At 59.8% G+C, this 113,844-nt stretch carries 109 protein-coding genes, 1 tRNA gene and 2 pseudogenes (2 of these 112 running past the window's edge); 44 read left to right on the top strand and 68 right to left on the bottom strand.

What is annotated here, in order from left to right:
• Positions 1-139, bottom strand: the 5' portion of a protein-coding gene (locus tag REH34_RS10340) for an alpha/beta fold hydrolase (protein WP_311971577.1). The gene continues 527 nt to the left of window position 1, outside the view; the window shows 139 of its 666 coding nt (coding positions 1-139); the start codon lies at positions 137-139; its stop codon lies off the left edge, out of view.
• 498 nt (positions 140-637) lie between these two features.
• Between REH34_RS10340 and REH34_RS10335 the strand changes: the two genes are divergently transcribed.
• The 8 genes and pseudogenes from REH34_RS10335 to REH34_RS10300 all read left to right on the top strand — a co-directional run bounded on the left by REH34_RS10335 (position 638) and on the right by REH34_RS10300 (position 8,408).
• Entirely contained in the window at positions 638-1,666 is a 1,029-nt protein-coding gene (locus REH34_RS10335; RefSeq protein ID WP_226503018.1) for an amino acid ABC transporter substrate-binding protein, read from the top strand.
• Positions 1,667-1,733: 67 nt separating this feature from the next.
• On the top strand, positions 1,734-2,912 hold the full coding sequence (locus REH34_RS10330) for an amino acid ABC transporter permease (RefSeq protein WP_226503019.1): 1,179 nt from the start codon (positions 1,734-1,736) through the stop codon (positions 2,910-2,912).
• Positions 2,913-2,922: 10 nt separating this feature from the next.
• The gene (locus tag REH34_RS10325) at positions 2,923-4,020 is read left to right on the top strand and encodes an amino acid ABC transporter permease (RefSeq protein ID WP_226503020.1); all 1,098 of its coding nucleotides are present in this window, start codon (positions 2,923-2,925) and stop codon (positions 4,018-4,020) included.
• A gap of 10 nt (positions 4,021-4,030) precedes the next feature.
• A complete protein-coding gene (locus tag REH34_RS10320; RefSeq protein WP_226503021.1) occupies positions 4,031-4,795 on the top strand; it encodes an amino acid ABC transporter ATP-binding protein in 765 nt (254 codons plus the stop codon).
• A 261-nt stretch (positions 4,796-5,056) separates the two neighbouring features.
• On the top strand, positions 5,057-6,274 hold the full coding sequence (locus REH34_RS10315; protein WP_311971576.1) for a CynX/NimT family MFS transporter: 1,218 nt from the start codon (positions 5,057-5,059) through the stop codon (positions 6,272-6,274).
• Positions 6,275-6,482: 208 nt separating this feature from the next.
• Complete coding sequence (locus REH34_RS10310) at positions 6,483-6,959, top strand: nuclear transport factor 2 family protein (protein ID WP_226503023.1); 477 nt, start codon at positions 6,483-6,485, stop codon at positions 6,957-6,959.
• Between the two features lie 13 nt (positions 6,960-6,972).
• Positions 6,973-7,257, top strand: a pseudogene (locus tag REH34_RS10305) (GIY-YIG nuclease family protein); the annotation flags it as partial.
• Between the two features lie 215 nt (positions 7,258-7,472).
• On the top strand, positions 7,473-8,408 hold the full coding sequence (locus REH34_RS10300) for a glutathione S-transferase family protein (protein WP_311971575.1): 936 nt from the start codon (positions 7,473-7,475) through the stop codon (positions 8,406-8,408).
• A gap of 127 nt (positions 8,409-8,535) precedes the next feature.
• Here the strand turns inward: REH34_RS10300 and yejK are convergent, their stop codons facing one another.
• Entirely contained in the window at positions 8,536-9,543 is a 1,008-nt protein-coding gene (gene yejK / locus REH34_RS10295) for a nucleoid-associated protein YejK (RefSeq protein WP_311971574.1), read from the bottom strand.
• Positions 9,544-9,972: 429 nt separating this feature from the next.
• Here yejK and REH34_RS10290 point away from each other — a divergent pair, with 429 nt between their 5' ends.
• Positions 9,973-10,254, top strand: coding sequence for an HU family DNA-binding protein (locus REH34_RS10290; protein WP_226503026.1), 282 nt, complete (start codon positions 9,973-9,975; stop codon positions 10,252-10,254).
• A gap of 335 nt (positions 10,255-10,589) precedes the next feature.
• Here the strand turns inward: REH34_RS10290 and rlmF are convergent, their stop codons facing one another.
• The 5 genes from rlmF to REH34_RS10265 form a co-directional block, all read right to left on the bottom strand.
• Entirely contained in the window at positions 10,590-11,504 is a 915-nt protein-coding gene (rlmF, locus tag REH34_RS10285) for a 23S rRNA (adenine(1618)-N(6))-methyltransferase RlmF (protein ID WP_311971573.1), read from the bottom strand.
• Between the two features lie 96 nt (positions 11,505-11,600).
• Positions 11,601-14,447: a valine--tRNA ligase gene (locus tag REH34_RS10280; RefSeq protein WP_311971572.1), complete on the bottom strand. Its 2,847-nt coding sequence runs from the start codon at positions 14,445-14,447 to the stop codon at positions 11,601-11,603.
• A gap of 205 nt (positions 14,448-14,652) precedes the next feature.
• Positions 14,653-15,051, bottom strand: a complete 399-nt coding sequence (locus REH34_RS10275; protein WP_226503029.1) for a DNA polymerase III subunit chi — start codon at positions 15,049-15,051, stop codon at positions 14,653-14,655.
• Between the two features lie 7 nt (positions 15,052-15,058).
• Positions 15,059-15,487, bottom strand: a complete 429-nt coding sequence (locus REH34_RS10270) for a DNA polymerase III subunit chi (RefSeq protein WP_311971571.1) — start codon at positions 15,485-15,487, stop codon at positions 15,059-15,061.
• Positions 15,488-15,599: 112 nt separating this feature from the next.
• Complete coding sequence (locus tag REH34_RS10265) at positions 15,600-17,084, bottom strand: leucyl aminopeptidase (RefSeq protein WP_226503031.1); 1,485 nt, start codon at positions 17,082-17,084, stop codon at positions 15,600-15,602.
• A 403-nt stretch (positions 17,085-17,487) separates the two neighbouring features.
• Here REH34_RS10265 and lptF point away from each other — a divergent pair, with 403 nt between their 5' ends.
• Together lptF and lptG are read left to right on the top strand one after the other, a co-directional pair.
• Positions 17,488-18,609: an LPS export ABC transporter permease LptF gene (gene lptF / locus REH34_RS10260; RefSeq protein ID WP_226503032.1), complete on the top strand. Its 1,122-nt coding sequence runs from the start codon at positions 17,488-17,490 to the stop codon at positions 18,607-18,609.
• On the top strand, positions 18,606-19,667 hold the full coding sequence (lptG, locus tag REH34_RS10255; protein ID WP_311971569.1) for an LPS export ABC transporter permease LptG: 1,062 nt from the start codon (positions 18,606-18,608) through the stop codon (positions 19,665-19,667). The genes lptF and lptG overlap by 4 nt, the downstream gene beginning before the upstream one ends.
• 122 nt (positions 19,668-19,789) lie before the next feature.
• On the opposite strand, the gene REH34_RS10250 is transcribed toward lptG, so the two are convergent.
• From REH34_RS10250 to gap, 13 genes are all read right to left on the bottom strand, one after another.
• Positions 19,790-20,272, bottom strand: coding sequence for an RDD family protein (locus REH34_RS10250; protein WP_311971568.1), 483 nt, complete (start codon positions 20,270-20,272; stop codon positions 19,790-19,792).
• A 218-nt stretch (positions 20,273-20,490) separates the two neighbouring features.
• The gene (locus REH34_RS10245; protein WP_226503056.1) at positions 20,491-20,703 is read right to left on the bottom strand and encodes a cold-shock protein; all 213 of its coding nucleotides are present in this window, start codon (positions 20,701-20,703) and stop codon (positions 20,491-20,493) included.
• Between the two features lie 424 nt (positions 20,704-21,127).
• Positions 21,128-22,252, bottom strand: a complete 1,125-nt coding sequence (gcvT, locus tag REH34_RS10240) for a glycine cleavage system aminomethyltransferase GcvT (RefSeq protein ID WP_311971567.1) — start codon at positions 22,250-22,252, stop codon at positions 21,128-21,130.
• A 200-nt stretch (positions 22,253-22,452) separates the two neighbouring features.
• Positions 22,453-25,314 (bottom strand): aminomethyl-transferring glycine dehydrogenase, encoded by a 2,862-nt coding sequence (gcvP, locus tag REH34_RS10235; protein WP_311971566.1) that lies wholly within the window; start codon positions 25,312-25,314, stop codon positions 22,453-22,455.
• A 10-nt stretch (positions 25,315-25,324) separates the two neighbouring features.
• Positions 25,325-25,702: a glycine cleavage system protein GcvH gene (gene gcvH, locus REH34_RS10230; RefSeq protein ID WP_226503059.1), complete on the bottom strand. Its 378-nt coding sequence runs from the start codon at positions 25,700-25,702 to the stop codon at positions 25,325-25,327.
• Positions 25,703-25,998: 296 nt separating this feature from the next.
• Positions 25,999-27,507, bottom strand: coding sequence for a sigma-54-dependent transcriptional regulator (locus tag REH34_RS10225; RefSeq protein WP_311971565.1), 1,509 nt, complete (start codon positions 27,505-27,507; stop codon positions 25,999-26,001).
• 198 nt (positions 27,508-27,705) lie between these two features.
• Positions 27,706-28,059 carry a DUF5064 family protein gene (locus tag REH34_RS10220; protein WP_226503061.1) on the bottom strand — a complete coding sequence of 118 codons (354 nt, stop codon included), beginning with the start codon at positions 28,057-28,059 and terminating at the stop codon, positions 27,706-27,708.
• A 69-nt stretch (positions 28,060-28,128) separates the two neighbouring features.
• On the bottom strand, positions 28,129-28,557 hold the full coding sequence (locus REH34_RS10215) for a YbaN family protein (protein ID WP_311971564.1): 429 nt from the start codon (positions 28,555-28,557) through the stop codon (positions 28,129-28,131).
• Entirely contained in the window at positions 28,539-29,153 is a 615-nt protein-coding gene (locus REH34_RS10210; protein WP_226503063.1) for a biliverdin-producing heme oxygenase, read from the bottom strand. The genes REH34_RS10215 and REH34_RS10210 overlap by 19 nt, the downstream gene beginning before the upstream one ends.
• A gap of 152 nt (positions 29,154-29,305) precedes the next feature.
• Positions 29,306-31,867, bottom strand: a complete 2,562-nt coding sequence (locus REH34_RS10205; RefSeq protein ID WP_311971563.1) for a TonB-dependent receptor — start codon at positions 31,865-31,867, stop codon at positions 29,306-29,308.
• A gap of 169 nt (positions 31,868-32,036) precedes the next feature.
• On the bottom strand, positions 32,037-32,993 hold the full coding sequence (locus tag REH34_RS10200; protein WP_226503676.1) for a FecR family protein: 957 nt from the start codon (positions 32,991-32,993) through the stop codon (positions 32,037-32,039).
• Between the two features lie 51 nt (positions 32,994-33,044).
• Positions 33,045-33,563, bottom strand: coding sequence for an RNA polymerase sigma factor (locus tag REH34_RS10195; protein ID WP_226503065.1), 519 nt, complete (start codon positions 33,561-33,563; stop codon positions 33,045-33,047).
• A 90-nt stretch (positions 33,564-33,653) separates the two neighbouring features.
• Positions 33,654-34,655 (bottom strand): type I glyceraldehyde-3-phosphate dehydrogenase, encoded by a 1,002-nt coding sequence (gene gap / locus REH34_RS10190; protein WP_311971562.1) that lies wholly within the window; start codon positions 34,653-34,655, stop codon positions 33,654-33,656.
• A 266-nt stretch (positions 34,656-34,921) separates the two neighbouring features.
• Between gap and edd the strand changes: the two genes are divergently transcribed.
• The 9 genes from edd (at position 34,922) to REH34_RS10145 (ending at position 45,996) form a co-directional block, all read left to right on the top strand.
• Positions 34,922-36,748, top strand: coding sequence for a phosphogluconate dehydratase (gene edd / locus REH34_RS10185; RefSeq protein ID WP_311971561.1), 1,827 nt, complete (start codon positions 34,922-34,924; stop codon positions 36,746-36,748).
• Positions 36,745-37,698 (top strand): glucokinase, encoded by a 954-nt coding sequence (locus REH34_RS10180; protein WP_226503068.1) that lies wholly within the window; start codon positions 36,745-36,747, stop codon positions 37,696-37,698. Before edd ends, REH34_RS10180 begins: the two co-directional genes overlap by 4 nt.
• 74 nt (positions 37,699-37,772) lie before the next feature.
• The gene (locus REH34_RS10175; protein WP_226503069.1) at positions 37,773-38,501 is read left to right on the top strand and encodes a response regulator; all 729 of its coding nucleotides are present in this window, start codon (positions 37,773-37,775) and stop codon (positions 38,499-38,501) included.
• Between the two features lie 46 nt (positions 38,502-38,547).
• Positions 38,548-39,963, top strand: a complete 1,416-nt coding sequence (locus REH34_RS10170) for an ATP-binding protein (RefSeq protein ID WP_311972067.1) — start codon at positions 38,548-38,550, stop codon at positions 39,961-39,963.
• A 162-nt stretch (positions 39,964-40,125) separates the two neighbouring features.
• Positions 40,126-41,412: an ABC transporter substrate-binding protein gene (locus REH34_RS10165; protein ID WP_226503070.1), complete on the top strand. Its 1,287-nt coding sequence runs from the start codon at positions 40,126-40,128 to the stop codon at positions 41,410-41,412.
• Positions 41,413-41,623: 211 nt separating this feature from the next.
• Positions 41,624-42,532 carry a carbohydrate ABC transporter permease gene (locus tag REH34_RS10160; RefSeq protein WP_226503071.1) on the top strand — a complete coding sequence of 303 codons (909 nt, stop codon included), beginning with the start codon at positions 41,624-41,626 and terminating at the stop codon, positions 42,530-42,532.
• Positions 42,525-43,370 (top strand): carbohydrate ABC transporter permease, encoded by an 846-nt coding sequence (locus tag REH34_RS10155; protein ID WP_226503072.1) that lies wholly within the window; start codon positions 42,525-42,527, stop codon positions 43,368-43,370. The genes REH34_RS10160 and REH34_RS10155 overlap by 8 nt, the downstream gene beginning before the upstream one ends.
• Positions 43,371-43,373: 3 nt before the next feature.
• Positions 43,374-44,534, top strand: a complete 1,161-nt coding sequence (locus REH34_RS10150) for an ABC transporter ATP-binding protein (RefSeq protein WP_226503073.1) — start codon at positions 43,374-43,376, stop codon at positions 44,532-44,534.
• A 157-nt stretch (positions 44,535-44,691) separates the two neighbouring features.
• Positions 44,692-45,996, top strand: coding sequence for a carbohydrate porin (locus tag REH34_RS10145; RefSeq protein ID WP_409373319.1), 1,305 nt, complete (start codon positions 44,692-44,694; stop codon positions 45,994-45,996).
• A 102-nt stretch (positions 45,997-46,098) separates the two neighbouring features.
• On the opposite strand, the gene REH34_RS10140 is transcribed toward REH34_RS10145, so the two are convergent.
• Entirely contained in the window at positions 46,099-46,959 is an 861-nt protein-coding gene (locus REH34_RS10140) for a MurR/RpiR family transcriptional regulator (RefSeq protein ID WP_226503075.1), read from the bottom strand.
• Positions 46,960-47,161: 202 nt separating this feature from the next.
• Here REH34_RS10140 and zwf point away from each other — a divergent pair, with 202 nt between their 5' ends.
• The 3 genes from zwf to REH34_RS10125 are packed head-to-tail and all read left to right on the top strand — an operon-like array spanning position 47,162 to position 50,014.
• Complete coding sequence (zwf, locus tag REH34_RS10135) at positions 47,162-48,631, top strand: glucose-6-phosphate dehydrogenase (protein ID WP_226503076.1); 1,470 nt, start codon at positions 47,162-47,164, stop codon at positions 48,629-48,631.
• Entirely contained in the window at positions 48,618-49,328 is a 711-nt protein-coding gene (gene pgl / locus REH34_RS10130; protein ID WP_311971559.1) for a 6-phosphogluconolactonase, read from the top strand. The genes zwf and pgl overlap by 14 nt, the downstream gene beginning before the upstream one ends.
• Entirely contained in the window at positions 49,325-50,014 is a 690-nt protein-coding gene (locus tag REH34_RS10125; RefSeq protein WP_409373271.1) for a bifunctional 4-hydroxy-2-oxoglutarate aldolase/2-dehydro-3-deoxy-phosphogluconate aldolase, read from the top strand. Before pgl ends, REH34_RS10125 begins: the two co-directional genes overlap by 4 nt.
• 92 nt (positions 50,015-50,106) lie before the next feature.
• On the opposite strand, the gene REH34_RS10120 is transcribed toward REH34_RS10125, so the two are convergent.
• Entirely contained in the window at positions 50,107-50,346 is a 240-nt protein-coding gene (locus REH34_RS10120; RefSeq protein WP_226503079.1) for a DUF3820 family protein, read from the bottom strand.
• Positions 50,347-50,557: 211 nt separating this feature from the next.
• On the opposite strand from REH34_RS10120, the gene REH34_RS10115 reads away from it, so the two are divergent.
• Positions 50,558-51,013, top strand: coding sequence for a PA2169 family four-helix-bundle protein (locus REH34_RS10115; RefSeq protein ID WP_311971558.1), 456 nt, complete (start codon positions 50,558-50,560; stop codon positions 51,011-51,013).
• Between the two features lie 87 nt (positions 51,014-51,100).
• Here REH34_RS10115 and REH34_RS10110 read toward each other — a convergent pair whose 3' ends face one another.
• The 7 genes from REH34_RS10110 to REH34_RS10080 all read right to left on the bottom strand — a co-directional run bounded on the left by REH34_RS10110 (position 51,101) and on the right by REH34_RS10080 (position 59,524).
• The gene (locus REH34_RS10110) at positions 51,101-52,615 is read right to left on the bottom strand and encodes a diguanylate cyclase (protein ID WP_311971557.1); all 1,515 of its coding nucleotides are present in this window, start codon (positions 52,613-52,615) and stop codon (positions 51,101-51,103) included.
• 351 nt (positions 52,616-52,966) lie between these two features.
• Positions 52,967-53,647: a hypothetical protein gene (locus REH34_RS10105; protein ID WP_311971556.1), complete on the bottom strand. Its 681-nt coding sequence runs from the start codon at positions 53,645-53,647 to the stop codon at positions 52,967-52,969.
• A gap of 402 nt (positions 53,648-54,049) precedes the next feature.
• A complete protein-coding gene (locus REH34_RS10100; RefSeq protein ID WP_095178734.1) occupies positions 54,050-55,027 on the bottom strand; it encodes an IS5-like element IS52 family transposase in 978 nt (325 codons plus the stop codon).
• Between the two features lie 599 nt (positions 55,028-55,626).
• Positions 55,627-56,235: a hypothetical protein gene (locus tag REH34_RS10095; RefSeq protein ID WP_311971555.1), complete on the bottom strand. Its 609-nt coding sequence runs from the start codon at positions 56,233-56,235 to the stop codon at positions 55,627-55,629.
• 1 nt (position 56,236) lies between these two features.
• Entirely contained in the window at positions 56,237-56,365 is a 129-nt protein-coding gene (locus REH34_RS10090; RefSeq protein WP_311971554.1) for a hypothetical protein, read from the bottom strand.
• A gap of 56 nt (positions 56,366-56,421) precedes the next feature.
• Positions 56,422-56,901: a hypothetical protein gene (locus tag REH34_RS10085; protein ID WP_311971553.1), complete on the bottom strand. Its 480-nt coding sequence runs from the start codon at positions 56,899-56,901 to the stop codon at positions 56,422-56,424.
• A gap of 13 nt (positions 56,902-56,914) precedes the next feature.
• A complete protein-coding gene (locus tag REH34_RS10080; RefSeq protein ID WP_311971552.1) occupies positions 56,915-59,524 on the bottom strand; it encodes a DotA/TraY family protein in 2,610 nt (869 codons plus the stop codon).
• A 265-nt stretch (positions 59,525-59,789) separates the two neighbouring features.
• Here REH34_RS10080 and REH34_RS10075 point away from each other — a divergent pair, with 265 nt between their 5' ends.
• Positions 59,790-60,374: a hypothetical protein gene (locus REH34_RS10075; protein ID WP_311971551.1), complete on the top strand. Its 585-nt coding sequence runs from the start codon at positions 59,790-59,792 to the stop codon at positions 60,372-60,374.
• A gap of 5 nt (positions 60,375-60,379) precedes the next feature.
• Here the strand turns inward: REH34_RS10075 and REH34_RS10070 are convergent, their stop codons facing one another.
• The 3 genes from REH34_RS10070 to mobA are packed head-to-tail and all read right to left on the bottom strand — an operon-like array spanning position 60,380 to position 63,711.
• Positions 60,380-60,757: a hypothetical protein gene (locus REH34_RS10070; protein WP_311971550.1), complete on the bottom strand. Its 378-nt coding sequence runs from the start codon at positions 60,755-60,757 to the stop codon at positions 60,380-60,382.
• A gap of 10 nt (positions 60,758-60,767) precedes the next feature.
• Positions 60,768-63,200, bottom strand: coding sequence for a TraI/MobA(P) family conjugative relaxase (traI, locus tag REH34_RS10065; RefSeq protein ID WP_311971549.1), 2,433 nt, complete (start codon positions 63,198-63,200; stop codon positions 60,768-60,770).
• On the bottom strand, positions 63,190-63,711 hold the full coding sequence (gene mobA / locus REH34_RS10060; protein WP_311971548.1) for a plasmid mobilization protein MobA: 522 nt from the start codon (positions 63,709-63,711) through the stop codon (positions 63,190-63,192). The genes traI and mobA overlap by 11 nt, the downstream gene beginning before the upstream one ends.
• A 666-nt stretch (positions 63,712-64,377) precedes the next feature.
• Between mobA and REH34_RS10055 the strand changes: the two genes are divergently transcribed.
• On the top strand, positions 64,378-65,172 hold the full coding sequence (locus REH34_RS10055) for a hypothetical protein (protein WP_311971547.1): 795 nt from the start codon (positions 64,378-64,380) through the stop codon (positions 65,170-65,172).
• Positions 65,173-65,847: 675 nt separating this feature from the next.
• On the opposite strand, the pseudogene REH34_RS10050 reads toward REH34_RS10055, so the two are convergent.
• From REH34_RS10050 to REH34_RS10020, 7 genes and pseudogenes are all read right to left on the bottom strand, one after another.
• A pseudogene (locus REH34_RS10050) lies at positions 65,848-67,146 on the bottom strand (replication initiation protein); the annotation flags it as partial.
• A gap of 197 nt (positions 67,147-67,343) precedes the next feature.
• Entirely contained in the window at positions 67,344-67,544 is a 201-nt protein-coding gene (locus tag REH34_RS10045) for an AlpA family phage regulatory protein (RefSeq protein WP_311971545.1), read from the bottom strand.
• Positions 67,545-68,263: 719 nt separating this feature from the next.
• Positions 68,264-68,815: an arsinothricin resistance N-acetyltransferase ArsN1 family B gene (locus tag REH34_RS10040; protein ID WP_311971544.1), complete on the bottom strand. Its 552-nt coding sequence runs from the start codon at positions 68,813-68,815 to the stop codon at positions 68,264-68,266.
• A 19-nt stretch (positions 68,816-68,834) separates the two neighbouring features.
• Complete coding sequence (arsH, locus tag REH34_RS10035; RefSeq protein WP_311971542.1) at positions 68,835-69,569, bottom strand: arsenical resistance protein ArsH; 735 nt, start codon at positions 69,567-69,569, stop codon at positions 68,835-68,837.
• Positions 69,569-70,039: an arsenate reductase ArsC gene (locus tag REH34_RS10030; RefSeq protein ID WP_311971541.1), complete on the bottom strand. Its 471-nt coding sequence runs from the start codon at positions 70,037-70,039 to the stop codon at positions 69,569-69,571. Before REH34_RS10030 ends, arsH begins: the two co-directional genes overlap by 1 nt.
• Before the next feature lie 9 nt (positions 70,040-70,048).
• Entirely contained in the window at positions 70,049-71,338 is a 1,290-nt protein-coding gene (locus REH34_RS10025; RefSeq protein ID WP_311971540.1) for an arsenic transporter, read from the bottom strand.
• A gap of 22 nt (positions 71,339-71,360) precedes the next feature.
• Positions 71,361-71,711, bottom strand: a complete 351-nt coding sequence (locus REH34_RS10020) for a metalloregulator ArsR/SmtB family transcription factor (RefSeq protein WP_311971539.1) — start codon at positions 71,709-71,711, stop codon at positions 71,361-71,363.
• Between the two features lie 631 nt (positions 71,712-72,342).
• Between REH34_RS10020 and REH34_RS10015 the strand changes: the two genes are divergently transcribed.
• A complete protein-coding gene (locus tag REH34_RS10015; protein ID WP_311971538.1) occupies positions 72,343-73,017 on the top strand; it encodes an HNH endonuclease in 675 nt (224 codons plus the stop codon).
• Positions 73,018-73,216: 199 nt separating this feature from the next.
• Here REH34_RS10015 and REH34_RS10010 read toward each other — a convergent pair whose 3' ends face one another.
• The 11 genes from REH34_RS10010 to REH34_RS09960 form a co-directional block, all read right to left on the bottom strand.
• Positions 73,217-73,867, bottom strand: coding sequence for a hypothetical protein (locus tag REH34_RS10010; RefSeq protein WP_311971537.1), 651 nt, complete (start codon positions 73,865-73,867; stop codon positions 73,217-73,219).
• Between the two features lie 279 nt (positions 73,868-74,146).
• On the bottom strand, positions 74,147-74,989 hold the full coding sequence (locus tag REH34_RS10005; protein WP_311971536.1) for a hypothetical protein: 843 nt from the start codon (positions 74,987-74,989) through the stop codon (positions 74,147-74,149).
• Positions 74,986-76,155: an integrase arm-type DNA-binding domain-containing protein gene (locus tag REH34_RS10000; protein ID WP_311971535.1), complete on the bottom strand. Its 1,170-nt coding sequence runs from the start codon at positions 76,153-76,155 to the stop codon at positions 74,986-74,988. Before REH34_RS10000 ends, REH34_RS10005 begins: the two co-directional genes overlap by 4 nt.
• Before the next feature lie 212 nt (positions 76,156-76,367).
• Entirely contained in the window at positions 76,368-77,468 is a 1,101-nt protein-coding gene (gene ychF / locus REH34_RS09995; protein WP_226506735.1) for a redox-regulated ATPase YchF, read from the bottom strand.
• A gap of 21 nt (positions 77,469-77,489) precedes the next feature.
• A complete protein-coding gene (gene pth, locus REH34_RS09990; RefSeq protein ID WP_226506736.1) occupies positions 77,490-78,074 on the bottom strand; it encodes an aminoacyl-tRNA hydrolase in 585 nt (194 codons plus the stop codon).
• A gap of 160 nt (positions 78,075-78,234) precedes the next feature.
• Positions 78,235-78,840 (bottom strand): 50S ribosomal protein L25/general stress protein Ctc, encoded by a 606-nt coding sequence (locus REH34_RS09985; protein ID WP_311971534.1) that lies wholly within the window; start codon positions 78,838-78,840, stop codon positions 78,235-78,237.
• A gap of 139 nt (positions 78,841-78,979) precedes the next feature.
• Complete coding sequence (locus tag REH34_RS09980) at positions 78,980-79,921, bottom strand: ribose-phosphate pyrophosphokinase (RefSeq protein ID WP_226506738.1); 942 nt, start codon at positions 79,919-79,921, stop codon at positions 78,980-78,982.
• A gap of 47 nt (positions 79,922-79,968) precedes the next feature.
• A tRNA-Gln gene (locus REH34_RS09975) sits at positions 79,969-80,043 on the bottom strand.
• Positions 80,044-80,079: 36 nt separating this feature from the next.
• On the bottom strand, positions 80,080-80,931 hold the full coding sequence (gene ispE / locus REH34_RS09970) for a 4-(cytidine 5'-diphospho)-2-C-methyl-D-erythritol kinase (protein ID WP_311971533.1): 852 nt from the start codon (positions 80,929-80,931) through the stop codon (positions 80,080-80,082).
• Positions 80,932-80,934: 3 nt separating this feature from the next.
• The gene (lolB, locus tag REH34_RS09965) at positions 80,935-81,555 is read right to left on the bottom strand and encodes a lipoprotein insertase outer membrane protein LolB (RefSeq protein WP_226506740.1); all 621 of its coding nucleotides are present in this window, start codon (positions 81,553-81,555) and stop codon (positions 80,935-80,937) included.
• Between the two features lie 4 nt (positions 81,556-81,559).
• Positions 81,560-83,293, bottom strand: a complete 1,734-nt coding sequence (locus REH34_RS09960) for a tetratricopeptide repeat protein (RefSeq protein ID WP_311971532.1) — start codon at positions 83,291-83,293, stop codon at positions 81,560-81,562.
• A 188-nt stretch (positions 83,294-83,481) separates the two neighbouring features.
• Between REH34_RS09960 and hemA the strand changes: the two genes are divergently transcribed.
• The 5 genes from hemA to murI are packed head-to-tail and all read left to right on the top strand — an operon-like array spanning position 83,482 to position 88,213.
• The gene (hemA, locus tag REH34_RS09955) at positions 83,482-84,759 is read left to right on the top strand and encodes a glutamyl-tRNA reductase (protein WP_311971531.1); all 1,278 of its coding nucleotides are present in this window, start codon (positions 83,482-83,484) and stop codon (positions 84,757-84,759) included.
• Complete coding sequence (prfA, locus tag REH34_RS09950; RefSeq protein WP_226506743.1) at positions 84,756-85,838, top strand: peptide chain release factor 1; 1,083 nt, start codon at positions 84,756-84,758, stop codon at positions 85,836-85,838. The genes hemA and prfA overlap by 4 nt, the downstream gene beginning before the upstream one ends.
• A complete protein-coding gene (gene prmC, locus REH34_RS09945; RefSeq protein WP_226506744.1) occupies positions 85,839-86,672 on the top strand; it encodes a peptide chain release factor N(5)-glutamine methyltransferase in 834 nt (277 codons plus the stop codon).
• A complete protein-coding gene (locus REH34_RS09940; RefSeq protein ID WP_311972066.1) occupies positions 86,662-87,417 on the top strand; it encodes a molybdopterin-synthase adenylyltransferase MoeB in 756 nt (251 codons plus the stop codon). Before prmC ends, REH34_RS09940 begins: the two co-directional genes overlap by 11 nt.
• Positions 87,410-88,213, top strand: a complete 804-nt coding sequence (murI, locus tag REH34_RS09935) for a glutamate racemase (RefSeq protein WP_311971530.1) — start codon at positions 87,410-87,412, stop codon at positions 88,211-88,213. Before REH34_RS09940 ends, murI begins: the two co-directional genes overlap by 8 nt.
• A gap of 616 nt (positions 88,214-88,829) precedes the next feature.
• On the opposite strand, the gene REH34_RS09930 is transcribed toward murI, so the two are convergent.
• The 11 genes from REH34_RS09930 to REH34_RS09880 form a co-directional block, all read right to left on the bottom strand.
• On the bottom strand, positions 88,830-89,312 hold the full coding sequence (locus REH34_RS09930; RefSeq protein ID WP_311971529.1) for a DUF2878 domain-containing protein: 483 nt from the start codon (positions 89,310-89,312) through the stop codon (positions 88,830-88,832).
• 2 nt (positions 89,313-89,314) lie between these two features.
• A complete protein-coding gene (locus tag REH34_RS09925; RefSeq protein ID WP_311971528.1) occupies positions 89,315-90,577 on the bottom strand; it encodes a cyclopropane-fatty-acyl-phospholipid synthase family protein in 1,263 nt (420 codons plus the stop codon).
• Positions 90,570-91,388, bottom strand: a complete 819-nt coding sequence (locus tag REH34_RS09920; RefSeq protein WP_311971527.1) for a DUF1365 domain-containing protein — start codon at positions 91,386-91,388, stop codon at positions 90,570-90,572. Before REH34_RS09920 ends, REH34_RS09925 begins: the two co-directional genes overlap by 8 nt.
• Complete coding sequence (locus REH34_RS09915; RefSeq protein WP_311971526.1) at positions 91,385-92,626, bottom strand: FAD-dependent oxidoreductase; 1,242 nt, start codon at positions 92,624-92,626, stop codon at positions 91,385-91,387. The genes REH34_RS09920 and REH34_RS09915 overlap by 4 nt, the downstream gene beginning before the upstream one ends.
• Positions 92,623-93,399, bottom strand: coding sequence for an SDR family NAD(P)-dependent oxidoreductase (locus REH34_RS09910; protein WP_311971525.1), 777 nt, complete (start codon positions 93,397-93,399; stop codon positions 92,623-92,625). The genes REH34_RS09915 and REH34_RS09910 overlap by 4 nt, the downstream gene beginning before the upstream one ends.
• On the bottom strand, positions 93,396-93,833 hold the full coding sequence (locus tag REH34_RS09905; RefSeq protein ID WP_226506751.1) for a nuclear transport factor 2 family protein: 438 nt from the start codon (positions 93,831-93,833) through the stop codon (positions 93,396-93,398). Before REH34_RS09905 ends, REH34_RS09910 begins: the two co-directional genes overlap by 4 nt.
• Positions 93,826-95,274 carry a deoxyribodipyrimidine photo-lyase gene (phrB, locus tag REH34_RS09900; RefSeq protein WP_226506887.1) on the bottom strand — a complete coding sequence of 483 codons (1,449 nt, stop codon included), beginning with the start codon at positions 95,272-95,274 and terminating at the stop codon, positions 93,826-93,828. Before phrB ends, REH34_RS09905 begins: the two co-directional genes overlap by 8 nt.
• A gap of 23 nt (positions 95,275-95,297) precedes the next feature.
• Positions 95,298-96,257, bottom strand: coding sequence for a MerR family transcriptional regulator (locus REH34_RS09895; protein WP_311971524.1), 960 nt, complete (start codon positions 96,255-96,257; stop codon positions 95,298-95,300).
• Positions 96,258-96,260: 3 nt separating this feature from the next.
• Positions 96,261-97,223 (bottom strand): DUF523 and DUF1722 domain-containing protein, encoded by a 963-nt coding sequence (locus tag REH34_RS09890; RefSeq protein WP_311971523.1) that lies wholly within the window; start codon positions 97,221-97,223, stop codon positions 96,261-96,263.
• 240 nt (positions 97,224-97,463) lie between these two features.
• The gene (locus tag REH34_RS09885; protein WP_226506754.1) at positions 97,464-97,703 is read right to left on the bottom strand and encodes a TIGR02450 family Trp-rich protein; all 240 of its coding nucleotides are present in this window, start codon (positions 97,701-97,703) and stop codon (positions 97,464-97,466) included.
• A complete protein-coding gene (locus tag REH34_RS09880; protein WP_311971522.1) occupies positions 97,696-98,685 on the bottom strand; it encodes an NAD(P)/FAD-dependent oxidoreductase in 990 nt (329 codons plus the stop codon). Before REH34_RS09880 ends, REH34_RS09885 begins: the two co-directional genes overlap by 8 nt.
• 200 nt (positions 98,686-98,885) lie before the next feature.
• On the opposite strand from REH34_RS09880, the gene REH34_RS09875 reads away from it, so the two are divergent.
• From REH34_RS09875 to REH34_RS09860, 4 genes are all read left to right on the top strand, one after another.
• Positions 98,886-99,788 carry a TIGR01777 family oxidoreductase gene (locus REH34_RS09875; RefSeq protein ID WP_311971521.1) on the top strand — a complete coding sequence of 301 codons (903 nt, stop codon included), beginning with the start codon at positions 98,886-98,888 and terminating at the stop codon, positions 99,786-99,788.
• A gap of 13 nt (positions 99,789-99,801) precedes the next feature.
• Positions 99,802-100,821 carry a ferrochelatase gene (hemH, locus tag REH34_RS09870; RefSeq protein WP_311971520.1) on the top strand — a complete coding sequence of 340 codons (1,020 nt, stop codon included), beginning with the start codon at positions 99,802-99,804 and terminating at the stop codon, positions 100,819-100,821.
• A gap of 428 nt (positions 100,822-101,249) precedes the next feature.
• Positions 101,250-101,738 carry a hypothetical protein gene (locus tag REH34_RS09865; protein WP_311971519.1) on the top strand — a complete coding sequence of 163 codons (489 nt, stop codon included), beginning with the start codon at positions 101,250-101,252 and terminating at the stop codon, positions 101,736-101,738.
• 69 nt (positions 101,739-101,807) lie between these two features.
• The gene (locus tag REH34_RS09860) at positions 101,808-102,068 is read left to right on the top strand and encodes a hypothetical protein (protein WP_226506759.1); all 261 of its coding nucleotides are present in this window, start codon (positions 101,808-101,810) and stop codon (positions 102,066-102,068) included.
• A 106-nt stretch (positions 102,069-102,174) separates the two neighbouring features.
• Here the strand turns inward: REH34_RS09860 and REH34_RS09855 are convergent, their stop codons facing one another.
• The gene (locus tag REH34_RS09855) at positions 102,175-103,440 is read right to left on the bottom strand and encodes a uracil-xanthine permease family protein (RefSeq protein WP_311971518.1); all 1,266 of its coding nucleotides are present in this window, start codon (positions 103,438-103,440) and stop codon (positions 102,175-102,177) included.
• A 2-nt stretch (positions 103,441-103,442) separates the two neighbouring features.
• Positions 103,443-104,081 (bottom strand): uracil phosphoribosyltransferase, encoded by a 639-nt coding sequence (upp, locus tag REH34_RS09850; RefSeq protein ID WP_226506761.1) that lies wholly within the window; start codon positions 104,079-104,081, stop codon positions 103,443-103,445.
• Between the two features lie 163 nt (positions 104,082-104,244).
• Between upp and REH34_RS09845 the strand changes: the two genes are divergently transcribed.
• From REH34_RS09845 to REH34_RS09835, 3 genes are all read left to right on the top strand, one after another.
• Positions 104,245-104,802 carry a hypoxanthine-guanine phosphoribosyltransferase gene (locus REH34_RS09845; RefSeq protein WP_226506762.1) on the top strand — a complete coding sequence of 186 codons (558 nt, stop codon included), beginning with the start codon at positions 104,245-104,247 and terminating at the stop codon, positions 104,800-104,802.
• Between the two features lie 166 nt (positions 104,803-104,968).
• A complete protein-coding gene (locus REH34_RS09840; protein WP_226506763.1) occupies positions 104,969-105,442 on the top strand; it encodes a hypothetical protein in 474 nt (157 codons plus the stop codon).
• Between the two features lie 69 nt (positions 105,443-105,511).
• Complete coding sequence (locus REH34_RS09835) at positions 105,512-105,799, top strand: PA4642 family protein (RefSeq protein ID WP_226506764.1); 288 nt, start codon at positions 105,512-105,514, stop codon at positions 105,797-105,799.
• Between the two features lie 133 nt (positions 105,800-105,932).
• Here REH34_RS09835 and mqo read toward each other — a convergent pair whose 3' ends face one another.
• Positions 105,933-107,447 carry a malate dehydrogenase (quinone) gene (gene mqo / locus REH34_RS09830; RefSeq protein ID WP_311971517.1) on the bottom strand — a complete coding sequence of 505 codons (1,515 nt, stop codon included), beginning with the start codon at positions 107,445-107,447 and terminating at the stop codon, positions 105,933-105,935.
• A 779-nt stretch (positions 107,448-108,226) separates the two neighbouring features.
• Between mqo and REH34_RS09825 the strand changes: the two genes are divergently transcribed.
• The gene (locus tag REH34_RS09825) at positions 108,227-108,802 is read left to right on the top strand and encodes a YajG family lipoprotein (RefSeq protein WP_311971516.1); all 576 of its coding nucleotides are present in this window, start codon (positions 108,227-108,229) and stop codon (positions 108,800-108,802) included.
• A gap of 90 nt (positions 108,803-108,892) precedes the next feature.
• On the opposite strand, the gene REH34_RS09820 is transcribed toward REH34_RS09825, so the two are convergent.
• Positions 108,893-109,099 (bottom strand): hypothetical protein, encoded by a 207-nt coding sequence (locus REH34_RS09820; protein WP_226506767.1) that lies wholly within the window; start codon positions 109,097-109,099, stop codon positions 108,893-108,895.
• A 203-nt stretch (positions 109,100-109,302) separates the two neighbouring features.
• The gene (locus REH34_RS09815) at positions 109,303-110,469 is read right to left on the bottom strand and encodes a 1-acyl-sn-glycerol-3-phosphate acyltransferase (protein WP_226506768.1); all 1,167 of its coding nucleotides are present in this window, start codon (positions 110,467-110,469) and stop codon (positions 109,303-109,305) included.
• Between the two features lie 126 nt (positions 110,470-110,595).
• Here REH34_RS09815 and REH34_RS09810 point away from each other — a divergent pair, with 126 nt between their 5' ends.
• From REH34_RS09810 to REH34_RS09795, 4 genes are all read left to right on the top strand, one after another.
• On the top strand, positions 110,596-110,778 hold the full coding sequence (locus tag REH34_RS09810; protein ID WP_226506769.1) for a CPXCG motif-containing cysteine-rich protein: 183 nt from the start codon (positions 110,596-110,598) through the stop codon (positions 110,776-110,778).
• The gene (locus tag REH34_RS09805; RefSeq protein WP_311971515.1) at positions 110,778-111,038 is read left to right on the top strand and encodes a putative signal transducing protein; all 261 of its coding nucleotides are present in this window, start codon (positions 110,778-110,780) and stop codon (positions 111,036-111,038) included. The genes REH34_RS09810 and REH34_RS09805 overlap by 1 nt, the downstream gene beginning before the upstream one ends.
• Before the next feature lie 46 nt (positions 111,039-111,084).
• Positions 111,085-111,705: an SOS response-associated peptidase gene (locus REH34_RS09800; RefSeq protein ID WP_226506771.1), complete on the top strand. Its 621-nt coding sequence runs from the start codon at positions 111,085-111,087 to the stop codon at positions 111,703-111,705.
• A 136-nt stretch (positions 111,706-111,841) separates the two neighbouring features.
• Positions 111,842-112,657 carry a M48 family metallopeptidase gene (locus tag REH34_RS09795; protein WP_311971514.1) on the top strand — a complete coding sequence of 272 codons (816 nt, stop codon included), beginning with the start codon at positions 111,842-111,844 and terminating at the stop codon, positions 112,655-112,657.
• A gap of 26 nt (positions 112,658-112,683) precedes the next feature.
• Here REH34_RS09795 and REH34_RS09790 read toward each other — a convergent pair whose 3' ends face one another.
• Together REH34_RS09790 and REH34_RS09785 are read right to left on the bottom strand one after the other, a co-directional pair.
• A complete protein-coding gene (locus tag REH34_RS09790) occupies positions 112,684-113,682 on the bottom strand; it encodes a class I SAM-dependent methyltransferase (RefSeq protein ID WP_311971513.1) in 999 nt (332 codons plus the stop codon).
• Positions 113,683-113,714: 32 nt separating this feature from the next.
• Positions 113,715-113,844: the 3' portion of a 2-hydroxyacid dehydrogenase gene (locus REH34_RS09785; protein WP_311971512.1), read on the bottom strand. 836 nt of this gene lie beyond the right edge of the window; 130 of the gene's 966 nt are visible here — the last part of the coding sequence; its start codon lies off the right edge, out of view; it ends in the stop codon at positions 113,715-113,717.

Below are 113,844 nucleotides of genomic sequence, written 5' to 3'. Positions count from 1 at the left end.
GCGTGGTGGTCAGGCTGACCATCAGCATCTGAGCGACCGGCTCGAAATCGAACCGATCGGCGCCCAGGCCGTGGAGCCATATGACACAGGCATCGGCGGTGATCAGGTGTTTGGGTTGCAGGATAAGTGGCTCGGTCATGACTGCTCCTAATTGGTGCGAACGGCATTTTTGAGTGCATTAGAAAAGTGCGTTCGGTATCGATTTGAAATGTTGACGTGTCAATTTGAAAAGAGAATGTCGCAAGGCTACAAGTTTTGCGCTTGACGCGCACTTAAACGCTTCGGCTCTCAACTATGGTATGCCGTTTGCTACACAACCCCTGAATGAGGGCGCGCTCCCCGTTGGTAACACCCGGCGGTAGAAGCCGCAGGGGGACGCATAACCCGTCATGCAGATGTTCTACCTTTGTCTGACGGATGGTTGCGAATGGCCGCTCACACAGAGTACCTGCGCTTCGGTCCGGCAAACGATAGGAATGGTGAGTTTCAACCCGGCACGTAGTTTACGCGTTTCGGATTTTAATCTTGCTGGTTGCGGCGCTCGACCCAAAAAAAAGCCAGCACCGGTCGATTTCGCCTCATAAAGGTGCGGCGCAACTCAAGCTCAGACACAACAAGAGCACATTGGAGGTTTTGAATGAAGATGTTGAAATCCACCCTGGCCGTACTGACCGCTGCAACCGCCCTCGGCGTTGCCAGCTTCGCTCAGGCAGGGACTACCCTTGATGCAATCCAGAAGAAAGGCTTCATCCAGTGCGGTGTCAGTGATGGCTTGCCTGGTTTCTCGGTAGCGGATTCGACCGGCAAGATCAACGGCATCGACGCCGACGTCTGCCGCGCAGTGGCCGCCGCTGTATTTGGCGATGCCACCAAGGTCAAGTTCAGCCAGCTGAACGCCAAGGAGCGCTTCACCGCTCTGCAATCCGGCGAAATCGACGTGCTGTCGCGTAACACCACCTGGACCAGCTCCCGTGACGCAGGCATGGGCCTGGTGTTCGCGGGCGTGACCTACTACGACGGCGTCGGCTTCCTGGTGAACAAGAAGCTGGGTGTCAAGAGCGCCAAAGAGCTGGACGGCGCGACCATCTGCATTCAGGCCGGTACCACTACCGAACTGAACGTGGCTGACTACTTCCGCGGCAACAAACTCAAATATACCCCGATCACTTTCGACACCTCCGATGAAAGCGCCAAGTCGCTGGAAAGCGGCCGTTGCGACGTGCTGACTTCCGACAAATCGCAGCTTTACGCACAGCGCAGCAAGCTGGGCTCGCCGCAGGACTACGTGGTTCTGCCGGAAACCATCTCCAAGGAGCCCCTGGGCCCTGTGGTTCGTCGTGGCGACGAAGACTGGATGGCGATCGTCAAGTGGACCCTGTTCGCCATGCTGAACGCTGAAGAAGCGGGCGTCACCTCGAAGAACGTCGAGGAAGAAGCCAAGTCGACCAAGAACCCGGACGTGGGTCGTCTGCTGGGTGCTGACGGCGAATACGGCAAAGACTTGAAGCTGCGCAAGGACTGGGTCGTGCAGATCGTCAAGCAGGTCGGCAACTACGGTGAAGTGTTCGAGCGCAACCTCGGCAAGAGCACTCCGCTGGCCATCGACCGCGGTCAGAATGCCTTGTGGAACAACGGCGGTATCCAGTACGCACCTCCAGTGCGCTGATCGGCTGAACGCCCGGTAGCTTGAAGGCTACCGGGCGTTGCTCGTTTCATTTCTCCTGGGGCATTCAATGCAAAATCAAATCGGCGCACCCAAAGGGTTTTCCCTGACCGATCCACGTGTGCGTGCGTGGCTATTCCAGATCATCACGGTGCTCGCGGTGATCTCGCTGGGCTGGTTTCTGTTCGACAACACACAAACCAACCTGCAACACCGAGGCATCACCTCGGGCTTTGGCTTCCTGCAGAACAGTGCCGGTTTCGGTATTGCTCAACATCTCATCGACTACAAAGAATCGGACAGTTACGCACGGGTCTTCCTGATCGGGCTGTTGAACACTTTGCTGGTCACCTTCATCGGCATCATCCTGGCGACCTTGCTGGGTTTCGTGCTCGGTGTGGCGCGGTTGTCCAAGAACTGGATGATCAACAAGCTGGCGACGGTCTACATCGAAATCTTCCGTAATATCCCGCCGCTGTTGCAGATCCTGTTCTGGTATTTCGCGGTCTTCCTGACCCTGCCGGGGCCGCGTGCAGCGCATAGCATCCTGGGGTATTTCTTCGTCAGCAGCCGCGGCCTGAACATGCCGGCGGCGATTCCTGCTGCGGGTGTATGGCCCTTCGTGATCGCCGTGGTCATCGCCATCGTCGCGATCGTGGTGATGTCGAAATGGGCCACCAAGCGCTTCGAAGAAACCGGCGTGCCGTTTCACAAGTTCTGGACCGGTCTGGCCTTGATCATCGTGATCCCCGCGCTGAGCACGCTGATCTTCGGCGTGCCGTTGCACTGGGAGCTCGCCCAGCTGCAAGGTTTCAACTTCGTGGGTGGCTGGGTGATGATCCCCGAGCTGCTGGCGTTGACCTTGGCGCTGACGGTATATACCGCGGCCTTCATCGCCGAGATCGTGCGTTCGGGTATCAAGTCGGTCAGCCATGGCCAGACCGAAGCCGCGCACTCGCTGGGGCTGCGCAATGGTCCGACGCTGCGCAAGGTCATCATTCCGCAGGCGCTGCGGGTGATCATCCCGCCGCTGACCAGCCAGTACCTCAACCTGGCGAAGAACTCGTCGCTGGCCGCCGGTATCGGTTACCCGGAAATGGTCTCGCTGTTCGCCGGTACGGTGCTCAACCAGACCGGTCAGGCGATCGAAGTGATTGCCATCACCATGAGCGTCTACCTGGCCATCAGTATCAGCATTTCCTTGCTGATGAACTGGTACAACAAGCGCATTGCGCTGATCGAACGGTGAGGATGCGCCCATGAGCACTCATAATTTCAAACCTGACATGCCGCCACCGGGCAAGGTCTTCGGGCCGATGGCCTGGATGCGCAACAACCTGTTCGATGGCTGGTTCAATACGCTGCTGACATTGGTCGCGGTGTACCTGATCTACCTGATCATCCCGCCGCTGCTCGAGTGGGCGATCTTCAAGGCCAGCTGGGTCGGTACGACCCAGGCCGATTGCAACAAGGAAGGCGCGTGCTGGGTGTTCATCATCCAGCGCTTCGGTCAGTTCATGTACGGCTACTACCCGGCGGAATTCCGCTGGCGCGTCGACCTGACCGTGGTGCTGGCAATCATCGGCGTGGTGCCGCTGTTCATCGCCAAGGTGCCGAAGAAGGGCTACTACGGGCTGGGCTTCATCATCCTGTACCCGATCATCGCGTACTTTCTGTTGCACGGCGGCGCGTTCGGTCTCGAGAACGTCGCGACCAGCCAATGGGGCGGCCTGATGCTGACCCTGGTGATCGCCGTGGTCGGTATCGCCGGCGCCTTGCCGCTGGGCATTCTGCTGGCGCTGGGCCGTCGTTCGAACATGCCGGCGGTGAAGGTGGTGTGCGTGACCTTCATCGAGTTCTGGCGTGGCGTACCGTTGATCACCGTGCTGTTCATGTCTTCGGTGATGCTGCCGCTGTTCCTGCCTGAAGGCATGAACTTCGACAAACTGCTGCGGGCACTGATCGGTGTGATCCTGTTCCAGTCGGCCTACGTTGCCGAAGTGGTTCGTGGTGGCATGCAGGCCATTCCCAAGGGGCAGTACGAAGCCGCGGCCGCCATGGCGCTGGGCTACTGGCGCACCATGGGCCTGGTGATCCTGCCGCAAGCCCTGAAGATGGTGATCCCGGGGTTGGTCAACACCCTGATCGCGCTGTTCAAGGATACGAGCCTGGTGATCATCATCGGCCTGTTCGACCTGCTCAACAGCGTCAAGCAAGCGTCCGCCGACCCTAAATGGTTGGGCATGGCGACCGAGGGCTATGTATTCGCCGCCCTGGTCTTCTGGATTTTCTGTTTCGGTATGTCCCGCTACTCCCAGTATCTGGAGCGCAAGCTGGACACTGGCCACAAGCGTTAGGAGTTATCCCATGAGCGAAGCGATCAAACAGCCAGCGGGCGCCCCGGGCATCATCCAGATGCAAGGCGTCAACAAGTGGTACGGCCAGTTCCACGTACTGAAAGACATCAACCTCAATGTGCAACAGGGTGAGCGGATCGTGCTGTGCGGGCCTTCGGGCTCGGGCAAGTCGACCACCATCCGTTGCCTCAATCGTCTGGAAGAACACCAGAAGGGCACCATCATCGTCGACGGCGTCGAGCTCACCAACGATCTCAAGCAGATCGAGTCGGTGCGTCGTGAAGTCGGCATGGTGTTCCAGCACTTCAACCTGTTCCCGCACCTGACCATTCTGCAGAACTGCACCTTGGCGCCGATGTGGGTGCGCAAGATGCCCAAGCGCCAGGCTGAAGAAATCGCCATGCACTACCTGCAGCGCGTACGGATTCCGGAGCAGGCCCACAAGTTTCCGGGGCAGCTGTCCGGCGGCCAGCAGCAGCGTGTGGCGATTGCCCGAGCACTGTGCATGAAGCCCAAGATCATGCTGTTCGACGAGCCGACTTCGGCACTCGATCCGGAGATGGTCAAAGAGGTACTGGACACCATGATCGGCCTGGCCGAAGACGGCATGACCATGCTCTGCGTGACCCACGAAATGGGCTTCGCGCGCACCGTGGCCAACCGGGTGATCTTTATGGACAAGGGCGAAATCGTCGAACAGGCAGCGCCTAACGACTTCTTCGATAACCCGCAGAGTGACCGTACGCGGATGTTCCTCAGCCAGATCCTGCATTGATTGGTTGAAGCGCATCGTCATGATAAGCCCGGGCTCAGGTCCGGGTTTTTTTCGGCCCGTTAAAACAGCTCGGGTTGACCGGGCAGGGTGCAACTGCCACAGTTGATTGCTAGCCATTCTTGCGAGCCCCCCATGTCGATCCAACCCCAGCAGGCCGCCTCGGTCCCCGAGCCTGTGTCGATAACGACCACTGAAGGCACTTTGCCTGCCACTGCATCTACTATTGCTTCTGAACCTGTCACGACTCCTGGGTCTACTCCCGTGGAAGCGAGCTCTGCCTGCGAAACCCTCCCTGCAAACCCGATAATTTCCCCCCGCTGGCTGCTCTTGCTCGGCTTGGTGCTGGTCGCCCTCAACCTGCGTCCGGCGCTGTCGAGCATGGCGCCGTTGCTGGGCGAAGTGTCTGCCGCCTTGGGGCTGTCTGGCACCCAGGCGGGTTTGCTGACCACTCTACCCGTGCTGTGCCTGGGCCTGTTCGCGCCGCTGGCGCCGTTGCTGGCCCGGCGTCTAGGCAGCGAGCGAGTGGTGCTGTTGATCCTGCTGGTACTGGCGGCGGGCATCGGTTTGCGCAGCCACTTTGGCGTGGCCGGGCTATTCGCCGGCAGCCTGGTGGCCGGGGCCAGTATTGGGATCATCGGCGTGTTGCTGCCGGGTATCGTCAAACGCGACTTCGCCCGGCAGGCCGGGATGATGACCGGCGTCTACACAATGGCCCTGTGCCTGGGGGCGGCGTTGGCGGCAGGCAGCAGTGTACCGATCAGCAAGGTGCTTGGCGGGCATTGGCAGTTGGGGCTGGGTTTCTGGCTGCTGCCGGCGCTGTTGGCGGCGGTGGTGTGGTGGCCGCAGACGCGTACTCTGCATGCCTCGCACCAGGTCGCCTATCGGGTGAGCGGGCTGTTGAAGGATCCGCTGGCCTGGCAGGTGACGCTATTCATGGGCCTGCAATCCTCGCTGGCCTATATCGTCTTTGGCTGGCTGCCGTCGATTCTGGTGGGCCGTGGCCTGTCGGCTGAGGATGCCGGGCTGGTGATGTCCGGGTCGATCATCGTGCAATTGGCCAGTGCGCTGACGGCGCCGTGGTTCGGCACCCGCGGTCGGGATCAGCGGTTGGCGATCGTGGTGGTGATGGCGCTGTCCATGGCCGGCCTTTTCGGTTGCCTGTATGCGCCGCTAGGCGGTTTGTGGGGCTGGGCGGTGGTGCTGGGATTGGGGCAAGGCGGGGTGTTCGCTCTGGCGCTGACCTTGATCGTGCTGCGATCTCGTGATGCCCATGTGGCGGCCAATCTGTCGAGCATGGCGCAAGGCGTGGGCTATACCATCGCGTCCTTGGGGCCGTTCGCGGTGGGCCTGGTGCATGACATGACCGGCGGCTGGAGCTCGGTCGGGTGGGTGTTCGCGTTTATCGGTATCGCGGCGACGATCGCTGGCATGGGCGCCGGGCGGGCTTTGCAGGTGAATGTGAGCAGCGAGCGGGTGTGATTCTACGGTTGATTGGGTGTTGAAGTTGCTGGCCTCTTCGCGAGCAAGCTTTGCTCCTACAGGTGCAGGACTCAAGATCTGCTCGCACTGTGCAAGCAAGGTTGCGTGTTCGGCCGCGAAGAGCCCGGTGATATCGACACAAATAATATGGCAATCCCTGCGCCGCACCTGCTAAAACTCCCTGCACAATAATTAATGGACACCCCTGATGAGCGAAGCCCTGATCCGCGAATTCTATACGGCGTTCAGCCGCCTCGATGCCGAGGCCATGTGCGCCTGCTACAGCAAGGATGTGCTGTTCAGCGATCCGGCTTTCGGTACCTTGCGCGGCGACGATGCCAGGGACATGTGGCGCCTGTTGGCGTCCCGCGCCCAGCAGTTTTCCTTGAGCTTCGATCAGGTCCGCGGCGATGAGCGCGCGGGCGCGGCCCATTGGGTGGCGACGTACCTGTTCAGCCAGACCGGCCGCACGGTGGTCAACGATATCCAGGCGCGCTTCGTGTTTCGCGACGGCAAGATCAGCGAGCATCACGATCAGTTCGACTTCTGGCGCTGGTCGCGTCAGGCGCTGGGAACCCCGGGGCTGTTGCTGGGTTGGACGCCGATGTTGCACCGCAAGGTCAACCAGCAGGCGCTCAAGGGGCTGCGCAGCTTCCAGGCCGGGCGCGCGGGCACTGCGCTCTGATATCCTTCGCGGTATGACTGATCCGATCTGCGCGGCGTTGGCTGCGCCCTCTCCCAAACCCTGGGCCGTGTATCTGGTACGCGCGGCCAACGGTGCCCTGTATTGCGGCATCAGTGACGACCCGCAACGCCGCTTCGCCAAGCATCAAACTGGTAAGGGCGCACGGTTCTTCGCCTCCAGCCCGGCGGTGGCGCTGGTGTACGTCGAAGTGTGGCCCGACAAGGGCGAGGCGTTGCGCCAGGAGCGGCTGATCAAGCGCCTGCGCAAGAGTGCCAAGGAGGCCCTGGTGGCGGCCTACAGTATTGATCCCGATGGCCCCTTCGCGGGCAAGCCCAGCTCCCACAGGGGGACGACCCCAGAGCCGGTTCCACTGTGGGAGCAAGGCTTGCCCGCGAAGAGGCCGGAACAGCCGGTAAATACGCCAGACTGAGCTCGTATCCAATCCCATGGGTAGGCCGATGCTCCACACGCGGGTAAGCTGAGGAAACAACTTCCAACAGCGGACCGCTGCCCATGTCAGAGCTCATCCTCCACCATTACCCCGCTTCGCCTTTCGCTGAAAAGGCCCGCCTGATGCTCGGCTTCAAGGGTTTGTCCTGGCGTTCGGTGGTGATCCCGCCGATGCTGCCCAAGCCCGATCTGATGCCGTTGACCGGTGGCTATCGCAAGACGCCGGTGCTGCAGGTCGGCGCCGACATCTACTGCGACACGGCGCTCATCGCCCGCCGCCTGGAGCAGGAAAAGGCCCAGCCCGCGCTGTTCCCGGTAGGTCAGGAGATGATCACCGCGACTTTCTCGGCCTGGCTCGATTCGTTCGCGTTCGCCAACTGTGTGGCCCTGATATTCCAGCCGGAGTCGGCGGCACTGCGGTTTGCGCGCTTCTCGCCTGAAGCCCGGCAGGCGTTTATCGAGGACCGCATGAAGCTGTTTTCCGGCGGCACGGCGGTGCGCGTCGCCGTGGAACAGGCCAAGCAGCAGTGGCCGGTGATCATGGCGCGCTTGGAGCAGCAGTTACAGCGCGAGGCCGGCGACTACTTGTTCGGCGAGCCGAGCATCGCGGACTTCTCCATGGCGCACCTGTGCTGGTTCCTCAAGGGCACCCCGGTCACCGCACCGCTGGTCGACGCCTATCCGGCCGTGAGCGCCTGGTTCGCGCGGGTTCAGGGCTTCGGGCATGGCGCATCGAGCGAGCTGAGCGCCGAGCAGGCCCTGGATATCGCGCGGGACGCGACGCCGGCGCCATTGCCTGCCGAGCCGTTCGATGACCCTAACGGCTTGCAGGCTGGCGATCTGGTGACGATCGCGGCGGTTGATTACGGTGTCGATGGGGTGGAAGGGGAACTGGTGTATGCGGGCGGTGAGGAATTTATCCTCAAGCGCCAGGATGATCGCGTTGGCACGGTGCATGTGCACTTTCCGCGGCTGGGCTTTCGCGTCGAGAAGCGCTGAAATCTGCGTCGCTTGATCCGGCCTCTTCGCGGGCAAGCCTTGCTCCCACAGGTGTAGGGCTCAGGAGCGGTTAACACTGTGGGAGCAAAGCTTGCTCGCGAAGACGGCAGTCAGGCCGCCGCTTATGTCAGTCTTTGCGCCGCTTGAGCTGATCGGTCAACTGCGTCGGCAGCCCCTTGATGATCAGCGTGCCGGCTTCCTCGTCATATTCGATCTTGGAGCCCAGCAGGTGCGCTTCGAAACTGATCGACAGCCCCTCTGCACGGCCGGTGAAGCGCCGAAACTGATTGAGCGTACGCTTGTCTGCCGGGATCTCCGGGGACAGCCCGTAGTCCTTGTTGCGGATGTGATCGTAGAAGGCCCGCGGACGCTCCTCGTCGATCAGCCCGGAAAGCTCTTCCAGGGCCATCGGTTCGCCCATTTTCGATTGGCTGCTGGCGTAATCCACCAGGGCCTGGGTTTTCTCTCGGGCGTCTTCCTCGGGCAGGTCCTCGCTCTCGACGAAATCGCTGAAGGCCTTGAGCAGGGTGCGGGTTTCGCCTGGCCCGTCGACGCCTTCCTGGCAGCCGATGAAGTCGCGGAAGTACTCCGACACCTTTTTGCCGTTCTTGCCTTTGATGAACGAGATGTACTGCTTGGACTGCTTGTTGTTCTGCCATTCGGACAGATTGACCCGTGCCGCCAGGTGCAGTTGCCCCAGGTCCAGGTGCCGCGAAGGGGTGACGTCGAGCGCGTCGTTCACGGCAACGCCTTCACTGTGGTGCAGCAGGGCGATGGCCAGGTAGTCGGTCATGCCTTGCTGGTAGTGGGCAAAGACCACGTGGCCGCCGGTGGAGAGGTTGGATTCCTCCATCAGTTTTTGCAGGTGCTCGACGGCGGTGCGGGTGAACCCGGTGAAGTCCTTGTCGCTGTCGAGGTATTCCTTGAGCCAGCCGCTGAATGGATGCGCGCCGGATTCAGCGTGGAAAAATCCCCAGGCCTTGCCCTGCTTGGCGTTATAGCTTTCGTTAAGATCGGCGAGCATGTGCTCGATGGCTTGCGAGGCCTGCAGCTCGGTGTCGCGGGCATGGAGCACAGCGGGGCTGCCGTCGGGTTTCTTGTCGATCAGGTGGACGATGCAATGACGGATCGGCATAGGCTTCTCGGCTGATGAAAAGGGTGCCAGCGTAGCGGGGCGGGCGCTCGCTGCAAAGTCGCCAAGTGTAGCGCAATGGGGGGCGGGACGGTCCATGACAGCCCGGAATAGGGCCCGGAGCGACACTTTTGGATGTTTTTTGGCCAAATGATCAATAAACCTGACTATTTGCGCCATCAGTGGCGGATATTTATCCGTTGCTGTGCTAGTTTTGCCCGGTCTTGCGCCCTGTTCGGTATCGAACATCGACTGAGCGGCGCGCATCACTCGCAGCTAACTGCTGTCAGGTCGAACCAAACGCCGATTTGCGTATCTACAGTTGCGATTGGCGTGGCATCAATACCCTTGCCAGGCCCCTGCCGGGTCTGGTCCGACGACCGACATTGCACACTGCAATCCAAATGAATTTGATAGGGAAGGAACACCACCATGGCATTAACCAAAGACCAACTGATCGCCGACATTGCTGAAGCCATCGACGCGCCTAAAACCACCGCGCGCAATGCTCTCGAGCAACTGGGCCAAATCGTTGCTGATCAGTTGGAAAATGGCAGCGAGATCACTCTGCCTGGTATCGGCAAACTGAAAATCACCGAGCGTCCAGCTCGCACTGGCCGCAACCCTTCGACTGGCGCTGCCATCGAAATCGCTGCCAAGAAAGTCGTCAAGTTCGTGCCAGCCAAAGTGCTGACCGACTCTGTTAACAAGTAATTGTAAACAGGCTTTCAGAGACCGCGCCGTGGGGTGACCCCGGCGCGGTTTTTTATGGTCTGGTGAAAAGATCAAAAGCTTCGCGGGCAAGCCTTGCTCCCACAGGCGCACGACTCTGGATCGGCAAAACCCTGTGGGACCACCCTTGCTCCACAGGCGTACGACTCTGGATCGGCAAAACCCTGTGGGAGCCACCCTTGCTCCCACAGGCGCACGACTCTGGATCGGCAAAACCCTGTGGGAGCCACCCTTGCTCCCACAGGCGTACGACTCTGGATCGGCAAAACCCTGTGGGAGCGAGGCTTGCCCGCGAAGAGGCCGGCAAGACTGGCAAATCACTTCGTCTGAAACGTCCAGGCGATAAACCGGCTCTGCTTCTGCCCCTGACCCATCTCGACGACTTTGCTGTTCACCGCCCCGACTTTTTTCAACGCCGCTTGAATGCCCGGCAGGTTGGTGGCCTTCGACACCAGCGTGCTGAACCAGCGCACTTGTTGGCCGAACGCCGCGCTCTCGGTCACCAGTTGGCTGGTAAAGCGAATCTCGCCGCCCTCGCACCACAGCTCGTTGTTCTGCCCGCCAAAATTAAGCACCGGCAGTTTGCGCTTCGGATCGGCCTTGCCCAGCGCCCGCCACTTGCGTTCGCTGCCTTTGGTAGCCTCGGCCAGGGAGGCGTGGAAGGGCGGATTGCACATCGTCAGGTCAAAGCGTTCGTCAGGCTGGATAAGGCCCTTGAGGATATGCCTGGGGTCGGCCTGGCGCAGGCTGATGGCTTTTTCCAGGCCGTTGGCCTTGACGATCGCCTTGGCTGAGGCCAGCGCCACAGCGTCGATATCGGAGCCGACAAACTGCCAGCGGTAATCGCTGTAGCCCAGCAGCGGATAGATCACGTTCGCGCCCACGCCGATATCCAGCACGCGCACGGCATTGCCGCGCGGGATTTCGCCGCCTTGTTCAGCGGCCAACAGATCCGCCAGGCAGTGCAGATAGTCGGCCCGGCCGGGAATCGGCGGGCACAGGTAGCCTTCGGGAATGTCCCAGTGCTGGATGCCATACAGTGCCCGCAGCAGGGCGCGGTTGAACACCTTGACCGCCGCCGGGTTGGCGAAGTCGATGCTTTCCTTGCCATAGGGATTGATGATCATGAACGCCGCCAGCTCGGGGCTGCTTTTGATCAGTTTGGGGAAGTCGTAGCGGCCCTGGTGGCGGTTGCGCGGGTGCAGGGTGGGTTTGGCGGGAGGGGCAGTCATGGAGAGGTCCGGTGTCTGGGTGGACCTCTTCGCGGGCAAGCCTTGCTCCTTCCTGTGGGAGCAAGGCGTGCCCGCGAAAGGGCCCTCCAGATGTAATTACAAGCTACTGATCCGCGCGTGCTGCTCGGCCAGTTTGCCCAGCGCCTGTTCGGCTTCGGCCAGCTTGGCGCGTTCTTTGTCGATGACCGCAGGCGGCGCCTTGTCGACGAAGGCCGCGTTCGACAGCTTGCCGCCGACGCGCTGGACTTCGCCCTGCAGACGCTGGATTTCCTTGTCCAGGCGCGCCAGTTCGGCGTCCTTGTCGATCAGTCCGGCCATCGGCACCAGCACTTCCATCTCGCCCACCAGTGCGGTGGCGCTCAATGGCGCTTCGGCGCCGGCGTCCAGCACGGTGATCGACTCGAGCTTGGCCAGCTTCTTCAGCAAGGCTTCATTCTCGAGCAGGCGGCGCTGGTCTTCGCTGCTGGCGTTCTTGACGAAAATCTGCAGCGGCTTGCCTGGGCCGATGTTCATTTCGCCACGAATATTGCGAGTACCCAGCATCAGGCCCTTGAGCCATTCGATGTCATCTTCGGCGGCTGCATCGATACGCGACTCGTTGGCCACGGGCCACGGCTGCAGCATGATGGTCTTGCCCTCGGCACCGGCCAGCGGCGCCAGGCGCTGCCAGATTTCCTCGGTGATGAACGGCATGAACGGATGCGCCAGGCGCAGCGCCACCTCAAGCACGCGCACCAGGGTGCGACGGGTGCCGCGCTGGCGTTCGACCGGCGCGTTCTCGTCCCACAGCACCGGCTTGGACAGCTCCAGGTACCAGTCGCAGTATTGGTTCCAGATAAACTCGTACAGCGCCTGGGAGGCCAGGTCGAAGCGGAATTGATCCAGTTGGCGGGTCACTTCAGCTTCGGTGCGTTGCAGCTGCGAGATGATCCAGCGATCAGCCAGCGACAGCTCGTAGGCCTCACCGTTCTGGCCGCAATCCTCGCCTTTGTCGAGCACGTAGCGAGCGGCGTTCCAGATCTTGTTGCAGAAGTTGCGATAGCCTTCGACGCGGCCCATGTCGAACTTGATGTCGCGGCCAGTTGAGGCCAGCGAGCAGAACGTGAAGCGCAGGGCGTCGGTGCCGTAGCTGGCGATGCCCTCGGCGAACTCGTCGCGGGTCTGCTTCTCGATCTTCTTCGCCAGCTTGGGCTGCATCATCCCCGAGGTGCGCTTTTCCACCAGGGCTTCGAGCTCGATGCCGTCGATGATGTCCAGTGGGTCAAGCACGTTGCCTTTGGACTTGGACATCTTCTGGCCCTGGCCATCGCGCACCAGACCATGCACATAGACGGTCTTGAACGGTACCTGCGGGGTGCCGTCTTCGTTCTTGATCAGGTGCATCGTCAGCATGATCATCCGGGCGACCCAGAAGAAAATGATGTCGAAGCCCGTCACCAGCACGTCGGTGGAGTGGTACTTTTTCAGGAATTCGGTCTGCTCCGGCCAGCCGAGGGTGGAGAAGGTCCACAGCCCCGAGCTGAACCAGGTGTCGAGCACGTCGTTGTCCTGGTTGAGTACCAGGTCATCGCCCAGGCCGTGCTTGGCGCGCACTTCGGCCTCGCTGCGGCCGACGTAGACTTTGCCCGATTCGTCGTACCAGGCCGGAATCCGGTGGCCCCACCAGAGCTGGCGGCTGATGCACCAGTCCTGGATGTCGCGCATCCACGAGAAGTACATGTTTTCGTACTGCTTGGGCACGAATTCGATGCGGCCATCTTCCACGGCGGCGATGGCAGGTTCGGCCAGCGGCTTGGTGGACACGTACCACTGGTCGGTCAACCATGGCTCGATGATGGTGCCGGAGCGGTCGCCCTTGGGCACCTTGAGGCCGTGGTCGTCGACGCTGACCAACAGGCCCAGTTCGTCGAAGGCGGCGACGATCTGCTTGCGCGCTTCAAAACGGTCCAGCCCGACGTATTGCGCGGGGATGTTGCCGACGATGCTCTCGTTGAGCTTGCCGTCCAGATTGAACACCTGGCAGGCCGGCAGCACGGCGGCATTCTTGTCGAAGATGTTGAGCAGCGGCAGGTTGTGGCGCTTGCCGACTTCGTAGTCGTTGAAGTCGTGGGCCGGGGTGATCTTCACGCAGCCGGTGCCGAACGCCGGGTCACAGTAGTCATCGGCGATGATCGGGATGCGGCGGCCCACCAGCGGTAGCTCGATGAACTTGCCGATCAGCGCCTGGTAGCGTTCGTCGTTGGGGTTCACGGCCACGGCGGCGTCGCCGAGCATGGTTTCCGGTCGGGTGGTGGCGACGATCAGGTAGTCGTTGCCTTCAGCGGTTTTGGCGCCGTCGGCCAGCGGATACTTGAGGTTCCACAAGAAACCTTTCTCGTCGTGGTTTTCCACTTCGAGGTCGGAGATGGCGGTGTGCAGCTTGGTGTCCCAGTTGACCAGGCGCTTGCCGCGGTAGATCAGGCCGTCTTCGTGCAGGCGCACGAAGGCTTCCTTGACCGCTTCCGACAGGCCGTCATCCATGGTGAAGCGCTCGCGGCTCCAGTCCACCGACGAGCCGAGGCGGCGGATCTGACGGCTGATGTTGCCGCCGGACTGGTCCTTCCACTCCCAGATCTTGTCGAGGAATTTCTCGCGGCCCAGGTCATGGCGACTCTGGCCCTGTGCCTCGAGCTGACGTTCTACCAGCATCTGGGTGGCGATACCGGCGTGGTCGGTGCCCGGCTGCCAGAGGGTGTCGCGCCCCTGCATGCGGCGGAAACGGATCAGCGCGTCCATGATCGCGTTGTTGAAGCCGTGGCCCATGTGCAGGCTGCCGGTGACGTTCGGCGGCGGGATCATGATGGTGTAGGACTCGCCCGCGCCTTGCGGGGCAAAGTAGTTCTCGGACTCCCAGGTCTGGTACCAGGAAGTTTCGATGGCGTGCGGCTGGTAGGTCTTATCCATGCGCGGCGGGACCCTATAGGCATTAATTCAGGAAAGCCGACAAGTATAACGCCAATGGCTGGCCGTGTGGGAGCAGGGCTTGAAGGGAGGGCGAGCTTGCGGCCGCCTTCGCCGCCGAACGCGCAGCCTTGCCCCCACTGCGTGAGTAGGCTCCTGTGGGAGCGAGGCTTGCCCGCGAAGAGGCACCTGAGGTCGCTGATACGGCTCAGTTACCCAGCAAACGCTCCAGACGCGCTTCGAGGCGGCGTTTGACTTCGGCTTCTATGTGCGGGGCGAAGTCGTCGATCACGTCTTGCATGATCATTTGCGCCGCAGCACGCAGTTCGGCGTCCAGATGCAGCAAGGTGTCCTGGCGGTTGCGCTCGTGCTGCAAGTCGTCGGCCAGCGGCGCGGCGGCAGGTGGTGCAACAGGCTCGGGGATGGACTGGGCGGCGCCAGGGCGCTCGTCAGCCAGTTCGAACAGCAGCGGGATCTGTTCGTCGTCATGTTTGACCGTTTCAGTCAGCAGCGGCGGTTGCAGGTCGTCATCGCCGAGCAATTGACGGATCGACTCGAGGTCGTCCAGCAGGTGCGCGGATTGTGGCAAGTTGTATGGTTTGTCCATCGTCGGCTCAAAGTCGCGTCAAGCGGTGATCTTGCAAAGGATAGCCCTTCTCCCGGTACAAACGGAAACTCTCCCTGGCGGCCTGGCGAATCGCCGGGTCTTCGACCACGATCTCGGTAACGCGGGCAAAGCGCGCGAAGTCGGTCGGTATGCTCAGGCCAAGGTTGACCAGCAGGTCGCTGTGCTCGCCGCTCTGGTCATTCAGGCCCAGAACGATCGGTGCGTCGTCGGCGTCCTCGACCAAGCTGTGGGGCACGAAGCTCTCGCCTTTGAAGCTCCACAGGCGCGCATCCAGCGCTTCGCGTTGTGCGTCGTCGGCGCACTGCAGATAAACCCGGTGGCCAAGGCGCCAGGCTTTTTCCGTGAGTTTGCAGGCGAAATCCAGGCGTGCATCAGGGGAGGGACTTGGGAGTATGTAGAAGTCGATTTTGGTCATGGTCACTCAATCGGGCGCTCACCCTCGATCTCTGTAGGAGAGCAGGCTCTGCCCGCGAAGCCGTTGACAGCTTCGAGCGCAGAGCCCGTTTCCACAGGGGCGGTGTCAGCCTTCAGACCGCTGCGCGATCCAGCAGGTATTGCGTCAGCAGGGGCACTGGACGGCCGGTGGCCCCTTTGTCCTTGCCGCTGACCCAGGCCGTGCCGGCGATATCCAGGTGCGCCCAGTTGTACTGTTTGGCGAAGCGCGACAGGAAGCAACCGGCGGTGATGGTGCCGCCTTTAGGGCCGCCGATGTTGGCGATGTCGGCGAACGGGCTGTCGAGCTGCTCCTGGTATTCGTCGAACAGCGGCAGTTGCCAGGCGCGATCGTCGGCAGCCTTGCCGGCGGTCAGCAGTTGGCCGACCAGTTCGTCGTTGTTGCCCATCAGGCCCGAGGTGTGAGCGCCCAGCGCAACCACACAGGCGCCGGTCAGGGTGGCGATGTCGATCACCGCCTGTGGCGCGAAGCGCTCGGCATAGGTGAGGGTGTCGCACAGCACCAGGCGGCCTTCGGCGTCGGTGTTGAGGATTTCGACGGTCTGGCCGCTCATGGTCTCGACGATATCGCCAGGGCGCGTGGCGCCGCCGCTCGGCATGTTCTCGGCGCAGGCCATCAGGCACACGAGGTTGATCGGCAGGTTCAGCTCGAGCACGGCACGCAGGGTGCCGAACACGCTGGCGGCGCCGCACATGTCGTATTTCATTTCATCCATGCCGGCAGCGGGCTTGATGCTGATCCCGCCAGTGTCGAAGGTGATGCCCTTGCCGACCAGCACGAAAGGCTTGTCGGACTTTTTCCCGCCCTGGTAGCTGAGCTCGATCATGCGCGGAGGCTGGTCGCTGCCCTGGGCCACGGCCAGGAAGGCGCCCATGCCCAGTTCCTTGAGTTTTTTCTCGTCGTGGATAACCACCTTGAGGTTCTTGTGCGACTTGCTCAGGCTCTTCGCGGCTTCAGCCAGGAAGCTCGGGTGGCACAGGTTGGGCGGCAGATTGCCCAGGTCCTTGGTGAAGCTCATGCCGGTGGCGATGGCCTTGGCGTGAGTCACGGCGCGTTCGACTTCAGGCAGGCTGGCCTTGGTGGTCAGCAGGGTGATTTTCTTCAGGGCGCGGGGTTCGGCCTTCTGGCTCTTGAAACGATCGAATACGTATTCGCCGTCCAGCAAGGTTTCGCTCAGCAAGCGCGCCTTGCCATAGGCGTCGCGGCCTTTGACGGTCAGTTCGTCGAGGGCCACCACGGCGTCACCGCCACCCAGGCCCTTGAGCACACCGAGGATGCTGCTGGCGATCTTGCGAAACGGCCGGTCGCCCAGCTCTTCCTTGCCTACGCCGACCAGCAGGATGCGCTCGGCCTTTACACCGCTGGGGGCATGCAGCACCAGCGTCTGGCCGGGCTTGCCAGCCAGGTCGCCACGTTTGAGCACTGCGCTCAAAGCGCCGTTGGTCAAGGTGTCGATTTTTTGCGCGACGGTGCCCAGGGCGCCGCCTTCGCTGACCGGCACGACCAGGGTGGCAGTCTTGAGGGTGTCGGCGTTGACGCTTTTTACAACCAGTTCCATATTTCGAATCCCTAATTGGTCTGTCGAGTGTGGCGCCGGGTCTGGGCCCTGCGGCGGCCGTGGGTGCGCTGCGCATGCGCATATCGCGGCAAAGCATGCAGTTTGACCCTAGGCGACGGATGCTGACAACCCTCGGTACTCGCCTCTTGGGGGAGTGGGCCCGGCCCGCGCAGGCCGCAGCGCGGTGTGGCGCCAGGCGCTTTCGGTGGCAGAACCCGCTCCCACAGGGCGAGAACGCCTGAAAAATCGATACCTTGAGCGCACCAAGTGACACGGAAGGTCAATCACAGGATAATGCGCCGACTTTTTTCGTTGGCGTGCCCCGGCATGCCGGCCACCGCTGTCTTGACTGCTGCGTTCAATTGTTCGGCTGCCTGAGCCTGACAACCCTGGAGTGTCTGGTTTGATCGTCTTCCGTTATCTATCCCGCGAGGTCATGGTGACCATGAGCGCCGTCAGTGCGGTGCTGCTGGTCATCATCATGAGCGGTCGCTTCATCAAGTACCTGGCCCAAGCGGCGCAGGGCATCATCGACCCGGGCGTGCTGTTCCTGATCATGGGCTACCGCTTGCCCGGCTTCTTGCAGTTGATCCTGCCGCTGGGCTTGTTCCTGGGCATTCTGCTGGCGTACGGCCGCCTGTACCTCGAAAGCGAAATGACCGTGCTGGCCGCCACCGGGATGAGCCAGCAACGTCTGTTGGCCATGACCATGGGCCCAGCCACCGTATTGTTCGTCATCGTTGCCTGGCTGAGCCTCAGCCTGGCGCCGCAGGGCGTGGCACAGTGGATGAAAGTGGTCGACCAGCAGGACTCCATGACCGAGTTCGACACCTTGGTGCCTGGGCGCTTCCAGATGCTGCGCGACGGCTCGCGAGTTACCTACACCGAGAAGATGTCCGACGATCGCGTCAATCTGAGCGGCGTGTTCATTTCCGAGCGCCATGACGTGCAAGCCGGCAAGAAAGACCCCGGCATCGCCGTGCTGGTCGCCGAGAATGGCCGCCAGGAAGTGCGTCCCGACGGCAGCCGCTACCTGATCCTGCAAAACGGTTATCGCTACGATGGCAAGCCGGGCCAGCCCGACTACCGTGCGGTCAAGTACGACACCTACGGAGTCTTGCTGCCCAAGCCGGATATCGCCGAAGACTTGTCAGAGCGCGAATCGATTCCGACCTCGCAGCTTTTGGCCAGTACCGATGACCCGCGCTCGCGCGCCGAGCTGCAATGGCGTCTGTCGCTGCCGTTGCTGGTATTCATCGTGACCCTGATGGCGGTACCGCTGTCGCGGGTCAACCCGCGCCAGGGTCGCTTCCTCAAACTGCTGCCGGCGATTCTTCTGTATATGGCTTACCTCACCATCCTGATCGCCGCCCGTGGCGCCCTTGAAAAAGGCCGCCTGCCGGCCGCGCTGGGGCTGTGGTGGGTGCACGCGATCTTCCTCGCCATCGGCGCCGGCCTTATGCTCTGGGAGCCGATGAAGCTGCGCCGCGCCAGCCAGAAAGCCGTACGGGGTGTGGCACGATGAAAAAGCTCGATCGCTACATCGGCAAGAGTGTGCTGTTCGCCATCCTGGCGGTACTGGGCATCATTCTTGGTCTGGCCTCGCTGTTCTCGCTGATCGACGAAATCAAGGACGTCAGCGATAGCTACACCTTGCTCAACGCCCTCAGCTATGTGGGCCTCACGGCGCCGCGGCGCCTGTACGACATGCTGCCGATGGCCGCGCTGATTGGCTGCTTGATCGGCCTGGGCAGCTTGGCCAGCAGCAGTGAGCTGACCATCATGCGTGCGGCCGGGGTGTCCATCGGCCGTATCATCTGGGCGGTGATGAAACCCATGCTGCTGCTGATGGTGATAGGCGTGCTGATCGGTGAATACGTGGCTCCGGTTACCGAGAGCCAGGCGCAGGCCAACCGCGCCTTGGAGCAGGGTGGCGATCAGGCGCAGACCGGCAAGTACGGCTTGTGGCATCGCGAGGGTGAGGACTATATCCACATCAACGCCGTGCAACCCAATGGCCTGCTGTACGGTGTGACCCGTTATCACATCGATGCAGAGCGCCATATGCAGACTGCCAGTTTTGCGCGCAAGGCTCAGTACGCAAAAGATCACTGGATGTTGAGCGACGTCACTACTACCCACTTCATGGGTGATCACACCGAGATCAAATCCGCGCCCGAAGAGCGTTGGGACGTGTCGCTGACCCCGCAGTTGCTGGCGACGGTCATCCTCACGCCTGACTCGCTGTCGATTACTGGCATGTGGCGCTACATCCACTACCTCGCCGATCAGGGCTTGAACAATGGTCAGTATTGGCTGGCGTTCTGGACCAAGGTCACCCAACCGCTGGTGACGGCGGCGCTGGTGTTGATGGCCATTTCCTTTATCTTCGGGCCGCTGCGCTCGGTGACCTTGGGCCAGCGGGTATTCACCGGTGTGCTGGTGGGTTTCACCTTCCGTATCGTGCAGGATCTGCTCGGGCCGTCGAGCCTGGTGTTCGGCTTCCCGCCACTGCTGGCGGTGCTGGCACCGGCCACCGTGTGTGCGCTTGCGGGTCTGTGGTTCATGCGCAGGGCGGGTTGATCCCATCGGCTGCGGGCGCGGCCGATAAAACTTTCGCGAGCAAGCTTTGCTCCCACAGTGCAAGTCATTCCTTAGGCGGGTGCTTGTGAACGCAAGGCTCACCCGCGAAGAGGCCCTTGCGTTTAACCTCTACGCGGCAACCGCACGATCTGCGATGCCGAGTAGATGTCGTGCCAGCTGCGCTTTTGTCGGTCGATCACCACCCAGATAAAACCCAGCCCCAGGCATAGCCAAGAAGCTATCGCGATCACGAAGCGCAATAGCGCTTGCCACAGGTTGATGGCGCTGCCGTCTGGATTCTGCACTCTGATCCCCCATACCTGCATGCCCAGCGTCTGCCCGGCGCGGGTCCAGAACGTGGCAAAAAAACCGAACAGTACGAACACCAGCAGCGTCGACAGCAGCGGGTCGCCATCGAGCGCGCCGGCGTCCGATAATTGCCGCAGGCGCGCTTCGCCGAAGATAGCCATGGACGCCAGTTTGTACAGCAGGGTGGTGACCATCAGCAGGGCGATGCACAGCAGCAGGTCGTAGGCTATGGCGGCCAGGCGGCGGCTGAGGCCGGCGGCGGGGAAGGGGCCTGCGGGGGATAGTCGTTGAGTCAAGCGGGATGCCCGGGCAGTAGCAATGTGGGACGGCTACTTTAGCTCAAAAGCTTCGCCGCCGAACGCGCACTCTTGCCCCAACAGGCGTACAACTCAGGCACGGTGGATACGGTGGGAGCAAGGCTTGCCCGCGACAGGGCCAGTTGCCTTGATGCAAAACTCGAAGGCATAAAAAAACCCCCGCCATTACCGGCGAGGGCTTTTTCGTCACGCGCGAATCAGTCTTCGGCTTGAACTTCGTCAGCCTGCATGCCTTTTTGGCCTTGCACTGCAACGAAGCTCACTTTCTGGCCTTCTTTCAGGCTCTTGAAGCCGTTACCCTGGATTGCGCGGAAATGTACGAACAGATCCGGACCGCTCTCTGGAGTGATAAAACCAAAACCCTTTTCGTCGTTAAACCACTTGACGGTACCGCTCTGACGAGTCGACATAGCTTTATTTCCCTTGAAACAGAATTAGTGACAGCTTCTTCCAAATGAAAGAGTACTTGGCTGGTTGCGGGAAAGTTTAGCGCCGTCGAACGGGGGTTGTAGCAATGCTCAGAGCTACTGCCCAGGCCACGTACTATAGAGACCCATGCAAACACAGTCGCTAGACTCTACGACAACTCCTGTGACAAAAACAAGCCTGCCAGACCGTGCTTTTAGCGCTTTTCAGCACCTTTTTATTCGCGGTTAATTACCTCTCGCCATTAGCCGCTGTTCGGTCTTTTTCGATTCCGTACAGTGAGTTTCGATATTGAATCGAGACAGTTCCTCTAAGCCCTTGTTAGTGCGAATAAAAGTTTTTGAGGCGAAGGTTGTCTGGTCCGCAAGCAGGGTGCACGACCGGCGAGGTCGCCCACCTGCGAAGTGCCTAGCCGCGGTAATAACGCTGAACAACGAAGGGCATCTTGCTGACCTTGACCGCGACGCGCTTGCCGCGCACCACGGCCCACAAGTCGCCGTCCAGCGCACTGTGAGCTGTATCGACATAGGCCATGGCCACCGGCGCGCCCAAGGTCGGACCAAAGCCGCCGCTGCACACACTGCCCACTACCTTGCCCTCGGCATCTACCACCTCGGCGCCTTCACGCACTGGCGTACGCTCTTGCGGCAGCAGACCTACGCGCTTGCGGGCGATGCCATCGCGCTGTTGGGCGAAGATCACTTCGGCACCCGGGAAGCCTCCCGCCCGCGCACCGTCGCTGCGGCGGGCCTTGGAAATGGCCCACAACAGGCTGGCTTCGATGGGCGTGGTTTCGCTGTTCATGTCATGGCCATACAGGCACAGTCCGGCCTCCAGGCGCAGCGAGTCACGAGCGCCGAGGCCGATCGCGGCGACCTCCGGCTCGGCCAGCAGGCGGCGGGCCAGGGCTTCGGCGCGTTCGGCGGGTACGGAGATCTCGAAGCCATCTTCACCGGTGTAACCGGAGCGACTGACGTAGCAGTCGCTGCCATCGATGCTGACGGCAGCGAACTGCATGAAGGTCATGGTCGCCACGCCAGGGGCCAGGCGCGCCAGCACGGTAACGGCGGCCGGGCCCTGCAGCGCCAGCAGGGCGCGCTGTTCAAACAGTGGCTCGACGGTGCACTGATCGCCCAGATGCGCGCGCAGATGGGCCAGGTCTTGGTCCTTGCAGGCGGCGTTGACCACCAGAAACAGCTGGTCGTCACCCAGGTTGGCGACCATCAGGTCATCGAGGATGCCACCCTGAGGATTGGTGAACATCGCATAGCGCTGCATGCCCACGGGCAGGTCGATGATGTCCACCGGTACCAGCGCTTCGAGGGCCTTGGCGGCGTTGGCGCCGGTCAGGCGGATCTGGCCCATGTGCGAGACGTCGAACAGGCCAGCTTGTTCGCGGCTGTGCAGGTGTTCTTTCATGACGCCCAGCGGGTATTGCACGGGCATGTCATAACCGGCGAACGGCACCATGCGCGCGCCCAGTTCGAGGTGCAAGGCGTGCAGGGGAGTGTGTTGCAGGGATTCGGTGGACATGGAGATGGTTCCTTGAAAATTGGGCAGGCCCGCGCTCGGTGAGAATTCTATGGTTTCGCGCCAGCGGTCCCGGCCTCTTCGCGGGCAAGCCTTGCTCCTACAGCGCGAGTCGTACACCTGTAGGAGCAAGGCTTGCCCGCGAAGAGGCCGGTGCTGCCTGCCCAAAACCGTAGAATTCCCACAAGGGAATGTGCGTGAAGTTATGCCTCTTGATACGCCTCGATCGAAGGGCAGGCGCACACCAGATTGCGGTCACCGAAGACGTTGTCGACGCGGCCCACCGGCGGCCAGTATTTGCTCTGCACCAGCGAGCGCAATGGGTACACGGCCTGTTCGCGGCTGTAGGGGTGGGTCCACTCGCCGACGATTTCCTCGGCGGTGTGCGGCGCGTTCTTCAACGGGTTGTCTTCGCTGTCGAGGCTGCCGTTTTCCACTGCGCGGATCTCTTCACGGATGCAGATCATGGCGTCGCAGAAGCGATCCAGCTCGGCGCGGGATTCGCTTTCGGTCGGCTCGATCATCAAGGTGCCGGCCACCGGGAACGACATGGTCGGGGCGTGGAAGCCGAAGTCGATCAGGCGCTTGGCGACGTCATCGACGCTGATGCCGCTGCTGTCCTTCAACGGCCGCAGATCGAGGATGCATTCGTGGGCCACCAGGCCGTTGCTGCCGCTGTACAGCACTGGGTAGTGGGTCTCCAGCCGGCGGGCGATGTAGTTGGCGTTGAGGATCGCCAGCTGCGAAGCGCGCTGAAGGCCGGCGCCGCCCATCATGCGGATGTACATCCAGGTGATCGGCAGGATGCTGGCGCTGCCGAATGGCGCCGCGCACACCGCGCCTTCCTTGCGTGCCATGCTCGCATGGCCGGGCAGGAACGGCGCCAGGTGTGACTTGACGCCGATCGGGCCGACGCCCGGGCCGCCACCGCCGTGGGGGATGCAGAAGGTCTTGTGCAAGTTGAGGTGCGACACGTCGCCACCGAACTTGCCGGGTGCGCACAGGCCGACCATAGCGTTCATGTTGGCGCCGTCGATGTACACCTGGCCGCCGTTATCATGCACGATGGCGCAGATCTCGCGGATGCCTTCTTCGAACACGCCGTGGGTCGACGGGTAGGTGATCATCAGTGCGGCGAGCTGGTCGCGGTGCTGCACGGCCTTGGCGCGCAAGTCTTCGATATCGACGTTGCCACGGGCGTCACACGCGGTGACCACCACACGCATCCCGGCCATGTTGGCGGTAGCGGGGTTGGTACCGTGGGCCGATGACGGGATCAGGCACACGTCACGGCGCTCGTCGCCGCGGCTCATGTGGTAGGCACGAATGGCCAGCAAGCCGGCGTACTCGCCTTGTGAGCCGGCGTTGGGCTGTAGCGACACAGCGTCATAGCCGGTGGCGGCGCAGAGCATGGCCTCCAGCTCGTCGGTGAGCATCTGGTAGCCCTGGCTTTGTTCGGCGGGAGCGAACGGGTGCAGGCTACCGAACTCCGGCCAGGTGATCGGGATCATCTCGCTGGCGGCATTGAGCTTCATGGTGCACGAACCCAGCGGGATCATGGTGCGGTCCAGCGCCAGGTCCTTGTCGGCCAGGCGGCGCAGGTAGCGCATCAGCTCGGTTTCGGAATGGTAGCGGTTGAACACTTCATGGCTGAGGATGGCCGACTGGCGCACCAGCGCGGCAGGCAGGCGATCACTGTAGCTCTGCGCCAGCGCGTCGAAGTCAGGTAGCCCCTGGCCGTCGGCGAACACCTGCCACAGCGCCTGGACATCGGCCTGGGTGGTGGTTTCGTCCAGCGACAGGCCCAGACGAGCCGCGTCGATGATCCGCAGATTGATGCCGGCCGCGGTGGCTTTTGCGTGCAGCGCGGCAGTGGCATCGGTGGTGGCGAAAGTCAGGGTATCGAAGAAGTATTCCTGCTCGGCGTGCACGCCCAGCGCGCTCAGGCCCTGGGCCAGCACTGCGGTCAAGCCGTGGACGCGGCGGGCGATCTGCTGCAGGCCTGCCGGGCCGTGATACACGGCGTAGGTGCTGGCGATGTTGGCCAGCAACACCTGGGCGGTGCAGATGTTGCTGGTGGCCTTTTCGCGGCGGATGTGCTGCTCGCGGGTCTGCATGGCCAGGCGCAGGGCGGTCTTGCCGTGGCGGTCGATGGACACCCCCACCAGGCGCCCGGGCATGTCGCGCTTGAACGCGTCGCGGGTGGCGAAGTAGGCGGCGTGCGGGCCACCAAAGCCCAACGGCACGCCGAAACGCTGGGCGCTGCCCAGGGCCACGTCGGCACCGAATTCGCCGGGCGGAGTCAGCAAGGTCAGGGCCAGCAGATCGGCCGCCACGGCGACCAGCGCGTTGGCGTCGTGAAAGCGCTGGATCAGGGCGGCGTAGTCGTACACGTCGCCATTGGTGGCAGGGTACTGCAGCAGGGCGCCGAAGTAGTCGCTCAGATCACCGAGTTGCTGTTCGTCGGCCACCACCACTTCGATACCCAAGGGTTCGGCGCGGGTACGCAGCACGTCCAGCGTTTGCGGGTGGCAATGCTGCGAAGCGAAGAACGCACGGCCCTGTTTGTTTTTGCTCAAGCGCTTGCAGAAGGTCATGGCTTCTGCGGCGGCGGTGGCTTCGTCGAGCAGGGACGCGTTGGAGATCGGCAGGCCGCTGAGGTCGCTGATCAGGGTCTGGAAGTTGAGCAGCGCTTCGAGACGGCCTTGGGAAATCTCCGGCTGGTAAGGCGTGTAGGCGGTGTACCAGGCTGGGTTTTCCAGCAGGTTGCGCAAGATCGGCGCCGGCGTGTGGCAGTTGTAGTAGCCCTGGCCGATGTAGGTCTTGAACAGTTGGTTGTGGCCGGCGATGGCCTTGATAGCGGCAAGGGCTTGAGCCTCGCTCTGGCCTTCGGACAGCTCCAGCACGCTGGTGCCCTTGATCGATTCCGGGATCACGCTGGCGCTCAAGGCCTGCAACGAATCGAATCCGAGGGTGGCGAGCATGGCCTGTTCGTCCTCGGCGCGCGGGCCGATGTGACGGGCGATGAATTCGTTGGCGGTGTTCAGAGGCGTGCGCAGGGTCATGACGGATTCCTTAGCCTTGGGCGCTGATCAAGTTGTCATAGGCTAGCTGATCGAGCAGCGTATCGAGTTGACCGGCGTCGGCCGGTACGAAACGGAAGAACCAGCCATCGCCCAGCGGCGCGTCGTTGACCAGCTCCGGGGTGGCATCCAGGGCGCTGTTGACCTCGACCACTTCGCCGTCCAGGGGCATGTTGATGCTGCTGGCGGCCTTGACCGATTCCACCACCGAGACTTCGGCGTGCTGGCTATAACTGGCCAGGTCCGGGAGCTGCACGAAAACCACGTCGCCCAAGGCGTTCTGGGCGAAGGCGGTAATGCCGACGGTGACGCTGCCATCGGCTTCCAGACGCAGCCATTCGTGCTCCACGGTAAAACGCAACTCGCTCATTCAAACTCCTCAGGGGCAGCGCTATGGGCTGGCCAATGCAAAGGTGGCCCGGGCGTGCTCGGGCTGATCTGGGAGCATTGTTTGCAAGTTTGTTGCCAAGTGGGTGCGGGTGTCGGAAACAGCGGTGTCGGGGGCGTTTTGGCGACTGACAGAGCAAAGCAGGCTGGAACGAAATCGATACGGTAGGAGGGAATTTATAAACTGGCGACTATTCAGCGCCTTACCGGCGGGCCTTGTGAGGCTGTTGGAATGATTTCGATACGATGTAACGAATTCGTTCCGGGCCGGATGCCGCACTAGGCATCCTTGTAAAGCCCGTACTTGCGCAACCGATGCGCAATCGCCGTATGGGAAGTCTGCAATCGCGCCGCCAACTGCCGAGTGGAGGGGTAGTTGACGTAGAGCTTCTCCAGCAGCGCTTTCTCGAAGCCTTCCACGGCCTGCTCCAGGCTGTCGATCTCGATATCGCTCTGACGCGCGACCGAGGTGCCGGCGATGTCCAGGTCGCCGATGTCCACCAAGGTGCTCTCGCAGATGGCTGCCGCGCGGAAGATGACGTTTTGCAACTGACGCACGTTGCCCGGCCAGCGGTTGCCCAGTAGCGCGGGATAGGTGCCCGGCGCCAGGCGGCACAGCGGCCGCTGGATCTGGGTGCAAGCCTGCTGCATGAAATAGCGCGCCAGCATCAGGATGTCCTGACCGCGTTCACGCAGCGGCGGTACCTCCAGTGACAGCACGTTGAGGCGGTAGTAGAGGTCTTCGCGAAAGGTGCCTTCGGCGACCATCTTTTGCAGGTTGCGATGGGTGGCGCTGAGGATGCGCACGTCGACCTTGACCTCGCGGTCGCCGCCGACTCGCCGAAAGCTGCCGTCATTGAGGAAGCGCAGGAGCTTGGCTTGCAGGTAGGGCGACATTTCGCCGATCTCGTCGAGAAACACCGTGCCCTGGTTGGCCAGCTCCATCAGCCCCGGCTTGCCGCCCCGCTGAGCGCCGGTAAAGGCGCCGGGTGCATAGCCGAACAGCTCGCTCTCGGCGAGATTTTCCGGCAGCGCCGCGCAGTTGAGCGCCAGGAACGGCGCGCTGTGGCGCGCGCTGATGGCATGGCAGCCGCGGGCGACCAGTTCCTTGCCGGTACCGGTTTCGCCTTGGATCAGCAATGGCGCATCAAGGGCCGCCACGCGCAGCGCGCGGGTCTTGAGGGTACGGATGGGCGGTGATTCGCCCAGCAGCGAGTCGAAGCCTTCGGCATGATCATGGTGCAGCGCGGCTAGGCGTTCGCCCATGCGATTAGGTGGGTAGAGGGTCACCAAAGCGCCAGCGTCGGTGATCGGCGTGGCATCGAGCAGCAGCGTCTGGCCATTGATCAGCACTTCGCGCAGCGGCAGCCGAAAGCCTTGCTCGATCAGGATAGCCAGCAGTTCATCGTCGCCCAGCAACTGGCCGAGGAATTCATCGCGCGGGTCGCGGCCATAGAGCGCGATCAACGCCGGATTGGCCAGCAGCACGCGCCCGGCGCTGTCCAGCGCCAATACCGGATCGGCCATGGCCGCCAGCAGGGCTTCGAGTTGCAGGTGACGACGCTGGCCAGGCAGCATATCGACCACCGTCACCGCCTGCACACCGCGCACGCTGAGCAGGGCATGGTGAAGCTCCTCGAGCACTTGGGGGCTCAGGGTTGGCGCGTCGATATAGACATTCGGCGGGACCATCTCCACGGCATCCAGGTTGAGGTTGCGAGCCCCAAGTAACGCCAGTACTTCCTGGGTGATACCGACTCGGTCGATGAAGCTGACGTGGATGCGCATGGGCTAGCAGAGATTCTGGACAGCAGGGACGGGCAGTATGCCTTGGCGGGGTGAGTATTGGAAAATAGCTGTGATTCAACAGGGCATTATGCAAACCGCACTGCCCCTTCGCAGCCTTGCTCCCACCCGTCACAGGATCTATTTGCACTGTGGGAGCAACGCTTGCTGGCGAAGAGACTGGCCGCAGCGACGCTACTCTCAGACACGCTCGGTATTCACCGGATCACCCGAATGTCGACCCAGTTTGCTGCGCACATCCTCGAACATCGCGTCGTATTGCTTGTGCACCGCTATCGGCAGCACCTTGGCCTTGGGCAGCCCGTGTTTGTGGGCGATGCGTTCGGCATTGCTGGCGAAATTGCAGGCCATGTCCTGAGGCAGGTCGAATTGGTCTTCGAACCCCTTGCCGTCGATCTGGCCGCTGATGTCGAAGTGCATCAGCGCGCCGCGCTCGGCGTCGGTGCGCACTTCGTACTTGAGGTGGATGTCATAGCCGACTTCGTCAGGAAGCAGCTTGGCGTGCTGGAGGTGCAGATGACCGGGTTCGAACATGGGAAGGGTTCTCCTGGGCTGATGCGTGCAGGATAGACCCTTGCCGAAGGCTGTGGTTCAGCACGGCGATCAGCTGCGGGGTTCTTCGGGCCGCGACCAGATCCACAGATTGACCAACACCATGCCGCCAATGGCCGCATAGAGGAACCACAGGTGCTTGAGGGTCAGCCACATCACCACGCTGCAGATCAGCATGCTCACGGTCGCGCTGACCTTGGCCTTGCGCGTGATGATCTTGCCGTCGCGCCAGTTGGTGATGATCGGACCGAACAGTCGATGGTTCTCTAGCCACGCACTCAGCGCTGGCGAGCTGCGGGTCGCGGCCCAGGCCGCCAGCAGGACGAACTCGGTCGTCGGCAAGCCGGGGATGACGATGGCGATCAGGCCGATGGTCAGGCTCGTGTAGGCCAGTACGCCATACAGCACACGAGCGATCTTGGAGCGGGGCGGCCTAGGGTTGTCCATGGAGTCCAGGTTGATCACGCCGAGACGTTGCATTCGGCGGCGTAGGTGTATTGCAACAGCACGTGCAGGCGGGAAAAGGCGTCGAGTGCGGCTTGATCGGCTTCGGCTTCTGCGGCCTCGCTGAACGCCAGCGCGTCGAACACCGCGTTGAACGCTTTCCAGCCCTTGGCACGGCCGCCTTCGGGTTCGGCCAAGTGACGGGCACCGAACGCTTCGGTGAAACCGAGGGCATTGGCACGCTTGATCAGGATGGCGGCGCCGAGTTTAGACCCTTCCGAGACACGAATCCAGGTAAGCGCGGTGGCCTGGCTGGGGTGGTTCAGAGCGCTCGGCAGTGGTGCCGGCACTGGCAAGCCAAGATCGGCAAGGTCGGCCTTGGCGGCATCGGCGCGACAGCGCTCGGGCAGGTCGGGGAACAGCGCGACCAGCGCCGGATCGTTGTACAGATGCTGCAGTTCGGCCTGGAACAGGTACTGCATCTGCACGAAATGGCCGTAGCTTTCGACGCTGTCGAAGGGGGCATAGCCGGCGACGACCTGCTCGAGCTCGTCGTGCAGGCTGTGACTCAGTGCACGCAGGCGCGCCGAGCGCAGAGGAGTGGCGTTTTGGGCCTGTTCGATGACGGTCATGGTCGAATCCTTGGAAAAATGGCGGTGCTGTATTAACCAGACGAATGAGGTGCCGCTCTCGGTAAAAATAGCGGGAAATGTTGCCTTCGGCTGGCATGGCAGAGGGCAGCCTGTACCGCGAGCCATCGGTGCTCGCGGTACAGTGCCACGAATCAGAGGTCCCAGACCAGATTGATTGCGAAGTTGCGGCCGGGTTCGCTGAGGCGCTCGATATTGGCGGGGGCCAGTACGCCGGCTTCACCGACGCCGTCGTAGCCACGGACATCGTCCCACTGCCAGTATTTCTTGTTGGCAAGGTTATAGATCCCGCCACTCACAGTCAGATCCGAGGTGAGCTTGTAAAAGCCGGTCAGATCGACCACGCCGTAACCTGGTGAATGGAATTTGTTGGCGCCATCCGGAGCGTAGAACGTGCTGTCGTCGACGCGGGTTTTGCGCTTGACCAGCGTCCAGGCCAGCTCGCCGCCGTATTTGGGCTGGCTGTAGCCCAGGCCCATCACCGTGGTGAACGGATTGACGGTGTTCAGTGGCTCGCCCGTGTCCTGATTTTCCCCCCACAGATAGGCCATCGAACCTCTGGCGTACAGGCCTTGTGGTGCGCCGAAGCGGTCGAGGTCGAGGCGGCCCTTCAACTCGGCCCCTTTGATGACTGCGTGCTTGACGTTGTTCGCCTGGAACGTCAGCTCTTCGGCGCCGTTGGTGACATTGTCTTCGTCGATGAAGTTTTTGTACTGGTTATAGAACACTGCCAGGTCGAACGAGCCAGCGTCGAAGCTGCCCCGCAAGCCGGTTTCATAGCTGCGGCTTTCTTCCGGCTTGAGCCCCGGGTTGGGTTTGACGATGTAGCCGGTCGCCGTGTTTTCAAAGCGGCCATACAAGGACTTTGCCGAGGGTGTGCGGAAGCCTTCGGCGTACTGGCCATACCAGGTGTAATGCTCGTCGAACGCGTAGGTCACGCCGAAGCTGGGTGTGAACTTGTGCCAGTTTCTGGTCGAGTCGTCGAAGACGTCGTCGGGATCGGCTGCCACCGATGCCAGGAAGGCATCGGTCCCATGTGGCTTGAGGCTGGTGTAGCTGTAGCGCAGACCCGGAGTGAAGGTCCACTGGTTCCAGCTGATCTGGTCCTGAGCGAACAGCGCGTAGGTATCAACGATTGGATCCGGGAAGTCGCTGACCTTGGCGAGCGCCGAGGTCGCCAATGAGCCGCCGACGCCCACGGCGCGGCACGCTCCTGTTGCAGTCAGGCAGGTGGCGGTCCCGCTGCGGGAGCCAGTGACTTTCTGACGCTTGAAATGAGTGCCGTAGGTCAGCAGATGGTCGCTGTCGCCGATGCGCAAGGCCTTGTCAGCCTGGGCGTCGAGGACCCATTGGCGCTCCTGGTAAACCGTGTCGCGGGTACGCAGCAGGGTGTAGGCGAATGGGAAATAGATTTCCTCGGTGCGCTGATCGGTCTTGGCCAACTGGTAGTTGAAGCTCCATTTGATGTGGTCAGCCACGGCGGAATCCAAGGCGAAGTCGTGAGTGACGCCAAAGCGTTCGCGACTGATCGTGTCGCTGCCCTGTCGAGTGCGGTACATGCCCAGGCCGGTTCCGTTGGCCTGGAACGGCCCGCCCACGGCACTCAACTGGTTGGTATCCACATCACTCTCGTACTTCTCGTAAGTGAACGCCAGCCGGCTTTCATCGGCGTAGTTCCAGCCCACCTTGGCCAGCACGTTGGTCTTGCGCGCGTCTTCAGGGTTCGCCTCGGTCCGGTTCAGGCCGGTGCCGCCATGTTCGCCATAGGACTCGGTCTCATGGCCATCGCGCTGGCTGAAATGCAAAAGCCCATCGAAGTCACCGCTGCGCCCGGCAAATGTGCCGGACTTCAACCAGCTGTCATCCTTGGAGCTGTAGCCGGTCTTCAGGCGTGCGCCGTAGTTCTGGCCCGGCTTGATGATGTCCTCGGGGTCGAGGGTGAAGTAGCTGACCGCGCCGCCAATGGCGCTGCTGCCGTATAACACCGAGGCGGGGCCGCGCAGGATCTCCACGCGCTTGATGATTTCCGGATCGACATAGTTGCGCTCGGTCTGAGCGTAAGGGCCGTTGAAAAAGCTGTCGGGAACTTCGACGCCGTCCACCTGAGTGAGGATGCGGTTGCCATCGATGCCGCGGATGTTGTAGCCGGTGGTACCCGCGCGGTTGCCTGCGCCTCCGACCGAAACGCCCGGCTCATAGCGCACCAGGTCGCGAATGTCGTTGACGTTCTGGCGGTCCAGCGCCTCGCGGGTGTGCACGGTGACGGTGGCGGGCACCTTGCTGACGTCCTCAGCCTGACGCGTCGCACTCACCGTGATCTCCTGCAACGCCAGGGCCGAGCTGCGGCTGCGCTCCAGCACGATGTTGGTGTCACCCAGCTTGCGATAGCTGAGGCCGGTGCCCAGCAGCAGGCGTTCGAGCGCCTTGTCGGGCGTCAAGGCACCCTTGACGCCGGGTGAGGAGACCCCCTGTGCCAGTTCCGCTGGCAAGCCCACTTGCCAGCCGGTGACCTGGCTGAAATTGTTCAGCGCGGCGACCAAGGGCTGCTGGGCGATGGCGAACGAGTAGGTACCGACCTGCCGGCGCACAGCCGAATCAGCATCGGCAGCGATGACGGGCAGCGCGATGCCGGCGCAGAGCAGGGCGACGGTAAGGACGGACAGCGTGTGAGCGCGGTGGTACGAACCTGATGGCATGAAAAAGTGTTCCCTGGCACGGGTAATAGTGAATGATTCGAATGGGAATCAATTGCATTGACTAAGACTAGACGTGCCAGGGAAACGATTGCGTAAAAATAATTGGCGTGACTGGAGTTGTGCAGTGGTGCTGATGAGTCCTCGCGGGCCAGCACAGGCGCGGCAAATGTCAGTTGAGAATCACCAACCCCGGATACTCCTGCAGCCTGGCCGAGGTCACATGCGCCAGCGAACGCAACACATCCCGCGGTTGATCCAGGCGATAGTTGCCGGTGACCTTCAGGGCGTCCAGCTGGGCATTGCGGCTGACGATCCAGCCAGGGTAATAGCGGCGCAACTCGGTCAGCACCTCGCCTAACGGGCGGTCTTCGAACACCAGGCGGCCTTGCACCCAGGCCAGGTCAACCGCCGGGTCCATGTGTTCGCGCCGAGCGAAGCCCTGGGGGCCGATGCGGATACTGTCACCGGCGCTCAGGCGCAGGCTTTGGGTATCGTTGGCTTGCAAGTCGACATTGCCGCGCTGCACCTTGACCTGGGCCTCACCGTCCAGGTAGCTCACCGCGAACGCGGTGTCATGCACGCTGGCCAGCACCGGGCCGGCCTGGACCTCCAGCGGCAACGCCGGGTTGCCATTGACTTCGAAGAACGCCTCGCCTTGCAGCAGTCGGGTGCGGTGGTGATCGATATCGAAAGTCGAGGCGATGGCCGAATGGGTGTTGAGTAGCACCTTGGAGCCGTCCGGCAGTTCCAGCCGCTGACGCTCGCCCACCTGGGTCAGATGATCGGCTTGCAGGCGCATCGGCAGATTGCTGAAGCTCAATATGCCGACTACCAGCACGGCCGCTGTCGCCAAGGGTTTCCAGTAAGCCGCCAGGCGCCGAGGCAGGTGTGGCGTGCGCCGCGTCTGTAAGATCTCCGCCGCCTGGCGCACTGATGGCCCCTGCCATAACGCGGCGGCCTTGGCGAACGCGGCCGCATGTTCGGGCGCGGCCACCAGCCAGGCATCGAAAGCCACGCACTCTTCAGCGCTGGGGCTTTCGAGGCGGATCAGCCAGTCCAGCGCTTGATCGACGGCCGGATCCAGCTCGCCACTGCAGGTGTGGGTGGCTGCCCCGGACGCGGGCAGGGTGTCAGGATCAATCAAGACGTTTCCTCGGCAGCGAGTGCCAGATCAGATTCATGGCGCTTCCATGCGCTCGGCGATACCCATGCAGATGGCCATGATCAATTTGAGTTCCTTCTGCACCGTGCTGGCCGATACCTGAAGCGCTTCGGCGATGTCGACATAGCTGGCACCCTGCAGGCGGCTGAGGATGAAAATCCGTTGCTGGCGTTCGCTCAGCTTCGACAGGCTGCTGCTCAGGCGTTGCAGCAATTGCTCGGCATGGGCGGCATCTTCGGCGCAACTTCCGGGCGCTGCAACATTATGTAGCACATCTGTAGACACATCTTCCAGCAGCGTACGTTCCTGCAGGCGCCGTGCGCGCAGGTGATCGAGGGCCAGATTGCGTGCGGTCTGGAACACGAACGGCTCCAGGTGGGTGATGGGGCGCTCGTTCAGCGCCCGCGCGACTCGCAGGTAGGTCTCCTGCAGCAGGTCTTCGGCGGTGCTGGGGTTGTCGACCATGCGCTGCAAGGTGCGCAGCAGCACCAGGCGCTGGGCGATGAACACCGAGTTGAAGTGGGACTGGCTCACGGTAATACCGAACGACGAGGTAGCGGATGATAATGCTTATCATCCGCCACTCGCGTCAAGCGTTGCCTGAACCTTTACCTGGGGAAATCGTCACTCGGCGGAGCAGAGTGCCAGGCAGTTGTCGAGCATGCGGTTGGAGAAACCCCATTCGTTGTCGTACCAGGCCATGACCTTGACCAGTTTGCCGTTGGTCTTGGTGTGATTGGCGTCGAAGATCGACGACAGCGGGTTGTGATTGAAATCGGTAGAGACCAGCGGCAGGGTGTTGTAGCCCAGAATCTTCGATTGTTCACTGGCCTGCTTGAGCAGCGCGTTGATCTCTTCGCTGCTGGCCTGTTTGCCGACATTGAGGGTCAGGTCGACCAGCGACACATTGATCACCGGTACGCGTACCGACATGCCGGTCAGCTTGCCCGCCAGTTCCGGCAGCACCAGGCCCACGGCCTCGGCGGCACCGGTCTTGCTCGGGATCATCGACTGGGTGGCCGAGCGCGCGCGGTACGGGTCGGTGTGGTACACGTCGATCAGGTTCTGGTCATTGGTATAGGCGTGAATGGTGGTCATCAGGCCTTGCTCGATGCCCAGCTCGCGGTGCAGTACCTGGGCGACCGGGGCCAGGCAGTTGGTGGTGCACGAGGCGTTGGAGATGATCTGGTGCGACTGGCGCAGCACGTCATGGTTGACGCCGTACACAACGGTGGCATCGGCGCCCTTGGCCGGTGCGGAGATAATCACTTTGCGGGCACCGGCTGTCAGGTGCGCGGCGGCCTTGTCGCGGTCGGTGAAGAAACCGGTGCATTCGAATACCACATCGATCTGCTGGGCCTTCCACGGCAGCTCGGCCGGATTGCGAATGGCGCTGACCGTAATACGGTCACCATTGACGGTAAGACTTTCTTCATCATGCTCTACCGTGGCATCGAACGTGCCGTGTACGGTGTCGTACTTGAGCAGATGAGCGTTGATCTTGCTGTCACCCAAGTCGTTGATGGCGACGACTTGCAGGTGCTGGCGATAGTCTTGGGTATACAGTGCACGGAGGACGTTACGACCGATGCGTCCAAAACCGTTGATTGCGATGCGAATAGTCATGGGGTACCTACTGTCAGACAGATTGTAAGGTGATCGGGCCACGAGCGCACGGGACACTGAATCTGGTTTTGTTGTTGGAATTACAAGATTATTCGCATAGAAATAGAAAACAAGCCTTTTTAATGGCAATATTTTGTTCTATCTACAACGAGTGACCGGTACGGCACCTTTTCTGGATCCTTTTCGAGCCTAGACGTTGTATCGGCCCGACGAGTGAAACTTGTGAATCTGCCGCAGAGGTCGCCCCAAAAGCCTGGAGTTTTCCCATGCATCCCCGCGTTCTCGAGGTCACCGAACGGCTGATAAACCGCAGCCGTGCCACACGCGATCGTTACTTGCAGCTGATCCGAGAGGCAGCTACAGACGGTCCGCAGCGTGGCAAATTGCAATGCGCCAACTTTGCTCACGGAGTGGCCGGTTGCGGTCCCGAGGACAAGCACAGCCTGCGCATGATGAACGCCGCCAACATCGCCATCGTGTCGTCCTATAACGACATGCTCTCGGCCCACCAGCCCTACGAAACCTACCCGGCGCAGATCAAGCAGGCGCTGCGTGAGATCGGTTCGGTCGGGCAGTTCGCCGGTGGCGTGCCGGCCATGTGCGATGGTGTGACTCAGGGCGAGGCCGGCATGGAGCTGAGCCTGGCCAGCCGCGAAACCATCGCGCTGTCTACCGCCGTGGCGTTGTCGCACAACATGTTCGACGGCGCGCTGCTGTTGGGGATCTGCGACAAGATCGTGCCGGGATTGATGATGGGCGCGCTGCGTTTTGGCCATCTGCCGACCATTTTCGTCCCGGGCGGGCCGATGCCGTCGGGTATTTCCAACAAGGAAAAGGCCGACGTGCGCCAGCGCTACGCCGAAGGCAAGGCCAGCCGCGAAGAGCTGCTCGAGTCGGAGATGAAGTCCTATCACAGCCCTGGCACCTGCACCTTCTACGGCACCGCCAACACCAACCAGTTGTTGATGGAAGTGCTGGGCCTGCACTTGCCGGGCGCTTCGTTCGTCAACCCCAATACGCCGCTGCGTGATGCCCTGACTCACGAGGCCGCACATCAAGTCACGCGCCTGACCAAGGCCAGCGGCAACTTCATGCCGTTGGGCGAGATCGTCGACGAAAAATCCCTGGTCAACTCCATCGTTGCCCTGCACGCCACCGGCGGCTCGACCAACCACACGCTGCACATGCCGGCCATCGCGATGGCTGCGGGCATCCAGCTGACCTGGCAGGACATGGCTGATTTGTCCGAAGTGGTACCGACCCTGTCCCACGTGTATCCGAATGGCAAGGCCGATATCAACCACTTCCAGGCCGCGGGCGGCATGGCATTCTTGATTCGCGAGCTACTCGAAGCCGGGCTGCTCCATGAAGACGTCAACACCGTGGCCGGGCGTGGTTTGAGCCGCTATACCCAGGAGCCGTTCCTGGTAGAAGGCAAACTGGAGTGGCGCGACGGCCCGATCGAGAGCCTCGACGAAACTATCCTGCGCCCCGTCCGCAATCCGTTTTCGGCCGAAGGTGGTCTGCGAGTGATGCAAGGCAACCTCGGTCGCGGGGTGATGAAAGTCTCGGCGGTGGCGGTGGAAAATCAGGTGGTCGAAGCGCCGTGCCGGGTGTTCCAGGATCAGCAAGAGCTGGCCGACGCCTTCAAGGCCGGCGAGCTGGAGAAGGATTTCGTTGCGGTGATGCGCTTCCAGGGGCCGCGCTCCAACGGCATGCCTGAATTGCACAAGATGACGCCTTTCCTTGGTGTGCTGCAGGATCGCGGCTTCAAAGTGGCGCTGGTGACCGACGGGCGGATGTCCGGTGCTTCGGGCAAAATCCCGGCGGCCATCCATGTCAGCCCCGAAGCTGCCAGCGGTGGACCATTGGCGTTGGTCGAAGACGGCGATATCATTCGCGTCGATGGCGTCGCCGGTACCTTGCAGGTGCTAGTCGACGCCCAGACGCTGGCCGCGCGCACCCCGGCAGTCGGCACCCTGGCCAATGGCGTGGGCTGCGGACGTGAACTGTTTGGCTTTATGCGCCAGGCGTTCAGCTCGGCAGAACAAGGTGCCTGTGCCTTTACTTCGAGTTTGGAATCGCTGCAATGAAACTGGCGCTGGTAGGTGATATCGGTGGTACCAACGCGCGTTTTGCGTTGTGGGAAGAACAACAATTACATTCGGTTCGGGTCTTCCCGACCGCCGATTACACCAGCCCTGAGCACGCCATTGGCGTGTATCTGCAGGACCTCGGTCTGAACAAGGGCGATATCGGCGCGGTCTGCCTGGCGGTGGCCGGGCCGGTCAGCGGCGACGAGTTCCGTTTCACCAACAGCCACTGGCGCATCAGCCGCAAGGCGTTTTGCGCGACCCTGCAGGTCGAGCACCTGTCGCTGATCAACGACTTCACCGCCATGGCCCTGGGCATGACCCGGCTCAAGCCCGATGAGTACCAGACCGTCTGCCAAGGCGATCCGGACCCGTCGCGCCCGGCCGTGGTCATCGGCCCTGGCACCGGACTGGGTGTGGGCACCCTGATGAATCTGGGCGAGCACTGGCTGGCGTTGCCGGGCGAGGGCGGGCATGTCGATCTGCCGGTGGGCAACGCGCGCGAGTCACAGCTGCGCGCGCACATCGAGGCCGATATCGGCCATGTCAGTGCCGAAACCATCCTCAGCGGTGGCGGTCTGCTGCGCTTGTACCAGGCAATCTGCGCCGTCGATGGCCATACCCCCACGCACAAATCCCCGGCTGAAGTCAGCGAAGGCGCCTTGGCGGGGGAAGCGGTGGCGCTGGCCACCGTCGAGCAGTTCTGTCGCTTCCTCGGCCGCGTGGCGGGCAACAATGTCCTCACCGTGGGCGGTCGTGGCGGGGTGTATATCGTCGGCGGCGTGATCCCGCGTTTCCTCAAGCTGTTCCTCACCAGCGGCTTTGCCCAAAGCTTCGCCGACAAGGGCTGCATGAGCGATTACTTCAAGGGCATTCCGGTATGGGTCGTGACCGCCGAGTTCTCGGGCCTGCTGGGCGCTGGGGTGGCCTTGCAACAGACCCTGGCTTGAGCGTCTAATCAGCACCAGACAGCCGGGCGCTTCGACCCGGCGGATAACAATAAGCGAATCACAAGGACGGTCATGTGAGCACTGCCGGCAAATCGATCCTGCTGGTCGATGACGACCAGGAAATCCGCGAACTGCTGCAGGTCTACCTCAGTCGTGCCGGCTTTGCCGTGCGCACAACGGCGGACGGACGGGGTTTTCGCGAAGCGCTGAACGCCGCTGACCCTACCGATCTGGTCATCCTCGACGTGATGCTGCCCGACGAAGACGGCTTCAGCCTGTGCCGCTGGACGCGGGCCCATCCGCGTCATGGCCAGGTGCCGATCATCATGCTCACCGCCAGCTCCGACGAGGCCGATCGGGTCATCGGCCTGGAGCTGGGTGCCGATGACTACCTGGGCAAACCCTTCAGCCCCCGAGAACTGCAAGCGCGCATCAAGGCCTTGCTGCGCCGCTGCTCGTTCAGTCAATCGTCCAATGCCAGCAGCGATGTGCTGGCGTTCGACGAATGGCGCCTGGACATGGTCAGCCATCGGTTGTTTCACGTCGACGGCGAAGAGGTGGTGCTTTCGGGGGCCGATTTCGCCTTGCTCAAGCTGTTTCTCGATCATCCGCAGCAGATTCTCGATCGCGACACCATCGGCAATGCCACCCGCGGGCGCGAACCGATGCCGCTGGATCGCATCGTCGACATGGCGGTCAGCCGCCTGCGTCAGCGCCTGCGTGATATCGACAAGCCGCCTCGGCTGATCCGCACCGTGCGTGGCAGCGGCTATCAACTGGCGGCCAGCGTTGCGCCTGCCTGAACTGCGCCTGCCCAAGCCACGCCTGCCGCGCTCGCTGCTCGGGCGCATGTTGCTGCTGACCCTGCTGGCGGTGCTACTGGCCCAGGCGTTGTCGAGTGTGATCTGGGTGGCGCAATTGCGCGCCACCCAGCTCGAAGGCCTGGTTACCAGCGCCCGCAGCCTGGCCCATTCGATGGTCGCCAGCGTCAGTTACATTCGCTCGCTGCCGGTGGCTTACCGGCCGATGGTCCTTGAACAGCTGCGCAGCATGGGCGGTACGCGCTTCGTGGTGACCCTCAACGACAAGCCTCTGGACATGAACGTGTTGCCGCGCACGCCGCGCAAGGACGCGGTCATCGACAGCGTCGGTGAAATCCTGCGCGCCAAGCTCGGCGACCAGGTGGATGTCTCGGTGCAATTCGTGGCCCCCGACGATTTGCGCATCTTCAACAGCGGCCTCAAGCTTGAAGAACTGCCGCGTTCCTGGGCCCACTACGCCTTGACCCTGGAGCCGGTCAATCCGCCGATCCTGGTCACCCAGATCGAACTGGGGGAGGGCGAGTGGCTGTACATCGCCTCCTTGCTGCCCGAGCCTTACACCAGTCTGGAGGAGCAAGGGCTGCCGGCGCAGCAGGTGGCCTTTATCGTCATGACCAGCGCTTTCCTGCTGTTGTTCATCGGCCTGCTGGTGCACTGGCAAAGTCGCCCCCTCAAGCGCCTGGCCCGGGCTGCGCGGGAGTTGTCGCTGGGCGCCGAGGTGGATGGCCCCGCAGTCGATGGGCCGGTCACCGAGGGCGGCGGCAGCGAGGTGGTGGAGGTGGCCCGGGCCTTCAACGCGATGCGCGAACGCATCAGCCGCTACCTCACCGAGCGCAGTCAGTTGTTCAGTGCCATCTCCCATGATTTGCGCACGCCCATCACCCGTTTGCGCTTGCGTGTAGAGCTGCTCGAAGACCCGGATCTCGAGGCGCGCTTCAGCCGCGACCTCGACGAGTTGGAGTTGTTGGTCAAGGGCGCGCTGCAATGCGTGAAGGACACCGATATCCACGAAAACATCGAGCCGGTGGACCTCAACCACGTACTCGACTGCTTGGTCGAGCCGTTTCTGTCGCCCTTGGGCAACGGCACCGTGACCCTCGATGGCCGGGCGCGCAGGCCGTATTCGGGCAAGCCGCTGGCGCTCAAGCGCTGTATCGGCAACCTGATCGATAACGCCAGGAAGTACGGCAAGCGCGCCCATGTGCGCATCGAGGATGGCGGCAAGGTCTTTACCCTGCATGTCGACGACGAAGGCCCCGGCGTGCCGGAGCAGCGCCTGGAGCAGGTGTTCGAACCGCACTTTCGCCTGGCCGGCGGTCAGCAGGGCTATGGCCTGGGGCTGGGGATTGCGCGCAATATCGCCCATAGCCATGGGGGTGAGGTGACGCTGCAGAATCTGCGTGAAGGTGGTTTGCGCGTCACTTTGGTGTTACCGAGGGGGTGATGGGCGATCACTGACGGCCTTCGCGGGCAGCCTCAACGCAAATGTCACAGCATGGTGACATTCCGACAGCGATTCGTTACGTGCGTTTTGCCGAATCCTGTTTAGACTCCTCGCAGCGCAAGCACAGACTTGCCCCGGTATAACAACAAGAAAGGTAATCAAATGAATGCGATTTCTCGCCTCGCTACTGTCGTTTCCCTGGCTTCCTTGTTCCCGCTCAGCGCCCTCGCTGCCGATTCCAAAGGCACTGTAGAGGTCGTTCACTGGTGGACGTCCGGTGGTGAAAAGGCAGCGGTCGATGTCCTTAAAGCCCAAGTCGAAAAAGACGGCTTCACCTGGAAGGACGGCGCCGTCGCAGGCGGTGGCGGTGCGACTGCCATGACCGTGCTGAAGAGCCGCGCCGTGGCGGGCAACCCGCCGGGTGCCGCGCAGATCAAGGGCCCGGATATTCAGGAGTGGGCCAGCACCGGCTTGCTCGACACCGACGCGTTGAAGGAGGTCGCCAAGGACGAGAAGTGGGACAGCCTGCTGTCGAAGAAAGTCTCCGACACCGTCAAGTACGAAGGCAACTACGTGGCCGTGCCGGTGAACATCCACCGCGTCAACTGGCTGTGGATCAACCCTGAGGTGTTCAAGAAGGCCGGGATCGCCAAGGCGCCGACCACCCTCGAAGAGTTCTATGCCGCCGGCGACAAGCTCAAGGCGGCGGGCTTCATCGCCCTGGCGCATGGCGGCCAGCCATGGCAGGACAGCACCGTCTACGAAGACGTGGTGCTCTCGGTCATGGGCCCGGAGGGCTTCAAGAAGGCCTTCGTCGACCTCGACCAGAAAACCCTTACCGGCCCGGAGATGGTCAAGGCCTTCACCGAACTGAAGAAAGTCGCCACCTACATGGACCCCAATCGCGCCGGGCGTGACTGGAACATCGCCGCTGCCGACGTGATCAATGGCAAGGCCGGCATGCAGATGATGGGCGACTGGGCCAAGAGCGAATGGACTGCGGCGCACAAGGTCGCTGGCAAGGACTACGAGTGTGTGCCGTTCCCGGGCACCCAGAATGCCTTCACCTACAACATCGACTCGCTGGCCATGTTCAGCCAGAAGGACAAGACCACCACGGCGGCCCAGCAAGATCTGGCCAAGGTCGCGCTGGGCATAGACTTCCAGAAAGTCTTCAGCATCAACAAGGGCTCGATCCCGGTGCGTACCGACATGTTGAACGACATGAGCAAGTACGGCTTCGACTCCTGCGCCCAGACCGCCGCCAAGGACTTCCTTGCCGACGACAAGACCGGGGGCCTGCAGCCGAGCATGGCGCACAACATGGCCACCAACCTGGCCGTGCAAGGCGCGATCTTCGATACGGTGACCAACTACATCAACGATCCGAAAGCCGATCCGCAGGAAACCGCGAAGAAGCTGGCGGCGTCGATCAAGGCGGCTCAGTAAGGCTCAGGAGCGGCGGCGGGCCCTTCGCGGGCAAGCCTCGCTCCCACAGTTGAGCGGTGTACAGCTGTGGGAGCGAAGCTTGCTCGCGAAGAGGCCCTGAAGCCAGGCACCCAGTTCACCCCTGTCGGAGCTTTCACTCGCTTGCATCCTGTAGGGGGATGCAGGGGAACGTCCGGCAGGTTCTATTTGGTTTGACTACGGGATCACGTTGATGAGCTCTGTCGCTGTGTCCAGCAAAGCTTCGCCGTTCGACGCGCTGCAACGCTGGCTGCCCAAGCTGGTCTTGGCGCCCAGCATGCTGATCGTGCTGATCGGCTTCTACGGTTACATCCTCTGGACGGCGGTGATTTCCTTCACCAGCTCCAGCTTCATGCCCACGTACAAGTGGGTCGGCCTGGCGCAATACGCTCGGCTCTGGGACAACGATCGCTGGTGGGTCGCCAGCAAGAACCTCGCGGTATTCGGCTTCCTGTTCATCGCCATCAGCCTGGTGCTTGGCGTGTTCCTGGCCGTACTGCTCGACCAACGCATTCGCCGCGAAGGCTTCATTCGCACGATTTACCTGTACCCCATGGCACTGTCGATGATCGTCACCGGCACCGCCTGGAAGTGGTTGCTCAACCCCGGCCTGGGCCTCGACAAGATGCTCCGTGACTGGGGGTGGGACGGTTTTCGCATGGACTGGCTGGTCGACCCGAGCCGCGTGGTGTATTGCCTGGTGATCGCTGCCGTGTGGCAGTCGTCGGGGTTCGTCATGGCGTTGTTCCTGGCCGGACTGCGGGGCGTCGATCAGTCGATCATCCGCGCCGCTCAGGTCGATGGCGCCAGCTTGCCGACCATCTATCTGCGCATCGTGCTGCCCAGCCTGCGCCCGGTATTCTTCAGTGCCTTCATGATCCTCGCGCACATCGCCATCAAGAGTTTCGACCTGGTGGCGGCGATGACCGCAGGCGGCCCCGGCTACTCCTCGGACCTGCCAGCGATGTTCATGTATTCCTTCACCTTCAGCCGCGGCCAGATGGCCATGGGCTCGGCCAGTGCGATTCTGATGTTGTGCGCGATCCTGACGATCCTGGTGCCGTACCTGTACTCCGAACTGCGAGGCAAGCGCCATGAGTGATCGTCCACAACGCACGCCGCTGAGCCTCAGCCGCGTGGCCATCTACACCGTTCTGCTGATTGCGGCGGCGGTGTATCTGGTGCCGCTGGTGGTCATGCTGCTGACCAGCTTCAAGTCGCCCGACGACATCCGCACCGGCAATCTGCTCAGCTGGCCGGCTGTGGTCACCGGCATTGGCTGGATCAAGGCCTGGGACACGGTCGGCGGGTATTTCTGGAACTCAGTGAGGATCACCGTACCGGCCGTATTGATTTCGACCTTCATCGGCGCGCTCAACGGCTACGTGCTGTCGATGTGGCGCTTCCGCGGCTCGCAATTGTTTTTCGGCCTGCTGCTGTTCGGCTGCTTTCTGCCGTTCCAGACCGTCCTGCTGCCGGCGTCCTTCACCCTCGGCAAGCTGGGTCTGGCCAACACCACTACGGGTCTGGTGTTGGTGCACATCGTCTACGGCCTGGCCTTCACCACGCTGTTTTTCCGCAACTACTACACCAGCGTGCCCGGTGCCTTGGTGGCGGCGGCGCGGCTGGACGGGGCTGGGTTTTTTACCATCTTCAACAAGATCCTGTTGCCGATGTCGATCCCTATCATCATGGTCTGCCTGATCTGGCAGTTCACCCAGATATGGAACGACTTCCTGTTCGGCGTGGTGTTCGCCAGTGGTGATGTGCAGCCGATCACGGTGGCGCTCAACAACCTGGTCAACACCAGCACCGGGGTCAAGGAATACAACGTAGACATGGCCGCGGCGATGATCGCCGGGCTGCCGACACTGCTGGTGTATGTACTGGCGGGCAAGTATTTCCTGCGTGGGCTCGCTGCCGGCGCGGTCAAGGGGTAGAACATGGCAACGCTTGAACTGCGCAATGTAAACAAGACCTACGGCAGCGGTTTGCCGGACACCTTGAAAAATATCGAACTGAAGATCAACGACGGTGAGTTCTTGATTCTGGTCGGTCCGTCCGGTTGTGGGAAATCCACCCTGATGAACTGCATCGCGGGCCTGGAGAATATCTCCGGCGGCGCGATCCTGGTGGACGACAGCGACATCAGCGGCATGAGCCCCAAGGATCGCGACATCGCCATGGTGTTCCAGTCCTATGCGCTGTACCCGACCATGACGGTGCGCGAGAACATCGCCTTCGGCCTGAAGATTCGCAAGATGGCCCCGGCGGCCATCGAAGAAGAAGTCGCCCGAGTCGCCAAGCTGTTGCAGATCGAGCACCTGCTGGGCCGCAAACCGGGCCAGCTGTCCGGTGGCCAGCAGCAGCGTGTGGCCATGGGCCGCGCGTTGGCGCGGCGGCCGAAGATCTATCTGTTCGACGAGCCGCTGTCCAACCTGGACGCCAAGCTGCGGGTAGAAATGCGCACTGAAATGAAACTGATGCACCAGCGTCTCAAGACCACCACCGTGTACGTCACCCACGACCAGATCGAGGCCATGACCCTGGGCGACAAGGTGGCGGTGATGAAGGACGGCATCATCCAGCAATTCGGAACGCCCAAGGACATCTACAACGATCCGGCCAATCTGTTCGTCGCCAGTTTCATCGGTTCGCCGCCGATGAACTTCATTCCCCTGCGCCTGCAACGCCAGGACGGCCGCCTCGTGGCGCTGCTCGACAGCGGCCAGGCGCGTTGCGAACTGGCCCTGGGCATCGACGAGGCCGGCCTCGAGGATCGCGAAGTGATCCTCGGCATGCGCCCGGAGCAGATCGGCCTGGTGGGCAGTGATGCCAGCGAGTTGCCGAGCATTCGCGCCGAAGTGCAGGTGATCGAACCCACTGGGCCGGACACCCTGGTGTTCGTCACGCTCAATCAGACCAAAGTCTGTTGCCGCCTGGCACCGGACATGGCGCCACAGGTAGGCGAGACCCTCAACCTGCAGTTCGATCCGAGCAAGGTGTTGCTGTTCGACGCCAAGAGCGGTGAACGTCTGGGGGTTGTCGGCCAGCCGCAGTCTGCACCCCGCGCCGGTAACGTCGCGCAGTTCAAGGGTCGTTGAAAACCGGCGAATGGCCTGTCATTTGCCCATCGAGTTGTCACTGCAGCACGCCCCGGCTTGAAGGGTTGGGGCTAATAACAATAAAACGAGGACGCAAAGGATGAACAAGTACACCACCAAGGCACCCGCCAGATTGCAGTTGATCGGGCGGCTGTCGATGCTCGGAGCGTTGGGGCTTGCGGGCACGGCCCAGGCGACCGACGCGTTTGACGCCAATTCGCCATGGATGTCCGGCGACTGGGGCGGCACGCGTACCGAGCTGCTGAACAAGGGCTACGATTTTTCCCTGGAGTACGTGGGCGAAGTCGGCAGCAACCTCAAGGGCGGCTACGACCACGACACCACGGCGCGCTACAGCGACCAGTTCGCCTTGGGCGTGAAGTTCGATCTGCAGAAAATCCTCGGCTGGAACGACGCCGAAGCCAAGATCACCATCACCGAGCGTAGCGGCCGCAACATTTCCAACGACCGTATCGGCGACCCGCGTGGCGGCACCTTCAGCTCGTCCCAAGAGGTATGGGGGCGCGGCCAGACCTACCGCCTGACCCAGATGTGGATCAAGCAGAAATACTTCGACGGCGCGCTGGACGTCAAAGTCGGCCGCTTCGGCCCGGGCGAGGAGTTCAACAGCTTCCCGTGCGACTTCCAGAACCTGGCCTTCTGCGGTTCGCAGGTGGGTAACTGGGTGGGCGGCGTCTGGTACAACTGGCCAGTGAGCCAGTGGGCCTTGCGCGTGAAGTACAAGCTGACCCCGGACGTGTACGCACAGATCGGTGCCTTCGAGCAGAACCCGTCGAACCTGGACCGCCAGAACGGCTTCAAGCTCAGCGGTAGCGGCACCAAGGGCGTGCTGTTGCCCGTCGAACTGGTGTGGACGCCGAAGATCAATCAGTTGCCTGGCGAATACCGCGTGGGCTACTACAAGAGCTCGGCCAATGCTGACGACGTCTACGAAGGCGCCGACGGTCAGGCCCAGCCGATCTCCGGCGGTGCATACAAGTCTCACGACAGCAAGCACGGCTGGTGGGTCGTGGCGCAGCAACAGCTGACCACGCACAACGGTGACAAGAACCGCGGCCTGAGCATCTTCGCCAACGCCACGGTGCACGACAAGGCCACCAACTACATCGATAACTACCAGCAGTTCGGTTTCACCTACAAGGGCCCGTTCGATGCGCGTCCCAAGGATGACATCGGTATCGGTGTGGCGCGTATCCACGTCAACGACGACGCCCAGGATCAACGCCGTCTGGTCAATGATTTGAGCGGTATCACCGACTATGACAACCCAGGCTACCTGCCGGTGCAGAGCACCGAGTACAACGCCGAGATCTACTACGGCTTCCACCTGGCCAACTGGCTTACCGTGCGGCCCAACCTGCAGTACGTAAAGCACCCTGGAGGTATCGACAAGGTCGACGATGCCATCGTTGCCGGGTTGAAGATTCAGTCGAGCTTCTGAGGATGTAAAAGCGGGGAAGGGGCAATCCCTTTCCCGTTCGTCTCGATGGCCCTTCGCGAGCAAGGCTTGCCCGCGAAGGCCGTTACGCGGTGAGCCTGCTATTCACTCCTCCGCCGGATAGCGGCTGGCGTTCAAACTCTCTTTGATCTTGCGCAAATGCGGCTGGAAGTCAGTGCCGCGACGCAGGGTCATGCCTGTGGCCAGCACATCGAGTACGGTTAACTGAATGATGCGCGAGGTCATCGGCATGTAGATGTCGGTATCTTCGGGCAGCGGGATGTTCAAGCTCATCGAGCAAGCCTGTGCCAGCGGCGAGTTCATGGCCGTCAAGCCCAGCACTGACGCGCCGTTTTCCCGCGCCGTGCGCGCCACTTCCACCAGCTCGCGGGTACGCCCGGTGTAGGAAATGATCACGAACAGCTCGCCGGTATGGGCCACCGATGCGAGCATGCGCTGCATCAGCACGTCGGCGTGGGCGGTGACCGCCAGGTTGAAGCGGAAGAACTTGTGCTGCGCATCCATGGCCACCGGCGCTGAAGCGCCGAGGCCGAAGAAGTGGATCTGCCGCGCCTGGATCATCATGTCGACGGCGCGGCTGACCAGCGCCGGGTCCAATTGCTGGCAGGCGCTGTCCAGCGAGGCGATGGCGCTGGCAAAGATTTTTTGCGTATAGGCCGCCGGGTCGTCATCCTCCTCTACGGCGCGGCTTACATAAGCGGCGCCGCTGGCCAGGCTCTGGGCCAGTTGCAGCTTGAGTTCGGGATAACCACTGACCCCGAACGAGCGGCAAAAGCGGTTGACGGTCGGTTCGCTGACCTTGGCCGCCTGAGCCAAGGCGGCGATACTGAAGCGTGTGGCCTGCTGAGGGTTGAGCAAGATGGCTTCGGCCACCTTGCGCTCGGCCTTGTTGAGCTCTTCCAGGCGACCTTTGATCTGCTCCAGAAGGTTTCGCGCGCGGTCCATGGTGTCTCCTGGTTGGGGGAAAACAGCCGTTGGGCATCTGCCATGAGGCTGTCGTCAGGGTGGTCTATCGTACTGATGGCCCACTGGGATCACCACTTGAATCTGGCAAAGCGGCCAAATGTTGTGGTTATTACTACATTTACCTTGAAAATCGCCGTTGAAAACGGTATTTCTACTTCAACTTGATAAAAGAAAAAACATCATGCTCTCGAACCCTGCAGACCCTTGCACATTTGCCCTGTTCGGCGCCCTGGGCGACCTGGCACTGCGCAAACTGTTCCCGGCGTTGTACCAGCTGGACAGAGCCGAGCTGTTGCACGCCGAAACGCGCATTCTGGCGCTGTCGCGTGAAGCCGGTACGGTGGACGAGCACCTGGCGAACATCGAGTCGCGCTTGCGCAGCTTCGTCGGCGAAGCGCAGATCGAAGAGGCACCGCTCAAGCGTTTCCTGGCGCGTCTGAGCTACGTGCATGTGGACTTTCTCGAGGTCAACGACTACTACGCGCTGGCCGAAGTGGTGGGCGATGTCGACCAACTGATCGCCTATTTCGCGACCCCGGCAGCGGTCTATGGTGCTATCTGCGAGAACCTGGCCAAGGCCGGGCTGACCGAGCGTACCCGTGCCGTGCTGGAAAAACCCATCGGCCACGACCTGGAGTCGTCACGCCGGGTCAACGATGCGGTGGCGCAGTATTTTCCGGAAAACCGCGTCTATCGGATCGACCATTATCTGGGCAAGGAGACGGTACAGAACCTCATCGCCCTGCGTTTTGCCAACAGCCTGTTCGAAACCCAGTGGAACCAGAATTCCATCTCCCACGTGGAGATCACCGTGGCCGAAAAAGTCGGTATCGAGGGCCGCTGGGGCTACTTCGACAAGGCTGGCCAACTGCGCGACATGATCCAGAACCACCTGTTGCAGCTGCTGTGCCTGATCGCCATGGACCCGCCGGCGGACCTCTCCGCCGACAGTATCCGCGACGAGAAGGTCAAGGTGCTCAAGGCCTTGGCGCCGATCACCTCCGACGGCCTGAACACTCAAGTGGTGCGCGGTCAGTACATCGCTGGCTACGCCGAGGGCAAGCCGGTCCCGGGTTACCTGGAGGAAGAAAACTCCAACACCCAGAGCGATACCGAAACCTTCGTCGCCCTGCGTGCCGATATCCGCAACTGGCGCTGGGCCGGGGTGCCGTTCTATCTGCGTACCGGCAAGCGCATGCCGCAAAAGCTGTCGCAGATCGTTATCCATTTCAAGGAGCCGCCGCATTACATCTTCGCTCCTGAGCAGCGCCTGCAGATCGGCAACAAACTGATCATTCGCCTGCAACCGGATGAAAGCATTTCGTTGCGGGTAATGACCAAGGAGCAGGGCCTGGACAAGGGCATGCAATTGCGTAGCGGTCCGTTGCAGCTGAATTTTTCCGACACTAATCGCGGCGGCCGTACTCCAGATGCCTATGAGCGTCTGCTGCTGGAAGTGATGAAGGGCAACCAGAACCTGTTTGTCCGTAAAGATGAAATCGAATACGCGTGGAAATGGTGTGATCAGCTGATCGCCGGGTGGAAGAAATCCGCCGATGCGCCCAAGCCGTACGCGGCCGGGTCGTGGGGGCCGATGAGCTCGATTGCACTGATTACCCGCGATGGGAGGTCTTGGTATGGCGATATCTGAACTGCAACTGCCCCAGGGTGTAAGCACCCAGGAATTCCCCAGCGCGCCGTTACTGGCCGAGGCGTTGGCCGAGCGTGTGGTAGGGCAACTGCGCGAAGCCATCGAGGCTCGCGGCCTGGCCACGCTGGTGGTCTCCGGGGGCAAGAGCCCGATTGCGTTGTTCCAGCATCTGGTACGCCTGCCGCTGGACTGGTCCAAGGTGGTGATCACCTTGGCTGACGAACGCTGGGTGCCGGTCGAGCACGTCGACAGCAACGAAGCGCTGCTGCGTCGTTACCTGCTGGTAGGCGCGGTGGCCAAGGCGAAATTCATCGGCCTGTACCGCTCCGCCGAGAGTCAGGAAAAGGCCGCGCTGGCCGCTGACGAAGCGCTGGCCGAGCTGCCGGCCATCGACGTGCTGGTGCTGGGCATGGGCGACGACGGTCATACCGCCTCGCTGTTCCCGAACAGCCCGAACCTGACCCAGGCGCTTGACCCGCAGGGTACTCGTCGCTGCTGGCCGATGCTGGCGCCGACCGTACCCCATCAACGCTTGAGCATGAGCCGCGCGCTGCTGGCCAGCGCCCGGCACCCGCTGCTGTCCATTTCCGGACAGGGCAAACTTGATACTTTGCGCACGGCCGCGACTGGCGATGAAGCCACCATGCCGGTGCGTGCCTTTTTGCAATCCCCGTTGGAAATCTACTGGTGCCCATGAGCCAAGGACCCGCCGCTATGACGACGCCCGCACAACAACAAAGCCGCATGGCCGACAAGATCGCCCGCATCGACGCGATCTGCGCGCAAGCCCGCATCCTGCCGGTGATCACGATCAACCGTGAGCAGGACATCCTGCCCATGGCCGATGCCCTGGCCGCCGGTGGTCTGCGCACCCTCGAGGTGACGTTGCGCTCCGAGCTGGGCCTCAAGGCCATCAAGATTCTGCGCGAGCAACGCCCTGAATTGTCGATCGGCGCCGGTACGGTGCTGAGCCGCGAGATGTATGCGGCGGTCGAGGCCGCTGGCGCGCAGTTCGTGGTCACGCCAGGCGTGACCCAGGACATCCTGCAAGTGGGCCTCGAAAGCGACCTGCCGTTGTTGGCGGGCACCTCCAGCGCCTCCGACATCATGCTCGGCTATGCCCTGGGCTACCGACGCTTCAAGTTGTTCCCGGCGGAAGTCAGCGGCGGTGTCGCCGCACTCAAGGCCCTGGGTGGCCCATTCGTAGGCGTGCGTTTCTGCCCGACCGGCGGCGTGGGCCCGGCCAACATCAAGAGCTACATGAGCCAGCCCAATGTGATGTGCGTGGGCGGCAGCTGGATGCTCGACAGCGCCTGGATCAAGAACGGCGACTGGGCTCGGGTCCAGGAAGCCAGTGCCGAGGCGCTCGCGCTGCTGGACTGATTCCAAAGTTTTGTTGCATGGCTTGACGGCTATTTGTGGTGCGCTCGGTCGGCGCACCTTTTTTTTTGCCTGCGAAAACCCGGCCGCCGCTCTCAATACTCCCGCGCTGGTGGCAGGCCATGCTTGGCCCGCAACGGGGCCAGCAGCTCCCCCAAGCCGTTGTGATCGATTTCCTGCATCAGCGCCAACAGTCCACCCAGCTCGCCTGAGGGGAAGCCTTCACGCGCGAACCAGTTAAGGTAAGGCCCTGGCAGATCGGCAATGATTCGGCCCTTGTATTTGCCGAACGGCATCTGTCGAGTGACCAGCAGTTCAAGTTTTTCAGGATTCATTATCAAGCGCAGCAATAAAGAGTATGGGATTTTAAAAATACAGGCATTTTGCATGAGGGCCAATAGACGCTTCATGCATAACGACAGATTCGATAAAGTTCACCTGTTCTCAACCTGTTGATTATAAACGTTTTTATATTTATAGAGAGTCTGGCACGAACCCTGCTCTATTCTATTCAGGTTAACCCTTAAACAGTTGGAGTTACTGAATATGAACGATCAAGCCAAAGACGTCGTAAAAGTACTGAACAATCTGATCGAAACCTGCAAAGACGGTCAGGAAGGGTTCAAGACTTGTGCTGAAGATATCAAGAACCCTGAATTGAAAGCCCTGTTCATCAAGCGCTCCCAGGAGTGCGGTGTCTCGGCTGGCGAATTGCAGCAGGAAGTCATTGCACTGGGCGGCGAGCCTGAAGATTCCACCAGCGTAAGCGCTGATCTGCATCGCCGTTGGGTCGACTTGAAATCGCTGGTCACCGGCAAGAGCGAAGAAGCCGTGCTTAACGAAGCCGAGCGTGGTGAAGACCATGCCAAGGCCGCCTACAAGGAAGCCCTGGCCCAACCACTGCCAGCGAATGTCTATGCCATCGTCGAACGTCAGTTCGGTGGTGTGCAACGTAATCACGATCAGGTCAAAGCGCTGCGTAATATCGCCCGCGCCAGCTGATTTGCAATGAGTTAATGCGTGTGTCATCCCCTTTGACGCTGGCTGTTGCCGGCGTTTTTTTTTGCGTGTGCTATCGGCCTTTGATGCTCAGGAGGGCGATAGTTCGAAGCCTGGGGACCGGGCGCAGGCCACCTGATTGCGGCCGTTGCGCTTGGCCCGGTACAGCGCTGCGTCGGCTTCGGCCAGCAGCGCTGCCAATGAATCCACGCCTTCAAGGGTCGTGGAGCCCACGCCGATACTGACCGTTACCGATAGCCGCGTGCTGCCCAGCACGCTTTGCTGCTCGACGGCCAGGCGGATGGTTTCGGCAATGGTGCGAGCGCCCTCCAAAGGGGTTTCGGCCAGTACCACCACGAACTCCTCGCCGCCATATCGTGCCGCCAGGTCCGCAGGCCGGTGGGTGCAGTGACGCAGGGTGTTGGCCACTGCACGCAAGGCGTCATCGCCGCCTTGATGGCCATGACGTTCGTTGAAGGCCTTGAAGTGGTCGACGTCGATCATCAGTACCGACAGCGGTTTGTGGGTGCGCAGGGCGCGTAGCCATTCGCGATTAAGCGTCAGGTCCAGCTGTCGGCGGTTAGCCAGGCCCGTCAGGCTGTCGGTGGCGGCCAGGGTGGCGAGCTTGCGCTCGGCGCGTTGGCGTTTTTTCAGCTCCCGGCGCAGCAGGGCGCCCAGCCACAGAATGCCCAGGCACAGCCCGCCGGTAGCGGTGCAGACCAGCACTGCGGTGCGGCGCCAGGCGCCATACACCACCTCGGTAGACACCGCGACAACGACGATCATCGGCAGTTTGCCGACGCGCCCGAAGGTATAGAGACGCGCTTTTTTATCGTTGCCAGACACCGCCACGAAGCTGCCCGAAGTCCCCCCTGCCATGATCGCCAGGAAGTTGCCCCGATGGCTATAGTCGGCGCCTGCCACGGCGTCGCCAATGGAGAGCGGCTCGCGGGCGAGCATGAAGCCCTCGTCGCTCATCAGGCTGACGCTGCTGTCCGAACCGATGTTCAGGCTTTTGAACAGATTGTTGAAGTAGTCCAGGCGCAGGGCGCCGGACGCCACACCGAGAAATTGCCCCGAAGGCGATGTGATGCGCCGGCTGAGGCTGATGCACCAGCCCAAGGTGCCGATCTGGTCCAGGAAGGGCCGGCTGACGATGAGGCCGCTGTCGACGTGTTCCCGATGGGCACGGAACTCCGGCCAGCCGGCGAAATTGGCCTTGCGCGGCGGGTCTGCCAGCGAGTCGGCGACGATGTTGCCTTGCGCATCGATCCACAGCAGGTCGCCGCGCAAGGGCGCACCGGTCGCTTTGCCGAACAGCATGCTGCGCTGCAGGCGGGTGGGGATGGCGCCGAAGTCAGGGTTTTGCGAGGTTTCGATGAGCCCCTGCAGCGAGGCATCGTAGAGATCGATGTTGCGCTGCACTTCGGTGTCGATCAGTTGCACCACGTTGCTGGAGGCGCGAATGGCTGCCAGCTTGGCGCTGCTGTGCTCGCGCACGAGCATGAAGGTCACCAAGGCGATGATCGCCGCCATCGCCAGCACGCAGCCAAGAATCAACGCTCGTTCGGGTAGATCGCGTCTGCGGTGAGTCCGTTCGATCATGGCAGTGAATCTGGCTCGGTCAGTGAGACGGCGTTCAGGAGCGTGATTCCTGAGCGGCGGCGAGGCCCAATCGCCGTGTGACGTCGGGAGCGGCCGTATTCTATGGGCGTGACCGAGTAGTCACAAGTGATCGAAACGGAGTTGGAAGTACGGCGCGTGGTGGAGGGCAATACTGAAATAAAACTTTTATCGATATTCTCTTTTGTTTTCCTTGGTTTATCTCGGTGACGCACCAGGGCGAATCGATGTTTATTTGCCAGATCAAATCAAGTGGCAGCAATTATCGAAGCGCTGGAAATATCCAACGGGGCAAATCGGTGCCGGAATCGAGTCGATGTCTTCAGGATTTTACTATTGCGCGACCACTTGCACGCGAGTCCCGGGCTTGAGCGCGGTCGGCCCATCGACCACCAATTGGTCACCTTGCTGCACGCCTTCGATGACTTCCAGCATGACCGTGCGATACGTCACCTTGACGGGTACCGAAGCCACGGTGTCGCCTTCCAGCCGGTAGACCGCATCCTGCCCGCCGTCGTGGCGCACCACATTGGCCGGGACCGCCAGCACCTGGCGCAACCAGCCAGTTTGCACCTGCAAGTTGATTGCTTCGCCGGCGTGCAGTGTCTGCCGGGCATTTTCAAACTCGGCTTTGACCCGCACAGTGGCCGAGGGGGCTTCGTTGTCGATCAGCGTCAGGCGTCCCTCGGCCAGCAGCGAAGGCGACTGGCTGTTCGCGTAGGCCAATACCGGCGGATTTTCGGTGTCCTGTATCAGGTTCTGCAAGACGGGCAGGGTATTTTCAGGCAGGGCAAACTCGGCGGCCACAGGAGTGGTGCCGGTGGCGCCATGCAGCGAGTGAACGGTGCCCAGGCCGCCGAGCATGCGCGGGACGTCCTGCAGGGTCAGGGTGATGACGCGCACGTGAAGGGCATCCTGGCCCACGGTTTTATCGCTGCGCGGTGACTGCAGGGCGAAATACAGAGCCAGGCCCAGGCCCGCGACCACTACAACAAGGATTGAAGACTTACGCATATGACTCGGTGCCTGACGCGGAGTATGGGCGCCTATGAAGCGGCCACTACTGAAACGTTTAATGTGAATTAACGGAGTATTCCTACAACCAACTCGGAATTATCCAATAGATCTTGCCAATAGCAGCCACGAGACTTAACACCGAGTCGATCTACGGACGCAAGAGGTAGTCTTGGTGGGTGCCCAGAAAAACAACAATTCTCTATCTGTTTCAATGTTCCTGCTGCCTGTCCTGCTGCTCGGTGGAGGGAGTCTAGGGAGACGCTGAACAATTAACCCCGTTCGCACCGCCCCCGTTTCCAAGTCGTTTTTTTCAACCTGCCAACCTTGTTTTACGTTTCCGGGGCAGGTTTCTCCCCTCATTTTGCTGATCTACGGGCCAGTCCCGTCTTTCAGACGGATTTATCCCGCCGCCCGTTGCAAATACCGCTTGGCCAGCATCAGATTGGCCAACCCAAACAAACTGAACAACTGCGCCGTATTCTTTTCCAGCCCACGGTAGCGAACCTTGCGATGATTGAAGCGCACCTTGATTACCTGGAAGGGGTGCTCGACCTTGGCACGCAGTTGCGCCTTGGCATATTCAATTTTGCGCTTGACCCGATAGAGCACGCTGCCTTCGCCGTGCTGCTTGTAACTGCTTGGCCGTGCTGCAATCGACCAGATAACGTCCCGTTCAGCATGCTCCGGTCGCTTGGCCGCACCGGTGTATCCAGCGTCACCCGAAACATAGGTTTCGTCACCGTGCAGCAACTGATCAACCTGGGTGACATCCGCCACGTTAGCAGCCGTACCTATTACGCTGTGCACCAGCCCCGACGTGGCGTCGACACCAATGTGGGCCTTCATCCCAAAGTGCCACTGATTACCTTTTTTAGCCTGATGCATCTCGGGATCACGCTTGCCTTCTCGATTCTTGACCGAGGGCGGCGCGGCGATCAGGGTAGCGTCGACGATAGTGCCTTCCTTGAGCAGCAGACCTCGGCTGGCCAGATGCTGGTTAATCGTTTCAAACAGCACTCGTGTCAGCTGATGGGTTTCCAGCAAGCGACGAAATCGCAGTAGGGTGGTGGCATCCGGTGCCGACTCACGGCCCAGGTCGATGCCGATAAAACCACGAATGGCCTGGCTGTCGTAGACGGCATCTTCGGTACCTTCATCGGAGAAACCAAAACACTGCTGCACGACATACATGCGCAGCATGCGCGACAACCCGATCGCCGGGCGCCCGCGCTTGCCTGTGGTGTCGCTATAGAATGGAGCCACTTGCGCCTCAAGTTGTGCCCAGGGCACCAGCTGTTCAAGGTCAGCCAAGAAGCGGTCGCGACGAGTCTGCTTTTTCTTGCCGGTGTATTCGAGTTCGGAGAAGGTCTTCTGCACGCGCGTAACAGGCTCACGGAGAGGGGGGTGGTTGAAGGTGCTCAGTGTGCCAAGGCTACGGGCTGTTGGCTATTTTTGCAGCGGCTCCCTAGGAATGTTGGGTTCGCTGACCTTGTCTAGTTGAATTTCGATTGGCTATTGCTGTGATTTCTTCGAGATTGTCTGAGGTAGTAATGATTTGTTCTTCGACATTCGAAAAGTTACGCGAGATGTAGGTTTTCACTTTTAGCACAACAGGCTGTCAACATCGTTCTTAATCATGTCAGGGGCCGCCGCACCGGCTCATCGGGCCTGCCCGATGAACGGAGCGCCGGGGCGTAGCCTTCACCCTTGACGTGTTAGTAGTGACCTTAACCTCTGCAAGGGAAGCTGATGGACGTTCTTCCCGTCAGCTTCCCGCCGCGTCGCAAGGCAGACCTGGGGAGTCCAGAGGGGCAAAGCCCCTATGGCCCTAGCAGAGCGGGGGGAAACGTCGTTCCCGGCTCTGTTCCTCATTACGGCAGCCTCACGGGCCAAAAACTGATCCGCTGCATACTCAAGCGCAGCCCAGTATTTCGAATCTCCGATAACCAAGCTGCCCGCGATGTTTTTTTGCTTAATCATATGTCGATCCCCGGAATCCAAAGTCCGCGCTTCACGAACTGTTTGAATGCGCCTTCCACGTACAGCGTGCCGGTACGTACCTGCCATGCGCGATAGCTCCATTTGACAGCGAGAATCGAGAAGGGCAGTGTCATCGAAAAAATACTGATGCAAGTGAGGGCCATTCCACTTGTTGCCAGGCTGTACAAAGCGATAAGCGGGCAAAGCACCGCAAATGCCCAGAACGTTCGAGATTGTCGCGTGTGTGACTTGATAAGACTGGTTTGCTCTTCTTCGCTCATACCGTCAAGTTGAGCACGGCCCTTTTTTTTGATCAGCGGCAGCAACACTTCCGTAATTGATTTCTGGTCTCGCTTTGTGAGGACGCCAAAGCCGCAGTCCGCGGAGCACGTCCATGGGTAAAGCGATTTTTCGTCCGCTTCTGCGTCGCGGTGGACGAACATCACGCCCTTGTCGCACATAGGGCAGTGCGGGTTTCTTATCGTGCTCACCAAGTCTTTCAAATGCCGGTGATTAGATGAAATATTGCGCCATCCGAAGACAGAAAGCGGCATAGACACGAAAGCGAACTTTACAGCTTTCTGAGCAGTTTTAAAAAACCTCATTTCAAAGCACCTTACGCGCACAACGGCGACGTTTCACAGATATATTAGCCAATATTTTTTCAGCTACAGCGAGAAGCGCGTTCATGATGTCCTGAGCTGGTGTTTCTTCCGTCTGGGGTCCTTTTTTCATGGTTTCTTACTCCGAATTCAGTTATAGAAATTATTTGGTCTTCCTGGGCTGAAAAATCACTGAGAGGGGTCAGAGTGATGGATATGCAGTTTTTCTCGCTTATGTGCATCGATCATTCGATTACACCACCCTTGCATAACCTCACAAATGTGAGGTGAAAGTTGTATAAGTACAGGTTCCTGAGCCGGAGAAGTGCGTATGTAACCACCATCCAACCAACTTCTCGAAAGCTCGCAATAGCGCAGAACAACTTTGTCTATTTCTTTATCATGTGCATTGCCTAACCCATGCATTGTGCTCATTGCAATAATCGCAAGACTAGACATTGCAAAGTTTGCCTCTTTTATAGTCTTTGCCTGCTGTTCGTTTTCTTTTTTAAGCTGGGCATAGCCCGCTTTCCATTTATTATTAACCTCGATCCATTGGCTATTTGCATCTTCAAAGCCTGCGTCGTAACCTTCATTGCGTCCTTTTTGGTAACCCTGCCTGCGGCCGATAATGACCCCTGTGGTTTCTGCATTAAAGTCATATGACATGATTTCTATTCCTTTATGAAATTATGGGCTTGTCGTCGTTTGCGTTACGGTCCTGACTATTGGTTTTTTTGACTTCGGACGAAGAATCTTTTCCATCTGACTCCGCAGGATTAGCTGAAGTCTCAGGCAAAACACCACCTCGTGGGCCCAGCATCAGACTTTCACCGACTCGGCCACCGGGCCGGGTCGAGGATTCAGAAGAGGACGCACCACCTAATGATTCATCAGCCATATTAGGAGCAACGCCTTGTGGGCCTATGTTAAGTGGAGCCCCACCGTCTTTTCGGCCACCCCGGTCACCACCATCGTTATTGCCGCTGTCATCTCGAAGGCCAGATGTTCCTCCTCCGGGGATTGGCTTTGTTCCGACACTACCGCTGCCCAAGCTGCTTGGCCCAAATTTTTCTGTGTTGCTTCGCATCTCGCTAGTAGCTTGCGTCGACCCCATAGAGTCGATGCCGATGCCGATCCATTTCAAGACCACATCCGGCAAAGTCTGCGATAGTCCAAAGATCATGTAGATGACAGGCAGCAATAGCAGACCATACATGATTAACCAGTTGCGCCACTGGAAGAACTCAACAAACCAGCCTAAAGACTCCGCAGTGGTCACGTTGGCTGCGTGCATCGCCCAAAATGCTTTACTGATGTACAGTAGAATTGGATTTGCTATTGCCATCGCTGCAAACAAACCAAAAACAATCAGCACAGGTCGAGCAAACAGGGACAACAACATTAAATAACCTTGGGTCTGCGATCCAACAAACGAACGTTCTGGCGTCATGTGCGTCAATGCCCATAGTGGCGCAGCCACAACTGATTGCAGAACACCAAGCACCCAGCCGACCACGGCAATAATGAAAATGGTATAGGGCAGTGACGGCAGAAAAACACCAAAGTAAAATGCTAATACTCCTACCCAGCTAGCGACTTCTACCAGTGGTTTTAAGAAATTGTAGATTACCCATTCAAGCAACGTGTCAGCTAGCGGGGTAGCGTCAACACTAGTTCCGAAAAAAGATACTGATCCAACCCCAGCTGCTACGGCCTTGGCACCTGATAACGCAGTATGCACGACACGATTGGTTGTAATAGCGGATGCCTGCATAAGTGCCAGTACATCACCAGTAGTCTTGATGCGAGAAATTGCGTCAACATCACCATCCGTGCCAATCAGCGTGGCTGTAACGCGTTCCATGCCCCAGCCGATGAAGTTACTCATAATGCTGTCGCCACGGCTACCCAAGGTGTCGACATTCAAATCATCCAGCGATGCCGGAGCTAAAGCAGCTTTAATATCTGCTGCATTAGGCGTTACGGGTTGTTTGTAGCTTGAGCCATCAAGCGATTTGCTAATAATTGCTTGATAGACCGTTTGGTAACTGTTTAATGCCAACCGTGCCGCCGCGTCTTTAGGCAGCATATTGAGGTTTGGCTGCGTTGCAACTGCAACAGGCTCTGCAAACATAGCCCCCATCTCCTGCCTAATGCCGGAGAGACGCTGATAAAATCCCCCCGCCATTGCCCAACCGTCTTCTGTTACATCATCGACGTACTTAGCCATTATCTTTTGTAGTGTCGTATCGTTCGCCATTTGGGACGTTAGATTTTGAGTGAGCGTATTTTGGGCTTGATTGATAATGAGGTTAAAGCGATCACTCTTAACGGTATCCCATCCGTTCTTGTTTATATCCGTGGGCCAAGTTCTCACCCATGCATCGATATCAGCCATCACCTTGTTCATGGCAATGATTTTGGCGTTAAGCGTGGCAAGCCGTACCGCCTGCATCGCGGCCTTATTGCTAGTAATCGTAGCAGGATCAAAAATTGAACCCGTAGAGGTAGAGGTCGTTATCAGCTCCGCAGGAACACTAAAGCTATAGACCTTGATCGATCCACAAATTGGCGTTCCACCGCCAAGGTTGGTGGCCGTATTGCGATCTTTGATGAGATACGTCGCAGTCTGTCGTCCAATGCCGTCATCTACCTTGGAGTCAGGCGTTGAAAGCGCTTGTACAGCGGTATGCTGGTCAAGCGAGCCGTAAATTGCATTGAGGGATCTGGCGCACCAGCTCGACGCCAAATAGGCTTGGCCAAACTGGCGAATGTCGTACAACGGATAGTTGGGGTTGGGCTTCGCGCCACTACCAAATCCAAGCTGGCTACTAACGCTACTGAGCGATCCGTTAACAATCCCGTTTTCAACACCGGCTTTGAATACGCCGTTGGCAAAACCAATGCCCCAAAGTCCAATTGTCAGTACGATGATCTGGATAATCGAATAGCCGCTTGAAGCGGGCAGTAAGGCTCCACCACCGAACACGATGCGCAGCGGAGTCCAAAGCGAACTCCATGCCTTGCCCATCGCTTCGCCCTCATTAGCCGTGTTAGCGACGCCGATAATGGCGATATACGAAACGAATAAGGACGCCAGTATCAGCAGACCAGAGTTGTACTGTACGAACATTGAGGCCAGCACGTTAGAGGTGGCAGTAACAGTTTCAGGGTCGTTGCCTTGTGACAAAGCGTCAATGACCGGCCCAAAGACTGCTCTAAGTACTCCCACACTTGCATCTGAGCAACTGCTTGCGCCGTCCGTTGTGTCACACGGTGAAAAGGGCATTCCTGCCATCTCGATAGTCTCTCGGGGGGAATTCACGAGAAAGTCTATAGGCGTTCGGCATCCTTTAAAAGGTATGTAAAAACTAGGTTGTGGACTATAGTCCATCTATTGAGAAAGTTTTGATTTAAACCATTGTTTTTATTATCAAAATATATTTTCATCTTGATTGGGGTGTATGTATACATCGCAACAATGATGTTTATTTAGAATGGTCCGTAACGTAGACTCCAGTCACTCAAAAAATTGCCAGCAGATAAGGTGAAAAGTGAGATTCAAGCTCAAGTATCAAGACAACAAAACTTTAGGTATTCAGTACGTTGGCAACTCTGTGACTTGCGTTCGCATGCTCGATGAGACGACCAAGGGCGGCAATCAAAAGCAAACCTATGTCTGTACGATCAGCCGATGGGATACCGAGCTGCCGCAACATGCAGTCCAGTTACTAACAAAGGCTGAAGTAGAGGAGTGGAAGGCGTGGAAGACAGCCCACGATGCCGCGTTTAGACGTAAGCAGCTGGAAGCGTCACTGAATACTTTACCACTTACGTTGAGTTATGCGGCCACTGCCTTGACGGAACAGGCGTGTACCGTCGGTGAATCCCGGATAGCTGCTATCTGGGCAGCTTTGGATGCATTCAATCGCGCCCTGTTGAACGCCGGAGTAGACCGTCCCTCACCAGCTCGCGGTCGGCTACCTTCGATAAAATTGGCGTCCCCAGAAATAGGATTGCCAATAATGCCGAACCTTGAACAGCTCGGCTCTCCGCTTGAATGTGCTTATCGCGGGATAGTGGAACGCTATAAGGCTTTACAGGCTCGCTATGCCGCCACAAAATCAGATACCGATTAGACGGCTCAAAATTTTTTGCCCCAGACAGCAAGCCGTTCTTTCATCAACTGGCCGTCGCGCCGCATTTCTGTACGCAGGTCGTCCAGCTCCTCCGGGGTGAGCGAATAATACAGCGACCTCGTGGGTGGTTCTTCAGTTGTGCGCTGCCCCTCGACCCCTTCCGGGTCGAACTGCTCTCTATCGAATGTCATACCGTATACCTCTACATATTCAAAATTCGCATGGCACTCACGCCCCCAAGGATCATGCACCCACAAATCACCAAAACCGTCTCGAATGACGTAATACGCCCCGGGGTCGTTACGCACCATGAGCGGCAAAACATCGTCGAACTCTTGCGTTTCCGGGTTGAACCGCCACACGAACTTCATTCTTTCGAGCATGATCCCACCCTCACATATCCCAATCCGGCGAGTCCCGGTTCAATGAGTTCTGACGCTGACGCTCACGCTCACGCTCACGCTCTCGTTCTTCCTGATGCTGCTGCAAACGCTGAGCTTCGGGCTGCCGTGCTGCTCGCTGACCGTCCTGATTCGGTACTGCTGGCTCACTATCAACGTGCGTATTCATCAACGTGTGCCTCGCATAATCGCACTTTTTTATCCAAGCATTTACTGATGAATCATGCGTTTTTAACGCCTGATTCCACGCATCATCTCTAAACTTAATAGCGTCGGGATGATGGCTGTTTAAGTGATCGCGCCGAGCCTCGGATAGTCGCTCTACGTTCTTGCCAAAATCATTGTCCCACTGCATGGCCTTGCCCTTCGCCATGTGTTGGCCAATGAAGCCGGCTGCCTTCTCCGGGTCTGGCCGCTCGCCCCAGGACTCCCCGTATGTACGATCCAGTCTAGACCGATACAGAGCCACATCTGCCTCGACAGCATCCATCTCAACATAATCGCGGACTGGCCGCACCGGTGCCGGTGCTAATAGCGCCTGCTGCGCCTCATCTCGCGTCATAGCAGCCTGCCGGGGCGCTTTCTTGGCCTCGTGTTGCGCACGGATAACATCGACCTGCTGTTGATCCTCTATGAAGCGCTGACGCTTATGATCAATGTCGGCCTTGATGGCACCTTTGCGTCGCTGTTCAAGCTCAGGATCAGCAAACCGTACATCCAGCCGTCGCTCAACCGCGGTAGCAAGCACCCTATCCCTGAATTCCTGCCCGCCATGCACCGCTACAGCGCCGAATTTCTCCTTCGCCAGCAACAACCCTATCTCGATGCTATCTGCATCGTTGCGGCTGTCCTTGTTGAAAGTGATGCGCTGTCCTTCATCCCGGAACGCCAACCGATCATTGACCGAATAGTTAACAACACCAGTCGAACGATCAACAGCCCACCTAACGCGCTCCGAAAGCTTTGCAGGCCGTGCCGGGTCAAGATCGCTATCCGAAGTGGCCGTGAAGTATGGTCGCTGTACGTCCGCAACATCTGGCTCTTGCGGATGTTTGCCTTTGCGTTTGTCTGCGTAGGAAAAGCCCCGAAGCTGCGCTATCGCTGCTGGATCGCCGGCCTGTGCATAATCTGCAACCCATTCCCGATAAGAAAGATGTTTCTCCTTTCGTAAACTGGCATTTTCAGCTTTAAATATGGCTTTTAATTCGTCTCGTTTGGCCGCAGCAGTAAACGCTGCGACCGACAGAAGTGCTCTGCGATGGTTCCCGTCCAGCCCACTTCGCCGGATGCCTTCCCGTTCTGCCCTAAGTAGATCGGTGAGGGCTTTACGCCGAAACTTCTGGGTGTGGGCTAGCTCAGCCTTAGCCGGAGCTTTCCTAGCCTTCCACTCAACGACAAAACCTTCATATTTGCCGCGCAGCTCTGCGCGTTCTTTGGCGCGCTTCTCGCGGTTGTCGGCACGCTTGGTTGGATCGCGCAATGGGCGATGCTTGCTGTAGTTCTGATTCTCTAACGCTTCCCGGTCAAAATACCTGGTTTTAAGTGGCTCGTATGGGCCAAGCTGCTTTATGAGTTTTCCCCCACCCAACCCCATGTCAGATGCCTTGATCGGAGCCTGGGCGGGATCACTTACCGACGCCACGTAGAAAGCGTTGTTTCGGTCATTTGCTGGTCTCAACTCAAGTCCATGAGTGGCAAGTATCGTATGCAGCGCCTGCCACGAAGCTTTCGCGGATTCCATTAGCGCCTTGGCATCATCTTTGGGCGGTCCTTTGGCATAGCTCGCTAACGACTCATTACCACTGTGAACTTCAAACTGCCGGGCCTTCTCTGGCAAATCGGCGCGACTCCCTTCCCGTGCCTTGAGCCGGTGTGCCGCACTCTTATAAGTCCAATCTATAGACTTCTTACCGTCAACCTCTTTGACAGAAAAAGGCCCATTATCGTGTTTCCACCCTTGGTCAATTTCGATCTGCCGCATTGCCTTATCTAATGTGAATTTCGAATACGACATCTTCGGTACTCGGTGTCTATCTGGATGAACCTTATTCACCATGATATGCAAGTGCGCATTGTCGGTATCACGGTGTATGGCCGACAGATACTCATGACCGTTAAGCCCAATAGCAGCGAGCGCAAATTTACCCGCATCAAAAGCTTGATCATCGGTTGGGTAGTCTCCTTCTGACCAGCTCAGAACGAGGTGCATTACCGGATCTTTCGTGCGCTTACTTCGAACCGAAGTACCCCACATTTCAATCCACGCGGTGTCCTCAGAAAGGCAGTTTGTTTGCACTGCCACAGCTCCTTCAGTGACCTCACCGGTCTCAGGATCAATACCATGTCGAAAACTATTTATGTACTTGGATAGACTACGAAAACTTGTCTTTCCATCGCTTCGTCGGCCAACGATCTTAGCGATCATCGCTATCCACTTCCTCGACGTCAGGCGCTATACGTTTGAGTGCCCTTGTCGCCTCGTCGACGGCATTCTTAAACGCAATCAATAACTCAGATGTTTGCTGTGAATATGCACCACGGCTGCTATTAAATAAGTTTTTTTGCAATCCACCTAAACTACGGAGCTGAGCTGCAAACGTCTTTATGTCTGCACAGATGATGCGATCTGATTGGTTCCTTATGCGGCGACTCAATCCAGCACAACGAATAAACATCGACAACGATATGCCTGCATCCTCAGCTTTAGCTTTCAATATATCTGCCTCTTCGGGCAAACAGCGAGTGTGAACGACCACAGTTCGTTTCCTTGTATCCGAACCAGAACGACCATTGACCATAACAAACTCCGACTCTAATGGCCGCACGGCGGCAGGGGTCTCGGGGCGCAGCCCTGAGCAGGGCAGGTTAGGGGTGATGACGAGCGAAGCGAGGAAGAGCCCCGATGAGATACCAGCACGAAGTGCGCGGTAGCTCAAACCACACCCTGTCCTCGATCATCATGACTTCCACGGAGAAGGTAGCTTGGAGTTTTTATATGGTCAAATACGGCTCGGCGCCTATAGAAAGTACGTACTTACACAATGTTCGCACCATGATGCCACAGAGTTGCCACAGAGTTGCCGCAATATGTACACAATCTTACCATGCAGTTACCACATTGCCACCACAAAGCTACCACAATGGTTACACGCTATAGCCACAGAATTACCAGCTTGTTAGCACAGTCTTACCATACTAGTACCACTATTTTTGGAACGATATATGGGTCGAAATTTTTCGGTTTTTTCATAAAATGACTTGATGCGTTGAGGCGCTATACAAAAAAGCAAAGGGCTTTTTAGAGGGGAAGGTTGATCAGCCTTCAGAACCGGCCGTGGTTTCCGATGCGCCCCATAGGGGCTTTGCCCCTCTGGACTCCCCACACTCGCCCGCGTGGCGTCGGGAGCCTGGGATAGAAGCGCTCCCAGTCACCCTAGCGAAGGCTATTGGCATCGAACGCGTCAAGGGGCCGAGTCCTCGCCCCTTCGGTGCTGCGGGCCGCACCAACCCCTTGACTCGACCATTAGACTTCAGACATTTTCAAGATATGATGAGCGACGCGTAATGAAAAAGTCAGTATAAAAAATTAAGAGGGGGTTGCGGTGCAGATTTTGACAGTTTCAGATTTTGAAAAAGTGGCCGTTAGGTATTCAACTTTGTTCTATTCAAGATCTCTCAAGGATGGCCCGAAAAATATCGCGTATTGGATATCAGTTTTTTTCTTTGTGCTAACAATATTTTTTATGTTTTACAGTTTGGTGGAGTTGGCGTCAGGGCGGGATGCGAACACAGGGCTAGCAATGATAGCTGTTCTTTTTGAATTCGTCGGTTTGGCAGTTTGGATTGCTTTTTATGAGCCTGCTTACAGATATGACAAGCTACAAAGGTCCGGCTTAAATATTTCCGACGTGCTTTGTAAAAAACAAGATAGAGAAATTATCAAAGGCATTTGGCTTAAAAAGAATTTATCTGTCCCGCCTGATAAGTATTTTGAGTTGGCCAAGAATTTTTATGAAGTTCAGGGTATGCTTTCCGAGTCTAGAAAGAATAAGCAGCTGGGCGATCGTTTTTTGAGTAGCTTTTTCAGCCTTAAGCCGCTTCAGACCTTGCTTTCAATTCCAGTTATATTGGCTATGATAAATTTCGCATTTAAAATACCTGGCGTGGAATTCACAGTGTCGAATGTTGACCTCTCGGTTTTCATGATAACCGCTGCGAAATACTCGCTCACCCTTTTTCTTATTTCACTAACTCTAGTTTTGATTGTTGGGTTGTTGTTGACGATGTCTATAGGTATTTTCGAGCTGGTTAGTGAAACCTACAGAGGCAAATGCTCAGATTTGACTAAGAGAAGGTTTGTTAGAGCTTTGCTTGAACGAGCCGACTTGGTGGGGTGAGTGCGGCGTGCTGATGTGACCTATGCTCGTAGTGTCCGAAAACTTACGATGTATGACTTGGCCACTTTGGCTGATTTAATTTGGCTAATAACAATTATTTTGTATTTTAGGTATCTGGATGGTGCATTTTTTATAGGTTTTCTGTGGGGTTTTTGAGAGCGTCTATCTAAGGTAGGACCCAAGGGAAAACGCTCTCTGAATTATTTGTTAGGTGTTTAACTACTCTCCGAGTAGCCGATTTGTGAGTGGGTGCAAAAGCAGATTTTGGAGAATTGGCGGTGGATGTTAACTGTTTGACTATCAGGTCGACTACCATCCGCGTATCATGAATCAGTGTTTTTTGCGCAATGGTATGGGCGAGCGCGTTGTGGACGTCGATCCGTTTGCTAGGCGGGGTCTTCGACAAATCGAACGGCGTTGCCCCCCTAGTGTCGTGTTTTATTTTACTAGTTTCTGTTTAGGTTGGTAGTTGGTGTTATCTACAACGCTTCCCGATACGGTATCCATCCCATATTCATCAGGTATCGCAGAGGTATCATGGTCCGAGCGCTGCATAGCCTTGTCTATCCAAGCTTGCTGCTCTCTGTTAGTTAACCGAGATTTCGAATTAGTGACGAAATCCTCTTTCCACTCGGGCGGAACGTTCATGTATAGGAATTTCAAAATGCCTATGGATGAACCATCCTCATGTTCTATTTTTAAAGACTCTCCGGCTTGCGGCCCCTGCGGGACCGCAGATATCTGATGTACACCGGATTGCACCCCCAGAGCGCGACTATTTTCAGCCTGGCTCGGAGTGGATTGTGGGGAAGCTGAATCGACTTGGCTAAGTGTCCCAGGCGCAGCCTTGGCAGGCCTGAGAACTCTCACAGTGGCCGGTTGCGATATTTCCCTGAGAATGTGCTTGTAGCTGGCCACCGTTCTCACCGAAACGCCGGCGAGAGTCGCTATCGCAGAACGGACCAGTGCCTTGCCCTGGTCTTGAAGCTGCCTGCAAGCAGCGCGTATTTTGGATTCTGTGGCTTTGTGCCGCAGCTCATTAGTGCGCTGCGCGGCCAGGCTCTGCCGTTCTGTAAGCGACAAGCTGCCATCGAGCTGCATTGCGCCTCGATGGCAACGACGATCACCGGTGTACCGATCCCACGTCCAGCGACCTACGGATTTGACCGTGGAGCGTATCGACGACAGCGGCAGGTTTTCCGAAAAACCCTGTTTGAGAAAGCTGTTGTGGTTGTACGCATACGCATCGAGCGAGCGCATGAACGACTCGAACGACCCCAGCTCACGCTCGCGATTGACGATGCTGTACGCAAAATAACGCAGTTGCTCGAACAGGATGCAGTGCCGCGAATGGCTGACCTGATCAAGCTTCGGACCTGTGGCCCAGGGTTTGACTGTCAGCTCCACCGCGTTCGCCAGTTCGCCCAGTTCATACACGTGGCTGTGAAATTCGGTCGTCTCCCACCAGGGGTGACCGGGTGTTTTGGCCACCGGGCCACCGTGGTAGTCCATGTCCGCGTCGAGGCGAGCGGCAAACGCGGTATAGATCGCTTTCATGTACTGAATCGGCTTGGCCCGTGCGTTCTCTGTGGTGCACACGGACGGCACGGCATAGAACAACTGGGAATGGCCGCTTTTGCGGTTACGCACCATCAGGTTCGGCGCGGGCAACCCGGCATCGTCCCAGGCCAAGGCGTTGGCATGGTCCAGGTCAAACACCAGCCAGGACACCATGCCGAGGCGATTGACCTGCATATAGGGATAACGCAGCGCGTATTCACGGGGACGGACGCGGGTCGCGGTTTTGTCGTCACTGCACCGCGCCATGTACGGCGCTTCCATCAATAATCGGTTGAGCGCAGTGCCGTCTTCGAAAAAACGCGCCGGAGGCATGTGGGTGCTGGTGGCCAGCGGATCGACCTTGGCCGAGGGTGAGGTCGCGTGGGCAAGACTGATCGCGTTGTCGTGGCTCATGCCTCACCGCCTTGGCCAGCAGGTTGGCCAGCGGCGTGAAAGGGTGTGACACAAGGGGTCAACTGGGGGGGCAGGGTGCTGTCATCGAGGACGCACAGCCGCTGAATAATCTTTTCCATAAGTCCACCGTTCAGCGGTGAACTGAAGACTTCACTTTTGATGGCTTGAAGATTTCCTGCCTTGTCCGTCGGCCCATCTCAGCTTCTCCCTTGTGTGGTTTTGCGGGCTGCTGCACGGGCCTCCAGCCAGTCATCAATTTCGTGCTCGAGAAAACCGATTACACGTCCGCCTCCGATGCTGATGGGTTGCGGAAAGTCATCTTGTTTGCACAGTCTCCATAAAGACGTTCGGCTGATAGCAATTTTTGAGCAAGTATCTTGGATACGAAGAACTCTCATGGCACGCCTCGAAACGTTATGGAATCGAGGGCATGTTCATTTTATCTGCCGCGTGGAGCACGGACATCAATTGTTCCTTTTCCGATGACTTTTTGTCCGTGCACTGAGAATTTGGCGAACCCTTACCTGATCTATGGCATGCCTACGGTTCGCTATCTCAGGACTGGCGCGATGGCCACTGCGTTGATAGAGAGAGCCCCGCTTTGGCGGGCGTTTGTATTGGAAGATCGGTGTTTCGCCTTTGCCAGCCCGAGAACTAAGCTGGCCTCGCTAAGCTCGCTCACACTTCCCTTTGGTAAGCGGAATCCTTATGCAGTCAGATCGGACCCGGCTACTCGAGCTCGCACTCTATGAGATCAGGGGGCTGCTTGCTGATTATCTGGGCAGCGATGTGCATGCGCCAATGAGCGTACGTGTTGCCGTCCATGTGGGCTGTGCAGTTCACAATGAGGCGGAGGCGGCATTCAACAATGTGGATTTCAGACTGATCCTGCGAGCGCTGAAAAGCGCCGCAATCGATCAGGTTCTGGGTGGTACTGATGGGGCAGCTTTGTTGAGGCGATTTCTGCCTGTTGCGAAGGGCCGCTTTCGGCCATAAGCAGCCGGTCGATTTCACAGAACTCGCGAGAGCCAAGTGACATGAAAAAACGCCAATATCTTCTCGACCGTCAAACTAACCCTGATTGCCACTCGCAGCCCGTCAAATCGACCTGCGCAACCTAAACCTGCGGACTGATCTCCATGAACGGCAGAGTGGGTTTCGGCAGACTCGAAACATCCAACGCAATGCGCCAATACCCAACGTCATGCCAAGCGCCTTGCTTGAATCCTACTTCTTGATACGTACCGATGTGAACGAAGCCAAGTGCTTCGTGCAACCCCACGCTGCCATCGTTAGGCAGCGCTATCCCGGCATAGGCTGCGTGAAAGCCTTGCCTTTTCAATGTCGGTAGCAACACGTCATACAGTGCCCGACCGACCCCGCTACGGTGCGCTTCTGGCGATATATAAACGGTGACGTCGACCGACCAGCGATAGGCCTCACGAGCCCGGTGCTGACTGGCATATGCATAGCCGATGATTTGGCCGTCTCGCTCCGCTACCAGATACGGGTAAGTCGGCAAAGTCGACCCGATCCGCTTGGCCATCTCTTCGACGGTAGGGGGCTCAAGCTCAAACGAAATCGCGGTGCGTTCAACCATCGGTGCGTAAATTGCCTGGATGGCTTGAGCGTCCGAAATCTGCGCAATCCTTACTGTGGTGTTGCTCATTCTCTATCCCCTTGGTCGCTCAAATCGATCTTTGATTGACTCGTTTCGAGAGTGCCTCGGCGCTTTCCTTGCGCTCCGAATAGCGGTCTACCAGATACGTTTCCCGGCCCCGAACCATCAGCGTGAACTTCACCAGTTCCTCCATCACGTCCACAACACGGTCGTAGTAGGCAGATGGCTTCATACGCCCGGCGTCGTCGAACTCCAGAAAGGCCTTGGGTACTGACGACTGGTTTGGGATGGTGATCATCCGCATCCAGCGCCCGAGGATCCGTAGCTGGTTTACCGTGTTGAACGACTGTGATCCACCGCAGACCTGCATGACCGCCAGCGTCTTGCCCTGGCTGGGGCGGACAGCGCCCATCGTGAGAGGAATCCAGTCGATCTGGGCTTTGAACACAGCAGACATTGCACCGTGACGCTCTGGCGAACACCACACCTGTCCCTCTGACCACAGAACCAGATCCCGCAGCTCTTTAACCTTTGGATGGTCTTCCGGAGCGTCATCAGGGAGAGGCAGACCCGAGGGATCAAAGATGAAGGTCTCGGCTCCCATTAGAGTCAGGATGCGCGCGGCCTCTTGGGTGAGTAGCCTGCTGAAAGAGCGCTCACGGGTTGAGCCATACAGCAACAAGATGCGTGGCTTGTGCGTCTGTTGCTCGTTGCCTTGCAGGCGATCCAGTGTGGCGACGTCGATTAGCGACTGATCCAGGTTAGGTAGATCTAGACTGCTTTCCAAGGAAAATTCGTCCATTACAGTTCACCTATTCGATCTAGTTCGCGCTTCATTTCCTGCGGTGTGAGCGCCGAATGATCCAGATTGAAGAATGCGTCGAAACGCTTTTTAATCTGGACGACGGTTGCGTCAAATGCGGCCTGGATTTCGCTATCTGTTCCTTCAACATCGGAAGGATCGGCAAGCCCCCAGTGGCTTTTGACAGCAGGCCCGAAATAGACCGGACAGGGTTCGCCTCCAGCCTTATCACACACGGTGATCACCACATCCGGTGGTGAGTCCGAAAAAACCTCTGAGCCTTTGCTGTAGAGATGTGTGGTATCGATGCCTAGCGCTTGCAGCGTGCTCACGGCGCGGGGATTCAGCTGCCCGCTTGGGAAGCTGCCCGAACTGACGGCAGTAAAACCGCTCGGGGCCAAGTGGTTGAACAACCCCTCCGAGAGAACGCTCCGGCAGCTATTTGCCGTACACATAAATAGTACTTTCATGGGTTTCTCCTAGACAGGGATGCTCAGCCGCAACGCCAGTGCCACCAGCGTTACCAGCAAGATAGGAAGGGTGAGGATGCTGCCGACTTTGAAGTAGTAGCCCCAGGTGATGCGGATATTTTTCTGCGACAGCACATGCAGCCACAACAGCGTGGCCAGACTTCCGATGGGCGTGATCTTGGGGCCAAGATCGCAACCGATGACGTTGGCGTAGATCATGGCCTCACGTACCACTCCCGTAGCGTCGCTGCCCTGAATGGACAGAGCGCCGATAAGCACACTCGGCATGTTGTTCATGATCGAGGACAACAGCGCAGCGGTGATACCGGTGCCCAAGGTAGCGGCCCATAGGCCATGCTCAGCAAATATGTTCAACAGCGCCGAGAGCGAGTCGGTTAGCCCGGCATTACGCAGGCCATAGACCACCAGATACATGCCCAGCGAAAACACGACAATTTGCCAGGGAGCGTGCTTGATGACCTTTCTCGTGGAGATGATGTGGCCTTTACCTGCGATGACCAGCAGGATCACCGCACACGCAGCAGCAACGGCGCTGATGGGGATGCCTAAAGGTTCCAGTGCGAAAAGGCCAACCAGGAGCAGACCAAGCACCCACCAGCCAGCAATGAACGTGGCCCGGTCACGAATCACCGTTTCTGGGGTCTCAAGTTGATCTGCGTCGTACTGGTCGGGAATGTCCTTGCGATAGAACATCCAGAGCATGAACAGCGTCGCGGCCACGGCCACTAGGTTCACTGGCCACATGACAGAAGCGTATTCACCGAAACCCACGTCAAAAAAGTCTGCCGAAACGATATTCACCAGATTGGACACCACCATCGGCAGACTGGCGGTATCAGCGATGAAGCCTGCGGCCATCACGAATGCCAGAGTGGATGCCGGACTGAAACGAAGCGCCGTCAGCATCGCGATGACGATTGGGGTCAGAATCAGTGCGGCTCCATCGTTGGCGAACAGTGCCGAGACGGCGGCCCCGAGCAAGATCATCAATGCAAACAGGCGTCCGCCTTTCCCACCGCCCCAGTGAGCAACATGCAGCGCTGCCCATTTGAAAAAGCCCGCTTCATCAAGCAACAAACTGATAATGATCACTGCAATGAAGGTCGCGGTAGCGTTCCAGACGATGTGCCACACAACCGGCACATCCCCCAGACTCACGACGCCAGTCAGTAGTGCCAGAACGGCACCCGCTGCCGCGCTCCAGCCGACACCTATCCCCTTGGGTTGCCAGATAACAAAGACGAGCGTAACTACGAAAATTGACGCAGCGATGAGCATGGGTATGTTCCAGGTCAGGAGGTCAGCAGCAGGAGGCTTGGCGCACGGGTCTGTCTTCCATGGAGGCCAGCCGTCCTTGATGGTCGTTAACCCAGGACTGGTGCGCCTGCGTAGTGACGTTCAGAACATCCAGTGCCCACTGTTCAAGCTCGGGATGTAACCGGTAGTAAACCCACTGACCCTGCCTCCGATCTGCGAGTAACCCGCAAGCCCGCAGTTGGGCAAGATGCCTGGAGACCCTCGACTGGTTATCGTCCAGTGCCCAGATCAACTCGCACACGCACAGCTCACCCTCAGCCGAAAGCATGAGCATGATCCGAGCGCGGGTTTCATCACCCAGGCATTTGAAGAATGTGTGTGGTGCAAGGCTCATTAGCAATCGCTCTGCATATGCGGATAATCGAATATTCAGATGTAACCACATTCACCCTGCTTGCACAAACGCCCAGCGATGGGAATTGATGGATATGTGCGCCACCAGTAGGCTAGCGAGGTCAACCTTGATCGTCGGGTGTGTGTACAGCGGCCTGTCTTAAGCAGGTATGGCTTCCGATGTTTCGTAGCAACATTTCGTGATCGCTATCGCTCAGCTATGAGCTACGGCTAGCTCATGTGAGAACCACCCGTTACTCACCTTGGGCCCGGTAAAAGAGCGAAAGACGTTATGGGTACCGATAGTCACAGAGGTCTGCTGCGCAATTGCATCCCCCGGAAGCCGAGCGGTGAAGTAGACTGTATTCGCGCGGCTACGTGAAATCCGTGTCCGAACACCTGTGCAGCCATTTAAGATTTCAAGCTCATGCGCTTACTTATCTGCCCTGAAAACCGCAGCCGATTTTATCAACAGAATCGGCAAAAAGGAGTCAGGCAGATACGCCTGCCAGATCAGGAACAATTATCTTTGCATGCCATCGCGATGGCGCTACGCTAAAGGCACCTTACGCCGTTTTCCGGAACTGATAAGACGGACCGAGAGAAAACACAGTTTCCTATGGAAGGTTTACATGACTGGCTATGCCTTTGATCTTAAATTAGTCTGTGGCGGCTATGGTTATTTTTCAACTTTAACATCAGGTAGCGCGCCCGACTCAAACGGCCTTGAGGCTCGAAAGCCTTCGTTGGTGAACAGCGAGGTGTTTCCTAGCGCCCTCAAGGAGTTAGGAGTAAGTTATATTGTCGTTAATAGCGACGAAAGCTATTATGACTGGACTTGTATTCAGGGATGGGCAATTGCAGATGAAAAGTATGTGAGAAAATACATGGCTCACTGGATAAAAAAACGAAAGTGCCTTATCTCTCCTTACGGGTCTTTTACCGATATCGAGCTGGCATCGGCATCTATTCGTAAAAGAAGTTTTCGAGGAAAGTTTAAACAAAGAATATTAGATAGAGATGGGAATCACTGTGTTAATTGCGCCGAATCTGACGGGCTAACTTTGCAGCATGTAAGACCATATTCGCAAGGCGGGGAAACTAGCTTTAGAAATTTGGTAACACTATGTGAGCGTTGCAATCATAATATGGGGGCCGAAGTCTATAGGGAACTATACGATCTCGCAAACTTACGTTACTCGTATGAACCTTCCTTGCTGAGAAACTCTGAGGTTAATGAGAGAGCAATTCTTCGAGCAGCTCAGTTTTCTAGAAATATTATGCATACGAGGTGTGAGCTTTACTAGATGTTTTTTAAAAAAGACATATTTTAGAGATCAGCGCAAATCCTGACGCTGATATACACAGAGCATTTCCCTCAATACGGCCGTTCGCTCTCTGCCGCGCTGCCGTTCAGGACAGGCAAGAGATTTAAGGGACGGGCTTAGCTCCTTCCTGTGAGCGAAGTGAACGATTTTAACTAGTTGTATGTTTCCAAGCCATCCCCTAAATTATGCCAGCTTCCTTTTGAACGCTTTTAATGTGGTTATTTAAGGATCTATTAAAAATTGGAATTGTGTCGCTTACAAAGCTCCAGTCAAACGTCAACAAGGCGTTGGTCCACCCCACGCTATAAATAACCCCGTCTTCATTGGGTTTCTTATTTCCATGCGTCATCACAAAGCTTTCTTGGTCAAAGTGAGCGCCTTGCTTGTTTCGGTATGCTTTGGCATCTTCTATAAATTTATTGAACTTTTCTCTAACGTCACCGGAAAATGCCTGTGAAATTATCTCATCGAGAGTCGGCTCCCAAAATAGCCTCTTATTGGCGGCAATAACTCCTGCTTTCCCGTAACCGTCGTTAAAAATAGTGCATAGTTTAATGATTATTTCTTCGGTTATTAGCTCGTTAATAAGCTGTATATCATGAATGTCAGGGAATAAGGTGCCATGTTTCTCTTCAAAACCATTTAATGCCTCCCCATCAAGTCGTAGGCCAGTTTTCAATCTCCTGCGCTCATCATCATATAACTCGGTTATGTGCATCGGTCGTCCAGTGTTGCAGAAGCGATCCACGCGCTGCCTAAGTGCCAGAAGATCGACGATTCTATTGAGAGCTATTTGCCACAAATATAGCCTGCCAAGGATTTCTTTCACTATTAGCACCGCCTTAATTTGGTGCATGGCTGGCGAACGGTACCAATGTCATCCATGATCAGCCTTGTCGCCCAGTCATCACCTCAGAACATTTACATCAGATAGCTGAATAACTCTACGGTGTCCAGAGTTCCTTAATCATCGAAGGGCTAATTCTGGCCGATTTCTGCCGGTGCTGACCTGCAGCTGGATCCACTCCTGCCTGTCAAAGCCATCTGGCTTTCTGATCAAATCCTATGCAAACGATAGGTCAATCCGAACGCAAACGAGCGCCTTGATTCAATGGTCTTTTGGTATGAAGTTGGGTAGTGCCGAAAGCAGCTTTAGTGATTCACTCACGCTAGCTTTAAGTGAAATATCATAATGCTCATGCTCTTCATATGCGTCAGGCTCCGTTCCGTACGTGTGCAGCACGACACGCTCCATCCCCTTACGTAACGATCGAAGAGCAGTATTCGCTAGGGTAAGCGAGCGTATAGATGAGATTCCCGCCACTTCAAAAACCGCCGCTAAGCAGATCACGGCATCCGACGGTTCTGGACGTGGGGCCATTTTGCTCTCTGATCCACCGTTAGCGACCTTTACATTGGTCCACCCGTGGGAGTGACATAGGCGAACGAACTCTAGTGATGCCCATTGCTCTTGTGCTTGGAGTTGGCGGCCACGGCCTCGTGGGGCCGTCATACCGGCTGCAGCCTTTTGCAGATCTTCCAGTCCCTTCGTTTGAAGCCATGACACAAGCGTAGAGTCTGACGAGGGCAGCCGGATATCCCGTTGTGTAGTGTCTCCCCCATCGAGATTCCGCCTATCTAAAGCGTCCCCCAGCGCTTCAATACCACATTGGTCAATTGCTTGGAGGGCGGACCGAAGGTCTAGGCTCGCGCGCGAAACCTCATTTAGGAGAGGAGCTAAAGCAATCGCCCGCTCCTGGTCTTTTTTCAGTCGCATATAGCCGTCCGAAAGCTCAAGCAGCTTTAAGCAGAACGGATAGATTCGGGTAATAGACGGCAGGCCCGCTGAGCGACGTTTGTAAGCGATGTCTGCGGCCGTATTAACCATCTTCGTCTCCTGCTCGCTCAGGCTGCTGACAAAGCCGCTGGGTAGGTACCGTGACTGGTTCATCCCTTCCTCCAGACATCCAAATGATCTGCCCAATCCTGCATCATCAGGCGGCGCTCGTCGAAGTACGTCGCATGATTATAGGCTCGACGGACGTTATTCTGATCCGCGTGAGCAAGCTGAGCTTCGATGGCGTCTGGGCGGTATCCGAGCTCGTTCAATCGAGTGCTACCAGTAGTCCGTGTGCCGTGGGGGCTGTATTTACCGCTCCACCCTATAACTTTCAAAGCTTGGCGCATCGATGCAACTGCCATCGGCACCTGTCTGTTGTCTCGGCCAGGGAATAGATGGTGCCGGGTGCCAGTGATGGTGTGGAGCCCCTTGAGCATCTGGATTGCCTGGCGGGGGAGGGGAACTACGTGCTCCTTGCGCGCCTTCATTCTCCGCGAAGGTATTCGCCAAATCGCTGCTTCAAGATCAAATTCCTCCCATTCGGCTTCGGCTACCTCGCTCGGTCGGCCTAGCGTCCACCACATCAGCTGGATGCAATAATTGAGCTGGAAGCTGCAACGGTGGTTGTCGAAATCACGTAATAGCTTGCCGATCTGATCCGTGGTTAGGGCAGTCTTATGCTGCGTTTTGTTGGTGGGCAGTGCTTTACGAACTGGCCAGACTGGATCGCTATCGGCTCGGAGCGTGGCGACGGCATACTCAAACACCGCAGACATGGTGCGACGAGCCTCTGCTGCTACGCTCGGAGCGCCGCGCTTGAATGTGGACTGGAGGATGCTGAGTATCTGAGCTGAGGTAACCTCGCGGACAGGAAGTTTTCCTATGTTGGGAAACACCACTCGCTCCAACATATCGAGGCGTCGATTTTTGGTGATGTCTTCCCAGTCTTTGGTCTGTAACCACTCTTTGGCTATGACATCAAATGTATTGGTCGCCTCGTTTGCTTGCCTAACCCGGTCTAGCTGCCTTTGCTGGGCTGGATTCACGCCCTCCTTGACCAGCTTACGTGCCGCTTCGCTTCGTTCTCGTGCTTCTGACAGTTTCACGGCCGGGTATTCGCCGAGTCCGATCATGCTGGACTTGCCATTCAGCGCGAAGCGATACCGCCATGCTTTCACGCCTGTAGGTTTGACCTCCAAGTACAGACCACGTTGGTCATTGAGCCGATATAGCTTTTCCTTCGGCTTGGCGCTGCGGCAGTGGGCATCGGTTAGCAATCTCAAGTCTCCGTGTGCTGTAAACCCACTGTACTCACCACTCCAGCGCTTAGCAAATTCGCGTACTCAAAAACCTACTCACCTCTTGGATGAAAGCGGCAGAAACAAGATGCGACTTTCTGAAACAGAAAAACCGCGCAAAGGCGCGGTTTTAATGGGTTTTGGTCAGTTTCACGGTGTTTCAAAAAACACCGTGAAACTTAATATTCCGATCAGACGTTAAAACGGAAGTGCATCACATCACCATCCTTGATGACATATTCCTTGCCTTCCAGGCGCCACTTGCCCGCTTCCTTGGTACCTGCTTCACCCTTGTACTGAATGAAATCGTTATAGGCGATCACTTCAGCGCGGATAAAACCTTTCTCGAAGTCGGTGTGGATCACGCCAGCGCCTTGAGGGGCCGTGGCGCCGATCTTCACGGTCCAGGCGCGGACTTCTTCGACGCCGGCAGTGAAGTAGGTCTGCAGGTTCAGCAGCTCGTAACCCGCGCGAATTACGCGGTTCAGGCCAGGCTCTTCCAGACCCAGGGCCTCGAGAAACATGTCCTTTTCTTCGCCGTCATCGAGTTCGGCGATTTCGGCTTCGATCTTGTTACAGACCGGCACCACGATCGCGCCTTCTTCTTCGGCGATGGCGCGAACCACGTCAAGCAGCGGGTTGTTCTCGAAGCCGTCTTCAGCGACGTTGGCGATGTACATCACCGGCTTGGTGGTCAGCAGGTGGAAGCCGCGGATTACCGCTTTTTCGTCGGTGCTCATCTTCTTCATCAGGCTGCGCGCAGGCTTGCCTTCAGTGAAGTGCGCGATCAGTTGCTCAAGCAGGCCTTTCTGCTGGACGGCATCCTTGTCGCCACCCTTGGCGTTGCGGGCGACCTTCTGCAGTTGCTTCTCGCAGCTGTCGAGGTCGGCGAAGATCAGCTCGAGGTCGATGATCTCGATGTCGCGCTTGGGGTCGACGCTGTTGGACACGTGGATCACGTTGTCGTCCTCGAAGCAGCGCACCACGTGGGCGATGGCGTCGGTCTCGCGGATGTTGGCGAGGAACTTGTTGCCCAGGCCTTCACCCTTGGAGGCACCTGCCACGAGGCCGGCGATATCGACGAACTCCATGGTGGTCGGCAGGATGCGCTTGGGCTTGACGATGGCGGCCAGGGCCTCCAGGCGCGGATCAGGCATCGGCACGATGCCGCTGTTCGGCTCGATGGTGCAGAAGGGGAAGTTCTCTGCCGCGATACCGGATTTGGTCAAGGCGTTGAACAGAGTGGATTTGCCGACGTTGGGCAGGCCGACGATGCCGCAGTTGAATCCCATGGTGCTTCCCTCTTCGAAGAGTCAGGCCTTTTGGCTGTGCAGGGTTTTCATCGCGCGATTCCACTCGCCGGCGAAGATGTCCGGCAGCACGCCGAGGGCAAAATCGATACTGGTGTCCAGCAGCTCCTGCTCGGCGCGCGGTGCGCGGCCCAGCACGAAATTGGACACCTGACTGGCAACGCCCGGGTGGCCGATGCCAAGCCGCAGACGATGAAAACCGTTGTTGTTGCCGAGCTGCGCGATGATGTCGCGCAGACCGTTATGACCGCCATGGCCGCCGCCCACCTTGAGCTTGGCGACGCCGGGAGGCAGGTCGAGTTCGTCGTGCGCCACCAGGATCGCCTCGGGAGGGATCCTGAAGAAACCCGCCAATGCTGCTACGGCCTGGCCGCTGCGATTCATGTAAGTGGTCGGGACAAGCAGACGAACGTCTTGGCCCTGATGGCTGAAACGCGCCGTCAGGCCGAAATACTTGCGATCGGGCACCAGCTGTACGTTGTACTTCTGGGCGATGCGCTCAACGAAAAAAGCCCCTGCGTTATGCCGGGTCTGTTCGTATTCGGGGCCGGGGTTACCCAGGCCAACGATCAGTTGTATGGCAGTCACGACAGGGGCTTTTCCTTTGGAGAGGTCAGTAACATCACGAAAACCGCACGTGGACGAAAAGGCGCATTTTACAACGTAATCCGCGTTATTTCGTCCGTTCGTTCGCGGGATATTTTCCTCGCGATGTTACCGGCCCAACTCCGACGTGCGGAGTAATGAATTACTCGGCAGCGCCTTCTTCAGCTTCGTCTTCAGCAACGATGCGTGGGGCGTGGACGTTGGCAACAGCCAGGTCCTTGCCGTGTGCCAGTGCAACGAACTCGACACCTTTAGGCGCTTTGAGGTCCGACAGGTGAACGATGGTGCCGATTTCAGCGGCAGCCAGGTCGACTTCGATGAACTCAGGCAGATCTTTCGGCAGGCAGGTCACTTCCAGCTCGGTCTCGGTGTGCGAGATCTCGCCGCCTTTCTTGACTGCTGCTTCCTGGTTCAGGAAGTGCAGAGGAACAATGGCGGTCAGCTTCTGGCCGGCAACGACGCGGACGAAGTCAGCGTGCAGCACGTGGCCTTTGGCTGGGTGACGTTGCAGCGCCTTGATCACGACGTTCTGCTTGGTGCCACCAACGTTCAGCTCGATGATGTGGCTGTAAGCCGCTTCGTTTTCGAGCAGTTTTGTTACTTCCTTGGCCAGCATGCTGATGGACTCAGGGGCTTTGTCGCCACCGTAGACCACTGCTGGAACCAGGGCGGCGAGGCGACGCAGGCGGCGGCTCGCACCTTTCCCCAGGTCGGAACGCGCTTCTGCATTCAGGGTAAAATCGTTCATGTGAATCTCCAAAATAACCACATTCGCCCTGCGCTTGCGACCGGCGCTAAAGGCGATATGGGCAAAAAAGCCCCGCCCGGACGGGATTCGTCTGGGCGGGGCGCTTTACGTCAGCTCGATGTAGAGGAGGGCAGGGCCCTCAGCGGAACATCGCGCTGATCGATTCTTCATTGCTGATGCGGCGGACCGCCTCAGCGACGACCGGGCCGATATCCAGTTGACGGATACGGGCACAGGCTTGTGCGGCGGCGGACAGCGGGATGGTGTTGGTCACCACCAGCTCGTCCAGCACGGAATTCTCGATGTTCTCGATTGCCCGACCCGACAGTACCGGGTGGGTGCAATAGGCGAACACCTTGGCTGCGCCATGCTCTTTCAGGGCCTTGGCCGCGTGGCACAGGGTGCCTGCGGTATCGACCATGTCGTCGACCAGAATACAGGTACGCCCTTCGACGTCGCCGATGATATGCATCACTTCGGAGTGATTGGCTTTTTCACGGCGCTTGTCGATGATCCCGAGATCGACGCCCAGCGACTTGGCCACGGCACGTGCACGCACGACGCCGCCAATATCAGGGGATACGATCATCAGGTTTTCGAAGCGTTGATCTTCGATGTCGTCGACCAGTACGGGCGAGCCGTAGATGTTATCGACAGGAATATCGAAGAAGCCCTGGATCTGATCCGCATGCAGATCGACCGTGAGAACACGATCGATACCCACCACAGTCAGCATGTCGGCGACGACCTTGGCGCTTATTGCCACACGGGCAGAGCGCGGACGGCGATCCTGACGAGCGTAACCGAAGTACGGGATAACAGCGGTGATTCGGGAAGCCGAGGAGCGGCGGAAGGCGTCAGCCATCACTACCAGTTCCATCAGGTTATCGTTGGTTGGCGCGCAAGTCGGCTGAATAATGAAGACGTCTTTACCGCGGACGTTTTCATTGATCTCGGTACTGATTTCACCGTCGGAGAATTTTCCGACAGAGACGTCACCGAGAGGGATATGCAGCTGACGTACGACACGCCGAGCCAGATCGGGGTTAGCGTTCCCCGTAAAGACCATCATCTTGGACACGCGCAGTACCTGCCGGCTGAGGGTATACCTGGATGAGTATAGGAATATGGCAGGGGCGGCTGGATTCGAACCAACGCATGGCAGGATCAAAACCTGCTGCCTTACCGCTTGGCGACGCCCCTGTAGCTGAATCAATTCGAGTGCCGAGCACCCGGTTCTTAGAACAGACTTTGCAGCTTGCGATGCAACATCGAAATGTTGCTTCCCTTTGCTACGAACCCTGGAAGGGACTCTGCAAGAAGGTGCGAAACTCTATCAGCTTCCGCTTTGTTTGGGAAGGCCCCAAACACACAACTTCCAGTTCCTGTGAGCTTTGCTTCAGTGAATTTGCCAAGCAGATTCAAAGCGTTACGAACCTCTATGTAACGACGCTCAACCACTGGTTGACAGTCATTTCGACTGTTTCCCTCGAGAACGGGGCGCACTTTAATGGGCGCGGAGTCACGTGTCAACAGTGGATCGGTAAAAATTTCTGCTGTACTTACAGATACTTGCGGAACGAGCACCAGATACCAAGGTTCCGGTGGTTCCACGCGGGTCAGGATCTCGCCGACGCCTTCAGCGAAAGCGGCGTGGCCACGAACGAAAACCGGCACGTCGGCGCCGAGCTTGAGCCCCAGCGCGGCCAGCTGATCTTCGCTGCAGCCCAGTTGCCACAGGTGGTTGAGGGCCAGCAAGGTAGTCGCGGCATCGGAACTGCCGCCGCCGATACCGCCGCCCATGGGCAGCACTTTGCGCAGCCAGATGTCGGCGCCCAATGAGCTGCCAGTCATGGCCTGCAGTTGGCGTGCGGCCTTGACGATCAGGTTGCTGTCGTGGGGAACATCGTGCAGATCGCTGTGCAACTGGATGACGCCATCGTCACGAACGGCAAAGTCGAGTTCGTCGCCGTAGTCGAGAAACTGAAACAGCGTCTGCAGTTCGTGGTAACCGTCAGCGCGGCGACCGAGGATGTGCAGCATCAGGTTGAGCTTGGCCGGGGCGGGGAGGGTCAGGCGTACTTGTGTCATCGATCAGTGCCCCAGCTGGCGAGGTTGCCAGTCCTTGATCACCAGGGTGACGTCGAGATCCTGGCCATGCAGCTTGATGCGCTCGGGCAGCGAGTAGCCGTTCTGCTCGGTATAGCTCAGGTATTCCAGGCTCCAGCCGTCCTGCTGCAGGCTCGCCAGGCGGCCCATGTTGTCGACATTGAGCGTGCTTTTGCTGTCCGGCGCGGGCAGGCCGCGGACCCACCACACCAGATGCGACACCGGTAGTTTCCAGCCCAGCTGTTCTTCCAGCAAAGCCTCAGGCGTCGGTGCTTCGAAGTGGCCCTGATTGGCGACTTCCAGCACGACGTTGCTGCCCGGGCGCCCGGTCAGCCGGGCCGCGCCGCGGCCCAGCGGGCCGGACAGGCGAATGTCGTAGTAGTCCTGGCGCTGCAGCCAGAACAAGGTGCCGCTCCCGGAATCCTTCGGCGCGCGGATACCGACCTTGCCGTTGATCTGCCAGCCGTCGATCTGGCTGAGCTGGGCTTTGTGCTGGCTCCATTGCTGAGGAGTCCCCTGGCCTTGCAGGGCTTCGCGCGAACCGAATGAGGAGCAGCCTGCGAGCAGGGCAATCAGGATAAAGGTGCTGCAGTGGCGCAAAAACATAAAATTAAAGGGTCTCGGATCCGGTCAGGCGCAGCACGGTGGCGCGCAGAATAGGGCTGTCGGGCTGGTCGTTGAGCGCTTTGATCCAGACCTGACGGGCTTCGCGTTGCTTGCCGGCGGCCCACAGGACCTCGCCAAGGTGAGCGGCCACTTCGTGATCTGGAAACGCCGCAAACGCTTGGCGCAACAGGCGCTCGGCCTCGGGCAGGTTGCCCAGGCGATAGTTGACCCAGCCCAGGCTGTCGAGCACGGCGGGGTCGTCCGGGTTGATTTGATGGGCTTTTTCGATCAGCGCCTTGGCCTCCGCATAGCGGGTAGTACGATCGGACAGCGTGTAGCCCAGTGCATTGAGGGCCATGGCGTTGTCCGGTTCGCGGGCAATGATAGTGCGCAGGTCTTTTTCCAGTTGCCCCAGGTCGCCGCGTTTTTCCGCCAGCATGGCGCGGGTATACAGCAGGTTGGCGTCGTCGGGATACGCCTTGAGGCCCTTTTGCAACACTTGCCAGGCCTGGTCGTTCTTGTCGCTGTTGGTCAGGGCCTCGGCCTCGATCAGGTACAGCTGCACGGCGTAGTCAGGTTCGGCGGTGCGCTCGGTGGCCAAGCGTTTGGAAGCTTCGGCGGCGCGACCGTTGGCGACGAGGATATCGGCCATGCGCAATTGCGCCGGCAGATAGTCGTTGCCCGGAGTCACCAGCGAGTACTGGGTCAGGGCGCCGTCCACGTCGTTGCGCTCCTCAGCGATACGGCCCATGTTCAGGTGCGCGGAGTCGACGTGGCTACCGTGCTCGATCAGTTCCTGCAACAAGCCGGCGGCTTCGTCCCAGGCCTTGCCCTCGAGGCACACCAGCGCCAACGAATAACGCAGCTCGTCGTCGTCCGGGTATTGCTTGACCAGTTCGGCGAACTGCACCTTGGCATCGGCGAGGCGGTTCTGCTCGACCAGCGTGCGCGCATAGCTGAGGCGCAGGCGTTTGTCGTCGGGGTTCTGCTTGATGGCCTTTTCGAGCACGGGCACTGCTTCGTCGCCGCGATCGAGCACTTGCAACAGGCGCGCGCGCAGCAGGATCGGTGCGACTTCCCCCGGTTGCGGCGGGTTGTTTTCCAGCAGCGTCAGGGCGCCCTTGGCGTCGCCGTCCTGCTGCATGAGCAGGGCCTTGCCGAAAATCAGCTGGCTGTTTTTTGGGTACTTGACCAGCAATCGCTCGAAGCTTTTCAGCAAGCCGTCGCGGGTATTCTGGTCGGTGTCGGCCGCCGACAGCGCGAGGAAGTCGAAATGCGTGTCACCCTGGCCCTGCAGGACCTTCTCCATGTAGACCATGGATTCGTCGTAGCGCCCGCCGCGGGCCAATTGGATGGCCGCCGCCCGTTGCGCATCGAGGTTGGTGGGGTCGTTTTTCGCCCAGATCAGCGAGGTCTGCAGCGCGACCTGGTCAGCGCCCAGGTACTCGGCGATGCGAAAGGCGCGTTCGGCCACGCCCGGATCCTGGGTCTTCACGGCCTGCACGGCGTAGTTGTCCAGGGCAATGTCGAAACGATTGCGCTGGCCCGCGAGTTCAGCCGTCAGCAGGCTGTAGACAGTGTCCTCGCTCAACGATGAATAGACCTGCGGGGCAGCCTTCGGGGCTGGCGCGGGTGGCGTGTCCTGAGCGGCGGGTGCCGTTTGCTGTTGCTTCGCAGACCAGGTCTGGCAGCCAGCGAGCAGGACAAAAGCGAAGAGCAGAGCGGGAGATCTATTCATATAGGAGATTTGAGCGACTTACCTACGGTTGGGGCATCATGACACAAGCCACAGGGCAAACCCATAAGTCATGGCTCATCCGGTGCATGGATATGCACCTCTCTATAGGGACAATAGAGAGCGGGAGTTGTTCTCTGCCGGGTGAAGTAGGACAATTGCCGGCTTCTCGTCATGATCAGCGACCTTGAATGGCCTTTCTTGCCCTCGGTATCAACCATAAGACTGCTTCGGTAGACGTGCGCGAGCGCGTGGCATTTACCCCTGAGCAGCTGGTAGAGGCCCTGCAGCAGCTGTGTCGGGTGACCCACAGTCGTGAAGCCGCGATTCTGTCGACCTGCAATCGCAGCGAGCTGTACATCGAGCACGACCAGCTATCTGCGGAGGCAATCCTCCAGTGGCTGGCCGAATATCACAAGTTGAGCCTCGATGAGCTGCGTTCCAGCGCTTATATCCATGAAGAAGATGCGGCAGTTCGTCACATGATGCGCGTCGCTTCCGGGCTCGATTCGCTGGTGCTGGGCGAGCCACAGATTCTCGGCCAGATGAAATCCGCTTACGCCGTGGCGCGCGAGGCCGGCACCATCGGCCCGTTGCTGGGGCGCTTGTTCCAGGCCACCTTCAGCGCGGCCAAGCAGGTGCGTACCGACACCGCCATCGGCGAAAACCCGGTGTCGGTGGCGTTTGCCGCTGTGAGCCTGGCCAAGCAGATCTTTAGCGATTTGCAGCGCAGCCAGGCGTTGTTGATCGGCGCGGGCGAAACCATCACCCTGGTCGCGCGCCACTTGCACGAGCAAGGCGTCAAGCGCATCGTCGTCGCCAACCGCACGTTGGAACGCGCCAGCACCCTGGCCGCACAGTTCGGCGCCCATGCGGTGCTGCTCTCGGATATCCCGGCCGAGCTGGTCAACAGCGACATCGTCATCAGCTCGACTGCCAGCCAGTTGCCGATCCTCGGCAAGGGTGCGGTAGAGAGCGCGCTGAAGCTGCGCAAGCACAAGCCGATCTTCATGGTCGACATCGCCGTGCCGCGGGATATCGAGCCGGAAGTCGGCGAGCTGGACGACGTTTACCTGTATTCGGTCGACGACCTGCACGAAGTCGTCGCTGAAAACCTCAAGAGCCGCCAAGGTGCTGCCCAGGCCGCCGAAGGGCTGGTGACGACCGGCGCCGACGAGTTCATGCTGCGCCTGCGCGAACTGGCGGCCGTCGATGTGCTGCGCGCCTACCGTCAGCAAGGCGAGCGCTTGCGTGACGAAGAACTGCAAAAGGCCCAGCGCCTGTTGGCCAACGGCGCCAACGCCGAAGACGTACTGGTGCAACTGGCCCGCGGCCTGACCAACAAGTTGCTGCATGCTCCGAGCGTGCAGCTCAAGAAGCTTTCCGCCGAGGGCCGCGTCGATGCGCTGGCCATGGCTCAAGAACTCTTTGCCCTCAATGAGGGCTCCACGGATAAACCCCTGCAATGAAAGCGTCGCTGCTGAACAAACTGGACATCCTCCAGGACCGATTCGAGGAATTGACCGCCTTGCTGGGTGATGGCGAAGTCATCGCCGATCAGGGGCGGTTCCGCGCCTATTCCAAGGAATACGCCGAAGTCGAGCCGGTGGCGGCGACGTATGGCCAGTGGCTCAAGGTCCAGGCCGACCTCGAGGGCGCCCAGGCGCTGCTCAAGGACAGCGATCCGGACATGCGCGAGATGGCGGTCGAGGAAGTGCGCGATGCCAAGGAGGCGATCGCCGCCATCGAGGGCCAGCTGCAGCGCATGCTGCTGCCCAAGGACCCTAACGATGGGCGCAACGTGTTCCTTGAAATCCGCGCGGGCACCGGTGGCGACGAGGCGGCGATCTTCTCCGGCGATCTGTTTCGCATGTACTCGCGCTATGCCGAGCGCAAGGGCTGGCGGGTGGAGATCCTGTCCGAGAACGAGGGCGAGCACGGCGGCTATAAAGAAGTCATCGCTCGGGTCGAAGGCGACAACGTCTACGGCAAGCTCAAGTTCGAATCCGGCGCCCACCGCGTGCAGCGCGTACCCGAGACCGAATCGCAAGGCCGTATCCACACCTCGGCCTGTACCGTGGCGGTGTTGCCCGAACCCGATGAGCACGTGGCCATCGAGATCAACCCGGCCGATCTGCGCATCGACACTTACCGGGCGTCCGGCGCTGGCGGGCAGCACATCAACAAGACCGACTCGGCGGTGCGGATCACCCACTTGCCGACCGGCATGGTCGCGGAGTGCCAGGAAGAACGCTCCCAGCACAAGAACAAAGCCCGTGCGATGTCGTGGCTGGCGGCCAAGCTCAACGATGTGCAGACCAGCGCCGCAGCCAATGCCATCGCCAGCGAGCGTAAACTGCTGGTGGGCTCGGGCGATCGCTCCGAGCGCATTCGTACCTACAACTTCGCACAAGGGCGGGTGACCGATCACCGCGTCAACCTGACCCTGTATGCGCTGGATGAAATACTCGCTGGCGGCGTCGATGCCGTCATCGAGCCGCTACTGACGGAATACCAGGCCGATCAACTGGCCGCCTTGGGTGAATAAATGACCATTATTGCCAGCCTGCTCCGGGAGGCTTTGCTCCCTGACTCGCCTACCGCTCGCCTCGATGCCGAGTTGCTGCTTGCCGCTGCCTTGGGCAAGTCGCGCAGCTTTTTGCATACCTGGCCGGAGCGCATCGTGCCCACCGAGGCAGCCAAGGCCTTCGTCGCCAACCTGCAGCGCCGCCGGGAAGGCGAGCCGGTGGCGTACATTCTGGGTTCTCAGGGTTTCTGGAGCCTGGACCTGGAAGTTGCCCCGCACACGCTGATCCCGCGTCCGGAAACCGAGATGCTGGTGGAAGCGGCCTTGGCGCTGCTGCCGCTGACTGCTTCACGCGTGCTGGATCTGGGCACCGGTTCCGGAGCGATCGCCTTGGCGCTGGCCTCGGAGCGTCGCGAATGGCAGGTGACCGGCGTCGACCGCATTGATGAGGCTGTGGCCTTGGCTGAGCGCAATCGCCAGCGCCTGCGTGTGGATAACGCGCGGATTCTGGCCAGCCACTGGTTCAGCGCCGTGGCCGGTGAGCGCTTCGATCTGATCGTCAGCAATCCGCCCTACATCGCCGATGCCGACCCGCATCTGAGCGCCGGCGATGTGCGTTTCGAGCCCAGCAGTGCGCTGGTGGCCGGGCGCGACGGCCTCGATGACCTGAAACTGATCATCGCCCAGGCCCCCGAGTACCTTAATCCACGCGGCTGGTTGCTGCTGGAGCACGGCTACGATCAAGCGGCGGCTGTGCGCGAGCTGCTGGCCAAGCACGATTTCGAACAGATCGAGAGCCGTGAAGACCTCGGCGGCCACGAGCGCATCACCCTTGGCCGTCTTTGTGCTGAGTGACGATGACCTGCTGCGCTACAGCCGGCAGATTCTGTTACCGCAGATCGATGTCGACGGGCAGTTGCGCCTGGGCGCCAGCCGCGCGCTGATCGTCGGTTTGGGCGGGCTGGGCTCGCCGGTGGCGCTGTACCTGGCTGCTGCGGGCGTGGGCGAGTTGCACCTGGCCGATTTCGATACCGTCGATCTGACCAACCTGCAACGCCAGGTGCTGCATGACACCGCCAGTGTCGGCCTGAGCAAGGTCGACTCGGCCCTGCAACGCCTGGGCGCGATCAATCCGCAGATTCGCCTGGTGGCCCATCGCGCGGCGCTGGATGAAGACTCCTTGGCGGCAGCGGTTGCGGCGGTGGATCTGGTGCTCGATTGCTCGGACAATTTCGCCACGCGCGAGGCGGTCAACGCCGCGTGTGTGGCCGCCGGCAAACCGCTGGTCAGCGGCGCGGCGATTCGCCTCGAAGGGCAGCTGTCGGTATTCGACCCGCGCGATGCCGCGAGCCCTTGCTACCACTGCTTGTACGGGCACGGCAGCGAGGCCGAACTGACCTGCAGCGAGGCCGGCGTGGTGGGCCCGCTGGTAGGTTTGGTGGGCAGCCTGCAGGCGCTGGAAGCCTTGAAGCTGCTGGCCGGTTTCGGCGAGCCACTGGTGGGACGGTTGCTGTTGATCGATGCACTGGGTTCGCGGTTTCGCGAGTTGCGGGTCAAGCGCGATCCCGTCTGTGCCGTCTGCGCAGGGCGCCATGGCTGAGGCTGCGCAGGCGCCGGTCGGCGTGTTCGACTCCGGTGTCGGCGGCCTGTCGGTACTGGCCGAAATCCGCCAATTGCTACCGGCCGAATCGCTGCTGTATGTGGCCGATGGCGGCCATATTCCCTATGGCGAGAAGAGCCCGGAATTCATCCGCGAACGCTGCCATCAGGTGGCCGAGTTTTTCCACAGTCAGGGTGCCAAGGCGCTGGTGGTCGCGTGCAATACCGCTACGGTGGCGGCGATGGCCGATCTGCGCCGCACTTATCCACAGTGGCCCTTGGTGGGCATGGAGCCGGCAGTCAAACCGGCGGCGGCTGCGACTCGCAGTGGTGTGGTCGGCGTGCTGGCTACCACCGGCACCCTGCAGAGCGCCAAGTTCGCGGCCTTGCTCGATCGTTTCGCCAATGACGTGCGGGTGATCACCCAACCCTGCCCGGGGCTGGTGGAATTGATCGAGACCGGCGATTTGCACAGCCCGGTATTGCGCCAGCTGTTGCAGGGATACGTGGCGCCGTTGCTGGAGGCAGGTTGCGATACGGTGATTCTGGGCTGTACCCACTATCCGTTCTTGCGGCCGCTGCTGAGCGAGATGGTGCCGGCGGATGTGAGTTTGATCGATACCGGTGCTGCGGTGGCGCGGCAGCTGCAGCGGTTGTTGGTGCAGGATGATCTGTTGGCCTCAGGTCCGGCGCAGGCGACGAGATTCTGGACCAGCGGCGATCCGAAGCAGTTCGAGTCGATCCTGCCGGTGTTGTGGCAGGGGGGCGGTACGGTCGCGCAGTGGTTTACGGCTTGAGAGGCTTATCGTCGGGCTCTTGGCATTAGGGAGGTTCCGCTTTCGAGCCGGCCTTGGGGTCGCGGCCCCCGCCATTGGCCCTTCGCTTTGGCTCAGGGTTCCCGCGTGGAGGCACGCTTGCGCAGGGCACGCCCCGATGGGCCTTCCGTGGCCCAACGGGGCTTAGCCGGCATCCATGCCGGCCATCCCTGCGCAAGCGTACCTCCACGCGGCCTGCTGGAAGGGGCCGCGCCCCCAAGGCCGGCTCGAAAGCAGAACAGTGACATTTGTGGTGGCTGTCGAGCTTTAAAGGCCTTGGTGGTGGCGCCTCACTTTTCGGCTGGCCCTGCTTGCGCTCCAGCCTGGGCGGCGCCCCTCCAGCAGGCCGTGGTCAGGCGCCTGAAGAGGTGGCCACCCGGCAGGATGCCGGGTGAGCCGCATTGGGCCATGGATGGCCCGTGTGCGGCGTGCCACCTCTTCAGGTGCGTGACCGCGGGTACCCCGAGCGTCAGCGAGGGGCCAATGTGGGGCGCCGCCCAGGCTGGAGCGCAAGCAGGGCCTGAACACACCCATCAGTCCCACCACCAAGCCCTTGGCCCCCCGCAACAAACGCCAAGAATACCCAAGAAAGCCCCGCTCAAATCCGCACCAGCCGATGCAGCAGCGGAAACACCACCGCCCAGATGGCCGCCAGGATCGCCAGGGTCGTAGCCAGACCAAGCGGCATCCCCACGCCCGCCAGCTTCGCCCCGGCGTAATACGACAACGGGCCCGACACTGCCCCTAGCGCAGCCGCGAGCCACAACGGCCGCGCGGTCCATGCCAGGCAGTGCCCCAGCGTCATCGCCAGCAACGGCCACAACAACCCCATCCACACCGGCGCCAGAAACCCTGGTTCGGCAAAGGTCAGTACGCCCATCACCCGCAACTGCCCATCCACCAGCGCGCCCAGCACGAAGGCCAGCAGCATCAGCCGCCCCTCACTCTTCCACGCGCGGTACCAGGTCAGATGCCCCAGCAGTATGGCCAAGGCCCCGAGCAACCATAGACTGTTGCCCCCCAACACGCAGAGGAACCAGCCCGCCTGAAACAGCAGCGCATTGGCCAGCTTGCTGAACACCTTCAGGCGCCAAGACGCCCGAGCAACGGCTGCGGTTGCGCCTGTGGTTTGGCGAACAGTAACTGCGCCGTACCGATGGTGCGCTCCAGAAAACCGCCCTCGCAGTAGCACAGGTAAAACTCCCACAAACGCAGAAAATACTCGTCATAACCCAACTCGCGCAGGCGCCCGTGGGCCAGGCGGAAGTTGTCGTGCCACAGGCGCAAGGTCCGCGCATAGTGCAGGCCGAAATCCTCCATATGCAGCAGATTCATGTCGGTGTCTTTGCCGACGATATGCAGCATCTTCTGCACTGATGGCAGGGCGCCGCCGGGGAATATGTAGCGCTGGATAAAGTCGACATTGCGCTTGGCCTGCTCGTAGCGCTGGTCGCGGATGGTGATGGCCTGGATCAGCATCACCCCGTCGTCAGTCAGCAATTCGGCGCATTTGCGAAAGTAGGTCGGCAAGAAGCGATGGCCCACCGCCTCGATCATCTCGATCGATACCAGCTTGTTGTAAAGTCCTTCAAGGTCGCGATAATCCTGCAGCAACAAGGTCACGCGATCGCCCAGGCCCGCTTCATCGATGCGCTGGCGAGTGTAGGCGAACTGTTCGTTGGACAGCGTCGTGGTGGTCACTCGGCAGCCGTAATGCTGCGCCGCGTACAACGCCATGCTGCCCCAGCCGGTACCGATTTCCAGCAGGTGGTCGTCGGCAGTCAGGGCGAGTTTCTGGCAGATGCGCTGCAACTTGTTCAACTGCGCCTGTTCCAGAGTGTCGTCGGGGCTGCTGAACTGCGCGGCCGAATACATCATGGTCGGGTCGAGAAACTGCTCGAACAGATCGTTGCCGAGATCGTAATGGGCCTCGATATTCTTCTTCGAGCCCTTGCGGGTGTTGCGGTTGAGCCAATGCAGGCCCTTGACCAGTGGCCGGCTGATGCGCGCCAGGCCCTGCTCCATGGCATCGAGCACGTCGAGATTGCTGACAAATACGCGAATCACCGCAGTCAGGTCCGGCGTGGTCCAGTAACCGTGGATGAATGCCTCCGCGGCGCCGATCGAGCCGTTGCTCGCTACCAGTCCCCAGATCGCGCTGTCGTGAATGTGAATTTCCCCCAGCAACGCTTGGCCAGGCGTGCCGAACAGCAGGCGCTCGCCACCTTCGAAAACGATCAGCTGCCCGTGCTTGAGCGCCTGCAACTGGCGCATCACGCCGCGGCGCAGCAACGAGCTGCTCAGGCCATGGGTGCTGATACCGGCTTTGGCCGAAAAACTATTCATGGCGTGGCTCCTTTCGGGGGCTGGGCGAGGTAGGTGGCGCGCTGGCCTTGGCAGTACGGACTTGGCCCTCGGCGGGCTCATGGGCAAAGATCGGCGTGCCTTTGAGCGCCAGGCGCAAGGCTTGCCAGTAGATCGACACGCAGGTTTTGGCAGTCATCCACGGGAACAGCAGCAAATGACGGTGCAGGGTTTTACGGCTGAGCGCTTGTTGGTGCAAGTTGAGGGTGGCGTCAAAAACCTTTTCGTCACCTTGCCAGTCGGCCATGTGCACGCCGAGACGCTCATCCGGCTGGCTGAAACTCATGCGGTATTCGAGATTGCGCGGCAGAAACGGCGACACATGGAAAGCCTTGGCCACCCCCACATGTTGATGACCCTCGCCGCTGGCCGGCAGCACGTAGTGATAACGCTCGCGCCAGGGTGTGTTGGTCACTTCGCAAACGATCGCCACCAAGTTATCGCGGTCGTTGAAGCAATAAAAAAAACTCACCGGGTTGAACGCCAGTCCCCAGCTGCGTGGCTGGGTCAGCAGGCAGATCTTGCCATTGGGTGCCAAACCCAGGGATTCGGCGACCACGTGGCGCACGGCATCGCTGAGGCGCCAGCCATCGCGGGTGTACTGGCGCAGGTAGTCGGTCTCGCGAAAGCCGAAGGCTGCAAAGCGTCCGCAGCCGGCCAGCGGCGACAGGCCCAGCACCGCTGCTTGTTCATCCAGATCCAGGTACAGCAAGCCGATGCGATAACGAAACGCATGGCCCTTGGGCACGAAGCGTCGATGGGCGATCCAGCCACTGTACAAGGCGCTGTTCACAAGGTTTCTCCAAAGGCCTGGGCGACCCGCAGGCCGCTGACCACGCCATCTTCATGAAACCCGTTGGCCCAGTAGGCGCCACAGAACCAGCTGCGTTGCTCGCCGTGCAGTTCTCGCCAGCGCTGCTGCGCGGTCACGCCGGCCAGGCTGTATTGCGGGTGCGCGTAGCGGTAACGCGCCAGCACCTTGCTGGGGTCGATACGTTCGCTCTGGTTAAGGCTCACGCAAAACGTGGTGGGGCTGTCGATGCCCTGGAGGATGTTCATGTTGTAGGTCACCGCCGCCAGGCGCTGGCCCGGCTCGCCCAGCCGATAATTCCAGCTGGCCCAGGCCAGTGGGCGCTCGGGCAGGCGGCTGGTGTCGGTATGCAGCACCACGTCATTATCGGCATAGGGCAGGGCGCCGAGGATTTCCCGCTCTGCGACGCTGGGCTGGGCCAGCAGATGCAGGGCCTGATCGCTGTGGCAGGCGAAAATCACCTGGTCGAAACGCTCGCTGCCCCGCGGGCTGTGCACGGTCACGCCGCTGTCATCGCGTTCGACACGGGACACCGGGCAATCGGTATGAATACGCTCGGCGAAGCTGGCGGTAAGCGGCTTGATGTAGGCACTGGAGCCGCCTTCGATCACTCGCCATTGCGGTCGATGGGTCACCGACAGTAGCCCGTGGTTGTTGAAGAATCGCACGAAAAACGCCAACGGAAACCCGAGCATCTCGGTCAGCGACATTGACCAGATGGCCGCGCCCATGGGCACGATGTAGTGATCGATAAAACGCGTGCCATAGCCTTGGGTCTGCAGATAACTGCCCAATGTGGTGTCGGCGGCGATGCGCTGCGCCTTAAGGTCCTCCACGGCCTGCTTGTTGAAGCGCAGGATGTCGCGCAGCATGCCCCAGAACCCCGGCGACAACAGATTGCTGCGCTGGGCGAACAGGCTGTTGAGGGTATTGCCGTTGTATTCCAGGCCGGGTGCACGCACCGAAAAACTCATCTGCGTAGGCTTGGAGGTGACCCCCAGGCGATCCATCAGCTTGATGAACTGCGGGTAGGTCCAGTCGTTGAAGACGATGAAGCCGGTGTCGATGGCGTAGGCACGGCCATCCACGTTGATGTCCACCGTGTGCGTATGCCCACCGATCCAGCTGGAGGCTTCGAACACCTGGATGTCGTGCTGGCGATTGAGCAGGTAAGCGCAGGTCAGGCCCGAGATGCCACTGCCGATGATTGCGATCTTCATGCCTGTCCCGATTCCTTGGAGTTGTCGCGGACCATCCGCTTGGTCAAATGCAATGACAGCCTTCTTGGCAGGCAGGCGAGCGTTCGGAGAAAAGTGATGAAGGGCCAGGGAAAAGCGATTTCCATGGGGCGTTTATGCAGGCGTGCGGCGATGTGGTCGGCGGCCTTTTGCGCCGTCCACATCATCGGCATGGCGAAGTCGTTGCGGTCGGTCAGCGGCGTCTTGACGAAGCCGGGGCTGATGACCGTGACGTCGATCCCTTCCGCCGCCAGATCCACCCGCAACGATTCATAAAGATAGCGCACGCCGGCCTTGGACGCGCCGTACGCCTCGGAGCGCGTCAGCGGCAGGAAGGTCACGGCGCTGGCGACACCGACCAGATGGGGCTGATCGCCTTTGCGCAACAGCGGCAGCGCGGCCTCGACACAGTAGGCGCTGGCGAACAGGTTGGCCTTGACCACACGCTCGATCATGGCGGCTTCGAATTGGCGCACGTCGATGTATTCGCAGGTGCCGGCGTTGAGGATGACCTGATCGACGGCGCCCCAGGCCTGCTTGATACGCATGCCGATTTCGCGCACTTGCTGGGCGTCGGCCAGGTCGCCGGGTACCAGCAGCACCTGGCCAGGGAAACGCAATTCCAGTGCTTGCAAGGGTTCCAGGGTGCGTGCGCTGACAGCCAGACGATGGCCCTGGCTCAGCAACTGCAGTGCCAGTTCATAGCCCAGGCCGCTGCTGGCGCCGGTCAGCCAGATCCGCCGTGGCCCACTCATGCCATGCGCCTTTTCAACCAGGCCACCGCGGGGCCCATCAGGGGCAAGTGTTCATAGAGCATGGCACCGGCATCGAAATAATCGTGATGCCGACTCACGCGGTCATCGCGCCATTGCAAGTGCGAGCAGCCCTGTACGGCGATGGGCTGGCCCTTTTGCAGACGCGGATGACGATAGGTCATGACCCAGCGCAGATAGCCTTCGCCACCGTCGTCGCTGTGCTTGACGTCATCGAAGCCGTGGAACTCGAACTGCAACTGCTCGACGTTGGCGTATAGCTGGGCGAAATAGCGCTGCAGCTCAGCCAGACCGTGCACGTCGTGCAGGGGATCGGTGAAATGGATGTCGACGCTGTACAGCTCGCCGAGGCGCTGCAGGTTGTCCTTGTTCAAGGCACTGAAGCCTTCGGCGAAGCGGTGCAGGAAGTCAGCCATAGAGAGCCTCGGATGCGCGACGGTGGGGCAGGTTCTTGAACGCTGCCAGGGCGCGATCGCGGCTGCTGCCGAGATCGACGATCGGCGCCGGATAATCCAGCGCATCGAACAGGCCGCGACGCTGAGCGCCAGGGTGATGAATTTCTTTCCTGTCCAGTGCATCGAGGGCGGGCAGCCACTGCCTGATGAACACGCCTTGCTCGTCGAAGCGGCTGGACTGCGTGACCGGATTGAAGATGCGGAAGTACGGCACCGAATCGGTCCCCGTCGAGGCGCTCCATTGCCAGCCGCCGTTGTTGGCCGCCAGGTCGCCGTCAATCAGGTGCTGCATGAAGAACCGCTCGCCTTCGCGCCAGTCGATCAACAGATTCTTGGTCAGGAACATGGCGGTGATCATGCGCAGACGGTTGTGCATCCAGCCGGTCGTGACCAGTTGCCGCATCGCGGCATCGACGATCGGGATGCCGGTGCGGCCTTCTTTCCAGGCTTGCAGGTCTTCAGGGGCATTGCGCCAGGGCAGCGCTTCGGTATCGGCCTTGAAGGCGCGGTGGCGCGAGACCCGCGGGTAGCCCACCAGAATATGTTTATAGAATTCGCGCCACAGCAGCTCGTTGATCCAGGTGATCGCGCCCGGGCTGCCGCTTTCAAACTCGCCCATGTTGCCGTTGAGGGCAGCTTGCAGGCATTGGCGGGGTGAGATGACGCCCGCCGCCAGGTAGGCGCCCAGCTGGCTGGTGCCCGGTCTGGCCGGCAGATCGCGCTCGTCCAGGTAGTGGTCGATCTGCTGATCGACGAAGGTATCCAGGCGCCGCTTGGCTTCATCTTCGCCAGCAGGCCAGAGTTGTTGCACGGCTGCGGGCGGCGTGGCAAAGCCGCGGACCTGCGTAGGGATCGGATCGCTGGCGAGGGGCAACGCCGCCTGCTTGCCGGGGCGCGGCAACACCGTCGGCAATGATGCCCGCAAGCGGTTGTAGCAGACCTTCTTGAACTGAGTGAAGACCTGGAAATAACCGCCGCTTTTGGTCAGCACGCTGCCGGGTTGCAGCAGCAGTTGATCCAGGTAGCTTTCAAAGCCGATACCCGCTTTATCCAGCGCCTGCTGTACGGCCTGATCACGGCGGGTCTCGTTGATGCCGTATTCATCGTTGCAATGCAGCGTCTCGATCTGCAGCTCCTGGCATAGGTCGAGCAGCACTTTGGGTGCCTGATCCCAATGATCGGCGTGGCGGAGCAGCAAAGGGATGTGCAACTCGCTTAGTGACGCGCTGAGTGCTTGCAGGTTGCGCAGCCAAAAGTCGACCTTGCATGGCGCATCATCGTGAGCTTGCCATTGCTGCGGGCTGATCAGATACACGGCCACCGTCGGACCCTTGCGGCAGGCATGGTGCAGGGCGGTGTTGTCGTGAATGCGCAGGTCGCTGCGCAACCAGATCAGTTGCATGGGCTTCTCGTTATGGTTGTCGTTCATGCTTCATAACCTTGAAGAAGGCCCAGTTGCTGCAGGCACTGCTGAGCGGCCAGCGGGTCATCGATCAAGTACAAGTCTGCGATCTCCTGGGCTTGTACGAGCAATTCGGCGCGGTGGATCACCACAGCCGGCCCGACAATGAGTTTTTTGCAATGACAGCCCTGCAGCAGGCGCGGCAGGGTGTTGAGGTTGAGGGCGCGGCTCGAATACATCAGTACCGCGCGAGCCCCCAGGCGTTCGATGGCCAGTGCCAGTTCGCCGGGCGGCAGCGGCCAGTCAAAGACTTCCACCGGGCAATCGGCGCTGCTGATCAGCCAGGCCGTCAGCCACAGTTGCGGCTCCATCGGCACGTCCGATTGATTGATCAGCAGCAGTGGCGCGCCACTGAGCTGGCGATTGTTGTGGTAGATGCGCGCGCCGAATTTGCTGCGCAGCCACGAGCAGAAAAACGTGCGCTCCATCTGCGCGCCAAACTGGCCTTGCCAGCGCTGGTCGAGGTCCTTGAGCAGGGGGTGCAGCAGGTGCTCGTACAGGGTGCTGGGCGGATACAGGGCCATCACTCGATTGAAGGTTTCATCGACCTTGCGTTCGGCCAGTTCGCTGATGGCTTGCAGCAGGGCGCGGCGCAACGGCTGCCAGTCGTTCTCGGCCTGGGCGTCGATCAGCTGGGCCGGCGCGTCGAGCAGTTGCTTGACCTGGCTGACGGCCACGCCGCGGGCCAGCCAGGTGAGGATGGTCCGCACCCGCTGCACATGGGCCTGGGTATACAGGCGATGGCCTTTGGCAGTGCGTTGCGGCACCACCAGGCCATAGCGGCGTTCCCAGGCGCGCAGGGTCACCGCGTTGACGCCGGTCAGGCGCGCCACTTCGCGGATCGGCAACCAGCCATCGGCGAGGGCTTGTTGATAGGGGGTAGGGGGGGCGGCCAAGGCGGTAACGGCGTGGGAGCGGCTCATGATTCAGATCGCATTTCGCAGGCTAAGGTTTTCCGGATGCGGCTGCAGGTAGACCTGTTGGCTCACATAGGGATCGGGGTGCAGGCGGAACAGGTGCTTGAGCAGGGTCAGCGGTACCACAAGCGGCACGATCCCTTCGCGATACTGGTCGATCAGCTGGCGCAGTTCGCGCTTGTCGGCACTGTCGATGGCACCGCGCAGGTAACCGCTCAGGTGCAGCAAGACATTGGTGTGTGTGCCACGGGTGGCGCAGCGGGTGAGGGCGGCCATCAGCGCGCTGAAGTAGCGCTGGCCGATCTCGCTGGCATCGCTGCGGCCCATGGAACCGAGCATCTTGCCGATGGCTTTGTACTGCAGGGGGTGGGTGGCCATCAGCTGATATTTATAGCGCGCGTGAAATTCCATCAGGGCGCGGCGGGTCAGGCCTTGCGCCAGCAACGCTTGCCAGTCGGCGTAGGCGTATACGCGGGTGATGAAGTTCTCGCGCAGCACCGGATCGCACAGGCGACCGTCTTCTTCGATCGGCAAGTCCGGGTGGCGCGCGCAAAAGGCGGCGGCATAGATACCGCGTCCGCCCTCTTGCTGCGGGGCGCCGTTTTCGCGGTAGACCTTGACTCGCTCCATGCCGCAGGAGGGCGACTTGTGCATGAAGATGTAGCCACTGATGTCGTGCAGTTCGCTGGCCATCTGCTCGCCGTACTCGGCCAGTTGGCGGGTAACGTTCAGTGCGCGGTTGACCGTGCCGACCGCTTGTGGTGCGTGGCTTTCGCCGACCAGGCGGATTGGCTCGCGTGGGGTTCCCATGCCGATGGCCACTTCAGGGCATACCTGCACGAACTTGAAGTGTTCGCTGAGGGTGCGGCTGCACAGCCGCGATTCCTTGTGACCGCCGTTGTAGCGCACTTCGGCGCCCATCAGGCAGGCGCTGATGGCGATGCGGGGTTTGCTGCTGAGCGGGGTGGACATGGCGAACCTCTGACAAAAATTGTACAGATCACAAGCGCTGTACAACTAGTTTCATCATAGATTCGGATATGTACAAGTCAATTTTTTTGTACAAGAGTTGGCGGTGGAGAATCTGGCGTTGCGGTGGTGCCTGCCCCGGCCCCTTCGCGAGCAAGCTTTGCTCCCACGGGGGCACGGCGCAGATGCGGCATTGCATTGCGGGCTAAGCTTGTTCGCGAACAGACAACCAGCAGCGCCGCATCATTTCCAGCCGATGCGCCAAACCTCAGCATCCTGCAACGCCTGCCAGGGCAGCTGCTGAACATTCCCGGTCATGACCGCCTGCAGTGCCACGCCGATAACCGTCTGCTCGTCGTCATCGAGCAGCAGTTCGGTCACCAGAAAGTGTTTTTCCTTGTTGCGCGGCTGCGCCGCGGTCCATTTCGACAGCAACAGTTTGCGTGGATTCAGGCGGCGTGGCGCGCCGCCAGGCTTATGCATTGAGTGCACTGATGAGTTTGCGGGCCGCTTCCTGGCCACTCAACCACGCGCCTTCGACACGGCCGGAAAGGCACCAGTCGCCACACACATAGATGCCCAGATCGGCATCCGCCAGAGCACCCCATTCGTGGTTGCTCGATGGCCGTGCATAGAGCCAGCGATGTGCCAGGCTGAAACTCGGTGCGGGCACCGGGCAACTGAGCAGTTCGGCGAATGCACCATACAGATGCTCGATCACGGCCTCTTTGGACAGGTCGATGTGCTGACGGCTCCACTCACTGCTGGCATGCAGCACCCAGGTGTCGAGCGTCGCTTCGCGCCCCGGTTTGCTGCGATTGCAGGCCAGCCAGTCGAGGGGACTGTCCTGCACGAAGCAGCCTTGCATCGGGGTGTCGAGCGGGTGCTCGAAACCCAGCGCCACGGCCCAGGTCGGGTCCATCTTGACCCCGGCAGCGACGGCGGCAAGCTTGGGTACCGTCGCCAGCAATGCGGTCGCCTGAGGTGCCGGCACCGCGCAGATCACATGGCTGAACGGCCCGTGGCTGGCGCCGTCGGCGTCGAGCAGATGCCAGTACTGTTTGCCACGGAACACTTCGGTGATGCGGCAGGAAAACACCGCAGGCGTGTCGCCGAGTTCACCGCGGCCGATGGCACCCATGCGCGGCGTGCCGACCCAGCGGGTCTGCTCGTCAGGCGAGGGGCTCAATACGCCAGCGTTGGAGTTGTAGAGCTGCGGTGCCCATTCCTGAACCCAGCCCTGAGCTTGCCATTGCTGGACCTGTGACACGAAACGACGGTCGCGGGCAGTGAAATATTGGGCACCCAGATCGAGCGAGCCGGCATCGCTGCGCTTGCTCGACATGCGCCCACCCGGGCCCTTGCTTTTGTCGAACAGATGCACGGCGTGCCCGGCCTGAATCAATGCCTGGGCGGCGGAGAGTCCGGCAATACCGGTACCGATGATTGCGATAGGTACAGTCATAGTGGCCTCGTAACTTCTCTAAAGCACAGACTACGCTCAAGAACAAACCTGTACAATGGCGTTTTCCGGTACAACTTGACTGTACGCCGTTTTGTCGGTTGCTCTATTGTTTATCTGAGGGGTGGCGTAATACTTAAGTGCCTTCTCTTAATAAAAATAGACTAGCGACGTTGATCCAACGCCACACAAAGGAAGGTCACATGCATATATTGCTGACGGGCGGTACCGGTTTGATTGGCCGGGCTCTGTGCCGGCGCTGGTTGGCAGCAGGCCACCAGTTGACGGTGTGGAGCCGCGATCCCGCGAAGGTGCGGCGCCTGTGTGGTGAAGGTGTGCGGGGTGTCGAGCGCCTTGAGGAGCTTGGTGCGGAACCTGTCGATGCGGTGATCAATCTGGCCGGCGCGCCGATTGCCGATCGTCCCTGGACCGGCAAGCGACGCGCCTTTCTGTGGGCCAGTCGCATTGCCCTGACCGAAAAACTGCTGGAGTGGTTGCAGGATCGCGGGCATCGGCCTGCGGTACTCATCAGCGGCTCGGCGGTGGGCTGGTACGGTGATGCGGGCGAGCGTGAAATCACTGAAGCCTCGACCCCTGTCAAAGAAGATTTCGCCAGCCAGCTCTGCATCGCCTGGGAAGAAACCGCCGAACGCGCCAGCAACCTTGGCCTGCGCGTGGTACTGGTGCGCACCGGCCTGGTGCTGTCCAGTGAGGGTGGTTTCCTCAAGCGCCTGGCGCTGCCGTTCAAGCTTGGCCTGGGCGGCCCTATCGGCGATGGTCGGCAGTGGATGCCTTGGGTGCACATCGACGACCAAATCGCCCTGATAGATTTTCTCCTGCATCAGGCTGATGCTCAGGGCCCCTATAATGCCTGCGCCCCCAACCCGGTGCGCAACCGCGAGTTCGCCAAGCGCCTGGGCCAGGCTCTGCACCGTCCCGCGTTCCTGCCGCTGCCGGCGCCGCTGTTGCGCATCGGCCTGGGGGAAATGGCCGGGCTGCTGCTGGGCGGGCAGCGGGCGCGGCCGACGCGGCTGCAAGAGGCCGGCTTCACCTTCAAATTCACCGATCTGCAACCGGCCCTGGACGATTTGTCCGGGCGCCTCTGACATAGGATGCTGCATGACTGATCATGCTCTGCTGTTGGTCAATCTGGGCTCTCCGGCTTCGACTTCAGTCGCCGACGTAAGAAGCTACCTCAACCAGTTCCTCATGGACCCTTACGTCATCGACCTGCCGTGGCCGATTCGTCGCCTGCTGGTGTCGCTGATCCTGATCAAGCGCCCTGAGCAGTCAGCGCATGCCTACGCCTCGATCTGGTGGGAGGAGGGCTCGCCGCTGGTCGAGCTGACCCGACGCCTGCGCACTCAGGTCGAGCCGTTGTGGGCCCATGGCCCGGTGGAGATCGCCATGCGTTATGGCCAGCCCTCGTTGCAGTCGGTGCTTGGCAAACTGGCGGCGCAAGGCGTGCGCAAGGTGACCCTGGCGCCTCTGTATCCGCAGTTCGCCGACAGCACGGTGACCACGGTGATCGAGGAGGCCCGGCGGGTGGTGGCGGATGATCGCTTGCCCATCGAATTTGTGGTGCTCAAGCCGTTCTACGATCAGCCTGAGTACCTTGACGCGCTGGCCGAGAGTGCCCGTGCCTATGTGGAGCGGGATTACGACCACCTGCTGTTCAGTTTTCACGGGCTTCCCGAGCGGCACATCAAGAAGCTGCTGCCCAAGGATGAGCCACGCCACTGTCTGGCCGATAGTGACTGCTGCATGAAGGCATCACCACAGACCCTCGCCGTCTGTTACCGCGCCCAGTGCATGCACGCCGCACACTCGGTGGCGCAGCGCCTCGGGTTACCGGCGGACAAGTGGTCGGTGGCGTTCCAGTCCCGCCTTGGGCGCGACAAGTGGATCGAGCCGTACACCGAGGCGCGCCTGGAAGCGTTGGCGAAGGACGGGGTGAAGAAGATCCTGGTGATGTGCCCGGCGTTCGTCGCCGATTGCATCGAGACGCTCGAGGAAATCGGCGACCGTGGCCGCGAGACTTTCGTCGAGGCGGGTGGAGAGGAGTTGGTGCTGGTGCCGTGCCTCAACGATGGCGCGCAGTGGGCGCAGGTGTTGACGGGGTTATGCGAGCGGGCTTGATCCTGGCGGCATCCCCTCAGGAGCGGGTTCTGCCCGCCCTTCAAGCGAATGGAATCTAAGCGGTAGAGTACCCGCCCCGCAGGTCGGAAGTGCGCGGGTACTCCGTTGGAGTCGCGGAACGTTTGGGTTTCAGTCGTTAGCCCCATGGCTATGTCTTAGCGCATCGGCAGTAGATTTGTTGCTAAAAATTTAGATAAAGAACGGTGATTTTGAATTTTCGAAAGATTCGCGCAAAGTTCAGCATTCGCCAAAAACGCGCGGTTACATACCATTTGACGCGATGGCCTTCAGAATTTTCCTACAGTACCTTCGGAATAGGCTGATGGCGGAGGTCGTTGGACAGCAGTCACTATCGTTTCCGAGCAAGCGAGCGCTCTACGCCTTGTTTATAGCGTATTGCGTATAACTTTTTGGTTTGGAAATGTTCTATGCAAATACAGTTACCACCCCTTGTTATAACTCCAGGCGGAATTCAGACTTATTCGCCTGATGGAAATGGAGGTGGCTATTTTGACTCCATCCCTCGTCAGCAAGCAGGATTGCCTAGCGCTCTGAGAGACATTATAGGGAAAGCGGATGATCTATATACTTCCGGAAGGAAGAAGGCAGACGAAGACTATGCCGAAGCGGCGAGTGCGCTGCACGTTACCTTGGATTTGGAAATCGAGTCCAAACGAGCGTTGATTGAAAGTGAAAATAATGGGGCGCTCGATCCTGTCGGTGTTGCGCTACGGGTACTGTCTTTGCTAATAGAGGAGAAAGTTCAGGCCTCTCAAAATCAGACGGCGATTGCGCTTTCATACCACGGCTCCGATCCTTTTTTGAATGATTTTAAAATCCCCGAAGGGGTAGACGCATTCGGATACCACGACGCTGTTGGAAGGTGGAACGCTGGAGGACTACCAGCTTCGCGATGATGTAACTCTATTTTATACGAGTGACGCGATAGAGTTATATGATACTCAACTGGAAAAGGAGCATGGCATATGAGCGTTAAATCATTTTTGGACAGCTTCTCTCCCGAAGAAATAGTCCAAGTTCTTTCTGGGGCAGAAGCCGGTATCGACTATCCCCACCTCGATATGCTGCTCACCCAAACGCGCAGCCCCAGCTTGACCCCCGCTCAAGTACTGGCAGTGGTAACCGAACTGCTCAACAGCGGAGTTATTGTTTATGGTGTCAAGGGTGGCCGATATACGAAGGGGCCGCAGTGGACCGCCGTTGATACTTCAAGGCTGAAGAGCTGACTTATCTGCAATACTGCCGATTATCGTGAGATCCCTGCGCCCGCAGAGCAGTTTGAATAGTTCGCGGGCCCAGACCGCCCCCCCCACAAGCGGGGCGGTGCCTTGATCAAAGCTCAGGGGTGTTCTTCTTCCACTCACCGCCACCGGGCAGCAGCAGGTTCAAGGCAATCGCTACAACCGCGCACAGTGCAATCCCCTTCAGGCCGAAGTCGCTTGGCCCCGTCCCGGTACCGATCAGTACCCCGCCAATCCCGAACACCAGGGTCACTGAAACGATCACTAGGTTTCGCGCTTCACCGAGATCGATCTGGTTGCGGATCAGGGTATTCATCCCCACCGCCGCGATCGAGCCGAACAACAGGCACAGAATCCCGCCCATCACTGGCACCGGAATGCTCTGCAGCAACGCGCCGAACTTGCCGATGAACGCCAGGCTGATGGCGAACACCGCTGCCCAGGTCATGATCTTGGGGTTGTAGTTCTTGGTCAGCATCACCGCGCCGGTGACTTCCGCGTAGGTGGTGTTGGGCGGTCCACCGAAGAGTCCGGCGGCTGTGGTGGCGATGCCATCACCCAGCAACGTACGGTGCAATCCCGGTTTTTTCAGGTAGTCGCGACCGGTCACGCTACCCACCGCGATCACCCCGCCGATATGCTCGATGGCTGGCGCCATGGCCACCGGCACGATGAACAGAATCGCCTGCCAATTGAACGCTGGCGCGGTGAAGTGCGGGATGGCCAGCCAGGGCGCGGCGGCGATCTTGGCGGTGTCGACCACGCCAAACCAGAATGCCAGGGCAAAGCCCACCAGCACGCCTGAGATGATGGGCACCAGGCGGAAGATGCCTTTGCCGAACACCGCCACCAGCAGGGTGGTCAGCAGTGCCGGCATGGAGATCAGCATGGCGGTGCTGTAGGGGATCAGCTCGCTGCCATCGCCGGCCCTGCCCATCGCCATATTGGCGGCGATCGGCGCCATGGCCAGGCCGATGGAAATGATCACCGGGCCGATCACCACCGGCGGCAGCAGGCGGTCGATGAATCCGGTGCCTTTGATTTTTACCGCCAGGCCCAGGAAGGTGTAGACGAAGCCTGCTGCCATCACCCCGCCCATGGTCTCGGCCAGGCCAAACTGGCCCTTGGCGAGAATGATCGGGGTGATGAAGGCGAAGCTCGAGGCCAGGAACACCGGAACCTGCCGCCCCGTGACCATCTGGAACAGCAGCGTACCCAGGCCGGCGGTGAACAGCGCCACGTTGGGGTCCAACCCGGTAATCAGTGGCATCAGCACCAGGGCGCCGAAGGCCACGAACAGCATCTGCGCGCCAGACAGAATCTGGCGCCACAGCGGGTCGTTGAACTCGTCCTGCATGCTTAACCGTCCTTCTGCTTGGTGCCGAAGATCTTGTCGCCGGCATCGCCCAGGCCGGGAATGATGTAGCCGTGCTCGTTGAGCTTTTCGTCGATCGAGGCGGTGTAGATCTGCACGTCGGGGTGGGCTTTTTCCACTGCGGCGATGCCTTCTGGCGCCGCGACCAGAACCATGGCGCGAATGTCCTGGCAACCGGCTTTTTTCAGCAGATCGATGGTGGCGACCATTGAGCCGCCGGTGGCCAGCATCGGGTCGATGATCATCGCCAGGCGCTCGTTGATCTCGGGTACCAGTTTTTCCAGGTAGGTATGGGCTTGGAGGGTCTGCTCGTTGCGGGCGATGCCCACGGCACTCACCTTGGCGCCCGGGATCAGGCTGAGCACGCCGTCGAGCATGCCGATGCCGGCTCGCAGGATGGGCACTACGGTGATTTTCTTGCCGGCGATCTTCTCGACCTCGACGGTACCGGCCCAGCCTTCGATGTTGTAGGTTTCCAGGGGCAGGTCCTTGGTCGCTTCGTAGGTCAGCAGGGCGCCGACTTCTTGGGCGAGTTCGCGGAAATTCTTGGTGCTGATATCAGCGCGACGCATCAAGCCGATTTTGTGGCGGATCAGCGGATGGCGGATTTCGCGGATGGACATGTGAAAAAACTCCCTGATCGGTCAGAAAAATGCGGGCTAGATTAATCTATTAGACACAATGTGTCTGTGAGCACATAGGACGTTAGTCCAGAAAAGCTTGATCTGATCGAAGCGGGTGCGTACCTTTGCCCGCTTTTATTCCGCCACCCCCCAGGAGAGCGCCATGTCCGCTGATCTCGAGCACATCCGTCAAGTCATGCGCGAGGCCGATTGCCTGTACAGCGAAGCTGAACTCGAGGCGGCCATCGCCCGTGTCGGCGCACATATCTGCAGCGAACTGGCCGACACCAACCCGGTGGTGTTCTGTGTCATGAACGGTGGGTTGATCTTCGCCGGCAAGCTGCTGACCCATCTGAATTTCCCGCTGGAAGCCTCGTACCTGCACGCCACCCGCTATCGCCACGAGACCCGCGGCGGCGATCTGTTCTGGAAGGCCAAGCCGGAAATCTCCTTTATCGACCGCGATGTGCTGATCATCGACGACATCCTCGACGAAGGGCACACCCTCAGCGCCATCATCGATTTCTGCAAGCATGCCGGCGCCCGTGCGGTGCACACCGCCGTGTTGATCGACAAACTGCACGATCGCAAGGCCAGCCCGGATCTCAAGGCCGATTACGTCGGCCTGACCTGCATCGATCGGTTCATCTTCGGTTACGGCATGGATTACAAGGGTTACTGGCGCAACGCGGCCGGGATCTACGCGGTGAAGGGGCTCTAAGCGTTTCACGCGCCACTGTGGGACTGGCTGCGGCCAGGTAGGCGGATGTCGAGGCACCTCGGTGTCTGCTTCGTGGGCAGAGCCCACTCCCACATTAGAGCGGTCTTTGCCCTTCGGGCTCTAATTCACCGTGCTAAAGTGCAGGCCTGCCGATCTGGAGCCTGCCATGCGCCTTGCCGTTGCCGCCCTCGCTGTTCTCGTCAGCCTGCCCCTGGCTGCCGCCCCTTTGCACTCCCAGTACCTGCCCCCTGATGACCAGTCGCTGCGCGAAGGCGAGCCTGAGCAACAGCAATTGTTGCAGGTGACTGAGTATTCCATCGTCGCGGGCAACGAACGGCTGTCAAATCAGCAGCCGATCCCGGTGACGGCGCCGCTGTTTCTGCGCCTGAAGGGCAAATCCCTGGCCAAGGCGGCGACGCTCAATCAGGTGCTGATCACCTTCGACGGTGAAAGCAAAAGCCTGAAAAAACCAGCGTTCGACGACGACACCAAGACCCTCACCCTCAACTACCCGTTGTCGATGTACCGCAGCCTGATCGACATGCTGCGCAATGAAACGGTCTACGTGCAGTTCCTCACGTACGCCAACGGCCACATCTGGGCCGACCTGCATACTATCGGCGGCCCACGCGCGCGTTGAGTGTGGGCTGCGGGCAGGTATAAACTGCGTGCCCCGTGAAATGACCGCGACAGCAAGTTGGAGTCGGCAATGCGTAAAGACAAGAAGCAAGTGATCGGTGACGAGATTGGCGATGGGCAAATCAAGCTGTTTCTGGATTTCGAACCCGTCGATGCCACTTCGCCTTCGTTGCACAAGCTGATCAAGGCATACCGCGGTTTGCGGGTGGATGATTTCGAGCGTTTTCTGGTGTTCTTCCGCGAAGCCGGCCTTGATCTTGACGGCAAGGACGAGCACGGCCAGACCTTCATCGAGCTGATCAAGGATCAGCGCAACGCGCCGGAATATATTGAATTGATCGAAAAAGCCCGCGGTTGATCGAGCACAGATGGCGCTCTCACGATCCTCTTCGCGGGCAGGCCTTGCCCCCACAGGTGTGCGCTTGACACTGTGAGAGCAGAGCTTGCCCGCGAAGGGGCCGGTACGACCAGCCCATCAGCGTCGGACAGCGTCAGAGCGATGAAACGATCGGCTCTGGTGTCGCCTGAACCAGCTCCAACCGCGTATCACTCTGCGCACTGACCCGGTTGTACAGCTCGGCATCGCTTTCAAGGGCCTTTTCCCGCGCCGGGAAGATTTCCTTGAGCTTGGCTGTCCAGGCTTCGGACCTGTACTGCTCGGGGAAGCAGCGCTCGATCAGCTCCAGCATGATCGACACCGTGACGGACGCGCCCGGAGAGGCGCCCAGCAACGCTGCCAGGCTGCCATCGGCCGCTGACACCAGCTCGGTCCCGAACTGCAGCACGCCGCCTTTCTTGGCATCCTTCTTGATGATCTGCACACGTTGGCCGGCCACTTCCAGGCGCCAGTCTTCAGCCCGCGCGCCCGGATAGAAGCGGCGCAGCGATTCCAGACGTTGCTCCATGGACTGCATCACTTCGCTGATCAGGTACTTGGTCAGGTCCATGTTGTCACGGGCCACGGCCAGCATCGGGCCGAGGTTGCCGGCGCGTACCGACTTGGGCAGGTCGAGGAGCGAACCGTGCTTGAGGAACTTGGTGGTGAAGCCGGCGTAAGGCCCGAACAGCAGCGATTTTTTGCCATCGACCACACGGGTGTCCAGGTGCGGCACCGACATGGGCGGCGAGCCCACGGCGGCCTGGCTGTAGACCTTGGCCTGGTGCTGCTTGACGATTTCCGGGTTGTCGCAACGCAGCCACTGACCGCTGACCGGGAAGCCGCCGAAGCCTTTGCCTTCTTCGATGCCCGAGGCTTGCAGCAGCGGCAATGCCGCACCGCCCGCCCCCAGGAACACAAAGCGCGCATCCAGCTGGCGGGTACTGCCGCTGTTGACATCCTTGATGTCGACGGTCCAGCCGCTGCCGTTACGGCGCAGGCCGGTGACGCGCTTGCAGTACTTGACCTGGGCATCGGCGGCGCTGGCCAGATGGCCAAGCAGCTTGTTGGTCAGGGCGCCGAAGTTGACGTCGGTGCCTTTTTCGACGCGGGTCGCGGCGATGTGCTGGTCGGCCGGGCGGCCGGGCATCATCAACGGCATCCACTCGCTCATCAGCGTTTTGTCTTCGGTGTACACCATGCTGGCGAAGGCGTGGTGCGGCTTGAGCGCCTCGAAGCGTTTTTTCAGATAGGCCACGCCCTTGTCGCCTTCGACGTAGCTCAGGTGGGGGACGGGGCTGATGAACGACTTGGCCGAGCCGAAGGTGCTCTTTTGCGTGAGGTAGGCCCAGAACTGCTTGGACACCTCGAACTGGGTGTTGATGTGTACGGCTTTCTTGATGTCTATCGAACCGTCGGCAGCCTGTGGCGTGTAGTTCAGCTCGCACAGGCCAGCGTGGCCGGTGCCGGCGTTGTTCCAGGGGTTGGAACTCTCGGCGGCTCCCGAATCCATCAGCTCGACGACTTCCAGTCGCAGGGTCGGATCAAGCTCTTTGAGCAGTACGGCCAGGGTGGCACTCATGATGCCCGCGCCTACCAGTACTGCATCGACTGCTTCATTCTGCGCCATTAACGCGTCTCCAAAATCTTCAGCACCAAATTGACAACATGGGATCCTGATTCTGGACAGCCCATGTCCGATTCGTAGCAAAATCCTTGCAGTGTCAGCGGGCGTCTGCTGTCCGTTCAGAGTGAGTATGAACTCACGTCAGCGCGCGGCAGGCAATTCGACCATTGGTCGAGACGGCCGGAAACACTCGATGCGTCACTCTTGTTGTGAACAGGAGCTGCCTGGTCGGTTCATTTGGGTCTGTGCTTGCGACTGGGGCCCCAGACGCGATGGACGGAGTAACGGTGCATTTGCTGATGCAATATTGTTCATTTTGCTCGCCACACTCTTGTGAAGTTGTGAAAACCCGTGTTTTTCACGCTCTTTTGGAGTCGTGAACCTCAAAAAAAGGTTCGCCGTGCAGCGTGTGGCGCAACCCTGGGATCAAGACAAGAGTACCGAACAGGCAGGCACACTGTAATGCTTGACCCTTGTGGGCGGCTCTCTGTGGGCGGTGCGAGGGGGCAAATGCTGAGCATTGGCGGTGCTGCGAGGCCCGATCAGGAGACGTCCTTATAATCGGGGGAAGATTATAACGGCGAACGCCGCGCATTTGTCCTGATTTATGGACTTTTATTGCGTGCCCACATCACGGTCCGGCGAGACCCACGGTACGCGCGGGTTACAGCCCGATGACGGGAACGGCCAGCGGTAACGAGGGTCTAGGAATCGAGGCTGTACCGTGCGGCTGTCGCGCCCGCTATACTGCGCCGCTAGTGCCTAACCCTGGAGACTTGAGCATGTTGCAACGCCTGTTGTTCGGTTTGATCGCAGTGACCACCCTGACGCTGGCCGGTTGTGCCAACAGCCCGCAGCAACTCAGCCCGCAACCTCGCGTGACCGCGCAACTGGCGGCGGTCGGCCACGGCCAGCCAGTGGTGGTGCGCGTGGTCGATGGCCGTGCTTCGCCGACCCTCGGTACTCGGGGTGGCCTGTACCCTGAGACCAGCGCCGTGACCGTCAACGCCAACGACATAGTGCCCAAGCTGCAGGCGCAAACCGAAGCCGCCGTGCGTTTGCTGGGGTTCACCCCGAGCAGCAGCGGCCCGCAGTTGACCGTGACCCTGACGGATCTCAAGTACCAGTCGCCCAAAGAAGGCATGTACGTGACCGAAGCGACCATCAGCGCCAATTTCCGCGCCGATGTACGCAACTCGGGCGGCAGCTACAGCGGCCGTTACGCCGCGTCGCTGAACCAGCGTTTCGGCATGGCGCCGAATCAGGAGACCAACACCAAGCTGGTCGGCGATGTGTTGAGCGACGCGCTGACCCGTCTGTTCCAGGACCCGACCATCGGCCAGAAGCTGTCTCAGTAAGCGCCCACTAAAAAGCCCGCCGCCATCTCATCGATGGGGCGGGCTTTTTAGTGGGCGCGTGATGCCTGGGGCAGCGGCCTGTACGACGGCTCAGGCCGCCTCGACGGAGAAGTCCAGCATGCTGATGCCGGTGCCCGCGTCGAGCTCCGGCCAGTGCTCGTGCTGATGGCCGCCCAGGGCGCAATAGACCAGCCAGTTGCGGTCTTGCACGTTGAAGGCGAGGGCATCGATCAACGCTTCCTGCTCGTCACTGGGGGCGATCAGGTAGAGACGATCCTGGTTCTGGGCGTGCAGCATGACAAGCTCCGTGGCAATCCGGTTCGATTCGGTGCAGCAGCATGGCTTGTTTGAATGACGAGCGTGTGACAGGGGGATTTAGCGGCGCGGTGATATTTTGTTGTGATACTGCTGGCCTCTTCGCGAGCAAGCTTTGCTCCCACAGGTGTACATATGTGGGAGCAAAGCTTGCTCGCGAAGAGGCCCGTGAGGTTACCCTCGAATCAAAGGGGAATACCCGCCTTGACCCGATACTGATTGCGCACCGGCGTGGCGTATTGCAGCACCAGGTAGGGCCGCTGCTCAACCGGGCAGGCATCCAGACGGCGCTGCCATTCGGCTTTGGCGCGCTCCAGTTCATCGGCGGGGAACAGCGTGCTGGCGGCAGGCACCTGCAGCGCCGGGTCGGCTTCGGCCCACTGCGCGTAGGCCAGGTAATGCACCGGGAACAATCGGTACCCGCCCAGGATCTGGCGATCGATCTCGATGGCCAACAACTTGGTGTCCTCGAACGACTCACTGATCGGCGCGGCGAAGTTCACATGCACGCGGCCTTTGTAGCCGGTGATGCCCAGGGCGATGCTGACGTCATCCTCGCCCGGCGCCTTGGTATAGCTGCCGGTGGTGGCCCGGATATACAGCTCGCGCGCCTTGGCCTGATCGCAGGGGTCGTATTCGTAGCTGATCGACACCGGGGTCAGGTTGAGCGACTGAATGACTTCACCGAACGGCTCGTCCTTGCGGCTCATGTGGAACATCTTCAGGATCGCCGACTCGGTACGGTCGTCACCGTCCTTGGCGCGGCCTTCGGCCTGGGCGATCCAGATCGAGGCGATATCGCTGCGGATCGAGTGATTGATGTACGCCGACAGCAGCTGGTAAGCCGCGAGTTTTTCGCGTCGGCCGATGATCGAGCGGTGCACGATGAAGCTCTTGTTCAGGCGCATCAGATCGCTGACGAAAGGCTTTTGCAGGAGGTTGTCGCCAATCGCGATACGCGGGGTCGGCAAGCCGGCGTGGTATACGGCATAGTTGACGAAGGCCGGGTCCATGACGATGTCGCGGTGGTTGGCGAAAAACAGATAGGCGCTACCGGACTTGAACTGCTCGACGCCGGTATAAGTCACACCGTCTGTGGCGCGATCGATGGTGTGGTCGACGTAGAACTCGACCTTGTCCTGCAAGGTAGCGACACTGTCGATGCCGGCGAACTCACGGCGCAGCTTCTTGGCGATCATGGGCTTGAGCAACCAACCCAGGGCACCGGCAAATTTGGGGAAGCGGAAATGAACGAGGATATCGAGAAACGCCTGGTCACTGAGCAGACGCTTCAGAACAGCTGCGACTTCGCTATCGTCGTACGGTCGGATGGCATCGAATTCGCCCATCATGCTCTCTTGTTGGAAACGGCTAATGTAATTAGGCAGGGCTCGAACACCGGGCGATACGCTCTCGGCGGCACGACTGACCCTGCAGCAGACCGCCGATTATACGCATAACTGATCAACGAGGCCCTGATGCTCGAAACCGAACCCTATGATTGCCCGTATTGCGGCGAGCCGGCCGAGGCGGTACTGGACCTTTCCGGTGGCGACCAGCAGTACATCGAGGATTGCCCGGTGTGCTGCCGGCCGATCAGTTTTGTCCTGCAGACCGATGGCCAGGAATGGCAACTCGACGTCTACAGCGAGAACGAGTGATGCAGCGCATCTACGAGCCGGCCAACCTGATGGAAGCCGAGATGCTCCTGTCGATGCTTGCCAGCGAGGGCATCAACGCGCACCTGGCCGGGCGTGATCTGCTGGGCGGCATGGGCGAGCTGCCCGCTATGGGCTTGCTGGGCATGACGGTCGACAATGACCAGGCCGAGTACGCACGCCGGCTCATCGCCGAGTACACTAGTGCCCTGCCGGTCCTGGGCGATGAGCCCGAGAACTACGCGGGCGAGCTGCTGTGTTGAGCTTGCCGGTGTCGATGGCACCCTTTGCCGAGAGTTGTGTTTAGCCATGTGTGGACGTTTTGCCCTTTTCCGCTGGTCGCCGTCGTTCGCCGCGCTGCCGGGGTTCCCCGCCGACCAGCAGGCGCAGTGGAATATTTCACCCGGCGACAACGTGTTGATCCAGCGTGTTGCCGGTGAAGGGCGCGAATTGGTTAGAGCGCGTTGGGGCCTGACCCCGCCATGGCTGACCGATCTGTCGCGCACGCCGGCCCACGCCCGCGCCGAAACCCTGGCCGAGCAGCCGATGTTTCGCGACGCCTTTCGCTTGCGCCGCTGCCTGATCCCGGCCAACGGTTTTTATGAATGGCGCGGTACGCTGCGCAAGCAGCCGTTCTGGCTGACGCCGGGGGAGGGCTCGTCGCTGTTTTTCGCAGCGGTATGGGAGGCTTATCCGGTTGAAGGGCATACCTGGCTGAGTACGGCGGTGGTCACTCAAGCGGCCGCCAGCCAGCGTCGGCCCTTGCTGCTCGATGCGGCGGGGCAAGCCGCCTGGCTCGACCCCGCAACGCCCGTGGCCGTGCTCCATTCGCTGCTGGCCAGCCCGCAGCAGCCGTTGCGTGAACGGCCGCTGGCCAATCTGATCAACGATCCCAAGCTCAATGCGCCGGAGTGTCTGACGCCGGCGTGATGCGCGCAGTTCTGGCATGTGTGCCGATCATCCACGCATGTATCGGATCTGACACCTACTGTTGATTTTCTATCTGAAAACTGGCATCCAAGGCCCGGCCGTCCTAGGCTATCGGTCATTTTTCAGGGAGAGCGTCATGCGTAAGGTTTTAGTTACATTGTCGGCCACCATTGCCCTGGCGGGCTGCCAGGCGGTCAACACCACCCATGGCGACGCCGTAGGTGTTGAGCGCAAACAGTACATGTTCAGCATGTTGTCGACCGATCAGGTCAACCAGATGTACGCCCAGTCCTACAAGGAGACAGTCGGTGAGGCGAGCAGCAAAGGCGTGCTCGAAAAGGACACCGCCGATGCCAAGCGCGTGCAGGCGATCGCCGATCGCTTGATCGCCCAGGCGCCCAAATTGCGTGCCGATGCAGCCCAATGGCAGTGGGAGGTCAACGTCATCAAAAGTGACGAGCTCAATGCCAATTGCGGGCCCGGCGGCAAGATCATCGTTTATAGCGGCCTGATCGATCAGCTCAAACTCACCGATGACGAGCTGGCGGCGGTAATGGGTCATGAAATCGCCCACGCCCTGCGCGAGCATGGCCGCGAAGCCATGTCCAAGGCCTATGGCGTGCAGATGGCGCGTCAGGGAGCAGGTGCGCTGCTGGGGCTGGGCGAGAACAGTCTGCAGTTGGCCGATACGGTGGTGCAGTACAGCCTCACCTTGCCCAACAGCCGCAGCAATGAAAACGAAGCGGACCTCATCGGCCTTGAACTGTCGGCGCGGGCCGGTTATGACCCGAACGCGGCGATCACCTTGTGGAACAAGATGGGCGCCGCCGCCAATGGCTCGGCACCACCGGAGTTCATGAGCACCCACCCGGCGTCGGCCAACCGCATCAGTTCGCTGCAAGCGGCGATCCCCAAGGTGATGCCGCTGTATCAGCAGTCGAAAAAATCCTGAGACCGGCGCCGTCTGCGGCCAGCGATTTAGCCGCGGATGGCGCTGTAGATCTTGAACCCACCCCCCTCGTGCAGCGTCTTGCAGGGCCCGACATGCTCCTGCATGAGCGGCTGATAGCGCAGGAAAGCATTGGCCACGATTCGTAGCTCGCCGCCTTTTTGCAGATGCTCGCGGGATTTTTTCAGCATGGTTTCCGACGCGCGATAATCGGTGTGCACACCGGTATGGAACGGCGGATTGCTGAGGATCGCCGCGAGTGGCTGCGGGGCGGCGTCGATACCGTCACCGATGAGCACTTCGCCTTCCAGGCCGTTGGCCGCCAGGGTCAAGCGGCTGCTGGCCACGGCGAAAGCGTCGACGTCCAGCAGGGTAACCTGGGATTGCGGGTAGCGACGTTTGATCATCGCCCCCAGCACCCCGGCGCCGCAGCCAAAATCAAGCACATGCCCGGTCGGCAAGCCGTCGAGGAAATCGAGCAGCAGCGCGGTACCACGATCCAGCCGGCCGTGACTGAACACCCCAGGCAGGCTGATGACGCTCAGCGGACCGTCGGCCAGCTCCAGCTCGTAACGTTGCGCGAGGCTTTCGAGGGCCAACGGTTGCGGTGCGACCTCGATATCTACCGCCCACAACTGGCAATGCCGGGCGCTGTCGATCTTGCGCGGCTTGCCGAAGTCGTGCAGTTGCTTGGCCGCACCCTCGATGCCACCGCGCTTTTCGCCGACCAGGTACAAGGTGCGGCCCGCCAGGCGCGAGGCCAGGGCATTGAGCAGGTAGTGGGTCAGGTCGCGGGCCTTGGGCAAAAAAAGCACCGCGCCGTCGATCTCGTCATTCGGTGCTTCGGTGCCGAAGTGGCTGCGTCCGGCGAAGCGTGCCTCCAGGGCGGCATGGTCGCCGGCATGCCAGCTCCAGCCGCAGGCCTGGGGCAGTTGCCCAAGCAAGTCATCGGCCGGGAGACCGGCCATCAGCCAGCGACCCTGAAAAGAATCGGCCTGACGAAGCAACACTTCACTGCGCGGGTCCATGAAATGGCTCCTGAAAAAAGTCCGGCAGTCTATCAGTTCACTTGTCGCAGCGGCGTGCCGGCAAAGAACCCTGCGGCGTTGTCCGCCAACTGCCCGACGATACGCTGACGTGCCTCGCGGCTGCCCCAGGCGCTGTGGGGGGTGACGATCAGGCGCGGGATG

The organism is Pseudomonas baltica (assembly GCF_031880315.1).
Classification (GTDB): Bacteria; Pseudomonadota; Gammaproteobacteria; order Pseudomonadales; family Pseudomonadaceae; genus Aquipseudomonas.
Note: the sequence above shows the minus strand (reverse complement) of the source record. Positions and strands in the feature narration are given on the sequence as shown.

What these genes read in the sequence shown, in the direction of transcription:
- REH34_RS10145 (WP_409373319.1), top strand. Translation starts at nt 44,692, where the DNA reads ATGCTCGGAGCGTTGGGGCTTGCGGGCACGGCCCAGGCGACCGACGCG.
- REH34_RS10045 (WP_311971545.1), bottom strand. Translation starts at nt 67,544, where the DNA reads ATGAGAGTTCTTCGTATCCAAGATACTTGCTCAAAAATTGCTATCAGC.
- REH34_RS10105 (WP_311971556.1), bottom strand. Translation starts at nt 53,647, where the DNA reads ATGCGTAAGTCTTCAATCCTTGTTGTAGTGGTCGCGGGCCTGGGCCTG.
- REH34_RS10080 (WP_311971552.1), bottom strand. Translation starts at nt 59,524, where the DNA reads ATGCCCTTTTCACCGTGTGACACAACGGACGGCGCAAGCAGTTGCTCA.
- REH34_RS10320 (WP_226503021.1), top strand. Translation starts at nt 4,031, where the DNA reads ATGAGCGAAGCGATCAAACAGCCAGCGGGCGCCCCGGGCATCATCCAG.
- REH34_RS10110 (WP_311971557.1), bottom strand. Translation starts at nt 52,615, where the DNA reads ATGATCGAACGGACTCACCGCAGACGCGATCTACCCGAACGAGCGTTG.
- REH34_RS10335 (WP_226503018.1), top strand. Translation starts at nt 638, where the DNA reads ATGAAGATGTTGAAATCCACCCTGGCCGTACTGACCGCTGCAACCGCC.
- gcvT (WP_311971567.1), bottom strand. Translation starts at nt 22,252, where the DNA reads ATGTCCACCGAATCCCTGCAACACACTCCCCTGCACGCCTTGCACCTC.
- REH34_RS09840 (WP_226506763.1), top strand. Translation starts at nt 104,969, where the DNA reads ATGCGCCTTGCCGTTGCCGCCCTCGCTGTTCTCGTCAGCCTGCCCCTG.
- rlmF (WP_311971573.1), bottom strand. Translation starts at nt 11,504, where the DNA reads ATGACTGCCCCTCCCGCCAAACCCACCCTGCACCCGCGCAACCGCCAC.
- REH34_RS09815 (WP_226506768.1), bottom strand. Translation starts at nt 110,469, where the DNA reads ATGATGGGCGAATTCGATGCCATCCGACCGTACGACGATAGCGAAGTC.
- REH34_RS10270 (WP_311971571.1), bottom strand. Translation starts at nt 15,487, where the DNA reads ATGACCAAAATCGACTTCTACATACTCCCAAGTCCCTCCCCTGATGCA.
- ychF (WP_226506735.1), bottom strand. Translation starts at nt 77,468, where the DNA reads ATGGGATTCAACTGCGGCATCGTCGGCCTGCCCAACGTCGGCAAATCC.
- gcvP (WP_311971566.1), bottom strand. Translation starts at nt 25,314, where the DNA reads ATGACCCTGCGCACGCCTCTGAACACCGCCAACGAATTCATCGCCCGT.
- REH34_RS10040 (WP_311971544.1), bottom strand. Translation starts at nt 68,815, where the DNA reads ATGAGCAACACCACAGTAAGGATTGCGCAGATTTCGGACGCTCAAGCC.
- REH34_RS10020 (WP_311971539.1), bottom strand. Translation starts at nt 71,711, where the DNA reads ATGAGCCTTGCACCACACACATTCTTCAAATGCCTGGGTGATGAAACC.
- REH34_RS10290 (WP_226503026.1), top strand. Translation starts at nt 9,973, where the DNA reads ATGGCATTAACCAAAGACCAACTGATCGCCGACATTGCTGAAGCCATC.
- REH34_RS10220 (WP_226503061.1), bottom strand. Translation starts at nt 28,059, where the DNA reads ATGTTCGAACCCGGTCATCTGCACCTCCAGCACGCCAAGCTGCTTCCT.
- REH34_RS10015 (WP_311971538.1), top strand. Translation starts at nt 72,343, where the DNA reads ATGACTGGCTATGCCTTTGATCTTAAATTAGTCTGTGGCGGCTATGGT.
- REH34_RS09790 (WP_311971513.1), bottom strand. Translation starts at nt 113,682, where the DNA reads ATGGACCCGCGCAGTGAAGTGTTGCTTCGTCAGGCCGATTCTTTTCAG.
- REH34_RS10150 (WP_226503073.1), top strand. Translation starts at nt 43,374, where the DNA reads ATGGCAACGCTTGAACTGCGCAATGTAAACAAGACCTACGGCAGCGGT.
- hemH (WP_311971520.1), top strand. Translation starts at nt 99,802, where the DNA reads ATGACTGATCATGCTCTGCTGTTGGTCAATCTGGGCTCTCCGGCTTCG.
- REH34_RS09880 (WP_311971522.1), bottom strand. Translation starts at nt 98,685, where the DNA reads ATGACTGTACCTATCGCAATCATCGGTACCGGTATTGCCGGACTCTCC.
- REH34_RS09800 (WP_226506771.1), top strand. Translation starts at nt 111,085, where the DNA reads ATGTGTGGACGTTTTGCCCTTTTCCGCTGGTCGCCGTCGTTCGCCGCG.
- REH34_RS10070 (WP_311971550.1), bottom strand. Translation starts at nt 60,757, where the DNA reads ATGCTCGAAAGAATGAAGTTCGTGTGGCGGTTCAACCCGGAAACGCAA.
- REH34_RS09895 (WP_311971524.1), bottom strand. Translation starts at nt 96,257, where the DNA reads ATGAGCCGCTCCCACGCCGTTACCGCCTTGGCCGCCCCCCCTACCCCC.
- REH34_RS09860 (WP_226506759.1), top strand. Translation starts at nt 101,808, where the DNA reads ATGAGCGTTAAATCATTTTTGGACAGCTTCTCTCCCGAAGAAATAGTC.
- hemA (WP_311971531.1), top strand. Translation starts at nt 83,482, where the DNA reads ATGGCCTTTCTTGCCCTCGGTATCAACCATAAGACTGCTTCGGTAGAC.
- REH34_RS10125 (WP_409373271.1), top strand. Translation starts at nt 49,325, where the DNA reads ATGAGCCAAGGACCCGCCGCTATGACGACGCCCGCACAACAACAAAGC.
- REH34_RS10210 (WP_226503063.1), bottom strand. Translation starts at nt 29,153, where the DNA reads ATGACCGTCATCGAACAGGCCCAAAACGCCACTCCTCTGCGCTCGGCG.
- REH34_RS10280 (WP_311971572.1), bottom strand. Translation starts at nt 14,447, where the DNA reads ATGGATAAGACCTACCAGCCGCACGCCATCGAAACTTCCTGGTACCAG.
- REH34_RS10120 (WP_226503079.1), bottom strand. Translation starts at nt 50,346, where the DNA reads ATGAATCCTGAAAAACTTGAACTGCTGGTCACTCGACAGATGCCGTTC.
- REH34_RS09805 (WP_311971515.1), top strand. Translation starts at nt 110,778, where the DNA reads ATGCAGCGCATCTACGAGCCGGCCAACCTGATGGAAGCCGAGATGCTC.
- REH34_RS09855 (WP_311971518.1), bottom strand. Translation starts at nt 103,440, where the DNA reads ATGCAGGACGAGTTCAACGACCCGCTGTGGCGCCAGATTCTGTCTGGC.
- murI (WP_311971530.1), top strand. Translation starts at nt 87,410, where the DNA reads ATGGCTGAGGCTGCGCAGGCGCCGGTCGGCGTGTTCGACTCCGGTGTC.
- REH34_RS10025 (WP_311971540.1), bottom strand. Translation starts at nt 71,338, where the DNA reads ATGCTCATCGCTGCGTCAATTTTCGTAGTTACGCTCGTCTTTGTTATC.
- REH34_RS10005 (WP_311971536.1), bottom strand. Translation starts at nt 74,989, where the DNA reads ATGAACCAGTCACGGTACCTACCCAGCGGCTTTGTCAGCAGCCTGAGC.
- REH34_RS09925 (WP_311971528.1), bottom strand. Translation starts at nt 90,577, where the DNA reads ATGAATAGTTTTTCGGCCAAAGCCGGTATCAGCACCCATGGCCTGAGC.
- REH34_RS09985 (WP_311971534.1), bottom strand. Translation starts at nt 78,840, where the DNA reads ATGAACGATTTTACCCTGAATGCAGAAGCGCGTTCCGACCTGGGGAAA.
- REH34_RS09820 (WP_226506767.1), bottom strand. Translation starts at nt 109,099, where the DNA reads ATGCTGCACGCCCAGAACCAGGATCGTCTCTACCTGATCGCCCCCAGT.
- REH34_RS10330 (WP_226503019.1), top strand. Translation starts at nt 1,734, where the DNA reads ATGCAAAATCAAATCGGCGCACCCAAAGGGTTTTCCCTGACCGATCCA.
- pgl (WP_311971559.1), top strand. Translation starts at nt 48,618, where the DNA reads ATGGCGATATCTGAACTGCAACTGCCCCAGGGTGTAAGCACCCAGGAA.
- gcvH (WP_226503059.1), bottom strand. Translation starts at nt 25,702, where the DNA reads ATGAGCGAGTTGCGTTTTACCGTGGAGCACGAATGGCTGCGTCTGGAA.
- REH34_RS10300 (WP_311971575.1), top strand. Translation starts at nt 7,473, where the DNA reads ATGTCAGAGCTCATCCTCCACCATTACCCCGCTTCGCCTTTCGCTGAA.
- upp (WP_226506761.1), bottom strand. Translation starts at nt 104,081, where the DNA reads ATGTCCATCCGCGAAATCCGCCATCCGCTGATCCGCCACAAAATCGGC.
- phrB (WP_226506887.1), bottom strand. Translation starts at nt 95,274, where the DNA reads ATGCAACTGATCTGGTTGCGCAGCGACCTGCGCATTCACGACAACACC.
- REH34_RS09845 (WP_226506762.1), top strand. Translation starts at nt 104,245, where the DNA reads ATGTCCGCTGATCTCGAGCACATCCGTCAAGTCATGCGCGAGGCCGAT.
- REH34_RS09795 (WP_311971514.1), top strand. Translation starts at nt 111,842, where the DNA reads ATGCGTAAGGTTTTAGTTACATTGTCGGCCACCATTGCCCTGGCGGGC.
- REH34_RS09915 (WP_311971526.1), bottom strand. Translation starts at nt 92,626, where the DNA reads ATGAAGATCGCAATCATCGGCAGTGGCATCTCGGGCCTGACCTGCGCT.
- REH34_RS10180 (WP_226503068.1), top strand. Translation starts at nt 36,745, where the DNA reads ATGAAACTGGCGCTGGTAGGTGATATCGGTGGTACCAACGCGCGTTTT.
- REH34_RS09890 (WP_311971523.1), bottom strand. Translation starts at nt 97,223, where the DNA reads ATGTCCACCCCGCTCAGCAGCAAACCCCGCATCGCCATCAGCGCCTGC.
- REH34_RS09875 (WP_311971521.1), top strand. Translation starts at nt 98,886, where the DNA reads ATGCATATATTGCTGACGGGCGGTACCGGTTTGATTGGCCGGGCTCTG.
- yejK (WP_311971574.1), bottom strand. Translation starts at nt 9,543, where the DNA reads ATGCCGATCCGTCATTGCATCGTCCACCTGATCGACAAGAAACCCGAC.
- REH34_RS10160 (WP_226503071.1), top strand. Translation starts at nt 41,624, where the DNA reads ATGAGCTCTGTCGCTGTGTCCAGCAAAGCTTCGCCGTTCGACGCGCTG.
- REH34_RS10155 (WP_226503072.1), top strand. Translation starts at nt 42,525, where the DNA reads ATGAGTGATCGTCCACAACGCACGCCGCTGAGCCTCAGCCGCGTGGCC.
- REH34_RS09905 (WP_226506751.1), bottom strand. Translation starts at nt 93,833, where the DNA reads ATGGCTGACTTCCTGCACCGCTTCGCCGAAGGCTTCAGTGCCTTGAAC.
- REH34_RS10170 (WP_311972067.1), top strand. Translation starts at nt 38,548, where the DNA reads ATGTTGCTGCTGACCCTGCTGGCGGTGCTACTGGCCCAGGCGTTGTCG.
- REH34_RS10030 (WP_311971541.1), bottom strand. Translation starts at nt 70,039, where the DNA reads ATGAAAGTACTATTTATGTGTACGGCAAATAGCTGCCGGAGCGTTCTC.
- gap (WP_311971562.1), bottom strand. Translation starts at nt 34,655, where the DNA reads ATGACTATTCGCATCGCAATCAACGGTTTTGGACGCATCGGTCGTAAC.
- ispE (WP_311971533.1), bottom strand. Translation starts at nt 80,931, where the DNA reads ATGACACAAGTACGCCTGACCCTCCCCGCCCCGGCCAAGCTCAACCTG.
- REH34_RS09885 (WP_226506754.1), bottom strand. Translation starts at nt 97,703, where the DNA reads ATGCATAAGCCTGGCGGCGCGCCACGCCGCCTGAATCCACGCAAACTG.
- REH34_RS10140 (WP_226503075.1), bottom strand. Translation starts at nt 46,959, where the DNA reads ATGGACCGCGCGCGAAACCTTCTGGAGCAGATCAAAGGTCGCCTGGAA.
- REH34_RS09910 (WP_311971525.1), bottom strand. Translation starts at nt 93,399, where the DNA reads ATGAGTGGGCCACGGCGGATCTGGCTGACCGGCGCCAGCAGCGGCCTG.
- REH34_RS10095 (WP_311971555.1), bottom strand. Translation starts at nt 56,235, where the DNA reads ATGAGGTTTTTTAAAACTGCTCAGAAAGCTGTAAAGTTCGCTTTCGTG.
- REH34_RS10215 (WP_311971564.1), bottom strand. Translation starts at nt 28,557, where the DNA reads ATGCAACGTCTCGGCGTGATCAACCTGGACTCCATGGACAACCCTAGG.
- REH34_RS09835 (WP_226506764.1), top strand. Translation starts at nt 105,512, where the DNA reads ATGCGTAAAGACAAGAAGCAAGTGATCGGTGACGAGATTGGCGATGGG.
- edd (WP_311971561.1), top strand. Translation starts at nt 34,922, where the DNA reads ATGCATCCCCGCGTTCTCGAGGTCACCGAACGGCTGATAAACCGCAGC.
- REH34_RS10085 (WP_311971553.1), bottom strand. Translation starts at nt 56,901, where the DNA reads ATGTCATATGACTTTAATGCAGAAACCACAGGGGTCATTATCGGCCGC.
- REH34_RS09825 (WP_311971516.1), top strand. Translation starts at nt 108,227, where the DNA reads ATGTTGCAACGCCTGTTGTTCGGTTTGATCGCAGTGACCACCCTGACG.
- zwf (WP_226503076.1), top strand. Translation starts at nt 47,162, where the DNA reads ATGCTCTCGAACCCTGCAGACCCTTGCACATTTGCCCTGTTCGGCGCC.
- REH34_RS09960 (WP_311971532.1), bottom strand. Translation starts at nt 83,293, where the DNA reads ATGAATAGATCTCCCGCTCTGCTCTTCGCTTTTGTCCTGCTCGCTGGC.
- traI (WP_311971549.1), bottom strand. Translation starts at nt 63,200, where the DNA reads ATGATCGCTAAGATCGTTGGCCGACGAAGCGATGGAAAGACAAGTTTT.
- arsH (WP_311971542.1), bottom strand. Translation starts at nt 69,569, where the DNA reads ATGGACGAATTTTCCTTGGAAAGCAGTCTAGATCTACCTAACCTGGAT.
- prfA (WP_226506743.1), top strand. Translation starts at nt 84,756, where the DNA reads ATGAAAGCGTCGCTGCTGAACAAACTGGACATCCTCCAGGACCGATTC.
- REH34_RS10245 (WP_226503056.1), bottom strand. Translation starts at nt 20,703, where the DNA reads ATGTCGACTCGTCAGAGCGGTACCGTCAAGTGGTTTAACGACGAAAAG.
- REH34_RS09865 (WP_311971519.1), top strand. Translation starts at nt 101,250, where the DNA reads ATGCAAATACAGTTACCACCCCTTGTTATAACTCCAGGCGGAATTCAG.
- prmC (WP_226506744.1), top strand. Translation starts at nt 85,839, where the DNA reads ATGACCATTATTGCCAGCCTGCTCCGGGAGGCTTTGCTCCCTGACTCG.
- REH34_RS10090 (WP_311971554.1), bottom strand. Translation starts at nt 56,365, where the DNA reads ATGAAAAAAGGACCCCAGACGGAAGAAACACCAGCTCAGGACATCATG.
- lptG (WP_311971569.1), top strand. Translation starts at nt 18,606, where the DNA reads ATGAAAAAGCTCGATCGCTACATCGGCAAGAGTGTGCTGTTCGCCATC.
- REH34_RS10265 (WP_226503031.1), bottom strand. Translation starts at nt 17,084, where the DNA reads ATGGAACTGGTTGTAAAAAGCGTCAACGCCGACACCCTCAAGACTGCC.
- REH34_RS09810 (WP_226506769.1), top strand. Translation starts at nt 110,596, where the DNA reads ATGCTCGAAACCGAACCCTATGATTGCCCGTATTGCGGCGAGCCGGCC.
- REH34_RS10275 (WP_226503029.1), bottom strand. Translation starts at nt 15,051, where the DNA reads ATGGACAAACCATACAACTTGCCACAATCCGCGCACCTGCTGGACGAC.
- REH34_RS10310 (WP_226503023.1), top strand. Translation starts at nt 6,483, where the DNA reads ATGAGCGAAGCCCTGATCCGCGAATTCTATACGGCGTTCAGCCGCCTC.
- REH34_RS10115 (WP_311971558.1), top strand. Translation starts at nt 50,558, where the DNA reads ATGAACGATCAAGCCAAAGACGTCGTAAAAGTACTGAACAATCTGATC.
- REH34_RS10225 (WP_311971565.1), bottom strand. Translation starts at nt 27,507, where the DNA reads ATGCGCATCCACGTCAGCTTCATCGACCGAGTCGGTATCACCCAGGAA.
- lolB (WP_226506740.1), bottom strand. Translation starts at nt 81,555, where the DNA reads ATGTTTTTGCGCCACTGCAGCACCTTTATCCTGATTGCCCTGCTCGCA.
- REH34_RS10165 (WP_226503070.1), top strand. Translation starts at nt 40,126, where the DNA reads ATGAATGCGATTTCTCGCCTCGCTACTGTCGTTTCCCTGGCTTCCTTG.
- mqo (WP_311971517.1), bottom strand. Translation starts at nt 107,447, where the DNA reads ATGGCGCAGAATGAAGCAGTCGATGCAGTACTGGTAGGCGCGGGCATC.
- REH34_RS10205 (WP_311971563.1), bottom strand. Translation starts at nt 31,867, where the DNA reads ATGCCATCAGGTTCGTACCACCGCGCTCACACGCTGTCCGTCCTTACC.
- REH34_RS10325 (WP_226503020.1), top strand. Translation starts at nt 2,923, where the DNA reads ATGAGCACTCATAATTTCAAACCTGACATGCCGCCACCGGGCAAGGTC.